General features: G+C 35.7%; 83 protein-coding genes and 1 rRNA gene (2 of these 84 cut by a window edge). 34 read left to right on the top strand and 50 right to left on the bottom strand.

The window, feature by feature from the left end; translation table 11 throughout:
- From AO58_RS0101435 to dnaE, 4 genes are all read right to left on the bottom strand, one after another.
- Nucleotides 1-229: ribosomal RNA gene (locus AO58_RS0101435) — 16S ribosomal RNA — on the bottom strand (it extends 1,285 nt beyond the left edge of the window).
- Nucleotides 230-1,225: 996 nt separating this feature from the next.
- Nucleotides 1,226-1,543 (bottom strand): thioredoxin, encoded by a 318-nt coding sequence (gene trxA / locus AO58_RS0101415; protein WP_024980008.1) that lies wholly within the window; start codon nucleotides 1,541-1,543, stop codon nucleotides 1,226-1,228.
- A gap of 265 nt (nucleotides 1,544-1,808) precedes the next feature.
- Nucleotides 1,809-2,711 carry an outer membrane beta-barrel protein gene (locus tag AO58_RS0101410; RefSeq protein ID WP_024980007.1) on the bottom strand — a complete coding sequence of 301 codons (903 nt, stop codon included), beginning with the start codon at nucleotides 2,709-2,711 and terminating at the stop codon, nucleotides 1,809-1,811.
- A 175-nt stretch (nucleotides 2,712-2,886) separates the two neighbouring features.
- Nucleotides 2,887-7,401 (bottom strand): DNA polymerase III subunit alpha, encoded by a 4,515-nt coding sequence (dnaE, locus tag AO58_RS0101405; RefSeq protein WP_024980006.1) that lies wholly within the window; start codon nucleotides 7,399-7,401, stop codon nucleotides 2,887-2,889.
- Nucleotides 7,402-8,101: 700 nt separating this feature from the next.
- On the opposite strand from dnaE, the gene leuC reads away from it, so the two are divergent.
- The 6 genes from leuC (at nucleotide 8,102) to AO58_RS17895 (ending at nucleotide 14,233) form a co-directional block, all read left to right on the top strand.
- The gene (gene leuC / locus AO58_RS0101395) at nucleotides 8,102-9,496 is read left to right on the top strand and encodes a 3-isopropylmalate dehydratase large subunit (protein ID WP_024980004.1); all 1,395 of its coding nucleotides are present in this window, start codon (nucleotides 8,102-8,104) and stop codon (nucleotides 9,494-9,496) included.
- 37 nt (nucleotides 9,497-9,533) lie between these two features.
- Entirely contained in the window at nucleotides 9,534-9,920 is a 387-nt protein-coding gene (locus AO58_RS0101390; RefSeq protein WP_024980003.1) for a GxxExxY protein, read from the top strand.
- Between the two features lie 188 nt (nucleotides 9,921-10,108).
- Entirely contained in the window at nucleotides 10,109-10,705 is a 597-nt protein-coding gene (gene leuD, locus AO58_RS0101385; protein ID WP_024980002.1) for a 3-isopropylmalate dehydratase small subunit, read from the top strand.
- Nucleotides 10,706-10,814: 109 nt separating this feature from the next.
- On the top strand, nucleotides 10,815-12,377 hold the full coding sequence (locus AO58_RS0101380; protein ID WP_024980001.1) for a hydroxymethylglutaryl-CoA lyase-like TIM-barrel protein: 1,563 nt from the start codon (nucleotides 10,815-10,817) through the stop codon (nucleotides 12,375-12,377).
- Between the two features lie 112 nt (nucleotides 12,378-12,489).
- A complete protein-coding gene (leuB, locus tag AO58_RS0101375; protein ID WP_024980000.1) occupies nucleotides 12,490-13,551 on the top strand; it encodes a 3-isopropylmalate dehydrogenase in 1,062 nt (353 codons plus the stop codon).
- A 538-nt stretch (nucleotides 13,552-14,089) separates the two neighbouring features.
- On the top strand, nucleotides 14,090-14,233 hold the full coding sequence (locus AO58_RS17895; protein ID WP_155959402.1) for a hypothetical protein: 144 nt from the start codon (nucleotides 14,090-14,092) through the stop codon (nucleotides 14,231-14,233).
- A 474-nt stretch (nucleotides 14,234-14,707) separates the two neighbouring features.
- On the opposite strand, the gene rbp is transcribed toward AO58_RS17895, so the two are convergent.
- Both rbp and AO58_RS0101350 read right to left on the bottom strand, forming a co-directional pair.
- The gene (gene rbp / locus AO58_RS0101355) at nucleotides 14,708-15,055 is read right to left on the bottom strand and encodes an RNA-binding regulator (RefSeq protein ID WP_024979997.1); all 348 of its coding nucleotides are present in this window, start codon (nucleotides 15,053-15,055) and stop codon (nucleotides 14,708-14,710) included.
- Nucleotides 15,056-15,203: 148 nt separating this feature from the next.
- A complete protein-coding gene (locus AO58_RS0101350; protein ID WP_024979996.1) occupies nucleotides 15,204-15,677 on the bottom strand; it encodes a DUF6252 domain-containing protein in 474 nt (157 codons plus the stop codon).
- A gap of 196 nt (nucleotides 15,678-15,873) precedes the next feature.
- Between AO58_RS0101350 and AO58_RS0101345 the strand changes: the two genes are divergently transcribed.
- The 3 genes from AO58_RS0101345 to AO58_RS0101335 all read left to right on the top strand — a co-directional run bounded on the left by AO58_RS0101345 (nucleotide 15,874) and on the right by AO58_RS0101335 (nucleotide 17,769).
- A complete protein-coding gene (locus AO58_RS0101345; protein WP_024979995.1) occupies nucleotides 15,874-16,428 on the top strand; it encodes a 30S ribosomal protein S16 in 555 nt (184 codons plus the stop codon).
- Nucleotides 16,429-16,443: 15 nt separating this feature from the next.
- Nucleotides 16,444-16,968 carry a ribosome maturation factor RimM gene (rimM, locus tag AO58_RS0101340; protein ID WP_024979994.1) on the top strand — a complete coding sequence of 175 codons (525 nt, stop codon included), beginning with the start codon at nucleotides 16,444-16,446 and terminating at the stop codon, nucleotides 16,966-16,968.
- Nucleotides 16,969-17,055: 87 nt separating this feature from the next.
- Nucleotides 17,056-17,769 (top strand): tRNA1(Val) (adenine(37)-N6)-methyltransferase, encoded by a 714-nt coding sequence (locus tag AO58_RS0101335; RefSeq protein ID WP_024979993.1) that lies wholly within the window; start codon nucleotides 17,056-17,058, stop codon nucleotides 17,767-17,769.
- 138 nt (nucleotides 17,770-17,907) lie between these two features.
- Here AO58_RS0101335 and AO58_RS0101330 read toward each other — a convergent pair whose 3' ends face one another.
- Both AO58_RS0101330 and AO58_RS0101325 read right to left on the bottom strand, forming a co-directional pair.
- A complete protein-coding gene (locus AO58_RS0101330) occupies nucleotides 17,908-20,394 on the bottom strand; it encodes an erythromycin esterase family protein (protein ID WP_024979992.1) in 2,487 nt (828 codons plus the stop codon).
- A 172-nt stretch (nucleotides 20,395-20,566) separates the two neighbouring features.
- Nucleotides 20,567-22,270, bottom strand: a complete 1,704-nt coding sequence (locus AO58_RS0101325; protein WP_024979991.1) for a S41 family peptidase — start codon at nucleotides 22,268-22,270, stop codon at nucleotides 20,567-20,569.
- Nucleotides 22,271-22,494: 224 nt separating this feature from the next.
- Between AO58_RS0101325 and AO58_RS0101320 the strand changes: the two genes are divergently transcribed.
- From AO58_RS0101320 to AO58_RS0101310, 3 genes are all read left to right on the top strand, one after another.
- Entirely contained in the window at nucleotides 22,495-23,673 is a 1,179-nt protein-coding gene (locus AO58_RS0101320) for an acyl-CoA dehydrogenase family protein (protein ID WP_024979990.1), read from the top strand.
- Nucleotides 23,674-23,761: 88 nt separating this feature from the next.
- On the top strand, nucleotides 23,762-24,544 hold the full coding sequence (locus AO58_RS0101315) for a DUF3050 domain-containing protein (RefSeq protein WP_024979989.1): 783 nt from the start codon (nucleotides 23,762-23,764) through the stop codon (nucleotides 24,542-24,544).
- Between the two features lie 8 nt (nucleotides 24,545-24,552).
- A complete protein-coding gene (locus AO58_RS0101310) occupies nucleotides 24,553-25,320 on the top strand; it encodes an SGNH/GDSL hydrolase family protein (RefSeq protein ID WP_051536565.1) in 768 nt (255 codons plus the stop codon).
- A gap of 29 nt (nucleotides 25,321-25,349) precedes the next feature.
- Here the strand turns inward: AO58_RS0101310 and AO58_RS0101305 are convergent, their stop codons facing one another.
- The 8 genes from AO58_RS0101305 to AO58_RS0101265 all read right to left on the bottom strand — a co-directional run bounded on the left by AO58_RS0101305 (nucleotide 25,350) and on the right by AO58_RS0101265 (nucleotide 30,554).
- Nucleotides 25,350-25,667 carry a 2Fe-2S iron-sulfur cluster-binding family protein gene (locus AO58_RS0101305; protein WP_035717200.1) on the bottom strand — a complete coding sequence of 106 codons (318 nt, stop codon included), beginning with the start codon at nucleotides 25,665-25,667 and terminating at the stop codon, nucleotides 25,350-25,352.
- Between the two features lie 21 nt (nucleotides 25,668-25,688).
- Nucleotides 25,689-26,159: a hypothetical protein gene (locus tag AO58_RS0101300; RefSeq protein ID WP_139225550.1), complete on the bottom strand. Its 471-nt coding sequence runs from the start codon at nucleotides 26,157-26,159 to the stop codon at nucleotides 25,689-25,691.
- A gap of 157 nt (nucleotides 26,160-26,316) precedes the next feature.
- A complete protein-coding gene (locus AO58_RS0101290) occupies nucleotides 26,317-26,556 on the bottom strand; it encodes a NifU family protein (RefSeq protein ID WP_024979985.1) in 240 nt (79 codons plus the stop codon).
- A 56-nt stretch (nucleotides 26,557-26,612) separates the two neighbouring features.
- Entirely contained in the window at nucleotides 26,613-27,743 is a 1,131-nt protein-coding gene (locus AO58_RS0101285; protein WP_024979984.1) for an Mrp/NBP35 family ATP-binding protein, read from the bottom strand.
- A 190-nt stretch (nucleotides 27,744-27,933) separates the two neighbouring features.
- Nucleotides 27,934-28,263: an MGMT family protein gene (locus AO58_RS0101280; protein ID WP_024979983.1), complete on the bottom strand. Its 330-nt coding sequence runs from the start codon at nucleotides 28,261-28,263 to the stop codon at nucleotides 27,934-27,936.
- Between the two features lie 12 nt (nucleotides 28,264-28,275).
- Nucleotides 28,276-28,914 carry a LysE family translocator gene (locus AO58_RS0101275; protein WP_024979982.1) on the bottom strand — a complete coding sequence of 213 codons (639 nt, stop codon included), beginning with the start codon at nucleotides 28,912-28,914 and terminating at the stop codon, nucleotides 28,276-28,278.
- A gap of 23 nt (nucleotides 28,915-28,937) precedes the next feature.
- Nucleotides 28,938-29,615, bottom strand: a complete 678-nt coding sequence (gene trmB, locus AO58_RS0101270) for a tRNA (guanosine(46)-N7)-methyltransferase TrmB (RefSeq protein ID WP_024979981.1) — start codon at nucleotides 29,613-29,615, stop codon at nucleotides 28,938-28,940.
- 429 nt (nucleotides 29,616-30,044) lie between these two features.
- Nucleotides 30,045-30,554 carry a nuclear transport factor 2 family protein gene (locus AO58_RS0101265; protein WP_024979980.1) on the bottom strand — a complete coding sequence of 170 codons (510 nt, stop codon included), beginning with the start codon at nucleotides 30,552-30,554 and terminating at the stop codon, nucleotides 30,045-30,047.
- Nucleotides 30,555-30,712: 158 nt separating this feature from the next.
- Between AO58_RS0101265 and AO58_RS0101260 the strand changes: the two genes are divergently transcribed.
- The gene (locus tag AO58_RS0101260; RefSeq protein ID WP_024979979.1) at nucleotides 30,713-31,252 is read left to right on the top strand and encodes a porin family protein; all 540 of its coding nucleotides are present in this window, start codon (nucleotides 30,713-30,715) and stop codon (nucleotides 31,250-31,252) included.
- 71 nt (nucleotides 31,253-31,323) lie between these two features.
- On the opposite strand, the gene AO58_RS0101255 is transcribed toward AO58_RS0101260, so the two are convergent.
- The 7 genes from AO58_RS0101255 to AO58_RS0101225 all read right to left on the bottom strand — a co-directional run bounded on the left by AO58_RS0101255 (nucleotide 31,324) and on the right by AO58_RS0101225 (nucleotide 37,811).
- Entirely contained in the window at nucleotides 31,324-31,638 is a 315-nt protein-coding gene (locus tag AO58_RS0101255; RefSeq protein ID WP_024979978.1) for an HPF/RaiA family ribosome-associated protein, read from the bottom strand.
- 103 nt (nucleotides 31,639-31,741) lie between these two features.
- A complete protein-coding gene (locus tag AO58_RS0101250; RefSeq protein WP_024979977.1) occupies nucleotides 31,742-32,230 on the bottom strand; it encodes a threonine/serine exporter family protein in 489 nt (162 codons plus the stop codon).
- Between the two features lie 3 nt (nucleotides 32,231-32,233).
- A complete protein-coding gene (locus AO58_RS0101245) occupies nucleotides 32,234-33,004 on the bottom strand; it encodes a threonine/serine exporter family protein (protein ID WP_024979976.1) in 771 nt (256 codons plus the stop codon).
- 206 nt (nucleotides 33,005-33,210) lie between these two features.
- A complete protein-coding gene (locus tag AO58_RS0101240) occupies nucleotides 33,211-33,768 on the bottom strand; it encodes a hypothetical protein (protein WP_024979975.1) in 558 nt (185 codons plus the stop codon).
- Nucleotides 33,769-33,778: 10 nt separating this feature from the next.
- Nucleotides 33,779-36,166, bottom strand: coding sequence for a TonB-dependent receptor (locus tag AO58_RS0101235; RefSeq protein WP_024979974.1), 2,388 nt, complete (start codon nucleotides 36,164-36,166; stop codon nucleotides 33,779-33,781).
- Nucleotides 36,167-36,237: 71 nt separating this feature from the next.
- Nucleotides 36,238-36,582 (bottom strand): hypothetical protein, encoded by a 345-nt coding sequence (locus AO58_RS0101230; protein ID WP_024979973.1) that lies wholly within the window; start codon nucleotides 36,580-36,582, stop codon nucleotides 36,238-36,240.
- A gap of 68 nt (nucleotides 36,583-36,650) precedes the next feature.
- Nucleotides 36,651-37,811, bottom strand: coding sequence for a lycopene cyclase family protein (locus AO58_RS0101225; protein WP_024979972.1), 1,161 nt, complete (start codon nucleotides 37,809-37,811; stop codon nucleotides 36,651-36,653).
- Between the two features lie 286 nt (nucleotides 37,812-38,097).
- Between AO58_RS0101225 and AO58_RS0101220 the strand changes: the two genes are divergently transcribed.
- Nucleotides 38,098-39,390: an aminopeptidase P family protein gene (locus AO58_RS0101220; protein ID WP_024979971.1), complete on the top strand. Its 1,293-nt coding sequence runs from the start codon at nucleotides 38,098-38,100 to the stop codon at nucleotides 39,388-39,390.
- 157 nt (nucleotides 39,391-39,547) lie between these two features.
- Nucleotides 39,548-40,348 carry a TIGR00266 family protein gene (locus tag AO58_RS0101215; RefSeq protein ID WP_024979970.1) on the top strand — a complete coding sequence of 267 codons (801 nt, stop codon included), beginning with the start codon at nucleotides 39,548-39,550 and terminating at the stop codon, nucleotides 40,346-40,348.
- A gap of 275 nt (nucleotides 40,349-40,623) precedes the next feature.
- On the opposite strand, the gene AO58_RS17495 is transcribed toward AO58_RS0101215, so the two are convergent.
- From AO58_RS17495 to AO58_RS0101200, 3 genes are all read right to left on the bottom strand, one after another.
- A complete protein-coding gene (locus AO58_RS17495) occupies nucleotides 40,624-41,817 on the bottom strand; it encodes an AbiH family protein (protein WP_024979969.1) in 1,194 nt (397 codons plus the stop codon).
- Between the two features lie 331 nt (nucleotides 41,818-42,148).
- The gene (gene thiL, locus AO58_RS0101205) at nucleotides 42,149-43,195 is read right to left on the bottom strand and encodes a thiamine-phosphate kinase (RefSeq protein WP_024979968.1); all 1,047 of its coding nucleotides are present in this window, start codon (nucleotides 43,193-43,195) and stop codon (nucleotides 42,149-42,151) included.
- A 109-nt stretch (nucleotides 43,196-43,304) separates the two neighbouring features.
- Nucleotides 43,305-47,360: a T9SS type B sorting domain-containing protein gene (locus AO58_RS0101200; protein WP_024979967.1), complete on the bottom strand. Its 4,056-nt coding sequence runs from the start codon at nucleotides 47,358-47,360 to the stop codon at nucleotides 43,305-43,307.
- A 213-nt stretch (nucleotides 47,361-47,573) separates the two neighbouring features.
- Here AO58_RS0101200 and AO58_RS0101195 point away from each other — a divergent pair, with 213 nt between their 5' ends.
- Nucleotides 47,574-48,506, top strand: coding sequence for a 1-phosphofructokinase family hexose kinase (locus tag AO58_RS0101195; protein WP_024979966.1), 933 nt, complete (start codon nucleotides 47,574-47,576; stop codon nucleotides 48,504-48,506).
- Between the two features lie 61 nt (nucleotides 48,507-48,567).
- Here AO58_RS0101195 and AO58_RS0101190 read toward each other — a convergent pair whose 3' ends face one another.
- Together AO58_RS0101190 and lepA are read right to left on the bottom strand one after the other, a co-directional pair.
- Nucleotides 48,568-48,795, bottom strand: coding sequence for an addiction module protein (locus tag AO58_RS0101190; RefSeq protein WP_024979965.1), 228 nt, complete (start codon nucleotides 48,793-48,795; stop codon nucleotides 48,568-48,570).
- A gap of 185 nt (nucleotides 48,796-48,980) precedes the next feature.
- A complete protein-coding gene (gene lepA / locus AO58_RS0101185) occupies nucleotides 48,981-50,777 on the bottom strand; it encodes a translation elongation factor 4 (RefSeq protein ID WP_024979964.1) in 1,797 nt (598 codons plus the stop codon).
- A 283-nt stretch (nucleotides 50,778-51,060) separates the two neighbouring features.
- On the opposite strand from lepA, the gene dusB reads away from it, so the two are divergent.
- Nucleotides 51,061-52,053 carry a tRNA dihydrouridine synthase DusB gene (gene dusB / locus AO58_RS0101180; protein WP_024979963.1) on the top strand — a complete coding sequence of 331 codons (993 nt, stop codon included), beginning with the start codon at nucleotides 51,061-51,063 and terminating at the stop codon, nucleotides 52,051-52,053.
- 51 nt (nucleotides 52,054-52,104) lie between these two features.
- Here dusB and AO58_RS0101175 read toward each other — a convergent pair whose 3' ends face one another.
- The gene (locus tag AO58_RS0101175) at nucleotides 52,105-53,304 is read right to left on the bottom strand and encodes an ABC transporter permease (protein ID WP_024979962.1); all 1,200 of its coding nucleotides are present in this window, start codon (nucleotides 53,302-53,304) and stop codon (nucleotides 52,105-52,107) included.
- Between the two features lies 1 nt (nucleotide 53,305).
- Nucleotides 53,306-53,698, bottom strand: a complete 393-nt coding sequence (rbfA, locus tag AO58_RS0101170; protein WP_024979961.1) for a 30S ribosome-binding factor RbfA — start codon at nucleotides 53,696-53,698, stop codon at nucleotides 53,306-53,308.
- A 263-nt stretch (nucleotides 53,699-53,961) separates the two neighbouring features.
- On the opposite strand from rbfA, the gene AO58_RS0101165 reads away from it, so the two are divergent.
- The 5 genes from AO58_RS0101165 to AO58_RS0101140 all read left to right on the top strand — a co-directional run bounded on the left by AO58_RS0101165 (nucleotide 53,962) and on the right by AO58_RS0101140 (nucleotide 63,728).
- On the top strand, nucleotides 53,962-57,114 hold the full coding sequence (locus AO58_RS0101165; RefSeq protein WP_024979960.1) for a UvrD-helicase domain-containing protein: 3,153 nt from the start codon (nucleotides 53,962-53,964) through the stop codon (nucleotides 57,112-57,114).
- A 38-nt stretch (nucleotides 57,115-57,152) separates the two neighbouring features.
- Nucleotides 57,153-58,343 (top strand): glycine C-acetyltransferase, encoded by a 1,191-nt coding sequence (gene kbl / locus AO58_RS0101160; protein WP_024979959.1) that lies wholly within the window; start codon nucleotides 57,153-57,155, stop codon nucleotides 58,341-58,343.
- Between the two features lie 110 nt (nucleotides 58,344-58,453).
- Nucleotides 58,454-59,929 (top strand): OmpA family protein, encoded by a 1,476-nt coding sequence (locus AO58_RS0101155; RefSeq protein ID WP_024979958.1) that lies wholly within the window; start codon nucleotides 58,454-58,456, stop codon nucleotides 59,927-59,929.
- Nucleotides 59,930-59,992: 63 nt separating this feature from the next.
- Complete coding sequence (locus tag AO58_RS0101150) at nucleotides 59,993-62,755, top strand: PD-(D/E)XK nuclease family protein (RefSeq protein ID WP_024979957.1); 2,763 nt, start codon at nucleotides 59,993-59,995, stop codon at nucleotides 62,753-62,755.
- Nucleotides 62,756-63,059: 304 nt separating this feature from the next.
- Entirely contained in the window at nucleotides 63,060-63,728 is a 669-nt protein-coding gene (locus AO58_RS0101140; protein ID WP_024979955.1) for an ATP-binding cassette domain-containing protein, read from the top strand.
- Here the strand turns inward: AO58_RS0101140 and AO58_RS0101135 are convergent.
- The 5 genes from AO58_RS0101135 to purN all read right to left on the bottom strand — a co-directional run bounded on the left by AO58_RS0101135 (nucleotide 63,725) and on the right by purN (nucleotide 68,993).
- Nucleotides 63,725-64,507: an alpha/beta fold hydrolase gene (locus tag AO58_RS0101135; RefSeq protein ID WP_024979954.1), complete on the bottom strand. Its 783-nt coding sequence runs from the start codon at nucleotides 64,505-64,507 to the stop codon at nucleotides 63,725-63,727. The two genes, AO58_RS0101140 and AO58_RS0101135, sit on opposite strands and share 4 nt — an antisense overlap.
- Nucleotides 64,508-64,919: 412 nt before the next feature.
- On the bottom strand, nucleotides 64,920-66,818 hold the full coding sequence (locus AO58_RS0101130) for an amidophosphoribosyltransferase (RefSeq protein ID WP_024979953.1): 1,899 nt from the start codon (nucleotides 66,816-66,818) through the stop codon (nucleotides 64,920-64,922).
- Between the two features lie 68 nt (nucleotides 66,819-66,886).
- Entirely contained in the window at nucleotides 66,887-67,810 is a 924-nt protein-coding gene (locus tag AO58_RS0101125) for a PfkB family carbohydrate kinase (RefSeq protein WP_024979952.1), read from the bottom strand.
- A gap of 103 nt (nucleotides 67,811-67,913) precedes the next feature.
- Entirely contained in the window at nucleotides 67,914-68,393 is a 480-nt protein-coding gene (gene rnhA, locus AO58_RS0101120; protein ID WP_024979951.1) for a ribonuclease HI, read from the bottom strand.
- 39 nt (nucleotides 68,394-68,432) lie between these two features.
- Nucleotides 68,433-68,993 carry a phosphoribosylglycinamide formyltransferase gene (purN, locus tag AO58_RS0101115; protein WP_024979950.1) on the bottom strand — a complete coding sequence of 187 codons (561 nt, stop codon included), beginning with the start codon at nucleotides 68,991-68,993 and terminating at the stop codon, nucleotides 68,433-68,435.
- A 176-nt stretch (nucleotides 68,994-69,169) separates the two neighbouring features.
- Between purN and AO58_RS0101110 the strand changes: the two genes are divergently transcribed.
- The 6 genes from AO58_RS0101110 to AO58_RS0101085 all read left to right on the top strand — a co-directional run bounded on the left by AO58_RS0101110 (nucleotide 69,170) and on the right by AO58_RS0101085 (nucleotide 74,529).
- Complete coding sequence (locus tag AO58_RS0101110) at nucleotides 69,170-69,406, top strand: acyl carrier protein (RefSeq protein ID WP_007137004.1); 237 nt, start codon at nucleotides 69,170-69,172, stop codon at nucleotides 69,404-69,406.
- A gap of 183 nt (nucleotides 69,407-69,589) precedes the next feature.
- Nucleotides 69,590-70,843: a beta-ketoacyl-ACP synthase II gene (gene fabF, locus AO58_RS0101105; RefSeq protein WP_024979949.1), complete on the top strand. Its 1,254-nt coding sequence runs from the start codon at nucleotides 69,590-69,592 to the stop codon at nucleotides 70,841-70,843.
- 7 nt (nucleotides 70,844-70,850) lie between these two features.
- Nucleotides 70,851-71,591, top strand: coding sequence for a ribonuclease III family protein (locus tag AO58_RS0101100; protein ID WP_024979948.1), 741 nt, complete (start codon nucleotides 70,851-70,853; stop codon nucleotides 71,589-71,591).
- A 112-nt stretch (nucleotides 71,592-71,703) separates the two neighbouring features.
- Nucleotides 71,704-72,192: an IPExxxVDY family protein gene (locus AO58_RS0101095; RefSeq protein WP_024979947.1), complete on the top strand. Its 489-nt coding sequence runs from the start codon at nucleotides 71,704-71,706 to the stop codon at nucleotides 72,190-72,192.
- A gap of 4 nt (nucleotides 72,193-72,196) precedes the next feature.
- Nucleotides 72,197-73,627, top strand: a complete 1,431-nt coding sequence (gene pyk, locus AO58_RS0101090; RefSeq protein ID WP_024979946.1) for a pyruvate kinase — start codon at nucleotides 72,197-72,199, stop codon at nucleotides 73,625-73,627.
- 131 nt (nucleotides 73,628-73,758) lie between these two features.
- Nucleotides 73,759-74,529, top strand: a complete 771-nt coding sequence (locus tag AO58_RS0101085; protein ID WP_024979945.1) for a Bax inhibitor-1/YccA family protein — start codon at nucleotides 73,759-73,761, stop codon at nucleotides 74,527-74,529.
- A gap of 98 nt (nucleotides 74,530-74,627) precedes the next feature.
- Here the strand turns inward: AO58_RS0101085 and AO58_RS0101080 are convergent, their stop codons facing one another.
- From AO58_RS0101080 to AO58_RS0101065, 4 genes are all read right to left on the bottom strand, one after another.
- Entirely contained in the window at nucleotides 74,628-75,143 is a 516-nt protein-coding gene (locus AO58_RS0101080; protein WP_024979944.1) for a ferritin, read from the bottom strand.
- 70 nt (nucleotides 75,144-75,213) lie between these two features.
- Nucleotides 75,214-76,584, bottom strand: a complete 1,371-nt coding sequence (locus AO58_RS0101075; RefSeq protein ID WP_024979943.1) for a hypothetical protein — start codon at nucleotides 76,582-76,584, stop codon at nucleotides 75,214-75,216.
- A gap of 62 nt (nucleotides 76,585-76,646) precedes the next feature.
- Nucleotides 76,647-77,276, bottom strand: coding sequence for a chloramphenicol acetyltransferase (locus tag AO58_RS0101070; RefSeq protein WP_024979942.1), 630 nt, complete (start codon nucleotides 77,274-77,276; stop codon nucleotides 76,647-76,649).
- Nucleotides 77,276-77,965: an HAD family hydrolase gene (locus tag AO58_RS0101065; protein ID WP_024979941.1), complete on the bottom strand. Its 690-nt coding sequence runs from the start codon at nucleotides 77,963-77,965 to the stop codon at nucleotides 77,276-77,278. Before AO58_RS0101065 ends, AO58_RS0101070 begins: the two co-directional genes overlap by 1 nt.
- 267 nt (nucleotides 77,966-78,232) lie before the next feature.
- On the opposite strand from AO58_RS0101065, the gene AO58_RS0101060 reads away from it, so the two are divergent.
- Nucleotides 78,233-79,159, top strand: coding sequence for a hypothetical protein (locus AO58_RS0101060; RefSeq protein WP_024979940.1), 927 nt, complete (start codon nucleotides 78,233-78,235; stop codon nucleotides 79,157-79,159).
- A 56-nt stretch (nucleotides 79,160-79,215) separates the two neighbouring features.
- On the opposite strand, the gene AO58_RS0101055 is transcribed toward AO58_RS0101060, so the two are convergent.
- The 3 genes from AO58_RS0101055 to AO58_RS0101045 all read right to left on the bottom strand — a co-directional run bounded on the left by AO58_RS0101055 (nucleotide 79,216) and on the right by AO58_RS0101045 (nucleotide 83,283).
- Nucleotides 79,216-80,205 carry an aspartate-semialdehyde dehydrogenase gene (locus AO58_RS0101055; RefSeq protein ID WP_024979939.1) on the bottom strand — a complete coding sequence of 330 codons (990 nt, stop codon included), beginning with the start codon at nucleotides 80,203-80,205 and terminating at the stop codon, nucleotides 79,216-79,218.
- Nucleotides 80,206-80,396: 191 nt separating this feature from the next.
- Nucleotides 80,397-80,777, bottom strand: coding sequence for a large conductance mechanosensitive channel protein MscL (mscL, locus tag AO58_RS0101050; RefSeq protein ID WP_024979938.1), 381 nt, complete (start codon nucleotides 80,775-80,777; stop codon nucleotides 80,397-80,399).
- Between the two features lie 64 nt (nucleotides 80,778-80,841).
- Nucleotides 80,842-83,283 carry a bifunctional UDP-N-acetylmuramoyl-tripeptide:D-alanyl-D-alanine ligase/alanine racemase gene (locus AO58_RS0101045; protein WP_024979937.1) on the bottom strand — a complete coding sequence of 814 codons (2,442 nt, stop codon included), beginning with the start codon at nucleotides 83,281-83,283 and terminating at the stop codon, nucleotides 80,842-80,844.
- A gap of 150 nt (nucleotides 83,284-83,433) precedes the next feature.
- Between AO58_RS0101045 and AO58_RS0101040 the strand changes: the two genes are divergently transcribed.
- Nucleotides 83,434-84,039, top strand: a complete 606-nt coding sequence (locus AO58_RS0101040) for a hypothetical protein (RefSeq protein ID WP_024979936.1) — start codon at nucleotides 83,434-83,436, stop codon at nucleotides 84,037-84,039.
- Here AO58_RS0101040 and AO58_RS0101035 read toward each other — a convergent pair.
- The 4 genes from AO58_RS0101035 to AO58_RS0101020 all read right to left on the bottom strand — a co-directional run bounded on the left by AO58_RS0101035 (nucleotide 84,034) and on the right by AO58_RS0101020 (nucleotide 87,798).
- Nucleotides 84,034-84,732: a porin family protein gene (locus AO58_RS0101035; protein WP_024979935.1), complete on the bottom strand. Its 699-nt coding sequence runs from the start codon at nucleotides 84,730-84,732 to the stop codon at nucleotides 84,034-84,036. The two genes, AO58_RS0101040 and AO58_RS0101035, sit on opposite strands and share 6 nt — an antisense overlap.
- Nucleotides 84,733-84,836: 104 nt before the next feature.
- Nucleotides 84,837-85,787 (bottom strand): tRNA modification radical SAM protein MnmL/YtqA, encoded by a 951-nt coding sequence (gene mnmL / locus AO58_RS0101030; protein ID WP_024979934.1) that lies wholly within the window; start codon nucleotides 85,785-85,787, stop codon nucleotides 84,837-84,839.
- A gap of 246 nt (nucleotides 85,788-86,033) precedes the next feature.
- Nucleotides 86,034-86,513 carry a hypothetical protein gene (locus AO58_RS0101025; protein WP_139225551.1) on the bottom strand — a complete coding sequence of 160 codons (480 nt, stop codon included), beginning with the start codon at nucleotides 86,511-86,513 and terminating at the stop codon, nucleotides 86,034-86,036.
- 34 nt (nucleotides 86,514-86,547) lie between these two features.
- Entirely contained in the window at nucleotides 86,548-87,798 is a 1,251-nt protein-coding gene (locus tag AO58_RS0101020) for an acyloxyacyl hydrolase (protein WP_081764634.1), read from the bottom strand.
- 865 nt (nucleotides 87,799-88,663) lie between these two features.
- On the opposite strand from AO58_RS0101020, the gene AO58_RS0101015 reads away from it, so the two are divergent.
- The 4 genes from AO58_RS0101015 (at nucleotide 88,664) to AO58_RS18115 (ending at nucleotide 90,401) form a co-directional block, all read left to right on the top strand.
- Nucleotides 88,664-89,419 carry a hypothetical protein gene (locus tag AO58_RS0101015; RefSeq protein ID WP_024979931.1) on the top strand — a complete coding sequence of 252 codons (756 nt, stop codon included), beginning with the start codon at nucleotides 88,664-88,666 and terminating at the stop codon, nucleotides 89,417-89,419.
- A gap of 1 nt (nucleotide 89,420) precedes the next feature.
- Nucleotides 89,421-89,816 carry a DUF5675 family protein gene (locus AO58_RS0101010; protein WP_024979930.1) on the top strand — a complete coding sequence of 132 codons (396 nt, stop codon included), beginning with the start codon at nucleotides 89,421-89,423 and terminating at the stop codon, nucleotides 89,814-89,816.
- Between the two features lie 146 nt (nucleotides 89,817-89,962).
- Nucleotides 89,963-90,235, top strand: a complete 273-nt coding sequence (locus AO58_RS0101005; RefSeq protein ID WP_024979929.1) for a hypothetical protein — start codon at nucleotides 89,963-89,965, stop codon at nucleotides 90,233-90,235.
- The gene (locus AO58_RS18115) at nucleotides 90,225-90,401 is read left to right on the top strand and encodes a hypothetical protein (protein ID WP_169733394.1); all 177 of its coding nucleotides are present in this window, start codon (nucleotides 90,225-90,227) and stop codon (nucleotides 90,399-90,401) included. Before AO58_RS0101005 ends, AO58_RS18115 begins: the two co-directional genes overlap by 11 nt.
- Before the next feature lie 190 nt (nucleotides 90,402-90,591).
- Here the strand turns inward: AO58_RS18115 and AO58_RS0100995 are convergent, their stop codons facing one another.
- From AO58_RS0100995 to AO58_RS17490, 4 genes are all read right to left on the bottom strand, one after another.
- Nucleotides 90,592-91,014: a DUF6943 family protein gene (locus AO58_RS0100995; RefSeq protein WP_024979928.1), complete on the bottom strand. Its 423-nt coding sequence runs from the start codon at nucleotides 91,012-91,014 to the stop codon at nucleotides 90,592-90,594.
- Nucleotides 91,015-91,067: 53 nt separating this feature from the next.
- Entirely contained in the window at nucleotides 91,068-91,283 is a 216-nt protein-coding gene (locus tag AO58_RS0100990) for a hypothetical protein (RefSeq protein ID WP_024979927.1), read from the bottom strand.
- Nucleotides 91,284-91,389: 106 nt separating this feature from the next.
- Nucleotides 91,390-91,707 (bottom strand): hypothetical protein, encoded by a 318-nt coding sequence (locus tag AO58_RS17885; protein WP_139225552.1) that lies wholly within the window; start codon nucleotides 91,705-91,707, stop codon nucleotides 91,390-91,392.
- Between the two features lie 933 nt (nucleotides 91,708-92,640).
- Nucleotides 92,641-96,814 carry the 3' portion of an AlbA family DNA-binding domain-containing protein gene (locus AO58_RS17490; RefSeq protein ID WP_024979924.1) on the bottom strand. The gene runs 530 nt beyond the window's last position, so only the last 4,174 of its 4,704 coding nucleotides appear in the window; its start codon lies off the right edge, out of view — the gene reads right to left on this strand; its stop codon occupies nucleotides 92,641-92,643.

The raw sequence follows: 96,814 nt of genomic DNA, 5'->3' as shown, positions 1-96,814 counted from the left end.
CATGCTCATCTTTTGCCGTTGTGACTTTAATGTGAAAATGATGCCATTCTCACATACTATGAGGTATTAATCCAAATTTCTCTGGGCTATCCCTCTGCAAAAGGTAGATTGCATACGCGTTACGCACCCGTGCGCCGGTCTCTAGTTCCGAAGAACTATACCCCTCGACTTGCATGTGTTAAGCCTGCCGCTAGCGTTCATCCTGAGCCAGGATCAAACTCTTCATCGTATATTGTGCGCTTAATAAATTAAGCTATTTTTATGCGAATCCAATTCTATCGGTGTTTATTCTAATCTCTCGATTATCTTACTCTTTTTTTCTTTGTCTTATCTTTCAATAAGACGGCTGTCAATTCAATATGTCTAGGAACGTATTCTTCTTGTTTTTTGCGCTTTTCGTTGTTGCGATTAGCGGGTGCAAAAGTAGAAATTCTTTTTTTAACTGGCAAGAAAAAAATGAAGTTTTTTTTGAGATTTTCATCTCTCTTAAATCATTCTCTCTTATCAATCTCTCAAGGAACTTCCCGTGTTTTGCGGGGTGCAAAGGTAAATAACTCTTTTATTTCTCACAAGCTTTTTTTGATTTTTATTTTTGAAAATTTCTTTTCTTTTGTATCAATCGCTTGCCAGTTTTTAAAAGAACGTTGCCGTTGTTGCGGGTGCAAAAGTAGACCCTTTTTTCGTTTAAACAAGCCCTTTTTAAAACTTTTTTTGATTTATTTTTTAATAATTCAATAAAGCTCTGATAATCATTATTTAACCAAAACTTTACGAATTGAAAAAACTTCATTATTCAACAACTAATCCTAAATCACTAGTAAAATATACTTTTCATACACTATCCATACTTTATCCATACAGTATATATAGTCATAGACTACAGATTACAGAAGGCAGATTATAGAAGGTAGATTATAGAGCAAAACCACTCTTTACTTATCTCTTATACATTTGTAATCAAATTCACGATTGGTTCTTATGAATGACATTGCCCTAGCCCGGATGGGAGCGGCATCCTCTTGGGGCGGGGTTCGCCCTAAGAGATATAGCGGACAGCCGGAAATTGCTCCTGAAAAAGCGAAAGAGCGTTATCAACCTCCGATCTACTAGAAATACAAACAAACCTTCCTCGAAAGTATCAGATCTTAACTAGAGATAAATACATAAACAAAAAAAAGAGGCTTGACACAAGATCAAACCTCTTTTAATTCATTTTCTACAATGATTATAATAAAGCATCTAAGCTATCGGCATACGTTTGTTTTGGTGCTACACCTACTTGCTTTCCAACTACTTCTCCGTTATGAAAAACTAATACAGTTGGAATATTACGCACTCCGTATTTGGCAGCAAATTCTTGGTTAGCGTCTACATCTACTTTTCCTACCACTACTTTACCTTCATACTCATTACTCAATTCGTCGATGATTGGTCCTACCATTCGACATGGTCCACACCATGCTGCCCAAAAATCAACCATTACTGGTTTGTCTGATTTCAAAACTACTTCTTCAAAAGTAGCATCTGTAATTGCTAATGCCATTTTTTATTTGTTTAAATCCATCCTACTAAAAATGTTTTGGATGGTGATTGATATTTATTTTAATAAAGGACAAATTTAGGAATTAAATATTAATACTAGAGCTTCTTGAAATTAGTTTTGATTATACTTCTATTGCAATGCCCTATATGGCCAGACAACTGCACAAATTAAACTACTCGATTTCAAAAGATTCAGAAAACGATACGGCAAAAAAAAGAGTTACCACAACAGTAACTCTTTTTCAAACCTCTAATAAAAAAATGATTTACAAGCTGTATTTTAATCCTAACGTCAACCCTAGCCCGCTTATTCCTACGTATGAACTAAGTTCATCCATAGCTTTAGTAGCATCCAATCCATTCGGATTAGTCAAAGCATTGTTTGATTTAGTATCTAACTTACTCACATAATTGGTGTGGATTTGCGCTTTTGTTCTAGTTGCTAAAGCATCCACTCCATTCACTGTATATTCAGTAGTTTCTTTAGTTTTACCATGAACTGTAAAATTACGATACTCTAATTCAGCAAAAGCCGAAAGTTTTTTTCCGATTTTATATGAAGTTCCTACAACAGCTGAAAAACCTAAAGTAGGATTTGGTTTTACTACATCAACCATACGAACACTAGCTGTTCCAGCACCTGCAGGAACTACAGCATTGGTAGTTATTTCCAAATCACCATGTACTGGCAATAAAACTCCAACTTTTGTGTAAGGTTCAAATCCTTTGTGCTCCCCTAAAAACAACACCAAAGCAGGCGCTAAATCAAAAGCAGTAATTTGGCCCACAGCTTTAAAATTATAAATAGGCCTTCCTCCAGAGATAAAAATCTGATCTGTTACAGTCTGCGCCATTGTTTTGTCAGTACTGCTATAGTAATTGATTCCCATCTCGACACCTAATCTTGCATTAAAACGGTATCCTACTGTACCACTTGCTCTAAATCCTTGTCCAAAAGATCCAGTAACACTTTCTTCAGATATTAACTTTCCGCCTTGATATACTTTACTTAATGCATCATTACCTCCAACTGTTGGGAATTCTGTAGATGCTGTTTGATTAAAATAAGATCCTCCTAATTTGAAATACCAACTTTCTTTGTTTTCTGTTTGAGCAAATAATGTTGTTGTAACCAACACTAAACCTAATGCTAATAATTTTTTCTTCATAGTAATTTTAAAATTGTGAGACAAAAGTAGAATTAAAAACTATTGTTTATTTTTTACTATGCATGCATACTATTCGTAATTATGAAATTGTAGCAAAAATTTAGAATAAAATAAACATATACAGGATGTCGACTACACACTTTACATTATTATGCATTTTTTTAACCTTAAAAAATTAATTTAACTTGAAATTCAATTGCATTTTTTCCAATTCAAAAAGGAGTTCATTGGTAATTTTTATTTTTAACTTTCGGCTTGGCATGGCTAATTTGGTTACAATTTTAATTTCTTCTACTTCCTCGATTTTAGCATTAGATGTTGTAGATAAATTCTCGTCTTCATCAATATCATTGCTTTCATCAAACTCAGGTTGCGGCACTGTAATGGCTTTTCTCACTCGTTCCAACTCCATTACTTCAAAATTAACCGTATGTTCTCCTTTGTTTTGCTGAAACAATTCGTTCAATTTATAGATAAACTCAGGTTCGATATCTGTAATATTCAACAACAAAACCAATTTCTTAGCATACGCTTCTAACACATCTTGTAGTTGTTTCACCTCAACAAACTGAATTCTAGGCTCGGCTCGTTTGCCTGTTTCTTGATTGACCCAACCTTCTTTGACCAATATTTTGATGTACGTGAAATTGTTTTGAATAAAGAAATGACGAAACTTCAGATATTCTTCGCCAAAAATTCGAAATTCAAAATTCTCGTCATAGCCTTCGAGTGTAAACATCCCCCAACCTTTTCCGTTTTTGGCTACTCGATGTTGTACGTTATTGATTATACCTGCAAAAGAAAGTGTCTTGGTAACATGTTGCTCTAAATTTTTAAGTGCTTCTAGTCGGGCATTGCAGAAATATTTCATTTCAAACTTATAGTCATCTAAAGGGTGTCCTGAAATATAAATCCCGACAACTTCTTTTTCTTTGGCGAGTTTTTCCATCGTACTCCAATCTTCGCAGGGAGGAACTACGGGCTCTGCGATTTGCACTTCGCTCGCTTCGCCGAACAAACTGACTTGAGAGGAATTTTCGTTTTCTTGGAATTTCGCTCCATAACGTATGGCTTTTTCATAAAAAGTAATGCCATCTCCATCGTCATGAAAATATTGCGCACGAGTGGTACCTTCAAACGAATCGAATCCACCTGCCAAAGCCAAGTTTTCGATTGCCTTTTTATTGGCCGCTCTCAAATCGATGCGTTTGGCCAAATCAAAAATGGATTTGTATTTACCGTCTTTTCTGTTTTCTACAATCGTAGCCACCGCACCAGAACCTACTCCTTTAATAGCTCCCATTCCAAAACGAACGGCGTAATCTTCATTTACAGTAAATTTATAGAAAGACTCATTAACATCAGGACCCAAAACCTGCAATCCCATACGCTTACATTCTTCCATAAAAAACGATACCTGCTTGATATCATTCATATTATTTGAAAGTACCGCAGCCATATATTCTGCAGGGTAATGCGCTTTCAAATAAGCCGTTTGATAGGCAATCCAAGCATAACAAGTAGAGTGCGATTTATTAAATGCATAACTCGCAAAAGCTTCCCAGTCTTTCCAAATCTTCTCCAAAACCGTTGCATCATGACCTTTTGCCGCCGCTTGCTCCACAAACTTCGGCTTCATTTTGTCCAATACGTCTTTTTGCTTTTTACCCATTGCCTTACGCAAAACGTCGGCCTCACCTTTGGTAAAACCAGCCAACGATTGAGACAAAAGCATTACCTGCTCTTGGTATACCGTAATTCCATAGGTTTCAGACAAATATTCCGCACAAGCCTCTAAATCGTATTTGATTTCTTCTTCGCCATTTTTTCTTCGAACGAAAGACGGAATATACTCTAACGGCCCCGGACGATACAAGGCATTCATCGCAATCAAATCCCCAAAAACAGTGGGCTTCAAGTCCTTCATATACTTTTGCATACCAGGTGACTCGTATTGGAATATCCCTACTGTTTCTCCTCTTTGAAAGAGCTCATAAGTTTTAACATCATCAATAGGAAAAGTATCGGGGTCGAGCTGAATTCCTGTTCGGTATTTTACTAATTTAACTGTGTCTTTAATCAACGTAAGGGTCTTCAACCCCAAGAAGTCCATTTTCAACAATCCTGCACTTTCAGCCACCGAGTTATCGAATTGTGTAACATACAAATCCGAATCTTTAGCGGTAGTTACCGGAACATAATTGGTAATATCTGATGGCGTAATAATCACCCCACAAGCGTGAATCCCGGTATTTCGCATCGAGCCTTCCAATATCTTGGCTTGCTGAATCGTCTCTCCAGCTAAATCTCCGCCATTGGCAATCGCAATCAATTCTTTTACAGCATCGAACTCGTCTGAACGCAATGCTTTTTTTACATCCTCTTCTTTTTCAGAAATAAAACGAGCCAAATTCCATTTTGACGGCATCATACCTGGAATTAACTTCGCAATTCTATCGGCTTCAAACAAAGGCAAATCCAGCACACGAGCGGTATCACGAATAGCCGATTTCGTAGCCATCTTACCATAAGTAATGATTTGCGCTACTTGATTGGCACCATATTTATTGATTACATAATCCATTACACGCCCTCGACCCTCGTCATCAAAATCGATATCAATATCGGGCATCGACACACGGTCCGGATTTAGGAAACGCTCAAAAAGCAAATCGTATTTAATAGGGTCAATATTGGTAATTCCCAAACAATACGCTACCGCCGAACCCGCTGCCGAACCACGACCAGGTCCCACAGAAACATCCATTTTTCTGGCTTCGGCAATAAAATCTTGTACAATCAAGAAATAACCAGGATAACCCGAATTGGAAATGGTTAGTAATTCAAAATCCAATCGTTCTTGAATCGACTCCGTAATTTCTCCATAACGTCGCTTTGCTCCTTCCATCGTAAGGTGTCGCAAATAGGCATTTTCACCACGAACTCCGCCATCAACTTCATCTTCTGGCACAACAAATTCTTGTGGAATGTCGTATTTAGGTAACAATACGTCACGGTACAAGGAGTAAATTTCAACTTTATCTACAATTTCTTGAATGTTAATAATCGCATCAGGCAAATCAGCAAAGAGTTTTTTCATCTCCTCACCCGACTTATAATAATATTCCTGATTTGGCAATCCATAACGATAACCTCGTCCTCTACCAATAGGCGTGGCTTGTTTTTCGCCATCTTTTACACACAACAAAATATCGTGCGCATTGGCATCTTCTTTATTTAAATAATAGGTATTGTTAGTAGCAATGAGTTTAACCTTGTGCTTCTGAGAAAATTCAATGAGCGTTTTATTTACCCTGTTTTCATCTTCTTGATTGTGGCGCATGATTTCGAGATACAAATCGTCTCCAAATTGTGCTTTCCACCAAAGTAAAGCTTCCTCCGCTTGGTTCTCTCCTACATTCAGAATTTTACTTGGAATTTCTCCGTATAAATTCCCAGACAAAACCATTATGTCTTCTTTGTACTGTTCGACTATAGCTCTATCAATTCTAGGCACATAATAAAAACCAGCCGTGTAAGCTATAGAAGCCATTTTGGCCAAATTGTGATAGCCTTTTTTATTCTTTGCCAATAAAACTACTTGATAACCATTGTCTTTCTTGGTTTTATCCAAATGATTATCACAGATATTAAACTCACAACCAACAATAGGTTTTATCTCGGTTTCAGTGGGTTCTTCTCCACTTTCTACCAATGCTTTGTTTTTTGCCGATGCCGATTTGTTGTGATTCATAACGGCGCTCACAAAATGGAAAGCACCCATCATATTACCCGTATCCGTCATCGCCACCGCTGGGAAATTATTTTTGGCTGTAGCCGCCACCAAACCGCCAATCGCAATGGTGGATTGCAAGACCGAAAACTGTGTATGATTATGCAAATGAGCAAAAGCTGCTGCGGAAAAATCTTTCTTTTCTGTTTCGGTTAAAATTGGTGCATCAGTAACAACACCCGAGGCTTTAAGTTGCTCCCGAATCGCATCAGAAGCCTTCTTAAGATTAATGTGCTTTAATCCAATTAGCGGAAAAGGTTCTGGATTTTTACTTTGGAACTCCTTGAAGTAAATAGGCTCTACTTCCAACTCCTCTTTGGTAAAAACTTCTTTTCTAATTAATTCTAGAAAACATCTTGTGGTTGCCTCAACGTCGGCGGTAGCGTTGTGTGCTTCCGCGAAAGGTTGGTCAAACAAATACTGATGCAACTCGGTAAGCGTTGGCAATTTGAATTTTCCTCCTCTACCTCCAGGTAATTTCAGCAAGGAAGCCGTTACTTCTGTACAAGTATCTAGAATCAGCATTTCACCCATAGGTGAAGCAACACCCAAACGATAGAACTCGCAACCCATAATATTGACATCAAAACCAACATTTTGACCTACAATAAATTTGGCTTTCCCTAAAGCTATATTGAACTTCTCCAATACTTCCGCCAATGGAATTCCCTCTGCTTGCGCCAATTCGGTAGAAATACCGTGAATTCGCTCCGCATCATAAGGAATATTGAACCCTTCTGGCTGCACCAAATAATCTTGATGCTCCAACAAAATCCCCATATCGTCGTGCAACTGCCAAGCGATTTGAATACATCTTGGCCAGTTATCTGTGTCAGATAAAGGTGCGCCCCAACGCTTGGGTAATCCAGTAGTTTCAGTATCGAAAATTAAGTACATAGGTTAAAATAACAAAGATTAAAATTCCAAAATCCAATTTTGAAACTCCTTAAAACATTGGTTTTATGGAGTATAAAAAACAGTACAATACAAATTGGCGGAAGTTCAAATTTAGTTTTTTTTTAAAGAAACTAGAGGCAAATTGCTTTTTTATTCCAACTATAACTGACATTAAAAATTATAACGGCATAGCCAAAGGAATTCATACCCTTTTCATTCAAAAAACGCTAAATCTCATTTTTGGATGTCGTAGTTTTCAACTAAAAAAAAAGTATTTTAAAGAACTTATTCCATCGATTTTAAACCTTGATATTGCATTAATTAGGAGAGATAAAAACAGTACATTGTTGACTATTTTTAATCAAAAAACGAGATTTAGATAGAAAAAACGCAGTGAAATCATTGAAAAAACGGTTTGTTTTAAAAATAACTCAACAAAAAGCCAGTAACTAAAAAGGATTTTAATTTTAAAAAAAGAGGCTCGCTTTTTTCTGAATGCTAGCAAAACCAAACAAACTTTCTTCTAAGAAAATATTTTTTTTAATTCTAATCTACCATAGAAAAAGAATTTGGGTATCGTATATAATGAAATTTGAAAATTGACACCTTTTGAAGGTTTGCTACATTTGTTTTCCAAGTTATACTTTTTGGGTAGCAACCCAACAAAAAAGACCAATACACTTAAAAAAAATAGTTAACAATGAGTACTACATTATTCGACAAAGTATGGGATTCGCACGTGGTGCGTAAAATTGAGGATGGACCAGATGTGTTTTTTATTGACCGTCATTTCATTCACGAAGTGACTAGTCCTGTTGCTTTTTTAGGTTTAAAAGCTAGAGGCGTTAAGGTGTTATATCCAGAACGCACTTTTGCCACTGCCGATCACAACACCCCAACAATAAACCAACATTTACCAGTAGAAGACCCTCTATCTGCTAATCAATTGAAAGCATTAGAAGATAACGCTACAGAATATGGTATTTCCCATTGGGGTTTAGGACACCAAAAAAATGGAATTGTTCACGTGGTAGGACCTGAAAACGGAATTACTTTACCAGGTGCTACTATTGTTTGTGGTGACTCACATACTTCAACTCATGGTGCATTTGGAGCCATTGCTTTTGGTATCGGAACTTCGGAGGTAGAAATGGTACTTTCTACGCAATGCATTATGCAACCGAAACCCAAAAAAATGCGTATCAACGTAAACGGAACTTTGAGCAAAGGTGTGGGACCAAAAGACGTGGCTTTGTACATCATTTCAAAACTAACAACTTCTGGAGGAACCGGTTACTTTGTTGAATATGCTGGAAATGTTTTTGAAGAAATGTCAATGGAAGGCCGTATGACAGTTTGTAATTTAAGTATAGAAATGGGTGCTCGTGGAGGTATGATCGCTCCCGATCAAAAAACTTTTGACTTCTTAGAAGGCAGATTGTATGCCCCAAAAGGAGAAGCTTGGACTAAAGCAGTTGAATACTGGAAAACTTTGAAAACGGATGCTGATGCAGTTTTCGATGCAGAATTAACTATTGATGCTGCTGATATTGAACCAATGATTACTTATGGAACCAATCCTGGAATGGGAATTGGAATTTCAGCATCTATTCCAAGTGCAGATCAAGTAGAAGGTGGCGAGGAAACCTACAAAAAATCTTTGGCCTATATGGGCTTCAATGAAGCTGATACAATGATTGGTAAAACAATCGATTATGTTTTCTTAGGAAGCTGTACTAACGGTCGTATTGAAGATTTTAGAGCTTTTACAGAAATTGTTAAAGGCCGCAAAAAAGCAGATAATGTTACGGCTTGGTTAGTACCTGGCTCACATGTTGTTGAAGCACAAATAAAAGAAGAAGGACTTTTAGACATTCTAACAGAAGCTGGTTTTGTATTGCGTCAGCCAGGCTGTTCGGCTTGTTTAGCCATGAACGACGATAAAGTTCCAGCAGGAAAATATGCCGTAAGTACTTCTAACAGAAACTTTGAAGGCCGCCAGGGTCCTGGATCAAGAACAATGTTAGCCTCCCCAATAATGGCCGCTGCTGCTGCTGTGACAGGAAAACTGACTGATCCAAGGGAATTGATGTAATTTTTTCACCGCAAGGACACTAAGGCGCTAAGAAAATATGGATATAAATAAATATGAAGAATTAGCTAAACAAATATTTATAGCTAGCCTTGAGGTTCACAAAATTATGGGGCCAGGTTTATTGGAATCGGTTTATGAAATGTGTCTTTTAAAAGAATTGCAGTTGAGAAAAATTTCAGCAGAAAGTCAAGTCGGTATTCCTTTACAATTTAAAGGTTTTGATTTATCAAAAGAATTTAGAATTGATATTTTAGTTGAAAACGAAATCATAATAGAATTAAAATCTGTAGATACACTATTACCAGTACATCAAGCACAGATAATATCATATCTAAAGTTAGCCGATAAAAGGATGGGATTTCTAATTAATTTTAACGTCCCAATCATCAAAAACGGCTTCAAAAGATTTGTAAATAACTATTAAAAAAAATACCGCAATGACGGAAAGTCGCAAAAAATAGAATTCACAAACTATCCTTGCACCTTTGCTTCCTTGCTTTAACAAACAAATAAATATTATAGCATTGCGCCTTTGGGTCCTTGCGGTAAAAAAACAAATAAATAATTAATATAGCATCGTGCCTTTGCGCCTTTGCGGTTAAATTTAATACTATGGCATACGATAAATTTACCATCCTTACCAGTAGTGCAGTGCCACTACCGATAGAAAACGTAGACACAGATCAAATCATACCTGCTCGTTTCTTGAAAGCCACAAAACGTGAAGGATTTGGCGACAACCTATTTCGTGACTGGAGATATAATGGAGACGACACACCAAAAGCCGATTTCGTTTTAAACGATGCTACTTATTCTGGAAAGATCTTAATTGGAGGAAAAAACTTCGGTTCTGGGTCTTCAAGAGAGCACGCTGCTTGGGCAGTTTACGATTACGGATTCCGTGCCGTTGTTTCTTCTTTCTTTGCAGATATCTTCAAAGGAAATTGCTTGAACATTGGAGTTTTACCCGTACAAGTTAGTCCAGAATTTGCTGATACTATTTTTAAAGCAATAGAAGCAAATCCAAAAACTGAACTAGAAATCAATTTACTTGAACAAACCATTACTTTATTGGCTACTGGTCAAAAAGAATCTTTTGACATTAACGGATACAAAAAGAACAACATGATTAATGGTTTTGATGACATCGATTATCTAAACAATATCAAAGAAGAAATTGTTGATTTTGCGAGTAAACAATTGATATAGAACCTTAAGTTACTTACAACCCAATAGTGCTGTCCTATATCGTTTCTAAAATGATATAGGATTCGCTTTAAATAAAAAAAGGATACTTTAATCCGAAAATAATTCCCCAATGGAACAGAAAAAGATTGAAATAATGGACACTACTTTACGCGACGGAGAACAAACTTCGGGCGTATCGTTTTCGGCTGCAGAAAAACTAACCATTGCTCAATTATTATTAGAAGAATTACACATTGACCGCATCGAAATTGCTTCGGCACGTGTAAGTGAAGGAGAATTTCAAGGGGTAAAAGGCATTATGGACTGGGCGATTACCAAGGGATATACTGACAGAATAGAAGTTTTATCATTTGTTGATGGAGGAATTTCTATTGAATGGATGAAAAAAGCCGGAGCCAAAGTACAAAATCTTTTAACGAAAGGTTCTCTAAATCACCTGACCCACCAATTAAAAAAAACACCTGAACAACATTTTGCAGAAATTGCACAAGCAATCGAACTCGCAAATCAAAACGGAATTGCCACCAATGTCTATCTCGAAGATTGGAGCAACGGCATGCTCAATTCTCCCGATTATGTATTTCAATATTTGGATTTCATCACCCAACAACCCGTTAAAAGAATTTTATTACCGGATACATTAGGTGTTTTAATTCCTTCGGATACTTTTGAATTCATTTCTAAAATAACACAAAAATACCCTAACGTTCACTTTGATTTTCATGCACACAATGATTATGACCTTAGTGTAGCCAATGTTATGGAAGCCATAAAAGCAGGAATCAGCGGTTTACACGTAACTGTAAATGGAATGGGAGAACGCGCCGGAAATGCTCCTTTGGAGAGTACCGTTGCCGTTATCAATGATTTTTTACCACAAGTAAAAATCAATATCAAAGAAACTTCTCTGTACTCAGTTAGCAAACTTGTAGAAACTTTTACTGGATATAGAATTCCGGCGAACAAACCCATAGTTGGAGATAATGTTTTTACTCAAACCGCTGGTATTCATGCTGATGGAGACAACAAGAATAATCTTTATTTTAACAACTTATTACCCGAGCGTTTTGGAAGAAAACGAAAATATGCGCTTGGAAAAACATCAGGCAAAGCCAATATTGAAAAAAACCTTCAAGAGCTAGGGCTACAACTTAATGCAGAGGATTTAAAACTCGTTACACAACGCATCATTGAATTGGGCGACAAAAAAGAAACAGTAACCAAAGAAGATTTGCCTTATATCATTTCTGATGTTTTGGACAGTCAGTCGTATCAAGAACGTGTGGTGGTTCAATCCTATGTTTTGGTTCATGCCAAAGGAATGCGCCCTTCAACTACACTTTGTCTTAAAATTGATGGAGAAATAATCGAAGAAAACGCACAAGGCGACGGACAATTTGATGCTTTTATGAATGCACTGAACAAAATTTACAAAAGCAAAAAAATGACTTTACCTAAGCTTGTTGATTACGCCGTTAGAATCCCTCCAGGAAGTAGCTCCGATGCTTTATGCGAAACGGTTATCACTTGGACAGCAAACGGAAAAGAATTCAAAACCAGAGGATTAGACTCTGACCAAACTGTGGCAGCCATTGTTGCTACACAAAAAATGTTGAATGTAATCCCCTCCCCGACCCTCCCCGAAGGGGCGGGAGATAAAACGGAAACGTAAAAATCAAACAATAATACCAAAATTAAGAAACATAAAACAATAAACCCAATCCATCAACATCCAGTCTCCCCCTCCTTCGGAGGGGGTTGGGGGGAGGAAAAAACTTTACTATATGAAATTAAATATTGCCCTTTTAGCCGGAGACGGCATCGGACCAGAAGTAATCAACGAAGCCGTAAAAGTAGCTGATGCTATTGCGAAAAAATTCAATCACGACATCACTTGGACGCCAGCCTTAACTGGTGCTTGTGCCATTGATGCTGTTGGTGTACCTTACCCAGACGAAACACACGAAATATGTATGAAAGCCGATGCGGTTTTGTTTGGAGCCATCGGACATCCAAAATACGATAACGACCCAAGCGCACCCGTTCGCCCTGAACAAGGTTTGCTTTTAATGCGCAAAAAACTAGGTTTATTCGCTAATGTACGTCCAACGTTTACTTTTCCTTCATTGATTGACAATTCTCCTTTAAAAAGAGAACGTATCGAAGGAACAGATTTGGTTTTCTTGAGAGAACTAACTGGTGGAATTTATTTTGGTGAAAAAGGAAGAAGAGATGATGGCGAAACTGCTTTTGATAATTGTGTGTACACCAGAGCTGAAGTACAACGTTTGGCCAAAAAAGGTTTTGAATTAGCGATGACGCGTTCTAAGAAATTATGCTGTGTAGACAAAGCCAATGTACTAGAAACTTCTCGTCTTTGGAGAGAAACAGTTCAAGCTATGGCCAAAGACTATCCAGAAGTAGAAGTTAGTTATGAATTTGTTGATGCTGTCGCTATGCGTTTGGTGCAATGGCCTAACTCTTATGATGTATTGATTACCGAAAATTTATTTGGAGACATTTTAACCGATGAAGCTTCTGTAATTTCAGGTTCTATGGGATTAATGCCTTCAGCTTCTGTTGGAGAACATACTTCATTATATGAACCCATTCACGGGTCGTACCCACAAGCAACTGGACTAAACATTGCAAATCCATTGGCTACTATTTTATCTGCTGCAATGATGTTTGAAGATGCTTTTGGATTAAAAGAAGAAGCGCAAGCCATAAGAGCTGTAGTCAACAAATCCCTAGAAGAAGGCGTTGTCACCGAAGACTTAGCTGCCAAAGGAAGTAAAGCCTATAAAACTAGCGAGGTTGGTGACTGGTTAGTGGCCAATTTATAATGTACATGTTGAAACGCACAGCATTCTGTCTCTATTTCGTTTAAGATTTCAAGTTAAAGTGATGTGATTTCAAACAATTTTAAATATAAAAAGAGGCTGTCAAATAATATGGATAATTCAGTAACAAAATGGAGTGTATTCTTACTATGTATCATTGTGATTCCAAATAACATTGGAGGATGGCCAATTTTATTCGTTATTCTAGGTAGCATCATTTCAGCTATTACTTTCGAAAGCTCAGTTGTAGAATTGATTATTACATTTTTACTTTGGTTATCACTCTATTTTCTGTTTTCAAAGAATAAATGGTTCAAAATAGGAGCCTATATTTTGATCTATTTGTTAATTTTATATTTAGTGATCCGAAGCGAGGCGAACCACGATCTAGTTTTCTTTTTTGTTTCTGCTTCGCCCTTTTTTTGTTGTTCAATTTATGATATTTATAAAACAAGTATCTATAGTGGCTTGGATTCAATTAATGAATGAAACTTTTTAGAAAAGAGTTGAAAACAGATTAATGTTTTATTTATTCAAAACTATGCTGCTACCTAAAAATAATGCAAAGAGAACTATCAATTTTAATGTAAAATCTGTATTAGAATGTGGTGGAGCTATTATAAAGACTATAGAAGAAAACTTTATAAGTGCTTTTTCAAAATCCCCTGTTATAGATGGTGACTAAACCTATAACTAACAAAAAAAATGATATTAGGATTAATCATCCTAGTATCATTTGCATTTATAACAAACCAAAATAATGCATCCGTAAGAAAATTTAAAATCACACAGGTTTGGCCTATGAGGATGAAAGAGCGAGCTGATTATTTCCCGTATTTCATTTTAATTACATCATTACTCACAAGGACTATATGCTTTATGAATTCCCACAAGATGGCAAATTTAACGACACAGTATCAAATGAAAGTACTTATTTTCAAATAGGAATACATAAAAAAGGTGACACACTTTGTTATATTACTGATCCTAAACAACAAATATTGAACATGAAAAGACATATTGATACATTATTAGGTAATCATGGTTATATTTTAAAACCAATCCAAACTTACAATAATTACAAATTTATATCTGAACAAAACAACAAAAAAGGTGTCAATTTTCATTGACACCTTTTTTTATAGCTTGAAAAAAAATATTAATATCTTCCTCCTCTATCGCTTCCACCACGGCTGTTTCCGCCTCCGTAACCTCCGCGTGAATCACCACCACGGTTGTTGTTGAAACTTCTTCTTTCGCCTTCTGGTTTTGGCTCAGATTTGTTTACCACAATTGCACGTCCTTGAACGGTAGCACCGTTTAATTCGTCAATTGCTTTTTGAGCTTCCGCGTCGTTTGGCATCTCTACGAAACCAAAACCTTTACTTCTACCAGTAAATTTATCCGTTATAATTTTAACTGAATCTACTGCTCCGTAAGCTTCGAAAGACTCTCTTAAATCTGCTTCCTCAATACTGAATGGAAGACTTCCAACAAAAATGTTCATATGTACTTATTTATAATAATGAGACAAATGTAGTCTTATTTTATTCTAATCTACTATATATTAGAATATTTATACAATAATTATGAAAAAACAACAATGTCAACAATAAAGTAACCCTCTCAAAATTAAGCGATTTAATCCAAGTTACCTATTCTTTGCTCACTGGGACTTTGTAAAAAACACCTTGCGAAAAATACAATTCTTGAGCAACTCCTCCGACAGAGACTGGTTTACGCATCACAAATTTAAAAGTTCCTGTAATCGTTTTATTTACAGCATCATACTCCGTAATGCTAATTGTGCCGCTAGTCTCCTCCACTTTAGAAGAAAAAACTAGCGAAGGACTAGTCGCTTTAGACTCGAAGATAACATATGCTGTAGCGGCATTATCCAATGCAACTTCTTGCATTTGTGTTGAAGGAAAATGCAATTGTAAGGTTTCATTCAAGGTTACAGCCTCTATTACAACGCTTCCATCTGTAGACAAAACGGCTTTGTTTTTAAGGGCACGCCAAAAAACATTGTCCTTCAAACCTTGAACAGAAGGATTATTGAAAACCACATCGTCTGAGCAAGAACTCATAACTAAAGCTAAAGCAACAAAAAAAAGTATTTTTTTCATTCTATTAATTAGATGAATTTGATTCACTACAAATCTATAGTTTTTTTAATTCAAACAATAAAAAAAGGCATAAGTAGTCGTTATTAAAAATCCAAATATGAATATTATAGACCAGTATAGTTTTTTTAAATAAAAAATGTATCTTTGCACCCTTAATTAATCGAGGTCGAGTACCTCAAAATTTAATCACAAGATTATGTCAGTAAAAATTAGATTACAAAGACACGGTAAAAAACAAAAACCTTTTTACTGGGTTGTAGCAGCAGACGCTCGCTCAAAAAGAGATGGTAAATACTTAGAGAAAATCGGTACTTACAATCCAAACACTAACCCAGCAACTATCGAATTAAATTTGGATAGTGCAGTGAAATGGTTGCACAATGGTGCTCAACCAACTGATACTGCAAGAGCAATTCTTTCTTACAAAGGTGCTTTATTGAAACACCACCTTGATGGAGGTATTCGTAAAGGAGCTTTAACTCAAGAACAAGCTGATGCTAAATTAGCTGCTTGGTTAGAAGCTAAAGCTGGAAAAGTTGACGCTAAAAAAGAAGGTTTGACTAAAGCACAAGCTGCTGAAAGAACTAAAGCTTTAAAAGCAGAACAAGAAGTTAATGCAAAACGTTTAGCTGCTCAAGCGCAAGCTGAGGCGGACGCTATTGCTGCTGCAACTCCTGCTGAAGAAGTTGCTGAAGTTGAAGCTGAAGAAGCTCCAGCTGCAGAAGAGAATAACGAAACAACTGAAGCATAATTTTACAAGGCGACAATGCGTAAAGAAGATTGTTTCTATTTAGGCAAAATAGCCAAAAAATTTAGTTTCAAAGGGGAGCTCCTAGCTTATTTAGACACGGATGAACCTGAGTTATACGAAAACTTGGAATCAGTGTTTGTTGACCACAACAAACACTTGGTTCCTTTTTTTATTGAAAGTAGTTCACTGCACAAAAACGACTTTCTACGCATCCGTTTTGAGGACATAACTACCGAAGAACAAGCTGATGCACTCATTGGAAGTGACCTTTATCTTCCTTTAAAAATGCTTCCAAAACTAAGCGGAAACAAATTCTATTTTCACGAAGTAATTGGTTTTGAAGTAGAAGACAAACGTTTAGGATACGTTGGAGAAATTCAATCTATCAACGACACTACAGCACAACCTTTATTCGAAGTACTAAAAGGCGACGCCGAAATCTTAATCCCAATGATTGACCATTTCTTGGTAAAAGTAGACCGCGAAAACAAAAAAATCATCATGGATTTGCCAGAAGGCTTAATTGAAATGTACCTTTAATTTATTGAACCATTAAGAAATTAAGGTTCATTAAGTTTTATTCTTAATTCCCTTATTTTCTTAATGGTTTAATTTTTATTATTTTTCATGTCTAAATTCCAATTGAAACAATTCGCTATTGAACAAGACCGTTGCGCCATGAAAATTGGCACTGATGGTGTACTATTGGGCGCTTGGGCTCCAATACACAATCATCCTTTCAGCGTTTTAGACATTGGCACTGGTACCGGAATTATCGCTTTGATGTTGGCACAAAGAAGCGCAGCACAGCAAATTGACGCTTTAGAAATTGACGAAGCTGCTTACGAGCAAGCAACCGATAATTTCGAAAATTCACCTTGGAACGATAGACTCTTCTGTTTTCATGCCGGTTTGGACGAATTTATAGAAGAACCGGAAGACGAATATGATTTGATTGTTTCCAACCCGCCTTTCTATTCTGAAGATTACAAAACTGAAAATGAATCACGCGACTTGGCCCGATTTCAAGACGCTATGCCCTTTGAGCAATTACTCGAAGCTGCAGATTTACTGCTTTCTGAACACGGGATTTTTGCAGTCATTATTCCCTTCAAAGAAGAAGAAAATTTTATTGCTTTGGCCAACGAATTCGAATTGTATCCTTTAAAAATTACTCGAGTAAAAGGAACACCTACTACAGAAATCAAACGTAGCTTACTGGCTTTTAGCCGAAATGAAACTACTGACTTGGCAATTGACCAGTTGGTTATCGAAACCGCAAGACACGTCTATACTCCAGAATATATTGAATTAACTAAGGATTTTTATTTGAAGATGTAGTTACCTCCTTTTTACAAGTCAACTGTATATGCTTACTTATTGGCCGTAATTCTTTTTTAAAGACCTCCAAAAGGTTTTGCTAATTTTTCCTTATCCAATTTTAAAAGCCATTCCTTGTTTTTACTACTAATGAAACAACTAAAAATCCAATATACCGTCCTCTAAAATAAAGTTATTATTTCTCCAATATTCTGGATCTTCTTTGAGTTCAACTCCTAACTTTAATCGGTCTATTGGGCGATTGATAATCTCTACATTATTAGTATTTATATCTATAGACATCAAATCATAATTTGCATAAGACTGACTCAAGAATTTCTTATCCCTTATTGCAAAATACTTACTCTCTACCTTTACATTACAATAATTTATAAAATATTTGCCCTCTACTAACTTAAACGTTTCTGTAATCTTATGTGTCGATTCTATTTTTACATTCTCATCATCATTGGGTCTGTCAGGATGTAAAACCACATAATGTTCGAATTTTAATACCGCAAAAGAAGTTGCATCTATATAAATGTATCCTGATGCAGATTTAGGAGTCGGGTTCCCAAAGCCTGTTGTAAAAACATCTGGAGCAATGTTTGTAAAACTAATCACATATACAGTTCTGCCATTATATTCAACGCTTTTTTCCTTTTTTAGGTCAAAAGACTTCGTTTTATAAAGTACGTTTTGATTACTTAACAAGATGTTTCTAAAAATAATTACACCTAAAAAACCTACACCTTCCCAATTCCCTTTTGATGTACTGTTTACCGTATTCCGGTATTGCAGTATTTCTCCAAAATAATTACTTGCCGCATCCTGTGAAACCACAATTCCATTTGGACTATAGGTATTTACAAATGCTTCCTCACTATTTGTAATAGCATCATCTTTACTTGCTTTAGCTCTAAAAAAGAATTTTTGATTAAAAGGCTTCTGATAATAATTGTCTTCTATTTTTTCTTTGACCTTTTTTAAAATTGCTTTGGCAGATAATGAGCTCATTCTCTTTTTTGCTGATGAAATAGTGACTTCACTTAACGAAACATCCACAGCTGTTTCTTTTTTTAGCTTAATTTCCATCAAGGTGTTTTTGGCTTTTTCCAGTTGTGAAACCGTTAGAGTATCTGAGTAATAGCCCATCGCAGCAATAATCAATTTATCATTAAAACTACTTCGCGGAATAGTAAACTGAAACGTTCCTTTATCGTTAGCCACAACGCTTTTATTACAATTGACAAGATATAAGTCCGCATTAGGAATAAACGTATCCCTTTCAGCATCTTTAATTACACCAGATACTGTAAAAGTTCCGCTATCACTAGTGGAACCATCCGTTCTTATGTATTTACTATATATGGGAGCATATGATGTTTTGATAAATAACAACCCATCAAAAACAGAATTCCAATTTGCCTTTATTGGCATATTCCCTAATGCTGAACAATAATAACTCCTCATATCCTTTTTGTCAAAATCTAAAAAAACTTTGACATTGTTATCTTCTGCCAGTTTCTTTTCAATGCTATTCAATGGAGGTGATAAAATAGTGAAAGGTTTGTCTCCAACAATTCCATATTCTCCTTCATAGGAAGAAAAAGCAAGACTGTATATTTTATTTTTAAAATGATTTTTTAAAATTTCGCCCATTGGAACAGCATTCTTTAAAGATTTCACTTCCTCAATGGATACATCACGATTCTTTGAAATTCCATTCTCTAAAGCAATCTGATCAACCAGATAACGCTCTGTAATATCGGTATATTCAAAATCTCTAATGCGATTTGAAAAATGATAGGATGCTCCCCAACAAATCATCTTATCATTCGGATACAATTCCGTCAAAAATATCAGATTTTTAGCCATTTGTAAATCTCTAGGATTTTGCACAGCTATTCTCTGTTTTTGCAAAATCTTTATTTCAAAATCCACTTGAGCAATTTGACTCAAGAATACTTGCTTAATCATCTTATCGTCTTTACTGAGACCATGCATTTTCTTAAACAAACCTAGAACCAAATCATACTGTCGATACAAATCAGTAGAATCCTTTTTATTTGTTGCAAATCCCTTTAAATCCTTTGCAATAAAAGCTTTTTCTATTGCTGTATAAGTAGTATCTCCTATAACAATTTGATGATTTTGGAATGTTTTTCTAAGGTCAGTCATAAAATATTTTTCAAATAACTGCCCTTTCTCTTTAGAATCAAAACCAAGAATTTTAATAGTATCCTTCAAAATTGCTCTTCTATCAATATGATCTAATAATCTTTGAAATGATTGTGTGTTAGACCATAAAGAATATATACTTCCATTATAAATAGATGAATAGGTTTTCTTCGTAGAATATAATTTCCAGGCTTTATAGTTTTCATACAAGCCACTTTCGAAAATAATTGTATTAAACCCTAATGTATTACTCAAATGTTGCACAATATTTACTTTTTCATCAAAAGTAGCTCCATCACCATGGGTTTGTTCTCCTAATAAAACAACATTCTTGTCTTTTAGAACTTCTCCCAAAAAAGAATAATTGTTTATGTTATTTACTACATAGGATTTTGCACCTATAGCTTGCTGTGAGAAAATGAAATAAGGACTAATAAAAAAAAAACAAAGTGCAAAAAATCTCATATAAACATATAATGGTTAAAGCTGAGTTTGAGTTTTCTTTAAAAAAAAAATCAAACTAGCAAACAAATTGACGAATTGAATTGCTTATCAAAACCGCAAGATACATATACACCCGAGAATATATTGAATTAACTAAGGATTTTTATTTGAAGATGTAATTTGTATTCTTATTTCAAATACTTGATTTCTCTATTAAACGTATCGCTTCCTTTATATACAATTCCGGATCATAATTTTTAGCACTCTCGTTAATATAATGGTCTATATGCAAACCATTTCTTTGCACACCTTCCCCGCTAGGATAAAAACCTCCAAGACCTGTAAAATTAACATTAGTCTTATCAGACATCATATAATTAACTATATTAAGTGGCGAACCGGCGGTTTGTTCCCCTAACGTTGTACAGTCTGGAGCTTGCTGAATTGCCATTCCAATATATTCTGCTTTACTCTGTGTTGTTCTATCCACAAGCAAAACAACTTTGCCTTTATAATAATTTGAATTACTGCTTCCTGCATTAAAAGGATTCATTATCAATTTTAAAGGAGCTTCGCCATCATATTCTCCATAAGAAGGATTGTTTTCAATGGGAAAAAGAACTTTTATAAACTCTTTTCTCTCAGGGTAAAGATATTTAGCCAAATCATTATTAGAAACACTTTTAGGGTAATTTCTTAAATCTAAAATCAATCCTTTGGTATTCGCTACTTGTTTAAAAACAAGATCTAGTTCTTTTTTGGTTATTTGTTCTAGATTCACATAGGCAATATTAGGTTGCACATAAAACCATTTCTCCTTTTTCAGCCTACCAAGTATCTCAAAATCAGTAAAATGATTACCCTTATGAAGATGAATATATTTATTCTCACGTATTCCTTTTCTTGTCACAACATCTACATTAATTGAATCTTTATTATTGCTTAAAAGCAAATTATATACAAACCAAACCTCATCATGACTTCCCCATCGCTTCAAATAATTTAAGTTAGAAACTGAAAATAAATTGGTACATTTTTCATTTAAATAAGTTGAAATATTCTTATTTTCAATTTTTACAATAACATCACCTAATTCAATTCCATCTTTTTTGGCTAAATTTTTATTCTTTATTTTATCAATCACTATGGAATCATTCAATATTTTTCCTGAAAAAACAGGTTTATAACTAAAAAATGAATTGCCAACATCTACCGACAAAGTAACTGAATGAGAATCGTCTAATTTCGAAATCAGTTTTAACTTCACTAACTCAAATTTTAATTTGGTATCAGCACTCAAAAACTCTTGAGTCAGCGCATCTAAATTATCAGACCATTTGGTATCCATTAAATATTTATTAACATCCCAATATTGTATGGCATTCCAGAAATTAAACAACAAGAGCATTCTATGACTTTTCATAGCATAATCGAAATCTTTAAATCCCTTTTCGTTTTCAAAAGACAGCATTCTCGACATCTTGCTAGTCGAAACATAATAGTTATTTATATTTCTATTATTTTTTATTTCAATAAAATTTTTTACGAGTTCAGCACCAAAAACTGCTGAATCAATCCAATCATAATCTACATTTTTCAGAAAAACCTTTTCAGAATTCAGGATCTTTGGTTTCAATTTATCCGTTTTGTATTTCGAAATAAAACCCAACAATAAGTCATTCATTTCATCTTGATTTTTAACAGCCACAACTTTGTCAAATAATGTAATGAATTCTAGATCCCAATTATATTTACCTTTACTAATCTCTGGATGATGGTATTTTAGTAAACCCCACACCAAACCTGCTTGTTTGTATTTCTGAACTTCGGGAAGATTTGTTTGTGAAAATAGGTTTACAGACACCAAAAAGAACAAGCAAAAAAATATTCTTCTCATAATTAGGCTTTACTTAAGACAGCAAATATATACCGACTTTACTTACACTAATTATTTTTAACAAAATTTTATCCTCTATAATTACACTACTACTACTATTCGTTGCTACATTGATAATCTAATAAAACACCAATAACGTCATGTATTTCTATAAAAATACAACAATTTACATTAGTTTTGTTATATTTCTTTATGTAGATTTGTTGCCATAAAATTTTCGAACCATGAAACCAGACTTATTTCAATCTCCTGATTATTATAATCTTGACGATTTATTAACCGAAGAACACAAGTTAGTGCGTGACGCCGCAAGAGCTTGGGTAAAAAGAGAAGTATCCCCAATTATAGAAGACTATGCTCAAAAAGCAGAATTTCCAAAACAAATCATTAAAGGTTTAGGAGAAATTGGTGGTTTTGGTCCATACATTCCTATTGAATACGGTGGTGCTGGATTAGATCAAATATCCTACGGACTCATCATGCAAGAGATTGAGCGAGGAGATTCTGGTGTGCGTTCTACATCATCTGTACAATCTTCTTTAGTAATGTATCCTATTTGGAAATACGGTAACGAAGAACAACGTATGAAATACCTACCCAAACTAGCTACCGGAGAATTCATGGGCTGTTTTGGATTGACGGAACCTGACCACGGCTCTAACCCAGGTGGAATGACCACCAACTTTAAAGACAAAGGTGATCACTATTTATTAAATGGTGCGAAAATGTGGATTTCTAACGCTCCTTTTGCTGATATTGCTGTAGTTTGGGCAAAGAATGAAGAAGGACGTATTCACGGTTTAATCGTAGAACGCGGTATGGAAGGATTTACCACTCCTGAAACCCACAACAAATGGTCTTTGAGAGCTTCGGCTACTGGAGAATTGATTTTTGACAATGTAAAAGTCCCAAAAGAAAACCTTTTGCCTAACAAATCTGGATTAGGCGCACCACTAGGTTGTCTAGATTCTGCTCGTTACGGAATTGCTTGGGGCGCTATTGGCGCGGCTATGGATTGTTATGATACTGCTTTGCGTTATGCCAAAGAGCGTATTCAATTTGACAAACCTATCGCAGGTACACAATTACAACAAAAAAAATTGGCCGAAATGATCACTGAAATCACCAAAGCGCAATTGCTTACATGGAGATTAGGCGTCTTGAGAAATGAAGGCAGAGCGACTTCTGCTCAAATCTCAATGGCCAAAAGAAATAATGTCGACATGGCAATTCATATTGCTCGCGAAGCAAGACAAATGCTAGGCGGAATGGGAATCACAGGCGAATATTCTATCATGCGCCATATGATGAACTTAGAATCGGTAATTACTTATGAAGGCACCCACGATATTCATTTATTAATTACAGGAATGGATATCACAGGAATTGCAGCTTTTAAATAAGATAAACAAGTATTAAAGTATTGATAAAATCAATTATAGAAGCTTCTTGGTAACAGGAAGCTTTTTTAATTTTACAAAAAAAATCCCAATGAACATTACCTACATCAATTCAAAGATAGCTTCTCAAAAAGAACAACTTTTAAACCATAGCCTATATCAGAAAGTACAAAATCTAGAAGATTTACATAGTTTTCTAGAAACGCATGTGTATGCAGTATGGGACTTTATGTCCCTTTTGAAAGCTTTACAAGCCAAATTAACCTGTACATCAACTCCGTGGTTTGCGACTCCTAATCCAGAAACGCGCTATTTAATCAACGAAATTGTTTTGGCTGAAGAAACCGACCTTAGTATGGACGGAAGACACTTAAGCCACTTCGAAATGTACCTAGAAGCCATGGAAGCATGCGGCGCAGACACATCAGGAATTACTAATTTCCTTGACGAAGTGCAATCCTTTCAGAATATTTTTGTGGCTATTAAAAAAAGTCCGTTACACCCGAATATCAAATCATTTTTGGACTTCACTTTTCAAGTGATTGAACATGGTAAAGCGCACGAAATAGCCGCTTCTTTTACCTTCGGAAGAGAAGATTTGATTCCAAGTATGTTCACAGAAATCCTGCAAAACTTCCAAAAAAACTTCCCTGAAACGGATTTAAAACAATTGATTTACTATTTCGAAAGACATATCGAATTGGATGCTGACGAACACGGACCAATGGCCATGCAAATGATAACCGAACTTTGCGGAAATGATGCTAAAAAATGGGAAGAGGTAGAAAATATTTCCATTTTAGCCTTAGAAAAAAGAATAGGCCTTTGGAATGCGATTGAAGAACAACTGAGTTTGACAATGGAACCTGCTTAAAAACAGAAATGGAACACTTTTCAAAACATATAAAAACAGCATTACGACTTTTCATTTTGATAGTTGTAGTGCTTTTTTTCAACCAATGTTCTAGCGAAAACACAACTCTTGTTCCCCAACCCGAAAGCAGCCCAGCACCTCAACCTCAGCCACAACCTGTTAACAAAAAAGTATCTTATATCGCACTAGGGGACAGTTATACTATTGGTCAAAGCGTTTGTCTCACTTGTCGTTTTCCAGAACAACTAAAGAAAAAGCTTGAAACCACTATTCCTGGTTTAACGGTAGACTTAAAAATCATTGCACAAACAGGTTGGACGACTTCTAATTTAATCCATGCGATTAAAGAACAGCAACCAACTAACAATTATAACTTAGTAACCCTACTTATTGGAGTAAACAATCAATACCAAAATAGGGAATTTAGCCTTTATGAAAGAGAGTTTCCCCAATTGGCACAAACAGCCATCGCTTTAGCCAAAGGGAATAAAGACAATGTTATCGTGGTTTCGATTCCTGACTATGCTTACACTCCATTTGGTCAACAATTTGGAACTCCAACCAAAATCTCAACAGAAATCGATAGGTATAATGCATTCGCTAAAAGTTACTGCGATGCCAATGGCATTACTTTTATCAACATCACCGACATCACAAGACAAGGACTAAAAGAGACTTATTTAGTAGCTACAGATGGTCTGCATCCCTCAGAAAAAGCCTATTCGTTGTTTGTTGACAGAATAGCTCCAAAAGCTAAAGTAATAGTTCAAAAATAAAGCCCCATCTTATCGACAGGGCTTAACTATTAATTTTCTGGAGCCAATTCTAACTCAAGACCTTCAAGGCTTTCCGTTATTGGAATTTGACAACCTAAACGGCTATTGGATTTTACATAAAAAGCTTCAGATAGCATGGCTTCTTCATCATCACCCATAGGTGGTAATTCAACATCATTGAGCACATAACACTGGCAAGAAGCACACATGGCCATACCACCACAAGTTCCTTCAACTGGCAACTCATAGGCTTTGCACAATTCCATAATGTTCATTGCCATATCTGTTGGCGCTTGTAATTCGTGAACAACCCCTTCTCTATCTTTAATCTTTATTAAAACATCCATTATTTAAAATTCCTTAATTATTTATTTGATCTCGAGATCTAAAATATATTCTTTACTATTTTTATTATTACTTATTTTTAAACGAAGTATGTCCGCTTGATTTATGGTATATACTACAGAAACGTCTGGTGTGTAGACTCCATCAATAGTTTTGTAAACTAATTTCCCTTTATAGGTAGAACTTACCAAACCATTTTTCTCATTTTTGGTATTCACTAATTCTTGAGAAGTTAATTCTGCAGAATCATACGCCGTGTTTTCTTCCATTTTAGCTTTATCGCCACTGAGTTTGATTAAAAAATCGGCACCAGAAATTTTTAAAAAACCTAACCGATTCGAGTGGACAATTACTGGTGTTTTAAATGAAGTATTTTGCCATTCTCCATCATACCCAACATACGATTTGCTAACTACTGCCTCTTGAATCATTTCTTGTGCATGACTCTTGAAAAGAGACAATATCAAGATAAAAAAAAAGTAATGCTTTTTCATAACTGTCCATTTAAAGATATAACTCAAATATAGTTTTTTCTTAAAACAAACAAAAAACAATCTACACTATTCTTAATAATTTTACTAAAAATATATTAAAAAATCACCTAAAAACTCAAAAATAAGACTATTTTATAAAAAACACAGCACGGAATATTTACATGACATTTACCACTGTTTCTATCTGAGGGGCAAATTTCTTTATTGTAGTTTCTACACCCGCACGCAATGTCATTTGATTAACACTGCAGCTAGTGCAAGCGCCTTCGAGTCTAACCTTTACATGTTTATCTTCTTCGATTGAAATTAGAGAAATATCCCCTCCATCTGATTTAAGAAAAGGTCTTATTTCATCTAATGCTCTCATTACATTTTCGGTTAATTCTTCTGTTGTCATAGTATTGTATTTACTACCACCATCAAAGTATATTTCTGATGGTGGTATTGTAATTATTATTTCTTTTTTACTTCAGAACAGCCTGCCATTGTGGTTATTTTAATGGCCTCGGTAGCTGGCAAATGTTCATTTCTATTTACCGTTTCTTGCACCACATTTCGTGTAATACTTTCAAAAACAGCCCCAACAACTGAGTCGGTTTGTAAAGCTGCTGGACGCCCATAATCACCTGATTCACGAATAGATTGAACGATAGGCACTTCTCCCAAGAAAGGTACCCCTAAATCAGTTGCTAAGTCACGTGCACCTGCTTCACCAAAGATATAATATTTATTATCAGGAAGCTCTGCTGGTGTGAAATAAGCCATATTCTCAATAATTCCTAAAACTGGAACATTAATAGCTTCTGACATAAACATAGCTACTCCTTTTCTAGCATCTGCCAAAGCAACCGCTTGAGGCGTACTCACCACCACAGCACCAGTTACTGGTAAAGACTGCATGATGGACAAATGAATATCACCTGTTCCAGGAGGCAAGTCAATTAACATAAAGTCTAATTCTCCCCAATCCGCATCAAAAATCATTTGATTTAACGCTTTAGAAGCCATAGGACCTCTCCAAATCACTGCTTGACTTGGTGAAGTAAAAAACCCAATGGAAAGTATTTTTATTTCATAACTTTCTACCGGTTTCATTTTAGATTTTCCATCTACTTCAACCGAGAGCGGTTTTTCGTTTTCAACATCAAACATAATAGGCATAGAAGGCCCATAGATATCAGCATCTAAAACCCCAACACTAAAGCCCATTTTGGCTAAAGAAACTGCAAGATTAGCAGTAACTGTTGATTTTCCAACACCCCCTTTTCCTGAGGCAACAGCAATAATATTTTTTATTCCAGGAATGGCTTTCCCTTTAATTTCAGGTTTGTCTGGTACTTCAACTTTAGTATTAATTTTAACTTTAGCTTCAGCAGCTATTTTTTCTAAAATAACTTTTTTAATATCATCTTCCGCTCTTTTTTTAATGTGCATTGCAGGAGTGTGCAATACTAAATCGACTATTACTTCGTCTCCAAAAGTAACTACATTGGCAATAGCGCCGCTTTCCACCATGTTTTTTCCTTCTCCAGCTATTGTAATGGTCTCTAATGCTTTTAATATTTCTTTTCTATCTAGTTTCATGAATTAAATGTTTATCTGAATTGATCTTAAACAAGATGTTTTTTTCGAGACACAAAGATAATGGTTAATTCTTGTATTCAATTAGTAAAAAATTGAAATAATTGATAGAAAAATAAGAGAAATCACTTTAAAAGTAGTGTTTTAAGAAAAATTTAAGCCGTCGGTCTTTTCACTAAAAAACGCAAAAGAATTATTCTTGAGTCAAAGGCGGTTCCCAAAAACAGGCTTCGAAATTTACTATCTGATTGTTTTTAACTACAATACCTTCATTCTCCAGCAATTGTTGCATCAAATTTGTTCCATCAAAATGAAGCTTGCCCGTAAGAAGTCCTTTTCGATTCACGACACGATGCGCTGGGACATCTTCTAGATGATGTGATGCATTCATCGCCCAACCTACCATTCTTGCCGAACGAGCAGTGCCTAAAGCTTTTGCAATAGCACCATAAGAGGTCACTTTTCCGTGGGGAATTTGACGTACAATAACGTATACTCTTTCGAAAAAACTTGGCTCAAGCATTACGTACCATTTTTAAAATAAACCGTAAGAATCCATAATATTATACAAGGTGAGTAGCGTCATGATCCCTGTAACACTTCCGATTAGAGTGTTCATGTTTTGCAGGAAAAAACCAGCTTTAGCTTCTATTTTATTAAAAAAAAACACATAGCCATAAAAAACCATAAAAGCTCCAGAAACCACACCCAATACAAAAATCAGAATGGAAGTAATGTCAAAAGAAAACAAATGATAGGAAGCAAAAGTTATTCCTAACAAAACATAGTAAGGAATAGGGAAAAAATTTAGCGCAGATAGTAAAATCCCTAAAAAGAAACGAGATTTTTTACTGTACTTTTTAATATTACCCTCTTTGATTTTTGGCTTTTTGGCCACCAAAAGAAAATAAACAGTGAGTAAAGCAAAAATTACACAGCCAATTTCACGAAACAACAATAGCAAGGCCGGACTCTTATCCAAAACTCGTGCAAATAAAAGCGCCAAAAAGGTTTGTATAAAAATAACCAGAACGGCACCTAGCACAAACCACATCGCTGTTCGTTTCCCTTCTTTTAGATTCACTTTAACGGCCGTCATATTGATTAATCCCGGAGGAGAAATCCCTACAAAAGCGCTAATAAATCCTAAAAAAAAGAGTCCGACTATATGCATATACTTTTCAAAACGATAATTGACTAAGGTTTAATTTTGAACCTGATAAAAGTGATGGCTTTGTTAACCGCTAAATACTGTTTTTCATAAAAGGTTTGAAAGGCCGTAACCTCCTCAGGACTTCCTTCGTTTTTATACACGTTATGATTCGCATACAACACTTCATGTCCTTCTCCATGCAAAAGTCCTAAAGTATAACCATGCATGAATTCTGAATCGGTTTTTAGATTAACGATACCTTCTTTTTTCAGGATTTTTTTATACAATTGTAAGAACTCTGAGTTCGTCATACGATGCTTCGTTCTCTTGTATTTGATTTGTGGGTCAGGAAAAGTAATCCAAATTTCATCTACTTCATTTTCGGCAAAAATATGATTGATTAATTCAATTTGGGTTCTAACAAAAGCTACATTATGCATGCCTGAGTCGACAGCGGTTTTGGCGCCTCTCCAAAATCGAGCACCCTTGATATCGATACCAATAAAATTTTTGTTAGGATAACGTTCAGCTAAACCTACAGAATACTCTCCTTTTCCGCAACCTAATTCTAGTACTAATGGATTGTCGTTTTTGAAAAATTCAGTATTCCATTTTCCTTTCAGAGGAAACAATTCTCCTACTACTTCTTCTCTTGTTGGTTGAAATACGTTCTCGAACGTTTCGTTTTCCTTAAATCGTTTTAATTTATTTTTACTTCCCACTTTATAATTGCTATTTTGTGCAAAAATAAGCAATTAAATTCGATGGCTCGCTTTGCTTTACAAAAAACAAGGACGTTCGCTTATAAAATTTCCGCCACGAATTCACTACTAAATCAATAATTACAATCTGTTTTAATAACACGAATTATTATAGTTAAGGGTATTCATGTCTTTCAGTATCAATTTCAATGACAATTAGTGACAAATTGTGCTATTGCTTCGCCTATGCGCTATCAATGTCATTAAGTTAGAAATTACTCTTTTTGTTTTCACGCAGATTTCGCAGATTTACACAGAAAAATCAGTTAAAATCCGTTGAATCTGCGTGCTATTTTTTTCTTTTTCATCTTAACTTAAGGACATTGTATTCGCTATCATTCGGGTCGTGGCTAACTTATTTTTAAATGCTAATGCGCTGACAAAACCGTTTTATTCTTTAACGGTTAGTTGCTTCATAACCCCATCTTCTATAGGTGTTTTGATTTTTACCACTTCGTCTACGTTCTCATTTGGGACGGTCATTGATAGTACATAGTGTTGAATTTTCCAAGAATCCCCTACTTTCACCAACACACCCGAACCGCGGCAAATTTTCATTTGTGTACTAAGCAGCTCATCAAACCACGCTAGGGTTCCGCTTTTATCTATGTAAACATGTCGCTCTATGGCCGTAAAATTCCATGCTTTTCCTTTATCGAAATAAGGCTTTGCAAAAGCTTGAAAAGCGGTTTTGTTCCAATTCTCATTCGCGTCGGTACCAATAAAGATGGCATCATTGGTCATTAATCCAAAATAAGCATCAAATTGTGCTTGAGCGGCTGCTTTGTGCCATGAATCTAAAACAGAAGTGACTTGTTGCTGTGCTGTTGCTTCCGTTTGCGCATAAGATGAAACAACTCCTAGGACTAAAATCAGTATTGATAAACTAAATTTTTTCATGACATACAACAATTTATTGTTACTTTGATTACAAAAATAAACACTTTAAGACAAGTTTAATCAAAACGTTATAAAATTCTAAAAAAACAGCTCAACAAATTAAGTTCGCCTTTTTTACTATAAATTTGGCCTGTAAAACAATTAAAAAAATATTAATTATGAAAACGATTCAATCTTTATTTGCAGCCTTCCTTTTACTTGGACTGACTCAATCTGCTTTCGCACAAGGAATTGGCGTTCGCGCAGGATATAACTTCTCGAATGTAAGCGAGGGAAAATTAGGTAATACCTCTAATAGAGACGGATACTACGTAGGGCTTTACAAAGAAGTACCTCTTTTGGACAAATTGTTATATATCCAACCCGAGGTACAGTTTTCTAAGCAAGGTTTTAGTACTGCGGTATCTGACATTGATTTAAGCTACATTCAAGTACCTATTTTGGCAAAATTGTATGCTTTAAAAATTGTAAGCATTGAAACTGGCCCTCAATTTGGGTTCAAAGTAAGTGATGACATAAAAGGATTGGGCAATCCTGATTTTAAAACATTTGATGCCGCATGGGCTTTTGGAGCTTCGATCAATCTTCCTTTTGGGCTATCTGTCAACGCTAGATATATTAGTAGTTTTAATGAAGTTATTAAAAACAGTGATGCTAAAAATCAAGTATTTCAATTAGGTGCTGCTTTAACATTCTAATCACAAGTTTAAACATAAAAAAAGGCAATGTTCTACAAATAGAACATTGCCTTTTTTTATGCGTTTACTTATTAATATGCTTTTTGTTTTTCGAAAGTAGTCGTTAAGGAACGTTTTACTTTATCTATGGCTCCGTGAAAAGCTTTTTCAATAGTACTTGAGTGTTCGGTTACAGCAATGGGTTGACTATTAACTGGGCGTACTTCAATCAAGCAACGTTTATCATCGATTCCTGATTTGTTACTGTTTTCATCCCCAAAATGAACCTCAACTCGTGTTATTTTGTCTTCAAAACGACCAAGTGTTTTAGTAATTTCTCCAGAAAAATAAGCTTCTACTCTTTCGTGTCCTTCGATATGTTTGTCGGTGTTAATTTGAACTTTCATCGTTACTATATTTTTTGTTAGTACTCAAATATACCAAATAGAGAAGAAAAAAGCTACTGAATTAGCAAAAATTTAGGACATAAAAAACCAGAAAAAAACATTTCTATTTATCGTTAGCTTGTAGTCTTTTCACTGTTGCCTTTCGTGAAACCAATAAAGGTACCGCAACTCCTGTGGCTAAAACGATTAAAACAAATAAAGCAGTCAAACCATTATTTAATGCTTCAAAAAAAACTTTCGTGTACTCCGTTGGATCTTTCTCAGAAGTAAGTTTAATTACACCAATCATAGATTTATAAGCAAACAACCCAGGAATCATTGGGATAACCGCTGGAATTGAAAAAGTAACGGGAGGACATTTGAAATTATGGGCTGCAAAAACACTTAAAAAACCAATCAAGCTTGCGCCACAAAGTACCGCTAAGACTATACCGATTTCAAACTCTAACATAAAAAACTTCATCAGTCCACCTAAAGCTCCTATTAAATAAATGGGAAACAAAGCTCTTTTGGGCACATTGAACAACATACCAAAACCAAGTGCAGCACAACCCAACCAAATCCCTTTCTCTAATAATGCAAGTATATCCATGATTTAGAAATTATAAATTAACAATCCCATTAACAACCCTAATGCTATAGCAAACGCTATAATCAACACATTCATCCCTCTGGTAATTCCATTCAAAATATTCCCATCAATTAAATCTGCGACAGCATTCATCATAGGTACTCCGGGAATTAAAAATAAAACAGAAGTAGAAAATGCGTGTATATAAGTAAGCTGCGGATTAAAATAAAAATAAAACCCAGATACAATTGCGGCCGTAGCTGCTCCAAAAAACACACATAAATAGAAATTAAATTTCATTTTCATGGCTTCTTGTCTAACATAAAGCCCAGAGAACGAAGCCGTAAAGCAAGCTATCATCTCAATAAAATCTCCTCCGGATAGACGACAAAAAGAAGCTCCTGCTAAAGCTACCATTGTCAACACTAAAAATCTAGGATAAAGAGGCTTTCGATTTAAAGTGGTTAATTCTTGATTAACCCGTTCCACACTCCATTTTTCCAAAACAATACGCCAACTCATAATACTTATGTCTGAAATCAAATTGAAATTCAGATGCATGTTTGGCACCCATTTTACATTGGTAAACGTTTTATGCTTATCCTGATAATTCAAGGTGATCATCAAAGCATGATTGGTGATTAAAAGTTCTGAATCGCATCCAAAGGCACGTGCAATTCTACTAATAGTAACCTTAATTCGTTCGGTGTTGGCACCTGAGACCATTAACATCGACCCAATTTCTAGGAGCATCTCTCCCAACTCATATTTACTTACTTTTACTACTTCGTCCATGATTATTTAAATATAGAGTATCAAAATTACCTTATTTTGAAAGTCCTTTAAATAAACTTGCCTTTTATTTCACAAAATTAACAACCGCAATCGATAGAACATGAAAAACACAAGGAATTTATTAGTAAGATTTTAGTATATTTTTAACAATCAAAAAGGCGCTACAATTACTTGCAGCGCCTTTTTGAATCATTAATAGCTTGTACTTATTTCACTTCAACAGGAAATCGCACCTCAGCATCGGTTGCTCCACCAGCATTGGTAATATCGCCTGTAGCTACTCCAGCAGCATTTTTATTAGGTTCGTGTTTCAAAGTAACCACGATAGTTCCAGTTGTTGGAGTAGTTCCCGTTTTTAAGGTAAAAACTAAACCAATCGGCTTTCCATCCTCATCCAGATCGCCATAGGCAAAGGTACCGATAGCCGTTGGTGCTTGATAAAACAATTGATGCTCATCACCTTCTTCGAGAATTTCTTGAGTAATATTATCCGCTGGTGTAACACTTTCGTTTAAAAAAGTGGTCTTACCATTATAGGTTGTGTTGGCCGTTAAACTTCCTGACACCGTAACAACTGGCTTATTAGGCCCTTCTCCATCCAGATCTACCGATTTTAAGGTTATTACACTGCTACCAGCCGTTAGCGTTGTGGTTACTGTGGTGATTAATTCTTCTTCATTCACTTCTTCGGGATCGTCGTTGTTACAAGAAGAAAAAGAAAGGATTGTTACTATTGCTAAGGCTAAAAGTTTTAAATTTTTCATTGGATTGAATTTAATAATTGAATTTGATTTGAATTTGAAAATTTCGCCCAACTTCATCTGCAAAGAAGCGTTGGCGATTCAGATAATCTCTATACTTTGTATTGAATATATTTTGCACGGAAAAAGCAAGGGTCGTTTGGGTTTTAGGCAACCATTGCAGTTGCATTTCTGAATAAAAATGGAGCAAATGATAACCTGGAGGCGGTGTACTTATATCTAATATAGCTGGCTGTGAATTGTTATTAGCATCAATCAGGTTGACCTCAAAATTATTATTAGGAAATTGAGATTGTCTAAAAACCACTTCGCTTTTTAACTCTAGAACTAACTGGTTCCATTCTTTTTTTCTCCATTCGATAGTGTTAGTGAAATGAAAAGGAGGAATGTCAATTAGTGCCTCGTTGTTATCAAGATCGTTACCCTTAATGTAGGCCATAGTCAAACGATGTTGCCATTGCGGCGACAATGTCCAATTGGTTTGCACATCTACACCGCCCAAAAGAGCTTGCGTTTGCTGGTATTCCCAAACTGGGAAAGCGCCTCTAATAGTAGTCTCCGCACCGATGGGACGCAAAAAAATATAATTTTTCACTGTATGTACAAACGGATTGATGGATAATGAAAAGTCTTGCCATGATTTCTGTACCGTCGACGACAATTTAAGGGATTCCTCTTTTTTCAAAGACAAATCGCCTAATTCGATAACACCTGTTGAATGATGCAAACCATCGCTAAAAAACTCTGAAGGATTTGGGTTTCTAGTTGCCAAACTTAAGTTCGTGTACCATTCCAAATTTGTAGCGAAGGTCTTTTTAAACCCTACGCTGGCGGAGAAATTATGAAAAGTAAAACTTGGCTTAGCCAAAATTTGATTACCCTCTTCTTTGACTTCAAATTCAGGAAAAAGCGTATCATAGCCTCTTTCTTCCCATCTGGATTTAAGATAAAACTTAGCGGCATTGACACTTGAAAAATCATATCGTAAACCTGCATCCAAAACCAAACCATCAGACAAATCTACACTAGCCACACTGTATACTCCAGCATCTAGCTTTTCGTAATTCGGAATCAACGGACGAATACCTGTAGCTGGACTGGCAAAATTATTTTGAAATCCAGCACTTAGTCCTGACTTCAATTGCCAATCGTGATACGCTTTTTTGAAATCAACCGATAAATTATGACTGCTCAATTCCAAATCCAAGGCTGCGACATTTTTAAAATCGCCTCTACGCACATCAAACTCTAAACGCTTATTGAACTGAAAAGCATATTGAGCTGCCAATGACGCCGTTTCGTCAAAATAATAGTTATAATTTATTTTGGCCAAATGATGTTGAACTTGTTGTTTTGGATTATCAATAGCATAGGTAAAATCGTTGATTACCGACGGACGTAAATTATTGATGGAAGTATACAAATCATTGACACTTCCGGTATGAGACGCACTCAAAATTCCAATAGTGGTTTGATACAAACTATAATAGGCCGACACAAAATAATTATCGGCTGTGTATTTTATATCTCCCGTGAAATTACCTTCTCTGTTACCTGTATTTGACAAAACATAATTTGGTGCCTGACGATCTCCCATGTATTTGAAGGTTGCCAATGCGTTCCAACTCCATCCCAACTCATTGCCTTTGTGAACGCTAGTCGTTACTGATCCGCCACGACCGTTCGAAGCAAAATTGAACATGGTTCTACCAAATAAGGTGTCTTTTTTGACTTGCATAGGTTCAATAATGACCAATCCACCCACGGCATCGCCTCCATATTGCAAACCCGAAGCGCCTTTAATGACACTAATTTTTGCTGCCGCATTCACATCAAAATTAGGGGCGTGCTCCGCTCCCCATTCTTGATCTTGCATCCTAACATTATTATTGATAATGGGGACTCTACTTCCAAACATACCGTTAACTATAGGTTTAACCACAGTACTTCCGGTTTTTAGTCCGGAGACTCCAGCTACTTCTTGTAACACATCGCCCAATGATTGGTTGCTAAACTTTTCAATCGTAGCACCTTTTACTTTTTGTTCAACCGATGATGCGTTGGCGCCACTATTCTTTTGTTGTACCAATACTTCATACAAAGCCTCGGTATTTTGTTTCATTACAAAATTAAATTGCGCATCGGCAGTAACATTGATCAAAGTATCTATCGTTTGATAGCCGACATAGGACACTGAAACTTTCAACTTACCCGAAGGCAAATCTTTAATTTCATACAATCCTTTTTTGTTGGTGTTTACCGTTTTATTACCAATATGTACGTGACAGCCCTCAAGGCTTTTTTTCGTTTCAGTAGTAATGGTACCGCTGACTTTGTTTTGTGAAAAAACAACAGCAGTAAACCAAAAGAACATGAAAACGCTATAGCTTTTTGCTTGCATTTTTATATCCAAAAAATTAAAATAAGAGAGATTAAAATCATTTTCAAGAACTGAAAATGACGCAATAAAAACTATGCTTGCGGGGGCGCGCGTAAAGCAAATAGACTTCCCGAATAGCAAACTACTTTGGAAGCTACATAAAACGACACCTCATTCGGTATCGTTATGATGGTATCCGTATCCCAAAAAAGAAGGGAAACTGGCAAAAAACTACTAATAGAAAAGGCGCATACCGTACAAGACTCTGTATAATGATGCGCATGTGTAATTTGCTTTGTAGAAGGATCGCTATCATGATGACACACCACCACATTCAACTGCTCCAATAAATGGGAATAGCTGTGCTTGGTTTGAAAAACCATAGTTGCCAATAAAATCAGCAAAAGGATTCGTGATATGAAAGCTTTGTTTTTCATGAACTGCAAATGTAAAGAAAACAATTGAAAAAGTTACTTTAAAAAAAAACACCCTCGCTCCAAACACTTTAGCGATACAACAGCACCCGAAACAAGGCCTTGATGAAAGGCATTTTAGGACACTTCCAAATCACTTGTAGGTCTTCGATCAAAGTAGTGTCTTCGTCTAAAAATTTAAAAATCAAACTAGGTGTTCCTTTTTGAAATAATTTCGAAAAAATATGACTACCTATGGCATTATTCCGATGCAAGATATCTAACAGCAACAGATCATACCACCAAAATTTGTTGCGTTTTCCAAACAAAGTAAATGGCTGTTCATTTTGCAAAAAAGCCACCAAAGCCTCCGATTTTTTGTCTGCATTTTTAAAAGTGTAGCCCGTGCTGGCTTTGGTCCAACCTCCAGCGGTACCGATGTGTAACACATTTTTAGTATTCCATTTCCAAAACGGATAGCTGGTCATTGGAATACTGCCTTGCTCCTTTTCAATAATAGTGTAATCGGTAACTCCCAATTGCGCAAGGTACTTTTGTATTTCTGCTTCATATTCTTGTTTCGGCAACAATTGTGACGAAAAAAGCGTATACTCCACCAACGCCTGATGGGCAGTAGTTGGCAACACATACATAAAACGAGTATTGTCTTTTTGTGCTACCGAAAAATCCATAAAAGTAGGTTTTTCGGGTATAAAAACAGCTTCTTTGGTTTGTACTACCCATCCAATAAAATGCTGTTGCAACACCGGATACTTTTGCTGTTTGGCTACAAGTTCAGGATGGTAGATACTATTAAACAAGCGCTTTCCGTAATAAACCGTTTGGTTAGTTTTGACAAAAATTTGCTGCTCGGTTTCTTCAATGGCAACTACTTTTTCGGATACGAAAGTTACATTGGAGTGTTGACGCAAACTAGACAAAACCTGTTGGTAGAAATCGATTCCACGAATCATTTGGTATTGGTAAGGCGACAAAACCAAATCACGATCAAACGATTGACAGCCAAAATGAGCTACGTCCCAATGTTTTGACACCGAAGGCTCCCACTGCGTTGGCTCCGTAGACCAAAAACACCAAGTTCGATCATTGCTGTCTTTGGGTTGTTCATCGAGCAACAAAATGGTTTTTTGAGCAAAAAAAGGCAATTGCACCATTTTGTATACTGTCATCAAAGCGGCTAGCCCTGTTCCTGCAAAAATATAATCGTAATTGTGTGACTCGTTTTGTACCATGCGTCAAAAATAAAGAATTATACACTACCTAACGAGCATTTATCATAATTGCCATTCCTTTACTCTTGGATTAATTGTAAAAAAAAGCGCTACTAATCTGTGCTTATCTGAGAAACCGATAGCTTTAAAACACAACATCAAATTTTAACCATTATTAGCTTCTTGTTGCTCATAACAACGATTTACGAGTACAAGAAACATCCTAACGTTAAAAATTCTTTTTCTTAGACAAAAATCATAGTAAAGTTAGTATTTTTGAATTTTACTAATAAATAATTTGGTTGTCATGAAATATCATCAAATAAACAGTGGGCTTTTTGTAAAAAACAGAGAAAAATTCACTGCTCAAATGAAACCGAAAAGCGTAGCGGTTTTTAATTCAAACGACATATATCCTGTTTCTGCCGATAGCACTTTACCTTTTGCACAACATAGAGATATTTTCTATTTATCCGGTGTAGATCAAGAAGAAAGCATTTTGTTATTATTCCCAGATGCGCCTTACGAGCACTTAAAAGAAATCCTTTTCTTGAGAGAAACCAATGAGCACATTGCGATTTGGGAAGGCGAAAAACTAACCAAAGAACGTGCGTTTCAGGTATCAGGAATCAAAACAGTTTTTTGGCTACAAGATTTTGACAAAACCTTGAAAGAAATTATGATGTATGCCGAAGTGATGTACATCAACACCAACGAACACTATCGTTCAGCCGTAGAAACCGAAACTCGCGAAGACCGTTTTATCAAAAAATGGAAAGCGCAATATCCAGCGCATACCGTAGCCAAAAGCAACCCAATTTTGCAACGCATTCGCTCCATAAAAGAAACCGAAGAAATCGATTTAATCCAACAAGCGTGTAACATCACCGAAAAAGGGTTCCGTCGTTTGCTTTCGTTTGTGAAGCCTAACGTAATGGAATATGAGGTAGAAGCCGAATTGATTCACGAGTTCGTTCGCAACCGTTCTAAAGGGTTTGCCTACACACCCATTATCGCTTCTGGAAATAATGCCAATGTATTGCATTACATCGAAAACAACCAACAATGCAAAGCGGGCGACTTGCTTTTACTAGATGTAGCGGCAGAGTACGCCAATTATTCAAGCGATTTAACCCGTACCATACCCGTTTCTGGTCGCTATTCTGAAAGACAAAAAGCCGTGTACAACGCAGTTCTTCGTGTGAAAAACGAAGCTACAAAAATGCTTACTCCGGGTACCCTTTGGAAACAATACCACGTAGAAGTGGGCAAAATTATGACTTCTGAATTATTAGGTTTAGGTCTGATTGACAAAGCCGACGTTCAAAACGAAAATCCTGATTGGCCAGCTTACAAAAAATATTTTATGCACGGGACTTCGCACCATATGGGACTCGACACACACGATTACGGATTGCTCCACGAACCAATGGAAGCCAATATGGTGTTTACCGTAGAACCTGGAATTTATATTCCTGCCGAAGGTTTCGGTATCCGAATTGAAGACGATGTGGTGATTCAAAAATCAGGAGAACCGTTCAATTTGATGCGTAACATTCCGATTGAAGCAGACGAAATCGAAAGCTTAATGAACGCATAAAAATAGAACACGTATTACACTAATTCTCGCGAAAAAGTAGAATTCAAAATAAATACAACTAACGGCATCTGTTCTGGATGCCGTTTTTTTTATGCCCAAAAATGTAACATTTCAATTTAACCACTTACTAATTCCTTAAACCCTAAAACACAAAATCATGATAGCACACGAAATAGATTACCATATTTATGGCGAAGAAATGCAATATGTAGAAATAGAACTCGACCCACAAGAAATTGTCATTGCCGAGGCGGGAAGTTTTATGATGATGGACAATGGCATCCAAATGGAAACCATTTTCGGAGACGGTTCCCAACAACAAACGGGTTTGTTTGGCAAATTACTAAGCGCAGGAAAAAGAGTTTTAACAGGTGAAAGTCTGTTCATGACCGCCTTTATCAATCAAAATTACAACAAAAGCAAAGTCTCCTTTGCCTCACCTTATCCCGGAAAAATCATTCCAATTGATTTGAGACAATTTCGCGGAAAATTCATTTGCCAAAAGAACGCATTCCTTTGCGCTGCCAAAGGCGTAGCCGTTGGTATTGAATTCTCCAAAAAGTTAGGCACAGGCCTTTTTGGTGGCGAAGGTTTCATTATGCAAAAACTAGAAGGTGACGGAATGGCTTTCGTACATTCAGGCGGAACTTTAGCCAAAAAAGAATTACAACCTGGCGAAATCCTAAAAGTAGACACCGGCTGTATCGTAGGTTTCACCCAAGATGTCGATTATGATATCGAGTTTATTGGCGGCATCAAAAACTCTCTTTTTGGTGGCGAAGGCTTGTTTTACGCGACTTTGCGTGGCCCTGGAACAGTGTACATTCAGTCGCTTCCGTTCTCTAGATTGGCCGACCGTATCATTGCTTCAGCCCCAAGAGCTGGCGGCAATAGCCGTGAAGAAGGCAGCCTTTTAGGCGGACTCGGCAATCTTCTAGACGGCGATAACCGCTTCTAATAACAGAAAAATTTCAAAAACACCTTACCCCAAAAGACACCAATTTTGGGGTGTTTTTTTAGGAGCAATAGGCATCGGGATTTTTTATAAACATCGTCCCGCTTTCCGCTACAATCTTTTTTTACACCTAACAGGTTTTAGAAACCTGTCAGGTGTAAAAAAAGGATTTCCACTGCAATCGGGGCTAAAAACCAACATTTGGCTTTATTAAGTTACATTTTGAATTCAAAAAAGTCGAAAAACCATCTTTAAAACAAAATCTGAATTATAGGTATTTACTTTATTAAAGGAAGTTGAATTTGAGGCAAAAGCTTACAAAGAGTTTTGTTAACTATTTTTTCTCTCATCAATTTCTTTTTATTAAAATGTCGAGATATGTTTTGAATAATCTCAGTATAATTATCCGAACCATCATCCTTTTGATGATAGTAAACCTTAATCGACCTACAATTAGTATGTTCAAAAATAGTATTCAACAGCGTTCTATCAGACAAACCACAAGAATGGCCAAGAATTACAACTTGAAATTTATTAGTATCAATAAAATCCAATAGTTTTTTATAATTAGAATTTTGTAAATATTGAAAAGATTTGAAGTTTTTTAAATATTCATTATCATCCAAATTTTCAATTCTCTTATAATCATCATCCATTTCATCACCAAAACCAAAATTAACCAAATTATTTCTGTCATTTAATCGCCCATGTATCTGAATATTTGTGAAATCACCAAATTCCCGATAAGCTTTATGCTCCTTAGTTTCCTTTATGTATTTATCAATAGTTCTTGTGTAATTAAAATTCAAAAAATAATTCAAAACATTCTTACCTTCCTCTAAATCTGGATTATATTTAGTATAAAACTCTTCCAATTCATTGTAATCCTCTTTACTAAATTCCAAAGCATATTTATTAAGTGCGCTTTCAATTTTGAATAAATTAACAATATCAGGAATTACGTTTATGGCTTCTACTTTTTCTTCAAGATAAGCTTCTAAGAGATTTTTAACTTGTTCAAATTCCTCATTCAATCGCTTAACCCCATATGGATAATTATATTGGACTTTACTATTACTATTCAAAATACTTTTTAAAATATTGTAATATAAATTCTCAATATCAACCCAATTCTCTGAATTCATCTCGGTAATAATTTTAAAAAAAATATTGTTAAATTGAAAAACAACCTTATTCCCATCTCTACAAATTAATCCTTGTAGATTAAAGCTATATCCATACTCATTTGAGTAATCTCTTAAATTATCCTTCAAATCATTAAAATTCTTAATAATTGTATACCCCTCGTAATATCTAGTATAACCATCATCAGTAAGAATCATATTTTTGTACTTCTCACTTTTACATCTTGCTCGGAAATTTCTCCAAAAATCATCTATAAAATGCTTATACGAAGTTGGTAATCCATGAGCCAAATCAAATCCGTTTCCAATTATAAAAAGTCTATTCATATTCAAAAAATGCGTTTCTCAAATATAGGCTTTTTGGTATTTGAACTTTAGTTTTTGCCTTCATTTATTACCGTAGACTAAGGAACAATTTTCTAAAAAAGGCTTAGTTCTATTAATTACTGTGTTTTGTTAGGAATTGCAGTGGAAATCCTTTTTGAGGCTTTTTCTGCCTCAAAAAGATTGCAACGTAAAGCCCGACCCTTGTGGTAACGCCCAAATCATGAGATTTAAAATTTGTAGTTTCTTGTCGTTTTGAGCAAAAAAAATACCCCAAACTAGATTGTTCGGGGTATTGTATTGGGGAATATAAAAACTTGACGAATTTTAAAATCTATTCTTTAAAAGCATTCCAGCCTCTAGCTTTCAATTCAATTTTAGTGTTGGCGCGTGTTACCAAGTGAATGCCTTCGTTGGCTTCGGTCATGTGGCCAATAATGGTAAAGTTGGGATTGCCTTTAATTTTGTCAAAATCCGTAATTGGAATAGTGAACAGCAATTCGTAATCTTCGCCTCCATTGATGGCAATGGTGGTACTGTCGATGTTGAATTCTTCGCACACGGAGATAAGTTGTGGATCCAATGGCAATTTGTCTTCATACAAATTACAACCTACCTTGGACTGTTTGCACAAATGCATGATTTCGGAAGAAATGCCATCCGAAACATCAATCATCGCTGTAGGTTTGATCTCTAGCGCATGCAATAATGTTCGGACATCCGTTCGTGCTTCGGGTTTGAGTTGTCGTTCAATCAAATACGTATAAGCGTCTAAATCGGGTTGCGAATTGGGGTTGACTTGGAACACTTGCTTCTCGCGCTCTAGCACTTGTAAGCCCATGTAGGCTGCGCCAATATCGCCTGTTACCACTAGCAAATCGGTGGCAGTAGCTCCATTTCGGTATACAATTTCATTTTCATCGGCCTCGCCTAATGCCGTAATACTGATAATCATTCCTTTTTGAGACGAAGTGGTATCTCCTCCAACCACATCTACTTTGTACTCTTGGGCAGCACGGGCAATTCCGTCATACAATTCTTCCAAAGCCTCTAAAGGAAAACGATTGGACACGGCTACCGAAACTGTAATTTGGGTAGGTTTGGCGTTCATGGCACAAATGTCGGATAGATTGACCACTACGGCTTTGTATCCTAAATGTTTTAGAGGCATATAGGCCAAATCAAAATGCACGCCTTCAATCAACAAATCGGTAGATACTAGTGTTTTTCGAGTGCCAAAATCTAAAACGGCTGCATCGTCACCAATTCCTTTTACAGTAGAGTCTTGCGTAATTTCGAATTTTTGGGTTAAGTGATCGATTAATCCAAATTCTCCTAACTGATCAATACTAGTGCGTTGTGGGTTTTTATCTTCAATCATGTTCAACTATTATTTTAAAAAAAGCAAAGGTACGAAGATGTTGCACTAATTTCAGTGGCTATTGCAAGGGTTTATGCAACTAATCGTTTTTCTTTGGTTGCAACAGCGTTTATCGTTTCATACTAAAATGCGCTTTAAACACTTGTTGTTCTCCATTTAAAAGATACGTTACTTGAAACCAATAATCGGTCGATGGCAAGGGCTGGCCGTTGTAATTCCCATCCCATCCTGCACTTGAGGGTTTGATTTCTTTTATGAATTTTCCGTAGCGATCAAAGATTTGAATAACCGCATCGGGTTGAAATGCCAAATCCAAGATGTTCCAAGTATCATTAAAACCATCATTATTGGGAGTGAAAAATTTTGGATATTTCAACACATTGGCTACTAAAATACGATCGTCACAGCCTCCTTTGACGTCTTTGATGGTAACGGTATGGGCTCCCGAATCAACATCATAAAAAACTGTTCCTGTTTGAAAATTGCCATCGTCTAGTTTAAATTCATAGTTGCCCAATCCATTGGTTACTGTTACTATAATATCGATAGTATTGGTAAAAGCATTAGACACCGTCAAGGTGGCTTCGGCTGGGCTAGACTTCTCGACGGTATACGTCACGGGATTAAAACCACAATCAGCGCCAACACTTGGACTTATTTTTTGGCTTTGCATGGTATACACTCCTTCTTGAGTTGTTGAATAATCAACGCCCGAACCCACTTTTGCCCCTGACAGATACCAATCCACATTATAGTCATTCGGATCTAATCCTGAGGTCAACAAAGCGGGTTGTAATACATTGTCCGACTGAAAATCAACACAAACAAAAGCCCGCTGAGGCGCTAGATCTTTTAAAGGAAATACTGTGATTTCAAAAAAAACCTCTGAGAAACAGTTGGGATTCGTCGCAGCAGCAGCGTAAATATACATTTGTTGACTTGCTCTAATCACGTCACCAGCCTGATACGATGTACCTCCTTTATTTGCATTTGAATAATAAGCCCCAAGACTCAAAGGTGGTAAAACATAGCTAGCACAAGCCGTAACATTTGCTACAGGCTGAAATATAGGAGTTGTCGAAATATTCACCATGAATGAGGTTTCACTCGTGCAAGTGATCCGATTACCCACCTCAGCAAAAACATATATTTTTTGTGTGGTGTTCAAAACGGTACCCACCGCAATTGGGTCTTTACCATTTGGGCTTAAAAAATACCCTCCGACAGTTAAAGACGGTAAGGTATAACTATCACAAGCATTGACATCAGCGAATGTTCCTACATCCACTTGTTTGATATTAATCTTAAAAAAAGATTCATTATCACATGCACTAAAATCGCTCCATTCATTGTAGATAAAAAGTGTTTGCGAAGTAGTAATCACTGTACCCTCTGTAAGCATAGTACCTACTCCTTTACTACCTCCAGTAGCTGTGTAATAGTTACCGTTGGCTAATCTGGGTAATGTAAAACTTGTACAAGAAATTATATCGGTGAAATTATCAACAATAGGACGTGGTCTAATCTCAATGGCAAAAGCATGTTCGTTGTTGCAATCTGGACTGGAAGCAAAAACATACAACCTTTGATTTTGTGTAATAGGAGTTCCTGCTTGTACTTGGTTTCCTCTTCCGTTGGGTAAGGTGTAATAGTTTCCATTGGTTAAAGCTGGCAAAATATATTCTTCACAAGCCAACACATCATTAGGTGTATCAATGAAGGGCAAGGGTTTTATAGTGATGTCAATATTGATGGTATCGGTACAATTGGGCGTAGTGGTAGTAGTTGCAAAAAAATAAACCGTTTGAGAAGTGACAATTTGGGTTCCAGCAAGAATGGCATTGCCTTGACCTCTGGGCTGATCATAATATCCTCCAACTGAAAGAGGAGGCAAGGTATACCCTCCACAACGGCTAACCGGTCCAAATACGGAGGGATCAATAATTACAATTCTGAATGAGGTTTCATTAGAACATTGTCCATCGTTAGCAAATATGTAAATGGTTTGAGTTGAAGTGATAGTGGTTCCTGAGGACAAAATTGTTCCGTTTCCACCCGGTTGTGTGTAATAGTTTCCATTTATTATGGTAGGCAATACATACGAATTGCAGGTTACCACATCTGCTAATTGCTCCACAAGCGGCAGTGGAAAGACGGTAATGGCCACCGCTTCATCTCTACAAACAATTCCATTAACTACAGCATAGTAAAAAATAGTTTGACTTGTATTCAAAACGGTTCCTGCGGGCAAAAGGCTTCCTCCACCTCCCGCTTGAGTATAAAAGTCACCCACAAGTACATCTGGAACAACATATCTCCCACACCCTTCTCTCAAAAAAGACAAATCATATACCAAAGTGACCATAAATGAAGTTTCATTACTACAAATAGAATTGGGTGACGGATCGTTGTATATATAATAAGTCCCCGATGCAGTGATCACATCGCCAATATTGAGTTGTGTTCCTGTAGCATTTGGACCTGTATAGTACTTTCCATTGGTAATACTCGGTAATGTATAGCTATCGCAGGCAATGACATCCGCTAACCGATCCACATTCGCCAAGGGAATAGCAATGACATCAAAGGTTACTGTGGCATAGCATCTGGACTCATTGTTGCTTTCTACACGTACCCAAATAGCAAGGGGTGATCTAGCCAACGTCATGATAAAATTTCTGGGATTACTAATGCTATTGGTTTTATTGTTGGCGTCGATTAAATTAAAATAATAGGACAACGTATAGTCGCTTGCAGGTAATCCATTTAAAATACTACTAGCATTAGTGGTCAAATCAACGGGGATTCGTCCATTTGCAGTATCGCACACTTTAATCTCAGGCGGATTGATAATATTTAGTGGAGCTGTAATTTGTAGTTCAAACGAAACCAAATCATTACAAAGTGTGTTATTGGTAATATGAATTGGTTTGATGTATATCGTTTTGTTGGCTGAAGTGATATAGTTGGTCCATTGGTTAGCTGGAATTGCAGGTCCGTTGGCATTGGCATTAGCCAAGGAGTCAAAATACAAAAGCGAATAAGCCGCAGGATCTAATCCTAATGCAGCAGCATTATTTTGAGTTAAATCGAAAGGGTAACTTGTACTGGCATTATAGCAATTAATCAAGTCTTTTGGAGGAAGTAAAGCCAATTCGAAAACAGTCACTTCATCTTGTATAACACATCCCGAAAGAGTCGCTGTAACGCCATAGGTTCCCGCTTGAGTTACGGTCAAAGTGGCACTAGTCTCGCCTGTTAGTTCAGCACCATTTAATGTCCATTTATAATTATAATTTCCAACTAAATCCGACTGAAGCAGTAGTTGCTCTCCTTTGCAAAGGATTTGATCTGGCCCTAAGTTCATCGATGTTTTAAAACTACCGCCTTTAATAAAAACTGCCGAATCATAATTGCTATCGTTGTAATCGCCTATGGCTAATTTAATTTGATACGTCCGATTCGGAACTACAGTTGCTGAGGCGGTTAACACCTTGGTTTCGCCTCGCATATTCATTAAAGAAGTAGTAGAATTACCAACATTATAATTATCAAAAAAAGAAGCATTGGCCGAAACACAAGAGGAATTGTACCGATTATCACGAATATTTAAAACGGACACCGCCTGATTTGTTTGGGGAAGTACGGCCAAATTAGTGGAAATACCAGTAGTAAGATCCGTCAATATAAAACCAAAAACATCGCTAAAACCACATTGAAACTCGCCATATTCGTTAGACGCAAACAAAAAATCAAAACTAAAATTACTGGACACTGGTGTAAAATCAAATTGAATAAAACTCACATCTGTAATAGGTGTAATTTGCCCGTTGCTATTACTAATCGTTTGCAAATCTGGATCACCATTGGTATTTAACTGACTACTCTCGTTGACGCCAGTATACGTTCCCTCGGTGTGCTTAGCGATTCCATTTCTAATAATAATACCCTCTTGAAACGGAAAATTAGGGTTTGAACTTATAAACTTCCCGATCCCTAAACGTGATGAAAATTTGAAGTTGCTCTCCTCAGCGCAAGCATTTTGCAACAATTCATTTCTAACCAATTCAGGAATACTCAAAGTTGTAGTATCCACAACAATGCCCTGCGACCAAGAGTGTGCCGAACAAAATAATAAAACAAGAAATAGAGCTTTTCTCATCATTCTGAATGTTTTATTTGGGTTAGACAAATATACAAATCAAAACGTTAAAAAATTGAAAATCAACATTTTGAGCTTAAACAAGTTTAACAATAAGGTCCTTTCCCACCCACAATACTGAAAATCAGAAAGCAATTCACTGCAAAATAACAGTAGTACCTAGCGCATCGCATCAAAATTGATTAAATTGCAACGTAGACCTTTAAATTTAAAATAATGAAAGCATTCGACATAGTGACCTTAACGGTCAACCCAGCAGTAGATAAAAGTACTAGTTTTAAAGGATTAGTAGCCGAACAAAAAATCCGTTGCGAAGTCCCAAGATATGATGCAGGCGGTGGCGGAATCAATGTATCTAAAGCGATTGCTCGTTTGGGAGGTAATTCGATGGCTTTATTTACTTCAGGTGGAGCAATGGGACAATTATTGGAAGAATTAGTAGCCAAAGAAAATATTGCCAGTGAGGCTGTTGCTGTTGAGAGTTGGACACGAGAAAGTTTTGTAGCAGTAGACACCAATACCAACTCGCAATACCGATTTGGATTTACAGGAGGTTCGTTAAAACAAGAAGAAAGTGAGCGATTTTTAGCAAAAATTGCTGAGTACAAACCCAATTTTTTGGTCGCTAGCGGTAGTTTGAATGAAGGCTTGAATTCCGATTTTTACCAAAAAGTAGCGCATATTGCCAAAGAAAACAACTCAAAATTAATTATTGATACTTCAGGAGAAGCTTTAGAAAAAGTCCTTGAAGTGGGTGCTTATTTAATCAAGCCAAACGTTGGTGAATTAGCCAAATTAATTGGTGAAGAGCGACTAGAAATGGAAGAAGTAAACGAGGCAGCCAAGAAAATTATAGCCAAAGGAGGTGCGGAAATAGTTGTGGTATCTCTTGGTCCACAAGGCGCTGTTTTGGTGACCAAAGACCATTATGAGTTTGTCCCCGCTCCCAATGTTGCCAAAAAGAGTACAGTAGGTGCTGGTGATAGTATGGTAGGTGGAATGGTTTGGGCACTTTCTCAAAATAAACCTTTAAAAGAAGTTATTCGTTGGGGTGTAGCTTGTGGTTCAGCTGCCACGATGAATGAAGGTACCCAATTATTCAAAGGCTCGGATGCGCAGCGTTTGTTTGATTGGTTGGGGGATAAATAAGCCCCCTAACCCCCAGAAGGGGGAATTAAAAAAGCCTGACATTTTTCGTTGTCAGGCTTTTTTAGGTTTTAAAACCTTTAGCTACTTTGTCCCAATCCAAAAGGCGTTCAGGATTAGTTTTAGCTTTAGCGATTCGATCTAAAACAATTTTTTGATGTTCTATAGGAATTTCAACATCTTCATTCCAAAGCGCATCATTAATTTTCAATCGATCTTTTGGAGATAATTGTTTAACCGCTTCGAGTAATTGGCTTACACTTAAATCGATGTTTAATTTTATTGTTTCCATAAAAACAAAGTTAATGAAAAAAGACTTTATCTGCTAGTCTCTTTAGATTTTGTAAAACATACATAGTCTTAAAATAGTTTAAAACTAAATAGTTATAATTTTTAAGCTAAACAAAAATACCTGACAACTTTTACATTCTCAGGTATTCTATCTTAATACTTTGTACTTAAATCTTAATACTAAATTTAGTCGTTCAACTTCAACACAGCCATAAACGCTTCCTGCGGAATTTCCACATTTCCTACTTGGCGCATACGTTTTTTACCTTTTTTCTGTTTTTCCAATAGTTTACGTTTACGAGAAATATCTCCACCGTAACATTTGGCGGTAACGTCTTTACGCAAGGCTTTTATGGTTTCACGAGCAATGATTTTAGCTCCAATTGCGGCTTGAATCGGAATGTCAAATTGCTGTCTCGGAATCAACTCGCGCAATTTTTCGGTCATTTTTTTACCAATATTGTATGCGTTGTCTTCGTGGATCAAGGCAGAAAGTGCATCAACCGTTTGTGCATTTAACAATACATCTAGTTTTACCAATTTTGAAGTACGCATTCCAATAGGCGAGTAATCAAAAGAAGCGTAACCTTTAGAAACCGTTTTCAATCGGTCGTAAAAATCGAATACAATTTCGGCCAAAGGCATGTCAAAATTCAATTCTACACGTTCAGTTGTTAAATAGGTTTGGTTGGTGATCACACCGCGTTTTTCAATACACAAACTCATTACATTACCCACAAAATCAGCTTTGGTAATAATGGTAGCCTTAATATAAGGTTCTTCTACGTGGTCTAGTTTTGAAGGTTCAGGTAAGTCTGATGGGTTGTTGACAATCAAAATCTTTTCAGGCTCTTTTTTCGTAAATGCGTGATACGAAACGTTAGGAACCGTAGTAATTACTGTCATATCAAACTCGCGTTCTAAACGCTCTTGAATGATTTCCATGTGCAACATGCCCAAGAACCCACATCGGAAACCAAAGCCCAAGGCTGCAGAGCTTTCTGGTGTAAACACCAACGAAGCATCATTCAATTGTAGTTTCTCCATTGAAGAACGCAAATCCTCATAATCTTCCGTATCTACAGGATAAATTCCAGCAAATACCATTGGTTTTACATCCTCAAAACCAGTAATCATATTCGTTGTAGGTGTTTTGGCATCTGTGATGGTATCCCCTACTTTTACTTCTTTGGCTTCTTTAATTCCAGAAATCAAATAACCAACATCCCCAGTGGAGATTGTGTTTTTTGGAACCTGATTCAATTTCAAAGTTCCTACTTCATCAGCAAAATATTCATTGCCAGTAGCCATGAATTTGATTTTTTGGCCTTTTTTGATTTCCCCATTTTTCACACGAAAAATTACTTCAATGCCACGGAATGGATTGTAATGTGAATCAAAAATTAAGGCTTGAAGAGGTTCGTCCACATTTCCTTTTGGAGCTGGAATTTTTTCGATAATGGCGGCCAAAATATTTTCGACACCAAAACCTGTTTTTCCAGATGCATGAATAATATCTTCTAATTTACAGCCTAATAAATCAATAATATCATCGCTTACTTCTTCAGGATTAGCGCTTGGTAAATCGACTTTATTTAAAACTGGAATGATTTCCAAGTCGTTTTCTAAAGCCAAGTATAAGTTAGAAATCGTTTGTGCTTGTATGCTTTGTGCGGCATCTACAATCAAAAGTGCGCCTTCGCAAGCGGCTATTGAACGAGAAACTTCATAGGAGAAATCCACGTGACCTGGAGTGTCAATCAAATTCAAGATATATTGTTCGCCTTTGTAGGTGTATTCCATCTGGATGGCGTGACTTTTAATAGTGATACCACGTTCGCGCTCCAAGTCCATATTGTCCAACAATTGGGCTTTTTCTTCACGAGCGGTAACCGTTTGCGTAGCGCCTAATAATCGGTCAGCAAGCGTACTTTTTCCGTGGTCAATGTGTGCAATAATGCAAAAATTTCTTATATGTTTCATTTTCAATAAATATCAATACTGTATAACTTGCCGAATCATAATTGGGGCGTGCCGGCAGAAAAAGCCGTCGTGCTATCCGCTATATCTTTTATTCCGCTATCGCTACATAAAAGGATGCCGCTACTATCACTCACGCAAACCCTGCTAAATGACAATTAATCTGCAAATATACGCTAAATTCAATAGCTTCAAAGCCAACAACAACCATATCTAGTAAGTCTTTCAAAATTACCTTTTTATCCTTTCATTTAAAAAGCGTAATTTTGCGCCAAATTTCCAGAATATGATCAAAATTGGCAACATAGAACTTCCAGATTTTCCTTTACTTCTTGCACCTATGGAAGACGTAAGCGATCCGCCTTTTCGCAGATTGTGCAAAATGCACGGTGCTGACTTAATGTATTCCGAGTTTATTTCTTCTGAAGGATTGATTCGCGACGCCATCAAGAGCCGAATGAAATTGGATATTTTCGATTACGAACGTCCCGTTGGAATACAAATCTTCGGTGGTGACGAGGAAGCAATGGCGTTGTCCTCAAAAATTGTCTCTACCGTAAACCCTGATTTAATTGATATCAATTTTGGTTGTCCCGTAAAGAAAGTCGTTTGTAAAGGCGCTGGAGCAGGAGTTCTAAAAGACGTCGATTTGATGATTCGTTTGACCAAAGCGGTAATTGATAGTACGCACTTACCTGTAACAGTAAAAACCCGTTTGGGCTGGGATGATAATTCTATCAACATCGATGAGGTAGCCGAGCGTTTGCAAGATATTGGCGTTGCCGCATTGAGCATTCACGCTAGGACTCGTGCCCAGATGTACAAAGGCCATTCCGATTGGTCTCACATTGCTCGTGTTAAAAACAATCCAAGAATCACCATGCCTATTTTTGGAAATGGCGATATTGATTCTCCTGAAAAAGCCTTAGAATACAAAAACAAATACGGTATCGACGGGATTATGATTGGTCGTGCTGCTATTGGTTATCCTTGGATTTTTAACGAAATCAAACATTTCTTTACAACTGGGGAACATTTAGCAAAACCCACCGTTGCTGATAGAGTCAAAGCCGTTCGTAACCACTTGACTTGGGCTATGGATTGGAAAGGCGAACGTCACGGAATTGTAGAAACAAGACCGCATTATACCAATTATTTCAAAGGAATTCATTCGTTCAAAACCTACAAACAACAACTGGTTACGCTCGATAAACCTGAAGAATTATTCGCTGTACTTGATGAGATTATCGATGCTTATTCTGGGTATGAAGTGGTGTAATTTCACCTCTAACCCTAACAGGGTTTAAAACCCTGTTAGGGTTACGAAATTCTACTCCAGCAACTTCTTCGTAACTCGACTACTAGCAATCAACGAAGCCAAAAAGCCAAGGATGATAATGGTCGCCATTACGATTGCGATGTTTTCAACACTAAAAACGACTGGATAAGCCAATGTTGGGGTAATCATAATCCATTCGAATTGTTGTTGCAATAGCACAATTACGATACCCAAAAGCAATCCAATAATTCCACCATAAACACTCAACAAAGTCCCTTGTAGCAAGAAAATATTGCGAAGACTCTTGATTTCGGTTCCGAGATTGAATAAGGTTTTCAGATTTCCTTTTTTGTCCAAAATCATCATAATCAAAGCGCCAATCAGATTAAAAAGGGCCACGACAATGACTAAGGTAAATATCAGATACACCGCGATGTTTTCAGTGTTCAACATTTTATAAAGCGACTCGTTCAGTTGCGCTCTGTTTTTTAACGTGATTTTATTCTTGAAAATCGTTTGTAATTGCTCAATTACAGCGTCTTCATCCGCATTTGGCCGGAGTTTAAATTCAATTCCCGAAATTTGATTGGGTTGATATTCGAGTAATTCTTGCGCCAAGCTTAAATCGGCAAAAACATATTTCGAATCCAAATCTTCATTGATGGTGTAAATCCCAATCGGAATCAAATCCGTTTGATTGAAGGCTTCTGATGGAATAGTAATTGTTCCTTTACCCGGTCTTGGCACCATAACTTCTAGCGCCGTATTGTAATCAAACAATCCCATTGAGAATTTTTGCGCCATACCGTATCCCACTACAACTTGATAGGTGTTGGGTTGTAGCCATTGCCCATTGAACAACTTTTTTTCAATGGCGTTTACTCGGGTAAACTGAGTATCTACCCCTTTTAAATAAGTAACCTCTTGCTTGTCCCCGAAAGTAAAAAGCACACGCTCTTCAATAATTTTAGTATACGAAGCAATGCCTGTTATTTTTTTAATTTCTTGATCTTGTTGGGGAGTAACAAAAAATGATTTACCTAGCACAGGAGCGGCTTTCAAATCGGGATCAATTTCGTTGGTAAACGAAAGACTAAATTCTTTCAACCCACTAAACACCGACAACACCACAAAAAGTGCCATCGCACCCACAATAATGCCCAAACTAGCAATACGATTAATGATGTTAATAGCACTATTTTTGCTATTACTTCTAAGATAACGATGGGCAATGTATAGCGGAAAATTCAAATTAAAACAATCTGCGTTTTTCTAATAAATCTCTGTTTTCAATAGGATTCTCCTGATTTTTCAAGGCATTGTCAATTTTCTCGATATAATCCAACGAGTCATCAATAAAGAAAACCAAATTAGGCACCCTACGCAATTGCATACGCACACGTTGCGACAAATCATGCTTGATTAAATTGGTATTCGTTTTTATAGCCTCTAATGTTTCCTTTGCTTTTTCTTGAGGAAAAATACTCAAATGCACCGTAGCTACCGATAAATCTGACGTCACCAACACTTTGGATACTGAAATTACTAAGTTAGTAACTCCATTTTTTCTCACTTCACCTTGCAAAATGTCCACCAAATCTTTTTGGATCACACCGCCTATTTTTTTCTGTCTATTTGTTTCCATGCTGCAAAAATACTACTTTTAAAAATTAAATGAACAAATTTTCAAAGGAACAATCCTTATTCTAGAATAATCCGATTGATAATCAGGAGCTATTTCCTGCTGTACGCTATATCTTTACTGCCGAACCCCGGCAGCAAAGGATGCCGCTTCCATCAGGGTTTTAGTGTACTCAAGAAAATTTGTTTCATAACAAGAAAATCTAATAGGATATGATAACTCTTTCAGAGTTTAAAACTCTGAAAGGGTTATATAACAAAAATACTATGCAAAGCACTTCCTTTTCAATTTATGACGCTTCAGCTGGCTCTGGGAAGACGTATGCATTGGTCAAAGAATACCTCAAAATTATTTTGGTAGCACCCAAGAACGATGCCTATCGTCATATTCTAGCCATCACCTTTACCAACAAAGCGGTACACGAAATGAAAAGCCGAATTGTGGGTAGCCTTTCCGAATTTGCAAAGGACGAACCCAGCAGCAAAGCACTAGACTTAATGCGTGATTTAGCTGCTGACACCGAACTTTCTTTGATTCAAATCAAAACCAAAGCGCAACAAATCATCAAGCACATCATTCATAATTATGCGGCTTTTGATATTTCTACCATCGATAAATTCACCCATAAAGTCATTCGTGCTTTTGCTCTTGATTTGAATTTACCGGTAACTTTTGAAGTCACTCTTGATACAGAAAATTTATTAGTCGAAACCGTAGACGCCATTATTGCCCAAGCCGGAGAAGACGAAATTCTAACCCAATTGCTCATCGATTTCACCATGGAAAAAACCGACGATGACAAGTCGTGGGACATTTCCAGAGAAATTCTCAACACCGGCCGATTGGTACTCAATGAAAACAATCGTAATGAAATTGCTCATTTCCATGACAAAACGATTGCCGAATTTGTTGCCATAAAAAAGAAATTAATAGCCATCAATAAGCAACTAGAAGCCGAAACGGTTACGGTGGCTGAATCCATTTTGGAACTAATAGAAACGAACGGAATCGATGTGAAATCTTTTTCAAGAGGTACTTTTCCCAATCACATTAGTAGCATTGTAGACAAGAAATTCAATCCCAAAAACAAAATGTTTTATGAATTTGAAGATATCGCCATCAACAAAACAGCCAAAGACAGAGCGATTATTGAGGCCTTAATTCCAGAGTTTTTGAGTCAATTGCCCACTATTTATAAAATCTTTGAAAAGATTAACTTTTACAAAGCCTTCCTCAAAAACATCACACCGCTGTCTTTACTCAATACCGTCAGTCATGAATTGGCCAAAATTCAGCAAGAACAAAATGTATTATCTATAGCTGAATTCAATGCTATTATTCATCGAGAAATTCAAAACCAACCCGCTCCATTTATTTATGAGCGTTTGGGCGAACGGTATCGCCATTTCTTTATTGATGAATTTCAAGATACTTCCGAAATGCAATGGCAAAATCTAATCCCACTCATCGACAATGCCCTAGCCGGTCAAGATGATTATGGCGTAAAAGGCACCTTGATGATTGTGGGCGATCCCAAGCAATCCATTTACCGCTGGCGAGGTGGAAAAGCAGAACAATTTATTGCCTTAAGCAAAGAGCACAATCCTTTCAGTAACCCTGAAAAAAAACTGGTGCATTTGGACAAAAACTACCGAAGCTATTCTGAAGTCATTGACTTTAACAATGCTTTTTTTAAAATGTTATCTTCTGAATTTACTAACGAAGATTACAAAGACTTATACGAAAATCACAGCCACCAAAAAGCAAATGACAAAACAGGAGGCTATGTCAACATCTCATTCATACCGCAGCCAACCGATAATGAGGAAGACGAAGAAGCACTAGACAAGACCGATTTGTATGTTTTAGCCACACTACAAACCATTCAAAAAGTACTAAGCCAAGGATTCGAATACAAAGATATTGTCATTCTCACGCGCAAAAGAGAGCAAGGCATTGCAGTAGCAAATTATTTAATGGAGCAAAAAATTCCATTGCTATCCTCAGAAACTTTAATGATTCAAAACGCTACCGAAGTCCGCTTCTTGATTCATTTACTAAAGTACCTCAACAACAACAATGACGTAGAATCTAAAGCTTATTTTTTATATTATTTGGCCAAAAACAAACAGGATCAACTTCCTATTGCCGATTGCATTGCACAAGGCATGGCTTTGACCAACGAAAAAGAATTTGAACTTTGGCTACAACAATTTGATGTACAATTTTCTTTTCAAGACATTCGTAAAAAAGCGTTGTACGAAGCGGTAGAAATTTGTATCGCTAAGTTTTTAGATGACAAAACCAGCAACTCTTATGTGCAATATTTTTTGGATATCGTCCTAGAACGCGACATGCGCAACCAAGCCGGAATTGCTGATTTCTTACTGTTTTGGGAGAAGAATGGCGCTAAATTCAGCATTCCATCTCCAGAAGGTAGCAACGCGGTGCGCATCATGACCATTCACAAATCCAAAGGCTTAGAGTTTCCAGTAGTGATTATGCCTTTTGCTGAGGAAGATTATTCACGCAAACCCAAAGATAAATTATGGCTCGACGCCGATAAAGAAGAATTAGGCTTAGAAAAAGTCCTTATCGACAATAGCAGCGCAGTTGAAGGCTATGGAGAAGGAGCCGCTTTGGTTTACAATCAAAAGAAAGAAGAAGAATTATTGGATAATATTAATGTCTTGTATGTGGCTTTAACCAGAGCCGAAGAACAACTCTACATTATATCCAACATGAATTTATCAAGCAAAGGAGCTTTGCCCAAAAATAACATGTGTACTTTTTTTATTCAATATTTAGAAAACAATCATCTATTTCAAACCGAAAAGCTCTCCTATGATTTTGGCAACGCTACCAAACTATCAAAGGAAGAAAAACATATAAACAGTACAAAACCAATACCCACAATCACATCGTTCTTAAACCCTAAAAATATCAAGATTGCTCAAAAAGAAGCCTTGATGTGGGGCACACAACAGCAAGAGGCCATTGCTTATGGAAACGTAGTACACGAAATTCTTGCCGAGGTAAAACATCAGAACGACATTGAAAATGCCATCGCAAAAGCTTTAGATTACGGATGGATACATTTTGAACAACATAAAACTGTTCAAGAAACGATTGAATCAATAGTCCTGCATCCCGAGTTATTGGTTTATTTTGAAAAAGGAAACCAAGTATTTAATGAACAAACCATCATTCAAAAAGAAGGAAAAACGATAAAACCAGATCGAATGGTTTTGAAAGAAAAAAATGAAATCTATTTGCTAGATTACAAAACAGGAGAACATAACGATAAATACGTGAAGCAATTAGAACATTATCAAGAAGCTATAGAGAAAATGGGTTATAAAGTAGTTAAAAAAGCACTCGTTTATATCGGAATAGCAATCGATGTAGTAAATTTGTAGACAAAATCAATTCTAAAAGATCATAACACCATCATATTATGTACGGTAAAATACAACAACATTTACAGAACGAATTACAAGCCATTGAAGAAAATGGTTTATTTAAAAAAGAAAGAATCATTACATCAGCACAAGGAGCCGAAATCACAGTGAATGGAGAAACGGTACTTAATTTTTGTGCCAACAATTATTTGGGGCTTTCTTCGCATCCCGAAGTAATACAAGCCGCCAAAGACACCTTAGATTCTCACGGCTTCGGAATGTCATCCGTTCGTTTTATTTGTGGCACACAAGACATCCACAAAACCTTAGAACAAAAAATTGCAGATTTTTACGGCACCGAAGACACCATTCTATATGCAGCAGCATTTGATGCCAATGGTGGCGTTTTTGAGCCTTTATTAGGAGAACAAGATTGTATCATTTCAGACAGCTTGAATCACGCTTCTATAATTGATGGCGTTCGTTTGTGTAAAGCAGCCCGCTATCGTTACGAGAATAGTAACATGGAAGATTTGGAACAACAATTAATCAAAGCTACGGAAGCCGGTACACGTTTTAAATTAATTGTAACGGATGGTGTTTTCTCTATGGATGGTCTTGTAGCTCCCCTAGATAAAATTTGCGACCTAGCAGACAAATATGATGCCATGGTCATGGTAGACGAATGCCATGCCGCTGGTTTTATAGGCGCAACAGGCAAAGGCACCATGGAAGCCAAAGGTGTAATGGGACGTGTAGACATCATTACAGGAACCTTAGGCAAAGCTTTGGGCGGTGCTATGGGCGGTTACACTACTGCCAAAAAAGAAATCATTGAAATTTTACGTCAACGTTCTAGACCGTATTTATTTTCCAATTCATTAGCACCTGCCATTGTTGGCGCGTCAATCAAAGTATTTGAACTACTAGAGAAGGACACCTCCCTCAGAGATCAATTAGAATGGAATACCAATTATTTCAAACAAGGCATGCTAAAAGCCGGTTTTGACATCATTGACGGTGACGCTGCCATAGTACCCGTTATGCTTTATGATGCCAAATTAGCCCAAACATTTGCTAACGAATTGTTAAAAAATGGCATATATGTTATCGGATTCTTTTTCCCAGTAGTTCCCAAAGAAAAGGCTCGAATTCGAGTTCAACTGTCCGCAAGCCACAAAAAGGAACATTTAGACAAAGCCTTGCAAGCATTTATAAAAGTAGGTAAAGAACTAAAAGTAATATAGATAATAGTAATTGTTCATTTTTTTGTAAGTTTTTTTTATATTTTAATTTTGTTGCTAAAAAATAAGTTGTTATTTTTGTTTATAATTAACTAAATATTAATAGAATCATTATGAAACATCTTAACAAAATTTTAGTTGCTGTATTGATGGCTGCGGGATTATCTTCCCAAGCTCAAGATAGTAACAATCCGTGGGCAATTACCATTGGTGTAAATGCTATCGACTCAAGATCAAGTGCAGGACCTGATCATGTGAATTGGTTTCAACAACACTTTTCTCAGCCATTCGCTGTAAAAGACAACTGGAACATCCTTCCGTCTGTATCTTATATCCAAGTATCTAGACACATCAACGGAGGATTCTCTTTTGGATTAGCTGGTTCTGTTAACAAAATCGACAAATTTGTAACATTTGCACCAAATCAAGCTAACGCAGATTCAAGAGGAATGTCTGTAAACAATCCTGGTGATTTAATGTACTACGGAATTGATGGTACTGTAAAATACAGTTTCATGGATTTGATTGGTACAAAATGGTTTGATCCAAGCTTACAAGCTGGTGGAGGTTATACTTTCTTAGGAAAAGATAGCTTTGGTACTGTAAATTTAGGAGTAGGTATGACTTTTTGGTTTACTGAAAACGTAGGTTTAGCATTATCTTCTACTTACAGAAAATCTTTTGGAGACAGAAATGATGGTTTAAATCCTGAATCTCCTTCTTTAGTTCAGCACACAGCTGGTATCGTTTTCAAATTTGGAGGTAAAGACACTGACGGTGACGGAATCTACGATAAAGATGATGCTTGTCCAGAAGTTGCTGGTTTGAAACAATTCAACGGATGTCCTGATACTGACGGTGACGGAATTGTTGACGGAAGTGATGCTTGTCCAGATGTTGCTGGTTTAGCAGCTTTCAACGGATGTCCTGATACTGACGGTGACGGAATTGCTGACAAAGATGATGCTTGTCCAGATGTTGCTGGTCCTGCTTCAACTAAAGGTTGTCCTGATACTGACGGTGACGGTGTAGCTGACAAAGATGACAAATGTCCAACAGTTGCTGGTCCTAAATCTAACAACGGTTGTCCTGAAATTAAAGATGCTGACAAAGACGGTGTACCTGATACTGAAGATGACTGTCCAATCGTAGCTGGTCCTGCTAGCAACAAAGGTTGTCCTGAAGTAACTGAAGAAGTAGTTAAAGAATTAAGAGTTCAAGCAAGATCTATCTTCTTTATTACTGGTAAATCTACTTTAGATGCTGCTAAACCAGCTACCGCTACTAGTTTAGACGCTATCAAAGAAATCTTGAAAAACTACCCTAACGCTAAGTTTGAAGTAAACGGACATACTGACAACACTGGAAAAGCGGCTTTAAACAAAAAGCTGTCTCTTGCTAGAGCTCAAGCTGTAGTCGATGCATTAGTAGCTAGAGGTGTTAATGCCAACAACTTGACCGCTCAAGGATTTGGCGATACTAAACCAGTTGCTTCTAACAAAACTCCTAAAGGAAGAGCTGAAAACAGAAGAACTGAAGTTATCTACGTAGGTGGACCTTCTGGAATGAAAGTAAACAGATTACCATAATAATTTTTGAAATTATTTCTAAAAGCCGTTCTTAATTGAACGGCTTTTTTTTATATTTATAAAATGACAAAACCTACTTTTTTAGATCAAATAGCCATACATTTAGCTGCTAATTACTCCGGAGATTTTGCCAATACTATTGTAATTCTCCCTAATAAAAGAGCAAAAATATTCCTGATTGAGGCTTTAAAAAAACAAATTCCAGGTACTGTTTTTTGTCCTGAAATTACTAGTATCGAAGACTTCATTCAAGAAATTTCAGAAATTAGAGCTATAGATTCTATTGCGCTACTTTTTGAATTTTACGAAGTATACTTGTCCATCACTTCCAAACAAAATCAACAATCCTTTGAATTGTTTGCCAACTGGGCTAAAATTTTACTACAAGATTTCAACGAAATCGATCGCTATCTGCTAGATCCAAAACATGTTCTTTCCTACTTAAAAGACATTGAAGACATTAAAAAATGGGGAATAGCCGTTGAAAACAAAACACAATTATTAGAAAATTACATCGACTTTTGGAAACTATTACCCAAATATTACGATTCTTTATACCACTATTTAAAAAACAAAAAAATTGGCTACCAAGGCCTAATCTACAGAGAAGCAGTATCCAATCTTTCAGAATTCTCAAAAACAAGCACAAGTAAGCGCTATTTGTTCGCTGGTTTCAATGCTCTAAATGCTGCAGAAGAAAAGATAATACAACACTTAATTGCCAACGACAAAGCCACTATCTTTTGGGATATCGATCAAGTCTTTTTAAACGATCCTTACCACGATGCAGGATTATTTGCAAGAAGATTTAAAGCCAACTGGAAGCACTACAAATCAAACCCATTTGAATGGATTGTAGATGAATTTTCAGCGCACAAAAACATACAAGTTATTGGCACACCAAAAACCATTGGCCAAGCTAAAATTGTAGGTAGCATTCTTGATAAAAACATTAAAGAACAACAAGTATCCAACCTAGATAAGGTTGCAGTAGTTTTGGGCGAAGAAAACCTATTACTTCCCTTATTGTACTCCCTACCAGAGTCGGTAGGCGCCTTAAATATCACTATGGGGTATTCTAGCAAAAACAACCCCGCACAATTATTGATAACAAAACTATTCAAAATGCACACTAGTGCATTAAAAAGAAACCCTGTTCAATATGTATTTTATTACAAAGATGTACTCGACATACTTACCCATCCCTTGGTGGAATCTTTTGCGAATGCACACCATATTGTTCATATCATAAAAGAGAATAATTATACTTTTATCACACACCAAAAAATAAGCGAACTGCAAAAACAACGCAATGAGCTATTCGATTTATTATTTCTAAAATGGGACAATGGTTCTAGACCTGTTCTAGACATTATCGCTAAGTTATTATTACACCTAAGAAACAACTTAAGCAACGATAACGAAGAAGAGAAACTAACCAAAGCATTTGTATTTTCAATATTTACGGTAATCAACAAACTAAAGAGTTACTATGCCCAACATTTGCATATTGACCAAATCCCCACTCTATTCGCCATTTACAAGCAAATTATCGACTTGGCCGAGGTTTCTTTTGAAGGAGAACCTTTGAATGGCTTACAAATCATGGGCGTTTTAGAAAGTCGAGTGTTAGATTTCGATACCGTCATAGTGACTTCTATGAATGAAGGCAAATTTCCTGCCGGAAAATCCACCAACTCTTTTATTCCTTATGACGTAAAAAGAGAACTCGGGCTGCCTACTTTTAAAGAAAAAGACGCCATCTACACCTATCATTTTTACCATTTATTACAACGTGCGAAAAACATCTACCTACTTTATAACACAGAAAACGACGGTTTAGATGGAGGTGAGAAAAGCCGCTTTATTACACAACTCGAAGTAGAGAAACAACCCAACCATCAACTCTCACATGAAATATTCAATGCAACCGTTCCCGAAACGGCTTACACATCCATGACTATTGAAAAATCACCACTGATCATGGAACGACTGAAAGAAATTGCCGAGAAAGGTTTTTCTCCTTCTTCATTGACCAGTTACATCCGTAATCCTATTGATTTTTATTTTAAAAAAATACTACGCATCAGAGATACCGAAGAAGTTGAAGAGACTATTGCGCTTAACACCTTGGGAACGATTATCCACAAAACATTAGAGGAATTGTATACGCCACTTATTGACAAGTTCATATCAGAAGAAGATATGGAACTGGCAATTAAAAAAATTGACTCCGAGGTTTTAAAACAATTTAAAGCCATTTATAAAGAAGGAGAAATTAACAAAGGCAGAAATTTATTAGCTTTTGAAGTAGCCAAACGTAACGTATATAACTTTTTAAAAACAGAATTACAATCCATAAAAGCTGGTGATGCAGTAAAAATCGTGGCTTTAGAAGCTACTTTTGAACGCGTTTTGGAACATCCGAGCTTACCTTTTCCGGTGAAAATAGCAGGAAATGTTGACCGAATTGAAGTAAGAAACGGACTGATTCGAATTATAGATTACAAAACAGGTAAAGTAGAAAAAAGCAATGTTACCTTAAAAACGTGGAACGGATTAGTAGATGAAATCAAAAATGACAAAATCATTCAAATTTTGGCATATGCTTATATGTATGAAACTCTAGCTCACGAACAACCGATGCAAGCAGGTATAATCTCCTTTAAAAATAGTAAAGCTGGCTTTTTGCCTTTTACTTTAAAAGAAGAAAAAAACGAAGAATCTACTATTAATTCAGCTATTTTGACTGCTTATTTGGAGGAATTAGTGGGCTTGTTACAAGAAATTCTAGATCCAGCAATTCCATTTATGGAGAAAGTATAATTGGACATGAATTGGATAAAAACCACTACTGTTTTTCAGTTTTTCAAATCTACTATTTTACTTAACTGTACGATTTGTCTCTTACCTTTACTATTTGGAGGCGCTGAACTTTTTAATAGTTGCTTTTTGAGCATAGGTTTTTTTGGCAGTCTTTTATTTAAAGAGATTAATCGCAAAAATGAGTATTTGTTTTACTATAATAATCAAATTTCTAAACCTGTTTTGTTTTTGACTTCTTGGATGATGACTTTTGTATTGCTTGTCTTACTGAATGCAGTGTATCATTTTATTATAAATTTATAAGATGAAACACGTTTTAGAAATAGATAGTATACAGAAGAAATTTGATTTAAAAACAATTCTTTCTGATGTTTATTTGAAATGCGAAACAGGAGATATCGTGGGTCTTTTGGGTAGAAATGGCTCTGGTAAATCCACATTATTACAGCTTATATTTGGTCTTTTAAAAGCTGACTTTAAATTTATTCGAGTGGACGGTGTAGTAAAGTCCAAAACAAGTGAATTGTTTAACGAGATAAGTTATTTATCACAAGATAATTTTCTACCAAGAAACTTTTCTGTAGCCAAAGTAATTGCATTATCCATAAAGAAGGATAAAATCAATGACTTTTATAGTGATGAAACTATAACAACTTTAAAGAATAAAAGTATTGCTGAATTGTCTTCTGGAGAGTTAAGGTATTTAGAGATTAAGTTAGTGCTGAGCAATTCGTCTAAATTCGCCCTGCTTGATGAGCCCTACAATGGACTATCCCCTTTGTTAATTGAAAAAGTTAATGATTTAATCCTTAAAAACGCTGCTCAAAAAGGAATAATCATAACAGACCATAATTATGAAAGTATAATTGGCATTTCAACACGATTGACTTTACTAAAAGACGGCAAACTATACACAATCAGCAGTAAAGAGATGCTGGTTAAAAAAGGATATCTAACTGGAAATAGCCTTTAAATTTTCTGCAAAAACTGTACTAATTCTTTAGCCAAATCCGTTTCATTTTCGATGTGGCTCATATGACCATCTGGGAAAGTGACTAAATCAACGGAAGTTTCCTGAATCTGAGCGACGGTTTCTTCGTAGTTCAAAACGGGATCTTTTTCACCTAGGATTAGTAATTTAGGAAAAGCCGTAGTGTGGAGGATCACTTCACGGTCTTTACGGATTTTCATCCCTTCAAGAGAGGCGACGATGCCTTGTAAGGGCGTTTGTAAAGCTTCTGTTTTTACTTTTTCGATGCAGTCGCTCAATCGTTCGCGATTGTCTTCGCTGAATAAATTGGCGACAGAAAGTCGGATAAAGGTTTCGTAATCATTTTTTACCGCTTTTATGGCTCGATCTCGATTGGTTTTACGTTCGAGACTGTCTTTTTTGGCGGTGGAATTGAGTAACACCAATCCTTTGACACTTTCAGGATACAACTCAGCATAAGCTAAAGCTACGTAACCACCCATCGAGTGCCCAATGAAAGCCGCTTTTCGTAGGCGTAAACTGGACAGCACTTCATGTACCATGTCAGCATTATCTTCCATAGTTTGGATGTAACCCAAAGGTTCTGTTTGGCCGTGACCTAACAAATCGATGGTTATGACGCGGTATTTTTGACTCAAAACGGGTACTAAAGCATTCCACATCGATTGATTTTCTAGGAAGCCGTGTAACAAAACAATCGCGGTACCTTTTCCAATGTCAGAAAAAGAGATAGACGTATTTTTATAAAATAGTGTTTTCAAAATTTACAGCAGTAAGAGCAGACAAAATTAAAGCTTAAACACCAAAAAAAAGATAAATAAACCATCATTTTAATCCTAAAAAAACAAAACTAAAAAAACACCATTACAATAGTTGATCTTAAGGCATAAAAACTCAAAAAATAAAAGAAAAATAGAAAAGTAAAGTGATAAAAAAAATGTTATAAAAAAAACACATTTAACACCCTTATTACCAAAAAGAAGAGAAAAGGAAAATACTTTAGGAATAAAAATAAAAAAGGTGGAATTGCTTCCACCCTTTTTGCCCCAAATCTACCATAAACTTAACCTACTAATATTATGGTGATATAAACTTACTGCAATACTGTACTAATGACAATAATTTCCGACGAACTACACATAAATCCGACGAACTACATCGTTTAACTTTTTATTAATAAGCTCTAGCATCTTTTCCTTCGTAAAAATTCATGAAGGCGCGATTCACTACACGGTTACCTCCTGGTGTAGGATAATCACCTGTAAAATACCAATCCCCTAAATTTTTCGGACAAGCTATATGTAAATTTTCAACCGTTTGAAAAATTATCTTTACTTCTGCCTTAATTTCTGATGAGCTCAACATTTCTGCGATTTTATCCGAAACTTCTTGAGGCGTAAATGGATCATAAATAGCTGTTACATAATTGACCACTTCTACATCCTTAAAATGTTCTTGTGCCTTACATTTTGCATATACTTCATCGACTATGTGATATAGATTTCGTTCCTTAAGCAATTCGAGAGCCGCCTTAAAGGCAATTAATCCCTCTAATTTAGCCATATCAATTCCGTAACAATCAGGGTAACGAATTTGCGGAGCAGAAGACACCACAACGATACGTTTTGGATTCAAGCGATCCATCATTTTGATAATGCTCTTTTTAAGGGTAGTACCTCTTACAATACTATCATCTATGATCACCAAATTATCCGTTGGGCGAACCACTCCGTAAGTAACATCATAAACATGAGCTACTAAATCATCTCTACTACTATCTTCAGTAATAAAAGTTCTTAATTTCGCATCTTTAATAGCTACTTTCTCGGTGCGGATTTTAACCGATAACACCTCCTGCAACATCTCAGTAGTTAAGGTATCTTTATGCGCTAAAATATAATTGTTTTTACGTTGATTTAAGAAATCTTGAGCCGCTTCGACCATTCCAATAAATGAGGTTTCGGCGGTATTTGGAATATAAGAAAAAACCGTATTGTCGGTATCTTCCTGAATAGTTTCTAAAACTGCAGGCAAAACCAATTTACCCAACATTTTGCGTTCTTGATAAATCTCGGCATCACTCCCTCTAGAGAAATAAATACGCTCAAAGGAACATGCCTTTTTAGTAATAGCAGGCAAAATTTCCTGCATAGAAACCGTTCCGTTTTTTTTAATGATTAAGGCTGCACCTGGATCAATTTCATGTACTTTTTCAAAAGGGACATTGAAAACGGTTTGGATTACGGGTCTTTCAGAAGCAACAACCACAATTTCATCATCTTGATAATAATACGCAGGACGTATTCCAGCGGGATCTCTAAAAACAAATGCATCGCCATGCCCTAAAAGACCTGCCATAGCATAACCGCCATCTAAATTTTTTGCTGCTCGGTTTAAAATTCTAGCCACATCCAATCGCTCTGCAATAACAGGAGATGCCTCTCTTTTATTCAAGCCTTCATTTTTACATTCTTGGTACAAATCAGTTACTGCATCATCTAAAAAATGTCCGATTTTCTCCATAACGGTAACCGTATCAGCCATTTCTTTAGGATGTTGACCCAACTCAACCAAATTTTCAAAAAGCTCCTTTACATTGGTCATATTGAAATTACCTGCCAAAATCAGATTACGATGCATCCAATTGTTTTGACGTAAAAAAGGATGTACACTTTCGATACTATTTTTACCAAAAGTACCATAGCGAACGTGCCCCAAAAAAAGCTCACCTATATAAGGAATATTTGCCTTTTGTAATGCCACATTATCAGCATATTCAGGATTTGCGGCCAACTCCTCATTAATTCTAGCATTAATTTGGGCAAAAACATCTTGAATAGGTTGCGCATGATTAGAACGCACACGACTAATATAGCGCTGACCCGGCTCTACATCAAGTTTAATACTTGCAAAACCTGCACCATCCTGACCGCGATTGTGCTGTTTTTCCATCAGTAAATACATTTTCTGGACACCATAAAATGCAGTTCCGTATTTTTCTTTGTAGTAGTCTAGTGGTTTAAGAAGTCGCACTAATGCAATTCCACATTCGTGTTGTAAAGCGTCACTCATTGTAATTTATTGTTGTGTTGTAATTAGGGTAGTGTATTAAAAAAAGCCCAGTTCCCTGAGCTTTGGCATTATAATTCGATATTAAATTGTGTTAAGGCTTTGAATTGTCGTAAACGCTGATTTACTTCGTTCTCATTCAAGCTTACCATTCTTTCTGTGCCAAATTTTTCCACACAAAAAGAAGCCAAATTAGAACCGTAAATAATTCCATTTTTCATGTTTTCGAAAGACACATTTTCACTTTGGGCAATATAACCCGAAAAACCTCCTGCAAAAGTATCACCTGCTCCTGTTGGATCAAAAACCTCTTCTAATGGCAATGCTGGCGCAAAAAAGACTTCAGCACCATGAAACAACAACGCTCCATGTTCCCCTTTTTTGATCACAACATACTTGGGACCTAGTGTATGAATTTTAGCAGCGGCCTTAACTAAAGAGTATTCGCCAGAAAGCTGTCTTGCTTCTTCATCATTAATGGTAATTACGTCTACTCTCTTAATCACATCAAGCAATTCTGGAAGCGCACAATCCATCCAAAAATTCATGGTATCCAAAACCACTAATTTAGGTGTTGTTTCCATTTGATCCAAAACGCTACTTTGTACTAATGGATGAAGATTTCCTAGCATTACTACTTCGGCATCTTTAAAATTCTGAGGTACTTTAGGCTGAAAATCAGCCAAAACATTGAGTTCCGTTACTAAGGTATCTCTAGAATTTAAGTCATTATGATACAATCCGCTCCAGAAAAAAGTTTTACCTTCTTTGACAATTTCAATACCAGAAATATCAATATTTCTAGAAGTTAATAAATCTAAATGTTCCTGAGGAAAATCGCCACCTACAACTGAAACTATTGCTGATTGTAAGTTAAAAAAAGAAGCTGACAAACCAATATATGTAGCAGCACCTCCTAAAATTTTATCCGTCTTCCCAAAAGGGGTTTCAATTGCGTCGAAAGCTACCGTTCCAACAATCAGTAATTTATTCATTTGCCTTGTTTGAAATTAAGGCGCAAAGATAGTTTTTAAAGTGTAAAATTGCAACGAATGATCTGCAAAGAATAAAAACAAAAATTAACTGATTTTTAACGTGTTAAACAATTTTCCGATCTTCAATTTCGTAAAAGGAATCAACTGAAAGTGATTTTTGCATCGAAGCCATAACTGCTAGCTGATCACAACGTTCATTTTGCGGATGATTATTGTGCCCTTTGATCCATTTGAAATCGACCTGATGCTTTCTGAAAATAACTAAAAAACGCTTCCAAAGGTCGGCATTTTTTCGATCTACAAAGCGCTTTTTCTCCCAACCAAAGACCCACTTTTTTTGAACAGAATCTACCACATATTTAGAATCCGAAACTACTAATACCGAAGTATTTTCGTTTTTTAGTTTCTCAAGACCTACAATAACCGCTAATAATTCCATTCTATTGTTGGTTGTTAATCGAAACCCTTCGAAAAATTCTTTTTTATAAGGTTTACCCACCCATTCCATAACTACACCGTAGCCTCCGGGACCGGGATTACCTTTGGCTGCGCCATCTGTATATATATGAACTTGGTGTGACATAAGAATTCTATTTGATACCAATATAAAAGTAAGAAGGTTTTATTGAAGAACATCGGCTATAACAACAGGGAAAAATTGCTGTTCTAGCTCATGAATCTTAGCAGCAACACTTTCGGCTGTGTCCTCTGAGGTAAGTGCTACAGCGGTTTGAAAAATGACAGCACCTTCGTCATAATGTTCATTTACGTAATGAATGGTAATACCGGTTTCTTTCTCGGAATTTTGCACTACAGCTTCGTGAATATGCTTTCCATACATTCCTTTTCCTCCAAATTTAGGCAAAAGAGCAGGATGTATATTAATGATTTGATTGGAATAAGCATCGATTAAATATGGAGGCACTTTCAACAAAAAACCAGCTAAGACAATTAAGTCAGGCTCATAGTTTTGTATTTTTTGTAATATATTACCCTCATTAAGATCTTCTTTTGAAAACACATGACACGGAACCTGCAACTGTTGCGCCCTATCTATAACTTTGGCCTTAGGGTTATTTGTAAAAACGCCAACCACCTTAGCGAAAGGCGAATTAGAGAAATATTTAATAATATTTTCAGCATTTGTTCCCGATCCTGAGGCAAAAACCACAATGTTCTTCATGTTTTTCTAGATTTTATTTTGCAAAAATAAGGGATAAAAAAGGAATAGAAACAGCTTTACAAATTCTTTATTAAATAAATTTTAGCATTTCGAACACACATTTATTAACTAAATAGTTGTTTTAAAATAAAGTTTTTTATTTTTGCCAACAAATTAAATTCTAAAATTAAAAAATTATGTCAGACATTGCATCAAGAGTAAAAGCGATTATCGTAGACAAATTAGGTGTTGACGAAAACGAAGTTGTAACAGAAGCTAGCTTCACAAATGATTTAGGAGCTGACTCATTAGACACTGTTGAGCTTATTATGGAATTCGAAAAAGAATTTGACATTCAAATTCCAGACGATCAAGCAGAAAATATTGCTACTGTTGGTCAAGCTATCTCTTACATCGAGGAAGCAAAAAAATAATAACTCTCACCCGTTTATTTCAATAATAAACGGGTGTTATTATTTTATTTTTGAATAAAACAGCAAGAGAAACGATTCTCTTTGTAAATACTAATATTATGTAATACCCATGTCTCTTTTGTACCAATTACAATAAAGAAAACGTGGGTTTTATTTGTTTAAAGCTAACAAAATAAAAACGTTATGGAATTAAGACGAGTTGTAGTTACAGGATTAGGAGCACTAACTCCTATTGGAAACAACATCCAAGAATACTGGAATGGTCTTTTGAATGGAACTAGTGGAGCAGCCCCTATTACTTACTATGATACGGAAAAACATAAAACCAAATTTGCTTGTGAAGTAAAGAACTTTAACATTGAAGACTATATGGATCGTAAAGAATCCCGTAGACTTGATAAATTTGCTCAATACGCTATCGCTGCAAGTGATGAAGCTATAAAAGACGCTGGCATCAACAACGAAAACATCGACAAACAAAGAGTGGGTGTTATCTGGGGTGCAGGTATTGGAGGGTTGGAAACTTTTCAAGATGAAGTAATGTATTATGCAAAAGGAGATGGAACACCAAAATTCAATCCGTTCTTTATTCCAAAAATGATTGCCGATATTGCTCCTGCTCATATTTCTATGCGCAATGGCTATATGGGACCTAACTACACTACAGTTTCTGCTTGTGCTTCATCGGCCAATGCACTGATTGATGCTTTCAATTACATCCGACTTGGTATGTGCGATGTCATTATTTCAGGTGGTTCAGAAGCAGCCATAACTATTGCTGGAATGGGCGGATTTAACTCAATGCACGCACTATCTACCAGAAACGAAAGTCCAGAGACAGCCTCAAGACCATTTGATGCAACAAGAGATGGATTTGTACTAGGAGAAGGTGCTGGTGCTTTGGTACTAGAAGATTATGAACATGCCAAAGCAAGAGGCGCCAAGATTTACTGCGAAATTGGAGGAGGCGGAATGTCATCCGATGCTTACCATTTAACAGCTCCACATCCAGAAGGAATCGGAGTTATTGCGGTAATGAGAAACACCTTAAGAGATGCTGGCATGAACCCTGACCAAGTGGATCACATCAATACTCACGGTACATCCACCCCACTTGGAGATGTAGCTGAATTAAAAGCGATTAGTGCTGTTTTTGGTGATCATGCTAAAAACATCAATATCAATTCGACCAAATCAATGACTGGTCATTTATTAGGAGCTGCAGGAGCTATTGAAGCCATTGCCTCTATCCTTGCCATGCAACACGGAATAGTACCTCCTACGATCAACCACAGCGTTGTTGACGAAAAAATTGATCCAGCCTTAAACCTTACACTTAATACTCCTCAAAAAAGAGAAATTAAGGTGGCTATGAGCAATACTTTTGGCTTTGGCGGACACAATGCTTGCGTTTTGTTTAAAAAACTAGTTGACTAAATTCAATATGAATATAATCAGAAAAATATTTTCAAAATCCCGTTCCAATACAGACGGGATTTTTTTTAATTCCATCGAAAAAATATTAGGATTTGCCCCTTTAGATATTGAAAAATATCAAAAAGCTTTTACACATCGCTCTTCGAACAAAACGGATAGGGATGGCAATCCGATGAATTATGAACGCTTAGAATTTTTAGGAGACGCCATGCTTAGCTCAGTAATAGCAGGCTATTTATTCAACAAAGCACCGCATGGAGACGAAGGATATTTAACTAAAATGCGTTCCAAAATTGTAAGTCGCGAGCATTTAAATGAATTAGGAAAAGATTTAAACTTGATTCAGTTTATAGATAGCAAAGTACCCGTACAACATTTTGGCGATAACATTCATGGCAATATATTTGAAGCCCTAATTGGCGCGATATACCTTGACCGTGGGTATGTGTATTGCGAAAAGTTTATCAATAGCCGAGTAATTCTTGAATATGTCGACATTAGCAGATTAGAAGGCAAAGTAATTAGCTACAAAAGTTTAGTTATCGAATGGTGTCAAAAAGAAAAGAAAAGCTTTTATTTTGATATTTTTGAAGATAATGCCATCGACGGACAACGCTTATTTGGGGTTCGATTAAGCATCGATGAAAAAGTAATTGCCAAAGCAAGAGCGACTTCCAAAAAGAAAGCAGAAGAAAAAGCATCCCAACGCGCTTACTTTGCTTTTCAGGAAAAAATAAATAAAAAATAACCGTATTTTTCTGATCGCTATAACGTTTTCGATAACGTTTTAACAAAATCATATCATTTCTGCTTAGAAATTCTTCAATAGAAATACTATCTTTACTACTTATTTTAACAGAATGGCAATTCATAAAGTAAATTTAGATGAATTTGAAGCGATAGAATATGCTATTATAGCAATTCATTCCACACTGGAAGATTACCGATTAGCCTATTTTATCAATCAAGCCTTAAACATTAATCTAGGCAAAAACACTAAAGATCTTTTCGTTAAAATTAAAGAAGGAGAGTCTTGTTTTTCACGATACTCTTTTTACCAAGCCGATGAAGATATATATTGGCATTTGATTAAAAACAAAAATGAGGTAGTGCAAATCAAAAATAACAGCAAAACCAACTTGTTTATAGAACAAGATATTTCAATTTCGGTACAGACCTACTTAATACCTGAATTAAAAAAAGCTGATTATTTCTTAAAAATAGAGGCTTGCCCTAACACTTTTAATTTAATTCAAACGGTTAGTAAATTAAATGCCATAGACGTAATTAATATGTCTTACACTATAGAAACAGAAAATTTAAAAACAAAAAACAATTTAATTTTTTAATAAAATGCTTACAAACAAAAAAACGAAAATTGTAGCCACACTTGGGCCTGCATGTAGTACAAAAGAAATCATCAAGGATATGATTGAAGCAGGGGTTAACGTGTTTAGAGTAAACTTTTCGCATGCTGACTATAATGATGTTAAGAACAAAGTAAACATCATCCGAGGAATAAATGAAGAATACGGATACACTACCGCTATTTTAGGTGACTTACAAGGACCTAAACTTCGTGTAGGGGTTATGGAAGAAGGCGCATTTGTTAATGATGGCGATTTAATTACATTTACCACAGCAGAAGAAATCATTGGAACTTCTAAAAGAGTATTCATGAAATACAAGAACTTTCCAAACGATGTAAATCCTGGGGAGAGAATACTTTTAGATGACGGAAAATTGATCTTTGAAATCGTTTCGACAGATAAAAACACTGAGGTTGTAGCCAAAGTAATTCAAGGAGGAGAATTAAAATCAAAAAAAGGAGTTAACCTTCCTAATACTAAAATTTCCCTTCCGGCAATGACCGAAAAAGATATTGCAGATGCTAAATTTGCTATCGAATTACAACTAGATTGGATCGCACTTTCTTTTGTTAAAACACCTAGAGATTTACAAGACTTACAAGAATTAATCGCAGAACACTCTGAATTCAAAATTCCAATTATTGCCAAAATCGAAATGCCAGAAGCATTAGAAAACATGGACAAAATTGTAGCTTATTGTGATGCATTAATGGTAGCTAGAGGTGACCTAGGAGTTGAACTTCCTGCTCATGAAGTACCTTTAGTTCAAAAAGAATTAATTAGAAGAGCTAAAACAGCAAGAATTCCGGTAATTGTAGCTACACAAATGATGGAAACCATGATTACTAGCTTAACGCCAACTCGTGCTGAGGTAAATGACGTTGCAAACTCAGTGATGGATGGTGCCGATGCAGTAATGCTATCTGGAGAAACAGCAACTGGTAATTACCCTGTTCAGGTTATTCAAAAAATGACACAAATATTAGAGGCTGTAGAAGATTCTCCGCTGATCAATGTGCCTCAAAACACACCTCAAATCAAAACCAATCGTTACATTACTAAAACGATCTGTCACCACGCAACATTAATGGCAAACTCTATTAATGCTAAAGCAATTTGTACACTTACTAATAGTGGATACACTGCTTTCCAAATTTCTGCTTGGAGACCAAACGCACATATTTTAGTATTTACTTCAAACAAACGTATCTTAACACAATTAAACTTATTGTGGGGAGTAAAATCGTTCATGTACACTAAAGATGTGAGTACTGACGACACCGTTACGGATGTAAATGAAATTGTAAAAGAAAAAGGTTTTGTTCAAAAAGGAGACTTCCTAATTAACTTAGCGGCTATGCCAATCAAAGATAAAGGAATGGTGAACACCTTGAGAGTATCTGAAATTGAATAGAACGATATAACACAATTATGAAACGCTCCTTAATTAAGGGGCGTTTTTTATACATTTTTTTCTCTATTTAAGAAGAATCCATATCTTTAGCGTTGTCAAAAAAATCATTACCTAACTTAAAGAATAAACAAATGGCTTTTAACACCTCAAATAATCCTTTTTTAAACAATAAAAGCTTTAAAAATCAGGACAAATCAAACACGGTACATCAAGCTACTGTAATTGATTACAACCAAGACATGACCCTTTCGGGAACAATCAACAGAAGTTTAATTTTATTTTTATTACTAACTGCATCAGCTACGATTACTTGGTGGATGGCTTTTAATGACATGAATCCAATCGTTCCTACTATCGGAGGCGCTGTTGTTGGGCTTATCTTAGTAATGATTGCTGCATTCAAACCTCATTTATCACCTTATTTAGCTCCTGGCTACGCCGTATTTGAAGGTTTATTTATTGGTGGTATTTCTGCCATCTTTGAATCCAAATATCCTGGCATTGTACTTCAAGCTGTGAGTGCAACTTTTGTTACGTTTATAGTTTGCTTGGGACTTTATAAGTATAAAATTGTAAAAGTGACCGAACAATTTAAATCGGTGGTACTAGCAGCCACATTAGCTATCGCAACGTATTATCTTATCTCTTGGTTATTTTCGATGTTTACTAGCTTTACACCGGTACACCACGATAATTCATTAATGAGTATTGGTATTAGTGTCTTTGTGATTATCATTGCCGCTTTGAACCTCTTCTTAGATTTTGACCGAATAGAACAAGGTGTTTCCGAAAAAATGCCAAAATACATGGAATGGTATGGCGCCATGGGACTACTCATTACTTTGGTTTGGTTGTATATTGAATTTTTAAGATTACTATCAAAATTATCTAGTAAAGACTAAATCTCGATTTCGCATTTGAAATCTGGTATAAACTTTAATTCATAAAAAAAGCTGTCAATAACGACAGCTTTTTTTATACACTCTTAAAAAACAAATAATTAAATCGTTGCTTTTGTAGCATTGGCAACTGCAACTTGCTGAATATCGCGATCAAATAAATACAAGCCCCCTTTGTCGTCACCAATTAAATTGATCTTATCCAAAATTGATTTTGCGGTAGCTTCTTCCTCAATTTGCTCAGCTACATACCATTGTAAGAAATTGTGTGTTGCGTAATCTTTTTCAGAAAAAGTAATGTGCACCAATTCGTTGATAGAATTAGAAACAAAAATCTCGTGTTTGTACAATTCTTCAAACATATTTTGAAACGTTTCATAAGACGATATTGGCGCTTTCAAATCAGTGATTTGGGTATGTCCGCCGCGCTCGTTAACGTATTTAATTAGCTTTAACATATGCGCGCGTTCTTCATCCGATTGGGCATACATAAACTGTGCAATGCCTTCCAAACCATGTGCCTCAGCCCAACAAGCCATCGATAAATAAATTTGAGAAGATTCGGCTTCGATTCGTATTTGATTGTTTAAAGCGGTTTCGATATTTTTGGATAACATAACAATATGAATTATGGTTAATAAATAAACTACAAACAAAAGTACTAAATTGAACTATAAAGATATTTATTTACCAGCCATCATTAAATCTCATCATTACAAATTCCTTTAATTTAGAATCATAATAAGCATGAATATAATAATTTTTATGCCTGAAAGTGTTTTGCAAAACCGCTTCGGGATGTGCATATGAAAATTGACTGATAAAATCCACCGCCAAAGGAGCTGGTGTGGATGAAATATGATTCCCTTTTTTGTCCAAAACACTCTCAAAATAAACATTCAATGGAATAAAATAAGAATTGGTTACGAAATCACCATCATTGGGAGTAAAACCAGAAGAAAACTGTTCCACTTCTTGATTACCTCCTATTGTAAGCAACAAATTTTTGGGCGTTTTATATACCGAAACACCCAAATCAGTAGCTGATAACTGCTTTAAAAACTTGACGGTAGTTTTGATCGCTTTGGGGCGTTGATTGACAACTTGAGTGTACAAAGGTGAGTTTTTGAAGGTAATTGTATCATTTTTGGTTGCACTAAATTCTTTGATCAAAACATCAGTTTCAAAATCTTTGTAGCCAAAATGTAATTCTTCATCATTCGCAGTTACTTGATATATTTTGTTTTCGTGATAATAAGAATTCGACAATCCATTTAAGCGTTTCAACGGAAATTGCGGAATGCTACGCTCAACGAGTTTTAAGCTCTTAAAATCCAATTGAAACAACTGTGTTTCATTTATATTATGGTCGAACGTGAAGAGAATATCGTTCTCTCGCACATAAAATTTAGACTTACTTGTGGCTTTAAACAACGGATTATAGGCACGTGTTTCTATTTTTTCTAAAGGCAAAACAGACAAAATCATGGATAAACGGATGACTTCTTTTTTACGATTCACAAACTCGAAACCGCTAAAATCTAAGAGAAACTGTGTTTTTTTCGAGTCTTTAAAAATATGTAAAACCAAGGCATCAGCATCTTTCTTTTTAGTAATGACATAAAAACTATTGTTTTCATTAAAAACATGGAGCACCGTTTCTCTTTGGGAAGGAAACTGAAAATAAGTGGCAGATGTTTTCTTTTCAAGTAGATCATAATGCACCGCAATCATATTTCTGAAAGCCTGATCCACCCAATACAATGTGGGGTTTTCATCTGTTCCAAAGGAGTAGCCCGCCATTAATTTATAACCAATATCAGGTCTTTTGGTCACCATACTGTCTTTAAAAAACAAGAAGGGACTGTACTTTAGAATCGTCGTTTTTTCTTTGTCTGTAGCAAAAACAAATACATTATCATTTTGCCTATCGTTGGCACTGATAACTTGATGGTACTCTTTTGACTTTTTAAATTCTAAAGGATGAGAGGCTAACTTTATTTGGCCAAAAGCCAAAAAAGTACTTCCAAGAAAGAAAAGAACCCACAACTGTTTCATAATGATTTATATTAAAAATAGTACAATTCTTCCCGCAAAGAGCATACCAAAAAAATCGCTACTTATTCGTTCATGATTTGCTGAAAATAATCTACAAATTGTCCCAAATGCAATCCATCCATCAAACCGTGATGAACATGTACCGACATATTCATTCGTTTGCTTCTATCGTTTTCAACCACCATTTTTCCAAAAGAAATTTTAGGACAACTATCTGGAAAAGTAAAACTACGAGCATGCGATAAAGACGTAAAATCCAACCAAGGCAAAGCCGAAAAATGAATTAAATTATCTGAATCGAAAGAACGTGTAAACAAACCTGTGGTGTTTTGAATGCGTTCGATTTCTTCTAGTGCATTTTTCTCGAAAACAGTAAAATCGGGATGAAATTCAATTAATGAAAAACCAAAGGTTCCATCAGGACGACCAATAGTAGCCGAACCATCAATCCTATCGTAAACCACAATGGTTTCGTTATCGATTCGGTATCTAAAATTTTCAATCGCATTGACCGCTTGTAAGGTTTTGTGCAAATAATAAATAAAGAAAGAAGATGAAATGGATTTGGCTTTTTCGTATGCCTTTGTGCAGTCTATTGCCACAGTAGCTCCAAAAAAAGGCTCACTCATTTGTCTAAAAAAATGAAAATGCTCTTTTCTGTTCCAATTTTCAAGGTCAAACGGCTGCTTCATTAGGTTAAAAGTGGAATTATATCGGTTAATTGTTGCAAGGTAGTAAATTTGGGATGCTCGACTTTGTGGTCTATTTTCTCGTGTGCCCAAGTCGTGTGAAACGGAATATGTGCAGCATAACCACCTATAGAAAGTACAGGCAAAACATCCGACTTAAGCGAATTACCAATCATATAAAACTCATTGGGTTGAATCTCCAAACGTTTAATCAAATCCAAATAATCGATATCTTGTTTGTCTGACATCACTTCTATATGATGAAAATAAGGACCTAAACCTGAATTATGTAATTTTCGTCTTTGGTCTAATAAATCACCTTTGGTAGCAACTACTAATTTATATTTTCCGCTCAACGCTTCTAAGGTTTCAGTAACGCCGTCAAGCAAATCGACAGGTTTTTCTAATAAATCTTTTCCGTATTGTACGATTTTTTCAATCGCTTCAATAGAGATTGTATTGTTTGAAATTTTCATAGCCGCCTCAATCATCGATAGAATATAGCCTTTGATACCATAGCCGTAGAGTTTTAAATTCGCAATCTCTATTTGAAACAATTCGGATGAAATTCCTTGATGCGAAAGATAATCTTCCATCAAACCACAGAATTTTTTTTCGGTTTCGTCAAAATACATTTCATTGCCCCAAAGCGTATCATCAGCATCAAATGCTATCACTTTCAAATTTTTCATCCTTACCTATTTTACAACAAATTTAAACTATAAACCCGCAAGAATTAATCCGAAAAAACATTAATTCAAAACTTTTTCGGTCCGTCCATACTTTGTGAATCGGAAAACTACAACAAAACATCCAACATTAGTACTCCTACGAACACCAAAAAACTAAAAATATAACATTGCAAAATTCATGAATAACCATTACGCTTTATCGATTGTTTAACGTATCCTCCTAAGTACTAGGATATGAATTTTGTATTTTTGTAAAAAATATTTGCCATGAAATATACCTATTATTTAGTACTCTCGCTTTTAAGTTTTTTATTGCTTTCGTGTTCTTCTGGAAGCTCTGACAGCGAACCAAATGAATTAAAAGGTGAATCAGGAAGTTTTCTTTTTACCTATAGTGCTATTCCCTCCAAACCCATTCCGGTGCACTACTATTATCCTTCGAGTGGCGCAAAAGAAACAATGAAAATACTGATGGTGTTTCATGGCGATAGCCGGGACGCAAGTTATTATAGAGATCTATGGGTGGCATATGCCGAAAAATATAAAGTGCTCCTCTTTGCCCCTGAATTCTCTGAAAAAGATTTCCCTGGCGGTAATTTCTACATTATGGGTAATGTTTACAAAGACACGAACAAGCCCAAACCAGAAGATTTAAATCCGGAATCACAATGGACTTTCTCTTACATTGCTCCTTTATTTGAGGAAATTCAAAAAAGAACCAAAAGTACGCAAACGACCTATGATATTTATGGCCATTCGGGAGGAGGACAGTTTGCACATCGTTTGGCGTTGATGAAACCAAGCGAAAAAATAAACAGAATTATCAGCTCCAACGGAGGGTGGTTTACTGCACCAGACACAGCAGCTCTATTTCCCTATGGATTAAAAGAAGCACCTATTACCACTGAGAATTATGCTAGTTTTTTGAGAGCCCATCTCACTGTGCAAGTAGGAAGCCCTTGTACGGTTTGTAACGCAAGTGGCAGCGACCAAAGCAGTGGATTCAGACATAATACTTCCGCAGATGCCCAAGGTCTTAACCGAATAGATCGCGCTTTATATTTTTACAATAGCGGCAAAGCACTTGCTAAACAACTTGGATTGCCCTTCAATTGGACGTTTCGAGAGGTGCCCAATGCCTATCATGACCCAATTAAAACAAGTCAAGATGCTGCTCAATTCTTATACAATTAAAAAAAAGAGCGCCTCGATTTATCAAGGCGCTCTCTTTATAACGTAAAAACGATTGTTTATACCAAATTTGCTTTTATCAAATATTCTGCAATTTGAATGGTGTTAGTAGCCGCTCCTTTTCTCAAGTTATCCGCCACAATCCACATATTTAAGGTATTGTCTTGGCTCTCGTCACGACGAATTCTACCTACAAAAACTTCATTTTTTCCTTCCGCATAACGAGGCATTGGGTAAGTGAACGTATCCAAATTGTCTTGTACCACGATACCATCGGTGTGATGTAAAATATTTCTAACTTCTGAAACATCAAAATCATTAGTAAACTCAACGTTCACCGCTTCGCTATGACCTCCAACTACAGGTACACGAACAGCAGTTGCGGTAACTTTGATGGTATCATCACTTAAGATTTTTTTGGTTTCGTTGACCAATTTCATTTCTTCTTTGGTGTAACCGTTGTCTTCAAAACTATCACATTGCGGGATACAATTGCGATTGATTTTGTATTTGTACACCATGTCGCCTTCAATTCCAGCTACTTCATTTTCGAATTGTTGTACCGCTTTTACACCTGTCCCTGTAATGGATTGATAGGTAGAAACGATAACGCGTTTGATGTTATATTTTTGATGTAAAGGTGCCAAAGCCAATACCATCTGAATTGTAGAACAGTTCGGATTCGCAATGATTTTGTCCTCTTTAGTCAATTGGCTAGCATTGATTTCTGGAACCACTAATTTTTTGGTTGGGTCCATTCTCCAAGCTGAAGAATTATCAATTACTGTAGTACCAGCGGCTGCAAATTTAGGAGCCCACTCCAAAGAAGTTCCTCCACCAGCAGAAAACAAAGCAATATCTGCTTTTAAATCTACTGCCGTTTGCAATCCTACCACTTTATATTTTTTTCCGTTGAATTCTATTTCTTTTCCTACTGATTTTTCTGAAGCAACAGGAATTAACTCGGTAACTGGAAAATTACGCTCTGCTAAAACTTTCAACATGATTTCGCCTACCATTCCGGTAGCGCCTACAACTGCTATTCTCATCGTATCTCTTTTATATTGACTTACTATTGAATTACAAAAGTAAGTAAACTAAGAAACAAAACAAGGTGATTCACAATATTTAACAAATTGTTACATATGAAACATTTTATATGTTTTTCTATTTATCAACACAAAAAAACCGCCTCTATTTTGGAAAAAGAGACGTTAAGTTAGACACTAGTGTAGCGGTATTATTTCTTTAAAAGATCTCTAATTTGAGTCAATAATTCTTCTTGAGTTGGTCCAGCTGGTGCTGCAGGAGCAGGTGCTTCTTCTTTTTTCTTCATACTGTTAATGGCTTTTACCATCAAAAAGATCACAAAAGCTATCACTAAGAAGCTTATGATTGCCGCCAAAAATTTACCGTACAAAATACCTCCATCGGTTTTTAGTCCTGCTAAATCTTCTACTTGAGCAGCTTTTAATGCTGGGTTTAATAAAGCTGGCGTGATAACATCTGCTACCAATGAGTTCACAATAGCACCAAAAGCGCCACCAATGATCACTCCTACTGCTAAATCCATGGCGTTGCCTTTAGCAATAAAATCCTTAAATTCTGAAATCATTCCCATATTTACAATTTTAGTTATTTGATTAGAAGATAAAGATATTTAAAAATTTCCTAAACTCTAAAAATTATTCCCTGTAAAACACCCGCTTCACCCGTTGGGAAATACTAGTTAGAATTTCATAGGGAATGGTGTGTAGCTTTTCGGCCATTTCGATTACGGTTGGGCTTTCGCCAAAAATGATTACCGCATCGCCTTCTTGACAATCAATTGCGGTAACATCTACCATTAGCATATCCATACAAACGCTTCCAATAATGGTGGCTTTTTGCTGATGAATCGACACATATCCTACTCCATTTCCCCAAAGTCGTGCGATACCATCGGCATAGCCAATAGGAATTGTGGCTACTTTGGTAGGCCTATCAGCCATAAAACGACGCCCATAACCTACAGAATCTCCAGCTGGAATCGTTCGGATTTGTGAAATAACGGATTTGAGCGTACTCACATTTTCTAATTCTTTTTGTTCTTCGTCATCATTAGAAACACCATACAAACCAATTCCCAAACGAACCATATTGTATTGCGCTTTCGGAAAATTACTAATGCCCGAAGTATTCAAAATATGGCGAATGGGCTGAATATTCAACTCGGTCATCAAACGGCTGGATAAATTATCGAACAACTCAATTTGAGATGCAACAAAAGCTTGATGGTTTAGGTCATCACTTGTGGCCAAATGCGACAATATACTTTTTACTCGCACCAAAGTAGTGTCTTTGAGTATCGCGATTAATTCCTCGATGGTATCTTTTTCAAAGCCCAATCGGTGCATACCTGTATCGAGTTTGATATGAATCGGAAAGTGCTTTAGATTCTTTTGTTCGGCTATTTTCAAAAAGGAACGCAAGCCTTTCAAACTATAGATTTCAGGTTCTAATTGATGTTGAATAATCGCTGAAAAACTCGTAGACTCAGGATTCAAAACCATAATCGGCAGATGAATTCCTGCTGTTTTCAAAGCAATTCCCTCATCGGCGAAAGCCACACCTAAATAATCAACTTGGTGATGTTCTAGTAATTTGGCAATTTCAAAACCGCCATTTCCATATCCAAAAGCTTTAACCATCACCATCATTTTAGTGGAAGGTTGTAATTTCGAACGGAAAAAATTAAGATTATGACTAATGGCATTGAGATTGATTTCCAAAACCGTTTCGTGCTTTTTTTCTTCTAATACAGCCACAATATCTTCAAAATGAAAGCTTCTTGCGCCTTTGATTAAAATGGTTTCGTTGCTAAAAGTAGCACTATCCAATTTTGCTAAAAAATCGGCAGTAGTAGCATACGTAGTGCAATTGACGAACTTATGTTTAAAAGCGGTTATGGTCGTTCCGATGCCAATCACGCGGTTAATTTTGTTAGAAATAACAAGCTGCGATACTTTGGAATACAATTCTTCATTCGATAATCCGCTTTGAAAAATATCGGACAAAATCACTGTTTTTTTCTTGTATTGTTTTTGACTTTCTAAGAAATCCAATGCAATTTTTAAAGACTGAAAATCGGAACTGTAACTATCGTCAATAATTGTGGTGCTATTAATGCCGTCTTTGACCTTTAGTCGCATTTCAACGGGATACAACAAATACATCCGATGTTCGATAGTCACTCTATCATAGCCCAAATGCAACAACACCATCAAACAATGAATCGCATTTTCGATAGAAGCATCATCTTGAAAAGGAATAATGATATCAAAAGCATACGACTGTAGTTGAAGATGCAACTTGGTTTTATCTAAAATGCTTGTTTTTTGAATGAAAACATCCGCAGTGGTATCTTTAAAACTCCAAGAAAAAGTTTTTAATGACGGTTTCAAAAAAGCATCGATAGTTTTATTTTTATTATAAATCAACAAATCACAGTGCTTAAACAGCTGCAATTTTTCTTTTATTTTTTCGCCAATAGAAGAAAATCCTTCGTCGTGAGCCGAACCAATATTTGTCAAAATCCCAAGCGTGGGGCGAATGATTTTTTCCAAATGCACCATCTCATTTACGGTAGAAATTCCGGCTTCGAAAATTCCGAAATTATGTTGCTTGGCAATCGCCAACACAGACAAAGGAACACCTACTTGTGAGTTATAACTTTTGGGACTACGAATGATAGAATAATCGGGGCTTAGCAAGAAATTGAGCCACTCTTTTACGATGGTTTTTCCGTTGCTACCCGTGACACCAATTACTGGAAAATGAAATAAACTGCGATAATAGCTCGCCAATTCTTGTAAGGCTGTTAACGTATTTTGTACCACCAAAAACTGTGCTTTTCCTTCGCAATGCTTAGGAATGTATTGCACCACGAAATGAGTAACGCCTTTTTGAATCAAATCATTGATATACGAATGCGCATCGTTGTTGGGACCAATCAAAGCAAAAAACAAGGTGTTCGGTCCGTTTTGCAAGGAACGGCTATCTATAGCAATAGCATCGATAAGTACTGAAGGGTCGCCTTTGAAAGTGGCATTTATTTGTTGCGAAATCGTAGCAATAGAAAGATTCATTGTATTCTTGATTTGAGAGTAAAAATACTATAAAGACAAGCAATCTCATCTTCATTTCATATTTATTTAACTTGAACTTCTTTGGGTTGCAATCCCATCAAAACAATTGTAAATTGCGAGATCAAAATTGGCAAACCAAACAAATTGACCTTGAAAAAAATAATAACCTTCTTTTCTTACGCGTTCCATCCTATATTTATTCCTTTGATGGCAACGCTGTTTTATTTTTATTACAATGCTACTTCTTTTGATCTAAAGGAAATAGCTTTTGTTTTGCTTCAAATTCTGATACTCACCATTATTGTTCCCGTTTTACTTTATTTATTATTAAGAGCCTTAAAACAAATCGACTCGGTCATGGCTTATGAATTAGAGCAACGCAAACTACCCTTAATCTTTCAATGCTTTTTAATGATATTACTGATTAAAAAGACCATTACCATTGAATACTATTTAGAATTGCATTTTTTCTTTTTAGGTGCTTTGTTGAGTACTTTAATAACCTTATTACTTTTGTTTGCTAAAATCAAAGCCAGTATTCATATGCTAGCCTTTAGTTCGCTCACCATTTTTATCATAGGCTTACAATTGCAGCACCCACAAGATTTTTCAATTGTAGTACCCACCTTTATTTTTTTAAATGGCGTTATTGCATCGTCTCGTTTAGTAATGAATGCGCACACTCCCAAAGAGCTAAGTATAGGGTTTATATCAGGTAGTATTCCGCAAATATTGCTAATGATTCTTTGGTTATAAGATGTAGAATATTAGACCTAAATTAAAATTTTGCATCTGAAGTTGTTCTCCTGCTAATTGCCCTTTCTGAAATAACGAGTTGAGCCCATATTGTACATACACATTAAAAGTGTTGTAACCAGCCCCAATGTGTGCGCCGTAGCCTAATCGATTGAGATCATTATTGTTTTTAATCACTATTCGATCACTACCCGCCTCATACAAACTACGATCATAAAGCATATAGCTAAATTTCGCTCCTAAATAAATTCGCCAAAATTGCGTACTTTCAAAAGTAGAGGTACGCCATCTCAGTTCAATGGGAAAATCGGCAGTTAAGGTTGATAACTTATTCGCACTGTACGTACCACGTTCCAATAAATTATAGTCAGGATTTTTACCAGAACCCGAGATTTTAAGATTATGATTGTAATTGTTATGCGTCAAACCTAAACCAGCAGCTATGGCAACCGTTCTAGACGCATTTAACGGCATGTCTCTTAAAAAACCTGCGGTAAAACCAGCTGCAATTTTATCTTTATCGTATCCTTTGGGAGTATTTGTTAATGTATTATAAGTAATTCCAAAATAAAACTGATCTTCTCTATACAAAGAATCAAGTTTCTTCTTAGGTTTTGATTCATCGTAGGAAAGGTCTTGAGCAAAAGCACAAGTACCAAGAAATAGCAAAAAAAGCAATACAAAATTACGCATAGCAGAAGGATAAGATAAAGGATAAAGAAAGGATTTTTACCCAATACAAATATACTACTTTGATTGTGTATTTTTAAGCATGAATGAAAAACCGAACCATAGCCCTAATCAATTGGATACTGTGACCCTTGAATACAATTACGCTTACTAATTTCTTTATCCATATAATTCTGAATCAACGTTTTTTTAAGTCCCCAATTGGGCGCAATAAGTAATTCCCAATCAGAAATACCAAACAAACGTTGTACTACAATATCTGGTCGCAACAACGGAATTAACTGGCACAATAAATCCGTATACTCTTCTAAAGTAAAAAGCGGAAAGGGATTACGTTTATAGTGCACACCAAGTATGGAACCTTCTACAATATGTAAATGATGAAACTTCACAAATTTTATTTGAGGATATTGATTGATCTCGTGTATGTATTGTAACATCATCTCGGTAGTTTCTCCTGGAAACCCAAACACAGTATGAATACACAAATCAATTGGACTGTTGGCAAACCATTCTACCGCTTGAATAAACTCTTGATGGGAACAACCTCGATTAATTTGTTGCAGCGTCGCATCATATATGGATTCCATTCCCATTTCAACATCAACATCTAATCGATCACAATAGGATTCTAATAACGCAATTTTTTCAGGATTCAAACAATCAGGACGTGTACCTACAGAAAGTCCAACGATAAGCTCTGGCGCAGCTGCTATGGCTTCGTCATAACATTTTTTCAAATAATCAACATCACCATAAGTGTTGGTATTGGGTTGAAAATAAACAATAAAGCGTTCTGCTTTGTAGGACTTTTGGGCGCGTTGGATGCCTTGCACTACTTGATCGGTAATGCTTGGCAATTGTCGAGAAAGTTCAGGCGTAAAAGAATCGGTATTGCAATACGTACATCCTCCAAATCCTTTACTCCCATCACGATTTGGACAACTAAAACCAGCGTCTACAATAACTTTATACACCTTTTGTCCGTTGTATTTCTCTCTTAGAAAAGTACCATAATTGTTATAGCTTTTTCTTTCATTTGAAACTGTATCCTTCATTTTGCAAAAATAAGACGAATCTAGTTAATAGCAGAACATTCAATTGTAAAGTATTGCTAAATAACACTTTTAGCAAAATACCGCTATTTACAAAAATCAGATGAGAAGAATAAAATCATAGGGACGCCTACAGTAGTATTGTACACTATTTTACTATTGCTCACAACATCGTCGGCAACAATCAGTTTCACTCTAAAGTAACTCCATTTTTATTATTAGCCCAAATCGTAAAATACAAAGTATTTTTTATGCTCTATCATTAGTTTGAAAAAACGTAACATTTTTTTTAGTAACATTTATAGTTGCGTATAAATAACATTTACCTCCATCCTTGGGACTTTTTAATTTTTGAATTTTCCACTTATCATTGTCTTCAACACTACAAAAACAGTAAATCCCAACTAACTTATCTCCATTTTCATCAATTTGTGGAAAATATTGTCTTTTATAATATCTTAGTTCAATATAGTTTTTCTCATAACTTTCATTGTAATGTTTTACTTTGCTTCTAAGCAAAACTTCAATTGTCTTAATTTCCTCTTTAGATAAGTTGATCGATTTTTTTGAATCCTCCAATTGCAATATAGCTATAAATTGATCTCCGTCTGTAGTGTCAATTGATACTGATTGGACTGGCAAATTTGCTTCAATCGGACTATCTATTCTTTCTCTTTTACAGTTAATAAAAAGTAGTAAGATAAAAAACACAATCATTCTTTTTTGCATAAATTTCTGTTTTTCAGTTCTTAAAAATAGCATACTACTTACTAGCTCTCTTCGGACTATAAACATATCCAAAGCTCAGTTCAGAAAAATCGGCTTGTCCTAAATTAGCATTGATAGTTGCGGCAACAAAAACATTGTGTTGGGGTGCTTTTTTGGCGGTAATCGCGTAGTACCGAAATCCTAAACGAGAGGAAATATATTGCTTTGTTTTGGCTTTAAGTCCAAATGGTTTGGGAATATATACCCCCGAAGCAGCACTTCCGTTATTTAAATACCAATCCAGTTTAAAAGCAGGTTTGTACACGTTTATTCCTAATTCTGTTTCAATACTGATATGATGAATTAAGACTTCAAAATTGGTATACAAACCAATTGCTGAGGCATTTCTGAAGGGATTATTTTTCAATGCTGGAAATTGGGTATTGATCACTGAACCTTCTTCTTTAATGTAATCATAATAATCATCATAGAATCGATAGAAGAAACCTACACCGTATTTAAAGGTTTTATCCTTTATTCGACCTACCGAAAAAGAACTAGTATACACATTTTTCAGTGCATTATAATCACGAGCCAAGACTTTTTGTCCCAAGCCCAATCGAGTTCCATAGTAGGTTTGCGTATGTGATTGATCCGAGGGACTAACTAAAGTTGGAACAGAAGCAGTGTTTTTGACGAAATTCAATTCTGTTTTTACAGTAGCTAAATAAGAATTCAAACCGTGATTGGGCAATCGGGTATGACCGTTTGAAAAATGGGTAAAGCCTCCACCAATTTTCAGGTTGAAGTCTTTTCGATGCACCAGATCATAATACAAAAAGGATCTAAAAGCCCAAGTAAAGTGAGTCGAAATTCCAAAATTTCCAGGGTTGGTAACTTTGTCATAAATGACGTTATTGTAAGATCCTCCCAAACCCACCTGAAAACGGATGCGTGGAGTCACACTATTCAAAACACCAAAATCAAAAAAAGGCATTACGCTAATTCCGTAACCCACTTTCTCCTTATTACCAAAATCAGCAAAAGATAGCAATATTCCAGTTTTGGGATAATTTAACCGTTTGGCCCAAGTGTCGTTTTCAAAGGTAGTTGTGCCAAAAGTAAAATCAACCCCTTTTTGTGTCTTCGTTTCCGGAAATATACTAATTGAGGGAATGGTTTCACCCATAGCATAACCAATTCCGATAAAATTGACATTGTTTTTGATGCTAGTAGTACTCTCTTGAGCAATACTTTTGACACCAAGTAACAAAAAGAAGATTTGTGATAACGTTCGTAAAGTCATAATTAATCATCATCATTTGAGTTGCTTGAATTACACAAGAAGCTTTAAACACAGAACGAAATCTATTTCTGTAACCTATGAATTCTCCATAAAAAAACACCCAACTTTACCTTCATGAGTGTAAAATTGGGTGTTATCATTTTGAAAATACGCTGCTTGATTTTCTAGCAGAGAGGAAGGGATTTGTATTTCCTGTGTAACGCCTTTATATAATAGGGTTTTCGCTGATTAAATTATAGGGTCTCGATTTTGAACCTCGAATATCCATCTTTATGAATGGCAAATTATTGCAGTTCTAAAATACGAATTTTTGATTAAATACTTGTTCAAAAAACGGATAAGTTTAACCCATTTTAATCAATTATTAATGTAAGTACTTGTTCATGTACTAAACTTGTGTAGTTGCAAAATTCAGTTATGCTGACTAACTCATTATCATTCTTATTGAGGTCAACACGGATTTTTTGAAGTAATCGAATGCTTTGGCGGTAACTCTTTCCGGTGATACGCTGTATGTCTTTTGGGTAGATACACAACCTCTTATTCTCTGTTTTCATACTCTATCTATAGCTTTGATTGGGCTTTGACATACTTTAAACTACTGACGTTATTATTTGCAGTCAGAATAAAATTAATAATTTTTTCTTTTGATTGCATATACAAGTTGATTCCCAACTCGAGGGAAATAAATAGTCATTTGTGACTATTTCTGCCATTTATGTTTGATAGTGCCATATGGAATACCCTATTCTTTTTTATCTGCTTTAATCTTCTAAAATTTGCTTTATAATCAATCGAAAAGTGTTGCAACAGGAAGATGATTGAGGGAGTTTGATGGATTATTCATTTTTAAATTTTAGGAATTATGGCAAGACAGAAAGGCATAATTAAATTGAAAGGTACTATCGGAGATATTACTTTTTACAAAACGAAAGACGGGCATTTGGCGAGAGAAAAAGGCGGTATTGACGCTAGTAGAATCGCCAATGACCCCGCCTTTCAAAGAACGCGTGAGAATGGTTCGGAGTTTGGAAGGGCTGGCAAGGCTGGCAAGGTGCTTAGAACCGCGTTGCGTCAGGTGTTAATCAATTCGGCAGACGGAAGAATGGTAAGCCGTTTGACCAAAGCCATGACCAAAGTCATTCAGGCGGATGCGACGAATCCGAGAGGGTTGCGCAACGTGATTGATGGCGAGGCAGAATTGTTGGCGGGGTTTGAATTCAACATTGGAGGAAAACTAGGAACGACTTTGTTTGCTCCGTTTGTGGGAACAATTGACCGTGTATCTGGAACGATAGGCTTGAGTATGGCACCTTTTGTACCCACAACTATGATTGCAGCTCCTTCTGGGACTACGCATTTCAAAATCATTTCGGCTGGTGCTGCTATTGATTTTGAAGCCGAAACTTTTGAAGTGGTGAATTCTGAAACGGCAATTTTGCCTTGGGATATTAACCCAACCGTAGCCATTGACCAGGACAACTCTGTGAGTGCTAACAGTACGAATCCATTGTTTTTGGCTTTAGGCGTGGAGTTTTACCAAGAGGTGAATGGGCAAATGTACCCGTTGAAAAATGGGGCATATAACCCACTTTCTTTGGTGCAGGTAGTCGGCTTGTAGGATGGTTTTAGTCTTAAAAAGACAATATTTCCCCGAAGGAACCAATGGACAACTCAAATGCGAGGGCAAATTGATTTGTACTACTATTGAATTGCCTTGGAAGAATAATGAAAAGAGGGTTTCCTGCATTCCGGAAGGGGAATATTTTATTAGAAAGCGCTACAGTCCAAAATTCCAGTGGCATTTGGAGGTGATGGATGTCCAAAACAGAAGTTTGATTTTGTTTCATCCTGCCAATAATGCTTTGCAAGAATTGCACGGTTGTATTGCACCGGTAACGAAGATATCTGGTCCCGGATTGGGATTGCTATCTCGAAAAGCATTTACCAAGCTAAAAACATTAGTATTTAAAGCTTTGGATCAAAACGAAAGTGTGTTGTTAATTGTTGAATCTTAATCCTTAGACTCCGCTAGCATTGACGTTATTGTTTATGAAGGGTTTCGACTGCGCTCAACCTGACAAAGCAATTGTCATTTTATATTGCTTTATTCAGTATAGAAATTATACTTCAGGACAACAAGGAATTAAAAAATATAGAAAGTATGAATGTAATTAAAAGAGCAAAAGCTCCCACCCCAAAATTTTTCAGAGTGTTACGCACCATAGGTTTGGCCTTGGCGGCTGTTGGAGGGACACTTTTAGCGGCTCCGGTAGCATTGCCCGTAGCGATTACTACTGCAGCAGGTTATTTGGCCGTAGCAGGTGGGGTAATTTCTGCGGTAAGTCAATTGACTACAGATAGCCCCCTAGCCCCCGAAGGGGGAATTGAATTAGACTCTGAAAAAGGGCAAAAAAATATTCGAGATGGAGACTAGTGTGACCACCAAAATGGGCACGGCATCTGGAACGTTGTTGAGTATTGCGCCTAACATATTTTCGGAAGATATTCTCAAAACGATTATCTTAGCTGTTGTAGGAGCGATAGTAAGTTTTTGCGTTTCGCTGCTTTTGAAGGGATTGACAAAATCAAAAAAGAAATAATTCGGGTTTGGCGTGGTAACCTTTTCCCGGATTTATAGGAAAGCCTGGTCCAGTTTGGATCAGGTTTTTTTATGTACTTTATTTTTGGATTTTCTACCGTTGTAAAAAAAACACACCCCCTAACCCCTCTCAAGAGGGGAATTCATACCTGATATTATTAGACGATTTGGGGTTGTTTCTACAAGTATCGCTATTTGTGGCAATACCGGTACAAAATGACTTTTCTAAGGTCATTGATCAGGTTGATATTTTGATTGAATTTTTTCTCTTGTTGTTCTAAGAGTTTTAATGCTTCGATGTTTTTCTGGTGTTCTTCGTGTTCTTGCATCATTTGGGTGGATTTGGTGATGAATTCTTTTTTGAAATCGGATAAGCGAACAAATGGAATTACTGAGCCGATAAGGTGCTGTTGCCAGAATTGAGATTTCCAAAGTGCAAAAGCTATCCAGAAATAGTTGTCGACCTCAGCCTTATTTTTGAAAATTATCGCGAAACTGTTGGTAAAGGAATCATTTTGGGGCTTTCCGCTATTCATTCCTTTGTTTAAAACAAAAAAATGAGGTTGTGAGTACTGTATTCCGGGCTTGTTGGTTTTGATGATAAATTGTGTCATGGCGTATACTATTTTAGATGGCTTATTTTTTTTAAAATCAAATTTTGATGCAATCAATTCAAATATTCAATGCTCATTAGGCGCAAAAAGAGTCCAAAATCACGAGTTTCGTTTAAATTGTCTAGAAGTTGTAAGGCTTCATCTTTTGGCATTTGGAAGCGATACAGCATCATATCTCCGCCTTTTATCAATTTATCTTTTTGGATGCTATATACATAGTCCCCTATATAATCCCCGCCTTCAATGATGTAATAAATTGGTGCTTTCATGGTTTTAACGTTTTTTGAACAACTGACTTTTTAAAAAATATTTTTTTTCGGAAATCGAGATTTTAAATCTATAATGAATAAAGAAAAAGAAAGCCCTCTTCTAAAATCAGATTTCAAATAAGAAAGAAAAAAATGAAAAATACTCTCTAGAAAAGAAAGCTTTCGGTTTTTCACCGAAGGCTATTCTTTTCAGAGGAAGATTTTTCATTTTTAGGCGTGCCGGTTCTTTTGTTTTGAAATTTGATTTTGACCTTTGCTTCACTTTTTTTTTATTTCCTAGGAAACTACGTGATTCCACTAAACTTAGGGGTTTTGAATTGTTGTCCGATGTTGATTGTTTGCAGTGGCAGCTTGACGTAATTCCACTGAATTTTAAATGGTGAAAAGGTTTGAGGTAGAGCAGCGGCAGCTCTGGTAATTCCACTTTTGGTGTTTTTTTGCGGAATGGAGGGGCGGGAAGTGGAAGAAGCAGGTGCGAAAAATACCGACCCAGCAGTGCTTAGGCTCACAAGGTAAAAATGCTAAAATGAGATTTTGTGATGGTTCCGATAAAGGTGAATAGGTATTTAAATTCCAATAAACTTTCACTGAAAAGCTACGACCATCACAAACACTAAACACGGATTTTTACCTTGTGAGCCTTAGCAATGGTAGGACTCGGATTTATCAGCTGGTTCTTCCAGTTGCCGCCCTGGAATGGAGCTCGTATTTGTTATGGACCTGCAGTCCACCAGCTGCTGGGCGGAAGCAGCACTACTAAGTCCGGCGCATTTTCGCGCCGAGCTAAAAAGGCTGGAGCCCAGCAGCTGGCACTAAATATTTACGCCAGCCGCAACCCCGCCGCGCTTAGGCTGGCAGCTGATAATTGATGCGGAACTTATATTTCCAATACACATGATGCGGAGTACTGCTTGCTGCCAGCCTTAGCGATGCGTGGGATTGCGGCGTTCCTATTTTAGTGCCCTTTTTTTTACCTGCAGGTCCTATACAAAAGTACGTGTCTCTTGTTTGCAGGGAATTTCTGGTTTAGGAATATTTGATTTTTGAGCTATTTCAAACGTAAGGGGAGACTTGAAATGTACCGGAAAGATGTTGTAACCTTCCTGAAAAATCAAATACTGAACTTTCCTAGTGTGTTGGCAGTAGCGTGAGCAAGTGTATGGATTTTTATACTACGATATGAAATGGAATGACCTCATCAAAATCCATACTCTTGCAGGCTTTTTTGGTTTTGTGGGTGCCGAGATAGAAAGTGATCAGTGTACAGTTTTTTAGTGTGCAGTAGAAATGTGTAATGAAACGGAAAAGCACCTACAAAAACAAAATGCAGATGCTTCCTAATTAAATGCTCATAATTTTATAATGAGTTGAGATATTTTACTTCATCACTGTATATGGGATTGTTTACTTTTGCACCCAATCTTTGTTTTGAAGAATATGTAATTCTTGATAATTTATCACTATGTATATTGTCAATTATTCTAAAACTGTCTAATTTGTCAAAATCTTCTTGAACAATATTATTCCCTTTCAACTTTAAATGAGTATGCGTTGTAATGTCAGTTGTTTTGAAAAGCTTTACATAACGAATCTCATTTCTAATGGTATTCACTTCAATAAGACAATCTTCTTTTATTAAAAATAAACCAATAAGATTTCCTTCTAAGCTAAAGGCACCACTATAAAGGAAATTAAATGTTTTATCTAATAATGTCCTAACCTCAACTTTGTTTACGCAACCATTATCGTAACATTGCAGCAAATAACCTTTTTTCATATTATCATAAATAACTATTTCTTCTGCTCCCTTAATATCAGATAAGTTTTTACGGCTTAATAGATATTTGCCATTAATAAAAATGTATAAGTAAGCAATAACTTTCGGCGTAACAATATTATAATCAATGATTAATTGATCATTAGCTGATTTTTGGTCCACATAAAAATCAGGATTTTCTTGAGTAAGAGCTATTTCAATTGGTTCAGGTATATTTGAGTATGATTTTGAATTATTGGAATTGTCAATTTCTTTAGTGACATTAAAAACTACACTATCTGAGAATCTCTTGGCTTGTAATTTTCTTTCAAAAAATAAAACTAGATCATTGCCGGTAATGATTCTTGTTTCGTTGCCTTGTCTTTGATAGAAACTATCATTTAATGGAACAGGTTTTTCATACTCCGGAATAATTATCTCGCAATATTCTAAATTTAAAGATTTATGAAATTTAAATTCAATTTGACTATTTACATCTTTATTGAAAAACTTGACTATACAGCTTCTTATCTCTCTTTCATATTTATCGTCATTTGCTGATTGGCTAAAATATTTGTAATCATTTTCTAAACCAATAATTTCACCATAATCATTAACACCTAAGAACAAACTACCACCTTTAGCATTTAAAAAACCTGCCATAGTTTTCATTATGATGAAGGATTGCTTATCGATATCGGCACTGCTGGATACTGCATAATAAATAAATGATGTTTTGAATTCACGGTAAGGGCCTTCTTTACCTAAATTTGTTGGTTCAATTTCTAATTCTTCTAGTTCATTATCTATATCATTTTCAATTTCGGTAGTATCTTCATTTTGAATTGGAGATATTAAATTACTAAATGAGTTTGTTTTCTCATTCGTCAAATACTCATATATCAAATCTTTGGTTCTTCTAAAAATGATTTCATCTGAATCATCCGTTAATAGTAAATTGTGAGCTAAAATTATATTAATTAATCTTAGCTTGTCTTTACTTTCTGTTTCATTTCTATGTAGAATTAGGTCAGGTATGCTATCAGGTTTATTGAAGTAATTAAGATATTTATAGATTTCATTAATTTTTTCTAAACTTTTTAGAAAGCTTAAAGTTTTATCGTCAATTGGTTCAAAATTAAAGCTACTGTTTTTGAAATCAGCGTTTTTAAAATTAAGGACGTTTAGATGATAAGTAATAATACCATCAAAATAAAATGATTTTGGATTCCTCGTTATGGAACCAATTAATTTTGAAAGTTGGAAATATTCAAATTTTTTAGATAAGTCCTTTTCAAAATAAATATAACTTTCGATACATTTCAATAATTCGATTATCAATAAACTATAATTATGACCGATGCTTTCTTCATTCAATTCATTTTCTTCATTGGATAATAGTATGTTTGATCGTTCAAGAAACTGTCTAAGTACACTTTTTTCGTTGAAATAACTATCTGAATTAGCCACATATTTTAAATTTAAGGACAACTTTTCGTAGTTAATGTCCTCAATTTTAAATTTATAAACTTTTCTTTCCTCAAAATCAAATAAATTGTCGATGTTATATAAATATCCATGATGACCATTTTCTGTAATCAGAAAGATGTCTTTGTTGTTGATTTGGAGTACTTTGGCATCGATGTTGTCGTTAATATTTGCTTCAGTAAGCGTTTTTTCCCAGATATCATTTAGAATTGAAAATGAAATTCTTCCTTTATCATCCATTTTAATGATTTCAGCATTAAACTCATCTTTAGGATTTATTATTTCATTAATACCATCCAGATAACACTTGAAAATTTCATTTGCTGGTATTATACCATCACCTTCAAAATCAGGGTCAGTTATTTGTAGAAAAAGAATGTTATTATTGTTCTTTAAATAATTTTTAGCGATGACACTTATTTTTTGACCAACCGCTAGGTTGTCACTTTGCTTGGATTTTTTTGATTTTTTAATGTTTGATATTGAATAATATTTAGTCCAATTGTTGAAGCAATCTTCGATTGATGCATTATTAACTAGATTGTAGTCAAAATCGTAAGGGGTTGCGACACATATTTTGTCGTCAAAAAATGAAGCTAATTTATTTAATTTCAGCTCCTTTTTCTTTAAGGAAATAGAATCTTGTTGCTTGGATAAAATAGCCCAACCACTATTTGTAGCGTAAATAGATCCATTTTGATTGAATAATTGGTTGCCTACTAGATTTTCACTTCTTACTGATGTATCTTTTGCTAAAATTAATTTTGATAGTTTTTCTATATTAAAATTATGATACACTTCTGGATTTAAGTTAATAGTTTTAGAAGCGGTTATGCATTCAATGCTTTTTTCTAAATAATGCTTTTTTGTAACTTCATCAATACATAAAATACTTATATATCTGCACATCATAGCGGATTTAAGTATGGCTTTTGAGGTATTCCCACTTTGGGTAAACAAAATTATTTGTAGACCCAGTACGCTAATTATATTTTGAACAGCAATTGCTGTATTTTCATCAAATTGTTTAGATTCATTAGCTATTAGGCTTGGTGTTAAATCATATCTTTCAACATTTATTCTTTTTTGGAGTATATTAATAAAATTATTAATATCAAAAGGATCCAGCATATCACCTTTTATTAATAAAAGCAATATCTCGATTAAAGTTCTTGTGTTAGCAATTTCTGTTGTTGAAAAAATGATATACTTAAATATATTTATTTTATGACCTCTAAGATAACTACTTAGTCTAAGTGTTTTTAGAACTTCCTCAATATAATCATCACTTTTGTCATCTAATATTAGTCTTAAAGCTTCATTTTTAGCCTTGGCTTTTGCTAATTGATCTTCAGCTTTTTTAATTATGGTTAACTTTTTTTCTTGGCTGAATTTTTGAAGAAAATCAGACCCCTCTAGCATCCATTCTTCAACAGCAATGTAAATGTTATTAAATTCTATTGCTTTTTCTAATTCATTGTGTTTGATGTAATTTTGAATTAACGCATCTAAAAAACTTAAATAAGAGAAAATCCAAAGATTTTCTTTGTTTGCATAATCTTCAAAAAGTTGCGAAAAATTTTGGTACTTATACTTTCTAGATTGTAGAATTTCTTCCAAATCAAAAAAATACTTTTTTACATTATCAGCTTGCTCAATCTTTTCAAAAACTGACTGAGCTGTAATAAATTCACCTTGATTAGCAAATGAATTCAGGTATAAAACTAAGAAGCCTTTTTCATCAATTTTTCGTAAATACAAAAAAATTTTATCGTCTATTTCGATTGATTCAAACTCAGAATTGTCAAATTCATGATAGTAAAGTTTGTGATTGAAACCATAATTATCTTCTAATAAAAAGTAATTTGAATTGGATTTGCCATCATTATCCATGCTAAGCACATGAAACTCGTATTGCATTCCTTCCTTGTAGAGATTATTAAAAGTTGAAAATCTATCCTGTTGAAGATACATTTTGTTATCAAACATCTTGGTAACCAAACATGTAACATTTTCTGGCAAATTGTCTTCTTTTTGAAAAGGAAAAGCTTTAACAGTGGTTTTAAATCCTTGATGCTCTAGTAATAAAATAGAGGTATTATCATCAATTTTTCTAAAACCGTAAACTGTGAAATTATATTTTTCTCCAATTGAAAAAACATTTTCAATAGCTATATTATTATCAAATGAATACTTTTTGATTTCAATAGTTTTGGCAGCAGGTAATTTAAATGACAATCTATTTAGATCAACATCAATTTTGTCAATTGTTAACTTTATTTTATTG

Source organism: Flavobacterium succinicans LMG 10402 (genome assembly GCF_000611675.1).
In the GTDB taxonomy this organism is placed as follows: Bacteria; Bacteroidota; Bacteroidia; order Flavobacteriales; family Flavobacteriaceae; genus Flavobacterium; species Flavobacterium succinicans.
This window is presented reverse-complemented; position numbering and strand designations above follow the sequence as displayed.

Bases quoted from the DNA above. Each gene is read 5' to 3' on its own strand.
- trxA (WP_024980008.1), bottom strand. From the start codon at position 1,543: ATGGCATTAGCAATTACAGATGCTACTTTTGAAGAAGTAGTTTTGAAA.
- AO58_RS0101410 (WP_024980007.1), bottom strand. From the start codon at position 2,711: ATGAAGAAAAAATTATTAGCATTAGGTTTAGTGTTGGTTACAACAACA.
- dnaE (WP_024980006.1), bottom strand. From the start codon at position 7,401: ATGTACTTAATTTTCGATACTGAAACTACTGGATTACCCAAGCGTTGG.
- leuC (WP_024980004.1), top strand. From the start codon at position 8,102: ATGAGTACTACATTATTCGACAAAGTATGGGATTCGCACGTGGTGCGT.
- AO58_RS0101390 (WP_024980003.1), top strand. From the start codon at position 9,534: ATGGATATAAATAAATATGAAGAATTAGCTAAACAAATATTTATAGCT.
- leuD (WP_024980002.1), top strand. From the start codon at position 10,109: ATGGCATACGATAAATTTACCATCCTTACCAGTAGTGCAGTGCCACTA.
- AO58_RS0101380 (WP_024980001.1), top strand. From the start codon at position 10,815: ATGGAACAGAAAAAGATTGAAATAATGGACACTACTTTACGCGACGGA.
- leuB (WP_024980000.1), top strand. From the start codon at position 12,490: ATGAAATTAAATATTGCCCTTTTAGCCGGAGACGGCATCGGACCAGAA.
- AO58_RS17895 (WP_155959402.1), top strand. From the start codon at position 14,090: ATGCTGCTACCTAAAAATAATGCAAAGAGAACTATCAATTTTAATGTA.
- rbp (WP_024979997.1), bottom strand. From the start codon at position 15,055: ATGAACATTTTTGTTGGAAGTCTTCCATTCAGTATTGAGGAAGCAGAT.
- AO58_RS0101350 (WP_024979996.1), bottom strand. From the start codon at position 15,677: ATGAAAAAAATACTTTTTTTTGTTGCTTTAGCTTTAGTTATGAGTTCT.
- AO58_RS0101345 (WP_024979995.1), top strand. From the start codon at position 15,874: ATGTCAGTAAAAATTAGATTACAAAGACACGGTAAAAAACAAAAACCT.
- rimM (WP_024979994.1), top strand. From the start codon at position 16,444: ATGCGTAAAGAAGATTGTTTCTATTTAGGCAAAATAGCCAAAAAATTT.
- AO58_RS0101335 (WP_024979993.1), top strand. From the start codon at position 17,056: ATGTCTAAATTCCAATTGAAACAATTCGCTATTGAACAAGACCGTTGC.
- AO58_RS0101330 (WP_024979992.1), bottom strand. From the start codon at position 20,394: ATGAGATTTTTTGCACTTTGTTTTTTTTTTATTAGTCCTTATTTCATT.
- AO58_RS0101325 (WP_024979991.1), bottom strand. From the start codon at position 22,270: ATGAGAAGAATATTTTTTTGCTTGTTCTTTTTGGTGTCTGTAAACCTA.
- AO58_RS0101320 (WP_024979990.1), top strand. From the start codon at position 22,495: ATGAAACCAGACTTATTTCAATCTCCTGATTATTATAATCTTGACGAT.
- AO58_RS0101315 (WP_024979989.1), top strand. From the start codon at position 23,762: ATGAACATTACCTACATCAATTCAAAGATAGCTTCTCAAAAAGAACAA.
- AO58_RS0101310 (WP_051536565.1), top strand. From the start codon at position 24,553: ATGGAACACTTTTCAAAACATATAAAAACAGCATTACGACTTTTCATT.
- AO58_RS0101305 (WP_035717200.1), bottom strand. From the start codon at position 25,667: ATGGATGTTTTAATAAAGATTAAAGATAGAGAAGGGGTTGTTCACGAA.
- AO58_RS0101300 (WP_139225550.1), bottom strand. From the start codon at position 26,159: ATGAAAAAGCATTACTTTTTTTTTATCTTGATATTGTCTCTTTTCAAG.
- AO58_RS0101290 (WP_024979985.1), bottom strand. From the start codon at position 26,556: ATGACAACAGAAGAATTAACCGAAAATGTAATGAGAGCATTAGATGAA.
- AO58_RS0101285 (WP_024979984.1), bottom strand. From the start codon at position 27,743: ATGAAACTAGATAGAAAAGAAATATTAAAAGCATTAGAGACCATTACA.
- AO58_RS0101280 (WP_024979983.1), bottom strand. From the start codon at position 28,263: ATGCTTGAGCCAAGTTTTTTCGAAAGAGTATACGTTATTGTACGTCAA.
- AO58_RS0101275 (WP_024979982.1), bottom strand. From the start codon at position 28,914: ATGCATATAGTCGGACTCTTTTTTTTAGGATTTATTAGCGCTTTTGTA.
- AO58_RS0101265 (WP_024979980.1), bottom strand. From the start codon at position 30,554: ATGAAAAAATTTAGTTTATCAATACTGATTTTAGTCCTAGGAGTTGTT.
- AO58_RS0101260 (WP_024979979.1), top strand. From the start codon at position 30,713: ATGAAAACGATTCAATCTTTATTTGCAGCCTTCCTTTTACTTGGACTG.
- AO58_RS0101255 (WP_024979978.1), bottom strand. From the start codon at position 31,638: ATGAAAGTTCAAATTAACACCGACAAACATATCGAAGGACACGAAAGA.
- AO58_RS0101250 (WP_024979977.1), bottom strand. From the start codon at position 32,230: ATGGATATACTTGCATTATTAGAGAAAGGGATTTGGTTGGGTTGTGCT.
- AO58_RS0101245 (WP_024979976.1), bottom strand. From the start codon at position 33,004: ATGGACGAAGTAGTAAAAGTAAGTAAATATGAGTTGGGAGAGATGCTC.
- AO58_RS0101240 (WP_024979975.1), bottom strand. From the start codon at position 33,768: ATGAAAAATTTAAAACTTTTAGCCTTAGCAATAGTAACAATCCTTTCT.
- AO58_RS0101235 (WP_024979974.1), bottom strand. From the start codon at position 36,166: ATGCAAGCAAAAAGCTATAGCGTTTTCATGTTCTTTTGGTTTACTGCT.
- AO58_RS0101230 (WP_024979973.1), bottom strand. From the start codon at position 36,582: ATGAAAAACAAAGCTTTCATATCACGAATCCTTTTGCTGATTTTATTG.
- AO58_RS0101225 (WP_024979972.1), bottom strand. From the start codon at position 37,811: ATGGTACAAAACGAGTCACACAATTACGATTATATTTTTGCAGGAACA.
- AO58_RS0101220 (WP_024979971.1), top strand. From the start codon at position 38,098: ATGAAATATCATCAAATAAACAGTGGGCTTTTTGTAAAAAACAGAGAA.
- AO58_RS0101215 (WP_024979970.1), top strand. From the start codon at position 39,548: ATGATAGCACACGAAATAGATTACCATATTTATGGCGAAGAAATGCAA.
- AO58_RS17495 (WP_024979969.1), bottom strand. From the start codon at position 41,817: ATGAATAGACTTTTTATAATTGGAAACGGATTTGATTTGGCTCATGGA.
- thiL (WP_024979968.1), bottom strand. From the start codon at position 43,195: ATGATTGAAGATAAAAACCCACAACGCACTAGTATTGATCAGTTAGGA.
- AO58_RS0101200 (WP_024979967.1), bottom strand. From the start codon at position 47,360: ATGATGAGAAAAGCTCTATTTCTTGTTTTATTATTTTGTTCGGCACAC.
- AO58_RS0101195 (WP_024979966.1), top strand. From the start codon at position 47,574: ATGAAAGCATTCGACATAGTGACCTTAACGGTCAACCCAGCAGTAGAT.
- AO58_RS0101190 (WP_024979965.1), bottom strand. From the start codon at position 48,795: ATGGAAACAATAAAATTAAACATCGATTTAAGTGTAAGCCAATTACTC.
- lepA (WP_024979964.1), bottom strand. From the start codon at position 50,777: ATGAAACATATAAGAAATTTTTGCATTATTGCACACATTGACCACGGA.
- dusB (WP_024979963.1), top strand. From the start codon at position 51,061: ATGATCAAAATTGGCAACATAGAACTTCCAGATTTTCCTTTACTTCTT.
- rbfA (WP_024979961.1), bottom strand. From the start codon at position 53,698: ATGGAAACAAATAGACAGAAAAAAATAGGCGGTGTGATCCAAAAAGAT.
- AO58_RS0101165 (WP_024979960.1), top strand. From the start codon at position 53,962: ATGCAAAGCACTTCCTTTTCAATTTATGACGCTTCAGCTGGCTCTGGG.
- kbl (WP_024979959.1), top strand. From the start codon at position 57,153: ATGTACGGTAAAATACAACAACATTTACAGAACGAATTACAAGCCATT.
- AO58_RS0101155 (WP_024979958.1), top strand. From the start codon at position 58,454: ATGAAACATCTTAACAAAATTTTAGTTGCTGTATTGATGGCTGCGGGA.
- AO58_RS0101150 (WP_024979957.1), top strand. From the start codon at position 59,993: ATGACAAAACCTACTTTTTTAGATCAAATAGCCATACATTTAGCTGCT.
- AO58_RS0101140 (WP_024979955.1), top strand. From the start codon at position 63,060: ATGAAACACGTTTTAGAAATAGATAGTATACAGAAGAAATTTGATTTA.
- AO58_RS0101130 (WP_024979953.1), bottom strand. From the start codon at position 66,818: ATGAGTGACGCTTTACAACACGAATGTGGAATTGCATTAGTGCGACTT.
- AO58_RS0101125 (WP_024979952.1), bottom strand. From the start codon at position 67,810: ATGAATAAATTACTGATTGTTGGAACGGTAGCTTTCGACGCAATTGAA.
- rnhA (WP_024979951.1), bottom strand. From the start codon at position 68,393: ATGTCACACCAAGTTCATATATATACAGATGGCGCAGCCAAAGGTAAT.
- purN (WP_024979950.1), bottom strand. From the start codon at position 68,993: ATGAAGAACATTGTGGTTTTTGCCTCAGGATCGGGAACAAATGCTGAA.
- AO58_RS0101110 (WP_007137004.1), top strand. From the start codon at position 69,170: ATGTCAGACATTGCATCAAGAGTAAAAGCGATTATCGTAGACAAATTA.
- fabF (WP_024979949.1), top strand. From the start codon at position 69,590: ATGGAATTAAGACGAGTTGTAGTTACAGGATTAGGAGCACTAACTCCT.
- AO58_RS0101100 (WP_024979948.1), top strand. From the start codon at position 70,851: ATGAATATAATCAGAAAAATATTTTCAAAATCCCGTTCCAATACAGAC.
- AO58_RS0101095 (WP_024979947.1), top strand. From the start codon at position 71,704: ATGGCAATTCATAAAGTAAATTTAGATGAATTTGAAGCGATAGAATAT.
- pyk (WP_024979946.1), top strand. From the start codon at position 72,197: ATGCTTACAAACAAAAAAACGAAAATTGTAGCCACACTTGGGCCTGCA.
- AO58_RS0101085 (WP_024979945.1), top strand. From the start codon at position 73,759: ATGGCTTTTAACACCTCAAATAATCCTTTTTTAAACAATAAAAGCTTT.
- AO58_RS0101080 (WP_024979944.1), bottom strand. From the start codon at position 75,143: ATGTTATCCAAAAATATCGAAACCGCTTTAAACAATCAAATACGAATC.
- AO58_RS0101075 (WP_024979943.1), bottom strand. From the start codon at position 76,584: ATGAAACAGTTGTGGGTTCTTTTCTTTCTTGGAAGTACTTTTTTGGCT.
- AO58_RS0101070 (WP_024979942.1), bottom strand. From the start codon at position 77,276: ATGAAGCAGCCGTTTGACCTTGAAAATTGGAACAGAAAAGAGCATTTT.
- AO58_RS0101065 (WP_024979941.1), bottom strand. From the start codon at position 77,965: ATGAAAAATTTGAAAGTGATAGCATTTGATGCTGATGATACGCTTTGG.
- AO58_RS0101060 (WP_024979940.1), top strand. From the start codon at position 78,233: ATGAAATATACCTATTATTTAGTACTCTCGCTTTTAAGTTTTTTATTG.
- AO58_RS0101055 (WP_024979939.1), bottom strand. From the start codon at position 80,205: ATGAGAATAGCAGTTGTAGGCGCTACCGGAATGGTAGGCGAAATCATG.
- mscL (WP_024979938.1), bottom strand. From the start codon at position 80,777: ATGGGAATGATTTCAGAATTTAAGGATTTTATTGCTAAAGGCAACGCC.
- AO58_RS0101045 (WP_024979937.1), bottom strand. From the start codon at position 83,283: ATGAATCTTTCTATTGCTACGATTTCGCAACAAATAAATGCCACTTTC.
- AO58_RS0101035 (WP_024979935.1), bottom strand. From the start codon at position 84,732: ATGCGTAATTTTGTATTGCTTTTTTTGCTATTTCTTGGTACTTGTGCT.
- mnmL (WP_024979934.1), bottom strand. From the start codon at position 85,787: ATGAAGGATACAGTTTCAAATGAAAGAAAAAGCTATAACAATTATGGT.
- AO58_RS0101025 (WP_139225551.1), bottom strand. From the start codon at position 86,513: ATGCAAAAAAGAATGATTGTGTTTTTTATCTTACTACTTTTTATTAAC.
- AO58_RS0101020 (WP_081764634.1), bottom strand. From the start codon at position 87,798: ATGACTTTACGAACGTTATCACAAATCTTCTTTTTGTTACTTGGTGTC.
- AO58_RS0101015 (WP_024979931.1), top strand. From the start codon at position 88,664: ATGGCAAGACAGAAAGGCATAATTAAATTGAAAGGTACTATCGGAGAT.
- AO58_RS0101010 (WP_024979930.1), top strand. From the start codon at position 89,421: ATGGTTTTAGTCTTAAAAAGACAATATTTCCCCGAAGGAACCAATGGA.
- AO58_RS0101005 (WP_024979929.1), top strand. From the start codon at position 89,963: ATGAATGTAATTAAAAGAGCAAAAGCTCCCACCCCAAAATTTTTCAGA.
- AO58_RS18115 (WP_169733394.1), top strand. From the start codon at position 90,225: ATGGAGACTAGTGTGACCACCAAAATGGGCACGGCATCTGGAACGTTG.
- AO58_RS0100995 (WP_024979928.1), bottom strand. From the start codon at position 91,014: ATGACACAATTTATCATCAAAACCAACAAGCCCGGAATACAGTACTCA.
- AO58_RS0100990 (WP_024979927.1), bottom strand. From the start codon at position 91,283: ATGAAAGCACCAATTTATTACATCATTGAAGGCGGGGATTATATAGGG.